The following is a 115,343-nucleotide window of genomic DNA, read 5'->3' as shown; positions in this document are numbered from 1 at the left end:
AGGCAGAGGGTGTTGTTGACCCAGGACGTGGTGGGGACCGGTGTGTGGCCGTAGACCACGGCGGCACGGCCGCGATAGTCCTCCGCCCACGGATAGCGCACGGGCAGCCCGAACTCGTCGGTCTCGCCGGTCGTGTCCCCGTACAGCGCGTACGAACGGACCCGGCCGGACGTGCGCCCGTGGTACTTCTCGGGCAGGCCTGCGTGGCAGACGACCAGCTTGCCGTCGTCCAGGACGTAGTGGCTGACCAGCCCGTCGATGAACTCCTTGACCCGCTCCCGGAATTCCGGGTCCTCGGCGTCCACCCGCTCCAGCTGCTCGATGGTCTCGGCGAGGCCGTACCTGACCTGCACCTTCCTCCCCTTGAGGTAGCGGCCGAGCTTGTTCTCGTGGTTGCCGGGTACACACAGGGCGTTGCCCTCGGCCACCATGGACATCACACGGCGCAGCACGCCGGGACTGTCGGGGCCCCGGTCGACGAGGTCGCCGACGAACACCGCGGTGCGCCCGTCCGGGTGCGCGCCGTCGGTGTAACCGAGTTTGCCGAGCAGGGACTCCAGCTCGGAGCTGCAGCCATGGATGTCGCCGATGATGTCGAAGGGGCCGGTGAGGTGCCTGAGGTCGTTGTAGCGGCGCTCCAGGACGACTTCGGCGCTGTCGGCCTCCTCCTCGGTGCGCAGGATGTGCACCTTGCGGAAGCCTTCGCGCTCCAGTCCGCGCAGCGAGCGACGGAGCTCACGACGGTGGCGTGCGACGACATGGCGGGGCATGCCGGCCCGGTCGGGGCGTCCGGCGTTGCGCGCGAGGCAGACCTCCTCGGGCAGGTCCAGCACGACGGCGATGGGCAGTACGTCGTACTCCCGGGCCAGCTGGACGAGCTTCTTGCGGCTCTCCGCCTGCACGTTGGTGGCGTCGACGACCGTGAGCCGTCCGGCGGCGAGCCGCTTGCCCGCGATGTAGTACAGCACGTCGAAGGCGTCACCGCTGGCGCCCTGGTCGTTCTCGTCGTCGGCGACGAGGCCGCGGCAGAAGTCGGACGAGACGATCTCGGTGGGCTTGAAGTGCTTGCGGGCGAAGGTGGACTTTCCGGAACCGCTGGCGCCGATGAGCACCACGAGGGACAGGTCGGTCACCGGCAGGGTGCGAGAGGTACTGGTCATGCGGCCTTCGTCTCCTTCGTCGTGTCGTCGGTCCCGCCGGACACCGCGTCCGCCGTGGTCATCGTGAAGACGGCCATCTGGGTGGGCGGTCCCACCTCCGGGTCGTCCGGCCCCACCGGCACGTACGTCACCGCGTAGCCGTGGCGCCCGGCCACCTGCCCCGCCCAGTCCCGGAATTCCTCCCTGGTCCACTCGAAGCGGTGATCGCCGTGCCGTACGTGTCCGGCCGGGAGCGTGTCCCAGCGGACGTTGTACTCGACGTTCGGCGTGGTCACCAGCACGGTCTGCGGTCGTGCCGAGCCGAACACCGCGTACTCCAGGGCCGGGAGCCGCGGCAGGTCGAGGTGCTCGATCACCTCGCTGAGCACCGCGGCGTCGTACCCCTTCAGCTGCTTGTCCGTGTAGGTGAGGGCGCCCTGCCGGAGGGTGACCCGCGCGGCCTGCCGCTCGCCCATCCGGTCCAGCTTCAGCCGGCGCGAGGCGATGGTGAGGGCGCGCATCGACACGTCGACGCCGACGATCTCGGTGAAGCGGACGTCCTTGAGCAGCGCCTGCACCAACTGGCCCTGTCCGCAGCCCAGGTCGAGCACCCTGCTCGCCCCGGCGGCGCGCAGCGCCTCCAGGATCGCCGCACGGCGCTGCTCGGCGAGCGGCACGGGCCTCTCCTCGGTGTCGGTGGTCTCGTCCACGGCGTTGTCGACGCTCTCCACCCCCAGGTCGTCCGACTCGGCCAGCCGCACCAGCTCCAGCCGCTCCATCGCCTGCCGGGTCAGCCCCCAACGGCGGGACAGATAACGGCTGGTGATGAGCTTCTGCTCGGGGTGATCGGCCAGCCAGCCCTCACCGGCGCGGAGCAGCTTGTCCACCTCGTCGGGCGCCACCCAGTAGTGCTTGGCGTCGTCGAGCACCGGGAGCAGCACATACAGCTGGCGCAGCGCGTCGGCGAGCCTCAGCTCCCCCTCCAGCACGAGCCGTACGTAGCGCGAGTCGCCCCACTCGGGGAACTGCTCGTCCAGTGGTACGGCCACGGCGTCCACCCGCGTCCAGCCGAGCGGGCCGAAGAGCTTGTGGACGAGCTCGGCGCCCCCGCGGGCCGGCAGGGCGGGCACCTCGACGCACAGCGTCAGGGGCTCCTGGGCCCGCTCGGGCATGGCCCTGCAGGCCCCGTTCAGCGCGGACTTGAAGACCGTCGCCATCGCGACCGAGAGCAGGGACGATGCCGCGTAGGGCCGGTCGTTGACGTACTGCGCGAGCGCCGCGTCGGGCGCGCCGCCCCGGCCCTTTCCCTTGCCCCGCCGCACCAGCGCCACCGGATCCACCTCCAGCAGCAGCGCGGCCGTGCACCGCTCCGCGGACGCCTCGGGGTAGAAGACGTGCGCGGTGCCGTGCGAGGTGGAGAACGTCTGCGCCTTCTCGGGATGCTTGTGCAGCAGGAAGCCGAGATCGGTGGCGGGACGCTCAGGGGTGCCGGTCGTACTGATAGTCAGGAACACCTGTCCGAGTATGGCCTCGCGCCCCACCCCCCACCAGGCATTTTCACGGCCCGATCGGCTCTCGCAGCGCCGCCAGTTCGGCGATCTCGGACGGGCCGACCCGGCAGCACCCCCCGACCAGCCGTGCCCCGGCCCGCTGCCAGTCCCGCACCCGCCCCGGATCGAAGGTGCCCCGCCCGGTCCATCCCCGCCCCTCCGCGTCCCACTCCTCGCCGCTGTTCGGGTAGACGACCACGGGTTTCCCCGTCACGGCCGCCGCCACCTCCACCGCACGGTCCGCGTCGGCGGGATCGCAGCAGTTGACCCCGACGGCCACGACCTGGTCGACCCCCGCCGCCACGGCGAACGCCTCCCCCAGCGGCTGTCCGGCCCTGGTCCGGTCCCCCGCCACGGTGTACGAGAGCCAGACGGGAACCTGGAACTCCCGGACCACCCGCAGCAGCGCCTCGGCCTCGTCGATGTCGGGCACCGTCTCCAGGGCGAGCACATCGGGGTCCGCCACCACCAGCGCCTCCACCCTGGGCCGGTGGAAGCGCTCCAGCTCCCGCCCGGTCAGCCCGTAGCGGCCTCGGTACTCGCTGCCGTCCGCGAGCATCGCCCCGTACGGGCCGACCGACGCGGCGACCCAGACCTCCCGCCCGGTCACCGCGCCGGCCCGGCGGGCCAGTCCCACGCTGCCGGCGATCAGCTCCGCGGCCCGGTCCCTCCCGATGCCGCGCCGCCCGAACCCCTCGAAGGTCGCCTGGTAGCTGGCGGTGATGAGCACCTGTGCGCCCGCCCGCACATAGGCCGTGTGGGCGGCCTCGATCTGTTCCGGCGCGTCGGCCAGGAGCCGGGCCGACCACAGCGCGTCGGAGAGATCGCACCCCTGCGCCCTCAGCTGGTTGGAGAGACCGCCGTCCAGCACGACGGTCCCCTCGGCGAGCGCGTCACCGAGCGGACGACCGGGCGGACGACCGGGCGGGACACCGGGGTTTCGGACGGATCGCACAGCTGCTCCTGTCTTCACGGCGGCCGAACCCGGGGTCGGTTCCGGTCGGTTCGGGCCGGCCTGGTTCGGTGCGGTTCAAGGCACCGCGGTTCTGCTCAGCTCAGCTCAGCTCAGTTCAGCTGGGACTGGACCTGCGACGAGATGAGTTCCAGATGCTCCAGATCGTGCAGGTCCAGGACCTGGAGGTAGATCCGGGACGCGCCGATCGCCGCGTACCGGCCGATCTTGTCGACCACCTCGTCGGGTGAGCCCGCCAGCCCGTTCGCCTTCAGGTCCTCGACGTCCCGGCCGATGGCGGACGCGCGCCGGGCGACCTCCGCGTCGGTCCGGCCGACGCAGACCACCAGGGCGTTGGAGTACACCAGGTCCTCCGGTGCCCGGCCGGCCGCCTTCGCCGCCTTCCTGACGCGGCCGAACTGCTTCTCGCTGTCCTCGATCGACGCGAAGGGGATGTTGAACTCGTCCGCATACCGGGCGGCCAGCCGCGGGGTACGGACCGCGCCGTGGCCGCCGATCAGGACCGGCACCTTGGCCTGCGCCGGCTTGGGCAGCGCAGGCGAGTCGGTGAGCTGGTAGTACGTGCCGTCGTAGCTGAAGGTCTTGCCGGTGCCGGTCCCCCACAGACCGGTGACGATCGCCAGCTGCTCCTCCAGGCGGCCGAACTTCTCCTTCGGGAACGGAATGCCGTACGCCTTGTGCTCCTCCTCGAACCAGCCCGCGCCCAGGCCCAGCTCGACCCTGCCGCCGGACATCTGGTCGACCTGCGCCACCTGGATGGCCAGCACACCGGGCAGGCGGAAGGTGCCCGCCGTCATGAGCGTGCCGAGCCGGATCCGCTTCGTCTCACGGGCGAGTCCGGCCAGGGTGATCCAGGCGTCGGTCGGGCCGGGCAGCCCGTCCCCGGCGCCCATGCGTAGATAGTGGTCGGACCGGTAGAAGGCGTCGAAGCCCAGGTCCTCGGTGGCCTGGGCGACGGTGAGCAGGGTGTCGTAGCTCGCCCCTTGCTGGGGCTCGGTGAAGATTCGAAGATCCATACCTCCATCCTGCACCTTCGGATCCGCCGTCCCCCTCCGCTCAGGACGGGCCTGGCACGAACCCCGCGGGTCCGCGGATCACCCCGTACGGACCGTCACGCTCCTGGTCGGGCTCCCGCTCGCGCTCCTGCTCCGCCAGCCGTCTCAGCATGCCGTGCACCCGGTCCACCGACTCGTCGACCGCGTCTATCGCCTCGATGCACTGCCAGTAGAGCCCTTCCTCCTCCGTGTCGCAGGCGACACCGACGAGGGCGATCCCCGCGTCGCCCAACAACCGGGCAAGCGCCTCCAAGGCCCGCGGCACCACGGCCACTTCGGAGAGCTGGGCCGCTCGGACACCGCCCGCCGCGACCAACGGGTGGTCGAGCACCGCGGCACCCGGACCGCCGATCTCACCGAGGCCCCGCGCCTCCGTGCGTAACTCCGCCGGCCCGCACCGCACCAGCTGCCCGCCGACCGCACGGGCGAGCGCCTGCGCCTGCCAGGCCTCCGCCATGACGGCCGGCGCTCCCCGGCTCTCCGCCAGCGCCCGCCGGCCCGCCTCGATCAGCCGCTCCGCTTCCATGTGACTCCCCCGTCGCCGAGACCATCCGTACGAAACCCGCTCACCTCTTTCATTACCCACAGTGAGGTGAGTGGCACCGTAAAGCCAGAGGAAATCGGAAATCTGTGGACAGGAAGTCGATTGTGGATAAGTCGATCACTCCGAAGAGTGACGATCCGGTGAATCGGAGCGGTCAGGCACCGGAAAGCGCGTCTCATTCCGTTCGATCTTCGCAGCCAGCGCGGCCAGCGCGTCGACGCCCAACACCTCGCAGAACTGCAGCAGATACGCCAGGACGTCCGCGACCTCGTCCGCGACGCGATGCGCCGTTCCGGGGTCCTCCATCACCCGCGCCGACTGTTCCGGCGTCAGCCACTGGAAGATCTCGACGAGTTCGGACGCCTCGACGCTCAGCGCGACGGCCAGGTTCTTGGGGGTGTGGAAGGGCTCCCAGTCCCGTGCCGCCGCGAATTCGGCCAGCCGCCGCTGCAGTCCCGCTACATCCAGTTCCGTCACGGTGCCAGGTCTACCACTGTCACGCCCTCCGTCCCGCGGGCGGATGCCGCGGTCGCCTCCGTGACCGTCGCCAGCAGACGCATGTGCCCGGACGCGCAGATCGACGCGGCCAGCGCGAGCAGTTCCCCCGTCTGCCGGACGTCCAGGCTCCGGTCGAACCCGTCGGCCAGCACGGTGAGCGCCTGCATCGCCGAAGGAACCTCCGCCGCCGGGTCCACGGCCAGGACATGGGGGCCGGTCAGCAGGACGAGGGCGAAGGCCAGATACCGGAGCTCACCGTCGCCGAGGCGTCCCAGAGGTGTGCTGTACCCCGGCCCGCGTTCGGTCCTCGCCTGCACCGTGCCGTCCCCGAGCCGCTCGACGGTCAGCCCGGTCACCTGCCCCGCGCACCCCGTGTGCGCGCTGGCGACCAGCCGGGCGTGCCGCTGCGCGCACTGGCCGTGGGTGCGGTACAGCACCTCGGCGAGGTTGTCGCAGCTGGACGTCAGCCGCCCTTCACCGACCGGCACCGTCGCCCGCATCCGCCGCGGCTGCGGATCGCAGACGAAGGCCGGCCGCAGGGCCACCACCACCTGCTCGGCGGCGGCCAGCACCCGCAGCTCCCCGTCCGTCGCGCCCGCCACCCGCAGCGGCAGCAACGCCGTGCCGAGCCGGTCGTCGGGGAACGGGGCCCGGGTCACGGCGACCGCCCCCGCGGTGTGCCAGGCCGCCTGGACGGCCGACCGGCCGGGATCGCGCAACGCCGTGCTCAGCAGGGTCTCGGCGCCGTCCGACAGACGCTCACCGACGATGCGGAGGGTGGGTTCGGCCTGGACGGCCAGGTCCAGCCGCACCGGCCCCGCCGGTCCCTCCACGGTGCAGCCCAGCCGGAATCCCCGCCGGCCCTGCGCGTCGGCCCCGGCCCGTTCGGGCACCCAGGCCGCCGGATCGGGGAACACGTCCTCCAGCGGATCGCCGGCGGCCAGCCGCGCCAGCGCCTCGTACGCGCGCAGAGCGGTCGACTTACCCGTACCGCTGACCCCGGCGAGCAGGGTGAGCGGACCGAGCGGGATGACGGCACGGCGGTGCGAGGCGAAGGCGGCGAGCCGGAGTTCGCTGACGACGGGACAGGCAGGTCGGGCGGGACGGACGGGGCCGGCGGGACCCGCGAGGCGGGCCGCTCGACCGGACGGCGTCGTGGTGCTCCCCGTGGAGATCACAGTCATGAGCGGACCGTACGCACGCCCTCGACCGGCGAACCGTTCCGCCCCCACAGCCTTCCTACGATTGAGGTACGCCCGCCGCCGTGACTCCCTCGACCTCCATGCCCACCGGGGCGAGCAGGAAGACGTTGCGGTCGACCCGGTGCATCCCGCTGCCGAGCCCGAAGACCACGCCGCTGCTGAAGTCCAGGATCCGCTTGGCCACGTCGTTCTCGGCCCCGGTCAGGTCGAGCAGCACCGGAATCTGCGCCACCAGGTACTCGGCCACCTCGCGGGCATCCGCGAACACCTGGACCCGCAGGACGACCAGACGGCGTTGCTCGGCGGTCTCCTCCGCCGCGACCCCGCGGTGGTCGACCCGGGACGGCCATTCGTTACGCCCCCTCAGGGGTACGACCTGGGCGAGCCCTTCCCACTGTTCGTCGGTGGCGTCGTACCTGTCGTACCTGCTCACAGAACCACCCCGTCCGTATGCCGGTTGGCTGTGCGCCGGCTGCGCTCGCTGTCCATGGGGCAATTCTCTCGCCCCTCACCCGTTCGGCGTACCACCGACACGGTCCGGAACATGATCGGCATCCTGCTCCGCGCGGCGGACGTCCTGTTCGGGGAGCGTGTCGAGCGGGGTGAAACGGACCGGAAGATGGGCCGGGGCGCGGTGGAAGGGCCCGGGCCGCCAGACCAGGTCGGCGGCGTCGACGGCCAGTTCCAGGTCGCAGAGCTGGCTGGTGAGCTGCTCGATCGCGGTGATCGCCATCAGCAGGGCGGGCTGCTTCGCCGGGCACCGGTGCGGCCCGGTGGACCAGGCGAGATGGGCGCCCTCGCCGGAACGCGCGGCGGAGTCCGAACCGACGTGCAGCGACTGCGTGTTGGCCGCGGCGAAGGAGACCATGAGAAGCTGCCCCGCCCGCAGCGCCACCCCGTGGAACTCGGTGTCGTGCCGGGGGTAGTGCGCCCCCAGGTTGGCGATCGGGGGGTCCCGCCACAGCACCTCGGCGATCGCGTCCTGCGCGGTCGTCGCACCGCCGTGCAGGGAGCCCCCGTACCGGGTGTCGCTGAGCATGCGCAGCAGCGCGTTGCCGATGAGGTTGGTCGTCGGGTCGTGGCCCGCGCTGAAGATGAGTGTGATCTGACGCACGGCCTCGTCGTCGGCGAGGCCGGCCGGATGCTCGAGCAGATAGGTGGTCAGGTCCCGGCCGGGCCGGGCCCGGCGGTCCGCGACGAGGTCGGTGACGACCCTGACCAGGTCGGCGTACGCGGCTGCCGCGCCCCCGGCCGGATCCATCATGCCCGCGACACCCAGGACGATCCGCCGGCTGTCCTGCGGTGGCACGCCGAAGGCCGCGGTGAAGACGTGCAGGGGAAGCATGCGGGCGTACTGGGCGATGAGGTCGCCGGTGCCGGTGGCCGAGAACTCGCCGATGAGCTTCTGGGCGACCCGGGAGACCTCGGCCCGCAGCAGGTGCGGCTCGATCAGGCCCAGGGTGTCGTTGATGGCGTCGCGGTAACGGGTGTGGACGGCACCGTCGGTGAACAGCGCGGTGGGCCGGTGCCCGAGCACCGGCAGGACGGGCGAGTCGGCGGGCACGCCCGCCTGCCAGGCGCGCGGGTCCTTGGTGAAGGTGTCGGTGTCGCGCAGCAGGTCGACGGCCGCCTGGTAGTCCGTGACGAGCATCGCGTCGATCCCCGGGGCGACGCGGACCCGGGCCAGCGGCCCCTGGGCCCGCAGCCTGCGGTAGTGGCCGTGCGGATCGGCGGCGAACTCGGGGCCGTACAGGGCGAGCGGCTCGTGGGGCGAGGGCGCGGACAGGGTCATGACGGGTCCTGGGACGGGGGCAGGCAGGTCAGCGCGTGCTCGGCGAGGGCGATCAGGGCATCGATGCTGCCGCGTCGCTCGCGTGCGTCGCACTGCACCAGCGGGGTCCGTGGGTCGAGGTCGAGGTGCTTGCGCAGCACCTCGTCCGTGTGGGCGGGGGCGTCGGGGAAGTGGTTCACGGCGACGGCGTACGGCAGGCCCTGTTCCTCGACCATGTCCATGACGGCGAAGGAGTCCTCCAGACGGCGGGTGTCGGCCATGACGAGGGCGCCGAGCGCACCGCGCGCGATGTCCGCCCAGAGCGGGAAGAAGCGTTCCTGCCCGGGGGTGCCGAACATGTACAGCACCAGGTCGTCCTGGACGGTCAGCCGGCCGAAGTCGACGGCGACCGTGGTCGTGGTCTTCTCCGGAAGGCCGGCGGTGTCGTCGAGTCCCGTACTGGACTGCGTCATCGCCTCTTCCGTGTGCAGGGTCGGGATCTCCGACAGCGTACGGATCAGGGTCGTCTTGCCCACGCCGAAGGGACCCGTGACGACGAGTTTCATCAGGGTCTCGGCGGCACTCGGCAGATAGCCGATGCCGTCCCGGTCAGTGGAGGGAACGGAGTCCAACGAGCAGCCTCTCGACGAGCGACCGGTCGATCTCACCGGCACTGGGGATCGGTGGTCGAGCGTGCAGATGTCCGGCGGCCACGAGGTCCGTGGCCAGGAAGACCGTGGCGCTGACCGGCAGGTCCAGATGCGCGGCGCACTCGACGACGGTGAGGGCTCCTGGTTCCAGGAGTTCACACAGTCTGCGCTGCTCCGAACCGGTGTCCGGCGGCAGTCGCTCATCCGCACGGATGAGCACGGCGAGCCGGTCGAGCGCGGGACCGGTGGGGGTGGTTCTGCCACCGGTGACGAGGTACGCGGGAATCAGGCGGCGCCCTGGGCCGGGGGTCATGGCCGGGCGGCACCGTCCGGCTGGCGGGTGGGGGCGTGCATCGCCCGGGTCAGCGCGGTGACCTGCACCTGCATCTGGTAGGCGATGTTCCCCAGGTGCGCGTCGGGGGCCGCGAACAGGGCCAGGGTGGTGTTCCTGCCCGCGGGGACGACGATGGCGAAGCCCAGGTCGGACTCCACGACCGTCTGGGCCAGGCGGGGCGACTCGGCCTCCGTGAAGGCCATGGTGAAGGCGCGGGCCGACGCGTGCAGCGTGGCCGTCATCGCCGCGACCCGCTCGGCGGACGCGCGGTCCAGGCCGGGCGAGGCGCCTTCGACGAGACCGTCACCGGTGGCGACCACGGCGTGCTGCACGCCGGGGAGTTCCAGCAGCGGGGTCAGCACCCAGGCGAGGTCACCGGTGGTGGGGGTGGTGCTCACGTGTCGTCTCCTTGGTCGTCCGATGAAGATGCCGGGGGCGTGGGGACGCCTCCGCCGGGCGCGTCCCCGCCCGGTGCCTTCCTGCCGCTGAGGGTGCCTTCCTGAAGGGCCGTCCAGGAGGCCCCGGCCTGTTCGGGGGTACGGTCCACGGTCTCGTCGGCCTCCTCGCCGGAGGCGGCCGGAACGGCTGCGGGTACCCGGCGGGTCCTGCGGCGCCGGCTCGGCAGTCCGGCCGCAGGACCGGCCGGCACATCGTCTGCCGGTGCCTCGGTCGCGGCGGGTTCGGCCGTCTCCTCGGGCGCGGGGGTCCCTGAACCGCCGCTCCGGGGGGTCTCCGTGCCGGCGGGTGCGACGCCGCGCGCGTGCACGGGCTGTGGCGCGAGCACGGACAGGGTGCGGTCGTCGTCCATCACCGTCAGCAGATGGGCCGGGATACGAAGCATCGCGCGCATGCCCCCGTACGGGGAGGACTCGATGTGGCAGCTGAAGCCGTACCGTGCGACGAGCCGCCCCACCACGGCGAATCCGGTCTGCGGCGGATCCCCCAGCTCGGTGAGCAGCACCTCGTCGGGTCCGGCCAGGAGCGCGCGGGCCCGCTTGAGCGCGTCGCCGTCCATGCCGATGCCGGCGTCGTCGACCAGGACCAGGGCGCCGCGCCCCGCGGTCTGCTGGACCGTCACCGGCACCTCGGTGTCCGGGTGCGAGTACGCCGCGGCGTTGGCCAGCAGTTCCGCGAGCGCGATCGCGAAGGGCTCGGCGGCCCGGGCGACCAGGGCGAGGCGTTCCTGGCGCAGATGGTTGGCGACCTTGATCCGCTCGTACCCCGCGACCCTGGACTGGGCGCCGAGCACGACCTCGACGAGCGAGGAGTTCTGCCGGGCGAGTCCGGGCCAGGCGTCACAGAGCACGGCGGTGGCCTGCGTGCGGCGCAGGGCCAGTTCGTTGCGGAAGTCGAGCTGCAGGATCCGCGGGTCGTCGTACTCGTGCTGGAGTTCCTGCAGCAGGTGCTGGGACTGGTTGAGCAGCGACTGGATCTTGGCCGAGGTGCCGCGCATGGCCGACCTGGCCGCTGCGTCGACCCGTCGGCGTTCCTCCAGGACCGCTGTGCCGGCGGCTTGTACGGCCTCGGTCAGCAGGCGTGCGGCCTCGCCCCCGATGCCGGCGGCCTCCCGCAGGCCGGGCACGGGTGCGGCCCGGTGCGAGAGTGCGGTCGCCGCGGCGGGGATCCGCTTCTCGCCCAGCTGGCGTATCTCCTCGGTGAGGGCGAGCGTGCGGGCCTCGGCAGCTTTCAGCTGGCGGTCGATCAGCTCGGCGCGGGCCGCGGCCCCGTAGGCGTCCTTCCGGGCCCGGTCGGTCTGTACGGCGGCCCATATCGCCGCCACGAAGGCGACCAGGGCGACGATCCATCCCAGCACGGCGTCACCGCGTCTCTGTTGTCGGGCACGGTGTGCACGCCGCGGGGCGGCGGGGTATCCGTCTGTCGCTCCGGTCCGCCGTCACTCCGGTCCACCGCCCGTACAGCACGCCTCGGTCTCGTGCGCGAGCGCCGCCACCTCGGACATCACCTGCAGGACACCGGGGAGCGCCGAGCCGTCGAGGTGCCGGTATTCGCTGCCGATGGTCACCACCAGCCGTTCGGGCAGTCCCAGTGCGGGGTAGCGCCCCTCCCGGATCACCCGGCGTGCCGCCTCGGGTACCGGCACACCTGCCGCGTGGAGGGCGTGGGCGCGCTCGCGTACGTACGAGAGGTAGCCGATGTGGTCCCGTACCCCGTCCGGGCCGAGCACCGGGCCGTGGCCGGGCACGATCACCTCGGCGCCGGTGGCCAGTACGCGCTCACAGGCGTCGATCACGTTGTCCAGCGGGCCGGCCCAGTGCACCGGGTGGTCCCCGGGCTGCTCCGGGGTGGAGGAGAAGATGACGTCGCCGCTGAACACCGTGCGCTGCGTGGGCAGATACACGATCAGGTCACCGGTGGTGTGCGCGGGCGGCAGGGCCGACACCTGGACCGCGTAGTCGCCCAGGGTCAGTTCGAGCTCTCCGGTGAAGTACGTCGTCGGGCGCACCGGGTCTGTGGCCGACCAGTCGAAGTCCCCGAAGTGGCGGCCCAGGTAGGCGCCTAGGGGGGTGGCCGGATCACCCCCGGCCACCAGGGCGTGCTGCTGCTGCGGGGTGGGCTCGTAGTGGATGTGCTCCTTGGCCTCCCGGGTCGCGATGATCTCCGCGTCCGGCAGCACCCCGGCACCCCAGTAGTGGTCCCCGTTGGCATGCGTGACGATCACCCGGTCGACAATCACCCCGTCGGGCAGCAGCTTCTCGCTCTCGACCAGGAACTTTCCGGCCAGCAAGGGGTCGTACGGGGTGTCGATCCACAGCGCGCGGCGCGGTGACACGAGGAGCCCGCAGTTGGCCAGCCCCCAGCCCCGCCTGGGCGGCAGCCAGGCGTACAGGTCCGTGCGGAGGTCGACGATGTCCCCACCCGTGATCGACATGGGGCGATTATGCCGACCTCGATCCGGCCGCGCGTTCGAACTCAGCCAACCCATGTGGCCATTGACGCAAAATCGCCCCTCGCTTCGGTCACCCGTCGCGCGAGGGTGACCGTCCGGGGTTGCCACGACGCACTCACAGACAGGGCTTTCCGGACAATGGCGGGATATCACCCGCCTAAACCGAGCCACGCGGCAGATACCCGCACGGAAGCGACGGAACCTCATCACGCCGACTACCCGCTGAGCATGGCCGAAAACAGCCGCCACTACGACCCTCAAGGAATGAACCAAATGCTTGTTCTTGCTTGATTGGGCCATGTAACATGCAGAATTGAACAAACGGGTTCCGATTTCACCCAGCCACCCCAGGTGCGAACAGCAGCGGAAGCGGAGTGCGGACATGTCCCATGTCGAAACCGAGACAGCCGGCCAGCCCGAGTGCTGGCGTCGCGCAGCGGAGGTCGCGGCCGACCGGGCGGAAGTCCTGCCCGCCACGGGTGAGCGCATCGCCGTCGTCGGCTGCGGAACGTCGTACTACATGGCTCAGGCCTACGCCTCGCTCCGCGAGGGCTCCGGGCAGGGCGAGTCGGACGCCTTCGCCGCGTCGGAGTTCCCCGTCGGCCGCTCGTACGACCGGGTCGTTGCCCTGACCCGTTCGGGCACCACGACCGAGGTGCTCGACCTGCTGACCCGGCTGCGGGGAACAACCCGCACGGTCGCGGTGACGGCGGACCCGCGGACCGCCGTGATGACGGCGGCCGACGAGGTGGTCGTCCTGGACTTCGCCGACGAACGGTCCGTCGTGCAGACGCGGTTCGCCACGACCGCGCTCACCCTGTTCCGCGCCCGTCTCGGGCTGCACACCGACGACGTCGTACGGGACGCGGAGACCGCACTGGCGGAGCCGTTGCCGGAAGGGCTGCTGGACTGCACCCAGTTCAGCTTCCTGGGCCGAGGCTGGACGGTCGGGCTCGCCAACGAGGCGGCGCTGAAGATGAAGGAGGCGTCCCTGTCCTGGACGGAGTCCTATCCGGCGATGGAGTACCGCCACGGCCCCATCAGCATCGCCACGGCCGGGACGGCGACCTGGATGTTCGGCCCCGCGCCGGAGGGCCTCGCGGAACAGGTACGGGCGACCGGCGCCCGCTGGGTGGAGAGCGGCCTGGACCCGCTGGCCGACCTGGTCCGGGTCCAGCGGCTGGCGATCGCCCGCGCGGCTGCCCGAGGCCTCGACCCGGACCTCCCCCGCCATCTGACCCGGTCGGTGGTGCTCGACGGAGCCACCGCGGGCTGAGCACGGCTGAGCCGTGCCGTGTGCCGGGGGTTCGCCCGCCCGGCCCACGGCACGCCACGGCGCCGTACCGCGGTCAGTCCTCTTCGAAGTAGGCGTCCAGCGCCGCGTCGAGGTCCGCCGCCCACTCCTTGAGACTGCTCCGGGCCTCCGCCTCGACCTCGGCGTTGAACCACCGGCGGCTCGACACGTGCACCGTGACGGTGAACCGGCGCCCGAAGCGGGCGGTCTTGACCTCGACCGCGCCGATCTCGGCCCAGTCGAACTCCGCCTCCTGGTCGTCCAGCGTGAACCGGACGCCGTCCCGGTCCACCCTGATGGATCCGCGCCGGTCGCTGACCTCGAAGACAGGGCCGTCCGCCTCCTCGGCGTCGCCCTCGTCACCGTCCTCGCGCGACGCGGAGGTGGCGGGCTCCGCCTCGGCGTCCGGCGCCGCGTCCGACTCGTCGGCATCCCGCACCGTGTCCGTCGTCCGGGCGTCGTCGGCCGCAGCCGTCACATCGTCCCCGGCGGTCGCACCGGACGCCTCGGCGTCCTCCGGCGCCTTCTCCGCTCCCCCCTCCGTCCGCGCGGGGGCAGGGGCCGTCAGGCCGGGGATGTACGCCGGGTCTGTGCCCGCGGCGAACTCGGGTTTCGTGTTGGACTCTATACGCTGCTCCACGGCGGGCAGTATGGTCGACGAACCTGTACGTGACCAGTCGCCCCGGGGCCGGGCCGTGCGGCTCGGCGGCGGAATCTACCGGAACGCGACGGCATTGCGCCGGGCCCAGTGGGCGAACGTACCCGGTGCGCGGCCCAGTACCCGCTCGATGTCGGGGCTGATCCGCCGCTCCGCCGGGGTGGGCTCGCCGAGGATCGCGAGAGTGGTCCCGACCACGGGCTCGGGCATGAACGCCAGCATCTGCGAACGGGCCTCCTCCCGGGTCTGCTCGACGAAGCGGACCGGCTCACCGAGCGCCTCCCCGATCGCCGCGGCCCGTTCCCGGGGCGTGGTGAGGGCGGGGCCGGTCAGCTCGTAGGCCTTCCCGGCGTGCCCGTCCTCGCACAGGGCCGCGGCAGCCACCGCTGCGATGTCCTCCGGATCGACGGCCGGGAGGCCTACGTCACCGAACGGCGCGGCGACGGTCCGCCGTGTACGGACCGACTCGGCCCAGGCGTACGCGTTGGAGTAGAAGCCGCCGGGCCGCAGGATCGTCCACCGTGCCCCCGACCCCCGGACCGCGTCCTCGAAGGACTGCCCCGTACCTCCGTGGGAGGCCGACTCCGGCCTGGTGACGACCCCCTGGGAGGACAGCAGCACGATCCGGCCGATCCCGGCGGCCTTCGCGACCCCGACGATCTCCTGCGGCCCGACCAGATACGCGCCCGCTCCGGTGTCGTGCAGGAACAGCGCGTCGGCGCCGTCGAACACGTCACGCAGGCCCTCCGGCTCGGTGAGGTCCGCCCGCCGGTGGCGGACACCGTCCGGAAGGGCCGCGTCCGGCACCCCTCGGGACACCGCTGTCACCCACTCGCCCGCCCCGGCCAGAGCCCGTACGAGCGGCCGGCCGACGTTCCCCGTTGCACCCGTTACGACGATCATGAACAACTCCCCTGTCACACCGCGTGGTTGCCCCCGCCGACACGGGCGGGAACGTCGCAGGGAGGGTGTCCCCCGCTCCGACCCGGGGACGCTAACACCGCCGATATAGTAGGTACCTACAGGAAAGTGACTGTGCCGAAGGGAACTCGCATGGCCGATCCGGCAGCCCCCACGGCCTCCGCGACGGCAGGCCACGCCCAGGACGATCCCGAGCAGGCCTGCCCCATCTCCCCGGTCGTGGACATCGTGTTCAGCCGGTGGACGACACCGATCCTGTGGACCCTGCACGCCCACGGCCGCCAGCGGTTCGGCGAGCTGGAGCGGCGCATCGCCCGGATCACCCCGAAGGTGCTCACCCAACGGCTGCGGCAGCTGGAGCGCGACGGCCTGGTCGTGCGCACGTATCACGCGGAGATCCCGCCCCGGGTCGAGTACGAGATCAGTGAGCTCGGCCGCAGTCTCGCGCCGCTGTTCGCCCGCCTCTCGGAATGGGCCACCGCCAACCTGGGCGAGGTGGAGCGGTCCCGGCACGACTACGACGCCGCCCCGACCCGGTAGCGCGAGAAGGCGGCCGAGGCCCTGCCGGCTCGTCGGACCGCACCCGCGGCAAGCTCGTGCCCCACGTCGGTGACTGACCGCCACCACGCCGGAAACGGCCGACGGGTGGTGCGGGTTCTTCCGAACCCGCACCACCCGTCGGCCGTGCTCCGCTGTCACACGGTGATGTCTCAGTAGGCGCCGAACACGTTGTCGATCGAGCCGTACCGGTCGGCGGCGTAGTTGCACGCGGCCGTGATGTTGGCGACCGGGTCGTAGCTGTCCGTCGACGTACCGGGCACGTGGTAGGCCTGGAAGGTCGGGTCGATCACCTGCAGCAGACCCTTGGACGGGATGCCCGCGGCGGCGTTCGAGTCCCAGTTGTTGATGGCCATCGGGTTGCCCGAGGACTCACGCATGATGTTGCGGTGGATGCCGTCGTAGCTGCCGGGGATGCCGTGCTCGGCCATGACCGCCAGCGACTCCTTGATCCAGCCGTCGAGGTCGTTCGTGTACGTGGCCGGCGCGGCGGCGGGAGCGGCCGCGGGCTCCGCAGCGGGCGCACCCTGCGCGGCGAGCGCGGTGTCGGTGCGGTCCGAGCGATCGGCACGGTCGGCGCCCTGCTCGGCACGGCCGGCGGAACCGGACGTCTCGGATTCGGCCTTGTCCGCCGTTCCGGCCTTCTCCGCCGGCTTGCTCTCGGCCTTCGCGCCGATCGTCAGCTTCAGACCGGCGTGAATGAGGTCGGGGTTTGTGCCGACAGCCTTTCGGTTGTCGTCGTACAGCGCCTTCCAGCCGCCGTCGACGGAATGCTGACGCGCGATCTTGGAAAGGGAATCGCCAATGATCACGGAATAGGTGACGGGCGCGGACTTCTGTGCGGCAATCGCCTTGCCGGACACGGCAGTCGACGTGGCCGCCTTTTCGACGGCGACCGGCTGCGCCGGGGCGGCGAAGGCTCCGGTCGCGCCGATCACGGGGAGGGCGAGAGCAGCTCCGCCCGTGCTCACGGCGATGATGCCGCGGGTCAGCGAACTGGTCCTGGAACTACGGTGCTTACCCATTCCGGGCATGGTGAATTCCTCTCCGCCGCCTGCGAAGTGAGCTGTCGGGTTCGGGCTGGAGATGCCCGGCCGCACGTGAATGCGACTTCACCCCGAGCCGCTCCGGATGCCGGATCGGCGCTTACCTGGGTCCCCCGCTCCTGCCGTACGAGATGTGGTCGGGTTCCCGGACGGCGGCAGGATTCGGCGTTCCATCCGGAGTGAGGGTGACCGTAGGCGAGAAATAGCGAAAGGAACAAGCCCCGAATTGGTGATCACAATTCATCCGCAAGATCGATTCACAGGAATTCATGTAATCCGCCCCACACCCGCGAAGCCAACCTTCGTGGCGCACAAGGGAACCGGTCGACATGTCGATGCGTCCGGGACGCGCGGGAGTGACTCTGGTCACGAGGTCCGAAAAGGGTGATTTGCACTCCGCTGGAACCTCACGGGTCGCACGAAATGGCCTTTTATGGATTACGGGGCGAATCCCCAATAACGCCCTAACTCGGGCATACGGCCCACCGGCGCGCTTCCGGGCATACCGGTGGCAGCCGCGTGGAATCGATCAGCGCATGGCCGACAGCGCGCACCCCGACCCCGAGAGCCCCCGGAACCCACGGAACGCTCAGAGCTCCACGGACCCGCAGGACCCCACGAACCCGCGGATCACCGTCCTGCCCGTCCAGGCCGGTGATCCGCCCTTCCGCATCCTGCAGATCGACGGGGAGACGGCCGGCCGGGCGACCTCGATGACGGACGTGCTGTTCGCGGCGCGGGCGGCCGGCATCACGGTCCACGACCTCGACGACCCGGCGGCGGTCCGGTGGGTGGGCGGCGGCAAGCTCACCTGGAGGCCGCACTGAGCCCGGCACGCGGCACACAGGCCCCGTACGGCACCGCGGCCCGGTGCCGTGGTGCCGGGTGCCTCAGCCGCCCGGCAGTTCGCCTGTCCAGGGGTCGAGGCCGGCCCTGCGGCGGGCCCGCTGGACGACCAGGCTCACGAAAGCGTGCGACTTCCGCCTCCTCACCCTGTCCACGCTGAGGGGCACGGAGTCGAAGCCGCCGGCCAGCAGCCTGCGGAGGAACTCGGCCATCCCGAAGCGGTACAACGCGAAGGTCGGCACGGTGTGCCTGCCGCAGACCACCACGGGCCAGCAGTCGGGGTCCTCGTCCGTCGTCAGCCAGCACAGGATGTCCGACTCGGTGGTCGTTCCCCAGGCGAGCAGCGCACCGGGATCGAGCATCATGTCCGGCCCGGCCGGATCGGCCCAGATCTCGTCGGCCTCCGCCCGCCACACCTCGCGGACGGCACCGGTCCCGTCGGCCATGGCATCGGCCGGGCGGCACCCGTCGGGAGTGTCGGCGGGCAGTGGTCGGTGCACGGCGATCGCGTCGTCGACGGACCCCTCCCCGTAGGCGCCCATGAAGGCCTTGTAGTCGGCGGGGAAGGAGGCGCCCCACCGCGCTTCCGCCACGGCCCAGTCAACCTGCTCGTCGATGCCGTACGTCGTCGGCAGCAGCCGCTCCAGTGCCTCGATGGGCCGGGGGATCACCGGCCGCCCCCTCGCGCGCGTACGCCGCGTAACGCGCGTCCGGGCACCGGAATCCGGCTGCACACGCTCCGTCCCCTCACCTGCGACTCCCCGTCTGTCCTGAGGGAGGACCTGCTCCTCCCTCAGGCCCAGCGACAGGCGTGCCCCGAACATCACACCCACCGGACCGGTCCGGCGGCGGCGGGAGGTGCGAGGGCGCACGTGGCGGTGCCCCGGGCCGACTTCCGGTGACACGGCCGGGCTCCAGACCCGTACGGTGCGCGGTGGCGGCGATCCGCGCCTCGGGCACACCTCCCCCGCGACGACGAGCGGTAGGGCCTCAGGAGGCCGGATCGCGGCACCAGGGTGTCGCCGAGGGGCCGCCCGCGGCCCAGCTGCGCCCTCCCGCGGAGGCCCCGTGGCGAAGACGTCGGAGATCGGCTCCCGGCCCGATGCGGTGCGGCACGGACCGGGGACGGGTGCGCGGGCTCAGGATCGGTCGCCATGTCACCCGGACGCCCCGGGACTCGGCGTGCAGGGCTTCCCGGGGCGGGTGGCCGACGGGCCGGGACAGCGGCGGGCGGCCCCCAGGAGGTGTGCCGCCCGGCTCCGCGCCGCGTCGGCCGCCCCGGCGGCGCGGTGCCTTCACGGTGGTCGGCGGTCCCGGGGCCGGGTCCCGACGGCCGTCGCGGAGGACGGCCGGGTCACCTGTCCTCGCTCACGCCGATGGCTTGCGCGGGACACACCTCCGCCGACTCACGGACCGCGGTATGCAGTCGGACCGGAGGCGTGGCATCGAGGAGGACGACGATTCCGTCGTCCTCCCGCTGGTCGAACACGTCCGGTGCGAGCAGCACACACTGACCCGCGCCGCAGCAGGTGTCCTGGTCGACGGTGACTTTCATGGCTGCCTCCGTTCCGTCCCGGCGGGCCGGGACGCTTCCGTCACGCTCGGGCCCGCCCGGCCCGCCCGGCCCGTGCGGACCGGGCGGACCGGGCGGACCGGGCGGACCGGGCGGACCGGGCGGGGTTGCGGTCGCCGGTCTGCCGGGCTCACCATCTGACCGGCAGCTCGGCCAGCCCGCCGACGATCAGGCCCTCCAGCCGGCGCAGGTCCCCGGCGGGGACCGCGAGGTCCAGTGACGGGAGCCGGCGGAGCAGGACGTCCAGCACCGTCTGCAGCTCCGTACGGGCGAGCGCCTGTCCGAGACAGGAGTGGGAACCGGCGCCGAACGCCAGGTGGGCGTTCGGCGCGCGGTCGAGCATCATGTCCTCGGCACCGTCGAACACGGTCCCGTCGCGGTTGGCCGCGGCCATGCTGCACATCACGGTCGTCCCGCGCGGCAGCACCGTACCGCCCACCGCGGTGTCCTCACCGATGTACCGCGGCATTCCGATTCCGGGGTTGGCGTCGAAGCGCAGCGCCTCCTCGACCGTCGAGCGCACCAGCGAGCGGTCCCCCAGCAGCCGCTCCCAGCGGCTGCGGTCGACGAGCAGCATGGCCACCATCTTGGCGATCATGTTGGCGGTCGTCTCGTGGCCGGCGACGAGCAGCGCCTGCCCGGTGGCCACCAGTTCCCGGTCCGGCATCCCACCGCTCCCGGTGTCCCGGGACCCGATCAGGGAGCTGAGCAGGTCGTCGGTGGGCCGGGCCCGCTTGGCGGCGACGTGACCGCTCATGTATTCGTCGAACTCCACCTGGGACGCGACAACTTCCTCCTGGGTGTAGCGGTTCAGGTTGAGGATGCTGTCGGACCAGTGGGCGAATCGCTCACGGTCCGAGTCCGGGACGCCCAGCAGGTCGCAGATCACCCACACCGGCAGCGGGAACGCGATGGATGCCTTGAGGTCCGCCGGGTGTCCGTGTCCCAGCATGTCGTCGACGAGCCGCTCGGTCATCGCCTCGATGCCGGGCCGCAGCGCGGCCATGCGCTTGGCGGTGAACCACTTCACCACCGACCGCCGCCACCTCTGATGCTCCTCGCCGCCCTGGGGGAGCGTGGTGACCATGCCCTCGTTGAACACACCGCCGGAGTCGCTGTCCGAGATCCGTGCCGCGTCGTCGGCGTTCAGCAGCCGGGAGAACCGGGGGTCGGACAGGACCTGCTTGACGTCCTCGTACCGGGTGAGCAGGGACGCCTCGTCACCGCTGGGCAGTCTGACCTTCGCCACGGGGCACTGCTGCCGGAGCCTCGCCCATTCGGCCGGGGGCCCCAGGGCCGTGGTGCCGGCGATCGGATAGCTCAACTCCTGTGCTGCGTCGGCCTGGTCCATCGCCGTCTCCTTGTCCGAAGCCGTCCTGGGGGCGTTCAGGCAATCCGTCCGGCAGGTCCCGGTCAAGCAACCGGTGCGGAGATGGCCGAGATGGCTCCACCTCCGCCGGTCGGGGGGTTTCGCCCCGCTCCGCCCCGCCTGCGACACGCTCCGGGCGGACTCGGTGGCGGCGGTCCCGCTTCCGGCGGGGGCCGGAGCGGTGTGGTCCGGGGAATCGAGGAGGGGCGTACGGCTCCGGCGGACGACCGGACTTGGCGGAATCCCGCCGGGGCGGCCCGTCCGCGGGACGAGTCCCCCGGCGCCTAAGGTGTGGCACATGCAGTCCTACACGATCGGGCAGGCGGCGCGTCTCCTCGGCGTCAGCCCCGACACCGCCCGCCGCTGGGCGGATGCCGGCCGGGTCGCGACCCATCGCGACGAGAACGGGCGCAGGCTCGTCGACGGCCGTGATCTGGCCGCGTTCTCCGTCGAGGTCGCCCAGGCGGGCACCGGCGACGAGGAGACCTCGTACACCTCGGCACGCAACGCCTTCCCCGGCATCGTCACGGCGGTGAAGCTCGGTGACGTCGCGGCCCAGGTCGAGATCCAGGCGGGCCCGCACCGGCTCGTCTCGCTCCTCACCCGGGAGGCCGTGGAAGAGCTGGGCCTGGAGGTCGGTATGCAGGCCACCGCCCGTGTGAAGTCGACCAGCGTGCACATCGACCGCACCTGACCGCCGTACCGCCCGACGCGCCAGGGAGTCTCCGGCCCTTGCGGTGCGTCGGGCGATCCCGCGTTGTCAGACCGACGTCCTACGCTCACGGTATGAGCGTCTCCCTCTATTACACGGCCCTCCGCACGGAACCGCTGACCGCGTCCGAGGCGGCTTCCGTCACGCGCATCATCGCCGCCCACGCGGCGTCCTTCCCCTACGAGGACGAGGAGAGCCTGTACGTGTACGAGCAGGCCGACGGCGACAGGGGTCAGATCCTGGCGGGCTCCACCAAGATGCCGTTCGAACCCGGTCGTCTCCTGCCCGTGATCGCCCATGTGCTCGACTCCGTGACGGAGTTGCGCCGTGCCCTCGACGGGGCCGACTGGCGGGTGCACATGGACGACCTGGACGTCCCGTGGGACGAGAGCGAGGGCTACGTCCTGCCGGGGATGCGCGACGCGGACCTGATGGCCGAGCTCGGCGGCCTCTGACGGGCGGGCCGGTCCGTCAGTCCATCAGCCCTGCGGCGATCGTCGCGCCCAGTTCCCAGCACGCCTCGATGTCGGCCTTGCCCGGCTCCCCCGTCACCGTCACGGCGTCAGCAGCGCGGCGCCAGCCCAGGCCCGCCGTGATCGACTCCATGGCCCGCACGGCACCGGTGACGTCGTTGCCGCCGTGCACGTAATAGCCGAAGGGCCGGCCCTGCGTCGAGTCCAGACAGGGGTAGTACACCTGGTCGAAGAAGTGCTTCAGCGCACCGGAGAGGTAGCCGAGGTTGGCAGGCGTGCCGAGGAGAAAGCCGTCGGCGGCGAGCACGTCGGACGCCGTGGCGGCGAGCGCCGCGCGGCGTACGACCTGGACCCCCTCGATCCCGTCCGTCGTGGCGCCGGAGACCACTGCCTCGAACAGCGTCTGACAGTTCGGCGAAGGAGTGTGATGAACGATCAGCAGAGTGGCCACGCCTCCGAACCCTGCCGTCCCCCGCCCCCGGCCGCAAGCCGACGCCGCGCACGGCTCCGTACCCAGGACACGACGCGTGCCGCTGTGCCGGCATCGCCCGCCCTCTCGTACGGGCAGGCGGGCGGACGGCGGCACGATGCGGCAGTGCGATGCGGCGGCGGCCCTACCGGATCGGCACCGGCCCTGCCCCGCCCGTGCCGCGCGTCCGCCTGGTCGCGGCGGCGACCGAGGCCAGGAGCTCCGCGTCCAGCAGGGACGGATCGCCCAGCCGGGTGGGCGCGGCGTAGGAGTTGAGTACGGCCTTGGTGACCCGCAGGGCGGCCTCGGGGCGGCGGACTATGGGCTTGGCCCACGCACGTACGGCCTCGTCGAGGGCGTCCTCGGGTACGACGCGCTGCAGGACGGACAGGCCGTACGCCTCCGTCGCGTCGAAGGCGCGTCCCGTGAGGATGAGTTCGCGGGCGCGAGCCGCTCCCACCTCGTGGATCAGCCGGGGAAGGACCCCACCCCAGGCGGTGGGCAGGCCGAGGGCCAGCTCCGGCAGCCTGAAGCTCGCAGTGTCGGTACCGACCCGGAGGTCGCAGGAGAGGGCGAGGGCGAGGCCTGCGCCGATGACCTTGCCCTGCACGGCGGCGATGGTCACGGCCTGGCTCGTGGAGAGGGCCTCGCAGACCCGGCGTGCCTTGTCGCCCGCGATGCGGATGCCGCGCCCGGTGGGGTCGTCGTCCAGCCAGTCGGCGAACTCGGTGCGGTCACCGCCCAGGCAGAAGTCCTCCCCCGCCGCGCTCAGCACGAGCACCCGCACCTCGGGGTCCGGTACGGCCAGGACGGCGAGCAGACCGTCCAGCATCGCGCCGCTGACCACGTTCCCGTTCTCGGGATCGTTCAGTTCCACGCGCAGGACGGGCCCCTCGCGCAGGGTGCGCACCGGGTGGGCGGTCTGCCCCTGGGACTGGAGGAAGGCCGGCATCGAGAGCTTCATATCGCGACACTCAGCGAGGTGACCCGTCTGAAGACCATGCGGGAGGCGAACACGGGGGGCGATTCGGCGCGCAGTGCGGGGAAGCGGCGCAGGAGCTGGGTGAGCATGGAGCGGGTCTCCAGTCGGGCGAGGGCGGCGCCCAGGCAGTAGTGCGCACCACCTCCGAAGGTGAGGTGGCTTCCGGCACGGAGGATGTCGAAGGTGTGCGGATCCGGGTTGCGGCGTGGATCATGGTTGGCGGCACCGTACATCACGTGGACCATGGTGTCCTTCGCCACCCGGACCCCTGCCAGCTCCGTATCGGCTGCGGCGACGCGTGTGTTGATGTGTATGGGCGGGTCGTATCGAAGGGCCTCGTCGATGGACGCCTCGATGTGTTCGGGGTGCTCCCGCAGCCAGGTCCAGCGGCCCGGTTCGTCGAGCAGGTGCCACACCACGGACGAGAGCAGCGTCGCGGTGGTCTCCAGCGAGGCGATGGTGATGAACATGGTCAGCCGGTAGAGGACCTCGTCCGCCACCTCACGGTCGGGTTCGAGCTCGTCCCAGGTGCGTATCCAGCCGCTCAGTACGTCGTCCCCCGGAGTGGCGCGCCGCTTCCGTATCAGCTCCGTGAAGTATGCCCGCAGCCGTAGCGTCGCCTCCGCCGAGACTGCGAGCTGGCTCCTGCTGGGCAGCAGTTCCTGTGCGTACACCTGGTCGTGGGTGATCTCCAGAAGGTGCGGGTAGTCCTCCGGGGGGAGGGACAGCCACGCGCCGACGGTGCTGATCGGCAGCTGTTCGCTGACCGTCTCGGCGAAATCGGCCGGTCCGGTACGCAGTTGCTCCGCCAGGCCGTCGAGGAGGCGGCTGACGTCGCGGTCGACGTCCGGGGTCATCCGCTCGATGGTCTGGCGGTCGAAGAGATTCCCCAGGCTGCGCCGCTGGCAGGTGTGCTCGGGGGCGTTGAGGCGTGAGAGGGTCTTCGTCATCTCCTGGGTGGCGGGTGCCTCCCAGCGTTCCGTGTGCGCCTGCCGCTCCTGCCAGGCGAAGTCCGGCGCAAGCCATTCGCGTCCGCGAAGGACCTGGTTGCACGCGTCGAATCCGGTGACGAAGTACGCGCCGCCCCAAGGGGCGGGCACGACGTCTCCCATGGATCTGAGCTCGCCCAGGAGGGGGTAGGGATCGGCCTGCCCGACCGGGGAGTTGAGGCGCCTGAGAAGTGAGACAAGGGTGCGTCGATCGACGGGGGGTCTGGCGGTGTCACTGATGGTGCTCACGCAGAGGTTCCTAGCCTTGACGCCTGGTTACCATCAAGAACCTCCCCTCCGCTTGTCAGCACCATGCACGAATCGATGTTGCCCACGTCACAGTTGGGGCGGTCGGTGTCACCGCGACACGTGGTGATTGTGTGAAGCACGTGGCGCGGTGACACCGGAGGTCTCACACCCGGAAGACGTCCAGGAAGGAACTCCACCATCCCTTTGAACTCTTCTGCGGCTCCGTGACCTCGCGGTACACCGGTGCAGGACCCACGCGATCAACCGCCAGAGAAGCGGAGGCGGACTGTCCGATTGCAGGGGTATGCCGCATGGCACTGGGCGTGAACCGGACCGGCAGGGAGACCAGGGCCCGGTGGAACGGCCCCGGACGCCATTCCGCTTCCGAGGCGGGGCGGGCCAGCGTCACGTCCGGCAGGACGTTGAGGATCTTCTCGATCGCGGTGAGGGCGATCAGCTGGGCCGGAGACTTCGCCGGGCAGACGTGCGGACCCGCGCCCCAGGCGAGGTGGGCACCCTTGCTCAGCGTCCGCCGCGCGTCGGTGAGCGCCGGGTCACTGTTCGCTGCCGCGAAGCTGATCAGTACGGGAGTGCCCGCCGCGAGTATCGTCCCGCCCAGGTCCACGTCCCGGACCGGGAAGTGCGTCGCGTAGTTGGCGATGGGCGCGTTGTCCCAGAGCACCTCGTTGAGCGCGTCCTCGACAAGCATCCCGGAGCCTGCCCGGTCCGACCCGGGGCCGTCCGCGGACAGCATGAGGAGCAGCGCGTTGCCGATGAGGTTGCGCTCCGGCTCGACGCCCGCACCCATCAGCATGACGAGCTGGTCCTTGAGCTCCTCGTCCCGCAGGCCCGCCGGGTGCTGGATCAGCCAGGACGTGATGTCCTCGCCGGGCACCCGCCGCTTCAGGGCGACGAGTTCCATCAGACAGTCCGTCAGTTCGGCGTTGGCCCGCAGCACGTCCTCCCCGTCGAAGATCGCCGACATGTAGCGGGTCAGACGGTCGCCGATGTCGCTGGGGCACCCGAAGAGCTGGTTGAAGAGCAGCAGCGGGAGGAGCTTGGCGTACTCGTTGAGCAGGTCCGCGCTGCCTCGCTCGATGAACTGGTCGATGAGGTAGTCGGCGATGCGCTCGACGTCCCGGCTCAGCCGGCTCGCGTTGAGGCGGCCGAGGCTCTCGGTGACCGCTTTGCGCAGGCGAAGGTGCTCGGTGCCGTCCGTGAACAGGCAGTTGGGCCGGTAGGCCATCATCGGCAGCACGGGGCTGTCGAGCGGGACCCGGCCTTCCTGGAGAGCGTTCCAGCGCCGGGAGTCGCGGGCGAAGAGGGCCGGGTTCTGCAGCACGCGCAGGGCCGCTTCGTGCTCCACGACCAGGTTCGCCTCGACGCCGGGTGCCAGCTCGATCGGCGCCACGGGGCCGTGCGCCCTGAACGCGTCGTAGACGCGGTGGGGATCCGCCGCGAACTCCGCCCCGTACAGGGACGTCTGCCGTCCCCGGTGCATGGGGCACTCGGGGGGCGGGTTGTCGTCAGTGGCTCTCGAACGAGAGTCCATGTGTGCTTCCTCTGCAAGATTCGCGGGCCGTGGCGGGCACCGCGGTGGACGGCGGAAGGGAACGGTGTCAGGCGGCCCGGGCGAGGAGATGCCGGACGAGCGTGATCAGTGTCCTCGCGGACGAGTCCCGGTCCCGGGCGTCGCAGTACACGACCGGGGTGTCCGGCAGGAGGTCGAGGGCTTCACGCAGTTCCTCCTCCTCGTGCCGGGTGTCGGGGTCGAAGCTGTTGACCGCGACGGCGTACTCCAGTCCGTACTTCTCGACCAGGTCGATGACGGGGAACGTGTCGGCGAGCCGGGCGGGGTCGACGAGGAGCAGGGCGCCGAGCGAACCGCGGGCCATGTCCTCCCACAACTCCACGAACCGCTGCTGGCCGGGTGTACCGAAGAGGTACAGCACCAGCTCGTCGCTGAGTGTCAGACGTCCGAAGTCGAGCGCGACCGTGGTGGTCTGCTTGCCCGGCGCGCCCCGGAGGTCGTCGATGTCTGCCGCGGCCTGCGTCATCCGTTCCTCGGTACGCAGCGGCTTGATCTCGGAGAGGGTGCCGATGATCGTCGTCTTACCCACGGCGAAGTGCCCGATGACCAGGATCTTCACCGCGCGCTGGACCGCGTCCGGCACATAGATGTTCTCAGCCGAAACGGGCCTGGAGTCCATGCAACACCTCCTCGAGGATCTTCTTGTCAACCAGTTGAGCGGGGGGCGGCATCTTACGTCGCAGTAAGTGCCCCTGATCCGACAGGTCCTTCAGCAGGAGGCGAACCACACCGACCGGGAGTTCCAGCCGGCCGGCCACCTCGGCCACCGACAGGTAACCGCCGGAGCACAGCTCCCAGATCGCCCGGATCTCCGGGCTCGGATTCCGGTACGGCTCCCGGTCGGGAGCGATGGTGACCAGCGTGACGAGGGTCAGCTCGTCCGCCTCCGGCAGTCCGCGTCCGCCGGTGATGACGTAGGACCGGACGAAACCGCCGCTGACCTGCTGTTCCTCGCCCGGCGACGTCACGTGCCGCTTCCCGCACTCTGGCGCGGAGGTGTGGACATCGCCTTCCCCAGAGCGCTGACCAGCTGCTGCATGCGGAAGGACATGGCCTCCATGTCCACGTCGGCCACCGCGGCCGCGGCGAGGTAGGCGCCGCTGCCCGCCGCGATGAGGAAGATCCAGCCGCCCTCGTACTCGAGGAGCGTCTGCCGCCATCTGCCGGGCGACTGCCGTCCGACGAACGGGGCGACGGCCCGGCTCAGTGACTGCATCGAGCTCATCGCGGCGGCGACCGTCTCCGCGTCGTCCCTGCCGATCTCGTCGGAACTGGCGAGCAGCAGGCCGTCTGCGGAGACGAGGATCGCATGCTGAGCGCCGGGCACCTGGAGTACGTCGTTGAGCACCCAGGACAGATCGGGGTTCACTGGATCTCGGATCCTTCCGTGGTCGTCGTGTCGCGCCCGGACCGGGTTCCGCGCTGGAACGCGCCCAGTCGGGATGCCGTGGCCTCGTTGCCGGGCACCGGCTCGTGCTCGGAGGCTGCCGGGGGCACCACGGAGACGGGGCTCTGGCGGCGGCGCTTGGGCAGGCCGCCGGCGGTGGTGTCCTTGACCACGGGCCGGGCGGCTGCGGTCTGTACGGCCGAGGGGAACAGCGGGGTGGGGGCCGGTGCCGGGGCCTCGTACAGCGAGGGCTCCGGCGCCTCCTCGCGGTACACCTCGTGGGCGGCCGGCGGGGGCACATCACCGCTCAGCAGCTCATCGGGCAGGAGAACCACTGCGCGCACGCCTCCATAGGGGGATACCGAGTCGACCGAGACCTTGAATCCGTATCGGGCGGCCAGCAGGCCGGAGACGGCGAACCCGAACTGCGGGGGGATGCCCAGGCTGGAGACGCTGATCGCGGCCTGGGGTGCGAGAAGTGCCGCGGCGCGGTCCTTCTCCTCCTGCCCCATACCAAGACCCGCGTCGTCCACGATGAGACAGACACCCCTGGGGACCGCCTGGATGTTGATCTCCACGGGGGTGCCGGGCGCGGAGTAGTTGGTCGCGTTGGCGAGCAGCTCCGCCAGCACCACCGCCACCGGCTCAACCGCCCGGCTGACCACCGAGAAGTTCACCTGCCCGTTGATCCGCACCCGGTCGAACTGCCGGATACGGCCCTGGGCACTGCGGGCCACGTCGTAGGCCGAGGCGACGGCCTCCCGGCGTCCGAGCCAGCCGCCGCACAGCACCGCGATGCCCTGCGACCGCCGCCCGAACTGGTTGTTCGTGTGGTCGATGGCCATCAGATCGGCGAGGATCTGTGGGTCGTCGCCATACTTCGTCTGGGCCTTCTCGATGACCAGCTGCTGTTCGTCCGCGAGACCCTGAAGGGTACGTACCGCGGCTTTGAGGACTGTCTTCGTCTCCTCCTCGGCGTCCTTTCGGACTTCGGACAGCTCTGCGTCGTGACGACGGGACAGGTCGGAGTTCACCGCCTGGAGCTGTTCCCGGTGCTGCAGCAGCGTCTCGCGCTCCCGCAGCAGTTGAGCGTTCTGTCTGCGCAGCCCGACGTTGGTCACTCGAGCCCGCAGGACGGCGCCCACAGCGACAAGCGCGACCAGCGCTACGACAGCCAGTGCCCAAGTGGTGGGGCCGTTGGGAAATGTCATGAGACTCACTTCAAGTGCCATGGCTATGGATACGTCTTGGTACCCGCTCGGCATGCCGCACAGACCGGGGCTGGAAATACCACGGTGCGGGCACGGCCGGGAAGGCCACTCCAAAAGTGGAACCACGGATTGCATCCCTCGGGATGCCCCCCACACCGTCAGCCCAACTGGAAGTCAGATGATCTTATCATCGTGCGTTTGGTTAATTCCCTGCACCTACCGTGTACTTACGGTCGGAATGGCCCCCTCATGGCGCCATGGAGACAATGTGAAGGTTTCGCGACTGCGTGCCCGGCCGCCTTACCGGGGCGGTGCGGCCACCACGGAAAGTGAACGCGAGCCGCCCTGATCGCGGATTCCGCACACCACCGGGAGGCGGAAGCGGAAGACGTGGGAGCAGCGTCCACCGACCATTCGTCATGAGCGGTACGGGTAGGTCCAATAGGCGGTGAACCCTGGGAATAGGGTGTCCGGGAAGCCGAGTTGTCGGGGACGCCCGGTCCCATGACGGACACGTGGTTCGGGCGGGGCGCCGCCCTCGCGGTGGCCCTCCTGGCGGTGGCCGCCGCCCTGTGGGCACTGCTGTACGAGCGCCGGGTGCCACGCCACCGCCGGCTCGGTCACCGCGTCCGGCTGGACAGCGCCGTGGCCGCATCGGGGCCGGCGGACGTCGGCCACCTCTTCACCCCCTGCCATGTCTCCGGGGACCTGACGCTCGTCCACCTCCGGATCGGGAACGACGGCCACCGGAGTATCACGCAGGACGACTACGAGGCCGGACCGGGCATCTGTGACATCCACTCGCCCCGCGTGCCGAGCGTGGCGGAGCCCGCGGCCCTGCTCCGCAGGAGGCCATCCCGGCCGAGCGGCTGTGGGTCGGCCCCGACTGCGGGCTGAAGACGCGCGGCCGGCCCGAGACGCGGTCCTCGCTGGAGAACCTGGTGTCGGCCGCCCGCACGGTCCGTGCGGAGGTCCCTCGGTCCTGAGGTGGGCCAGGAACCGGCGGACGGGTGTCGTCACCTGTCCGCCGGCCCCTGCCGGTCGAGGTCCGCCAGTCGGCCCGCCGGACGCTCCTCGAAGGGCGTCCGTGCCGTCTCCGTGAAGGCATTCCGGGCCGGGCGGTGCGGCCAACCCGGCTTCTGTCGCACCGGAGTTGCCTATTCTTGCAGTGCGCCGATCATCCACTCTTTCTTCACGCACCTGGAGTTCGCCATGTCCCGACCGGGCAACGACGCCGCCGCGCTGCACATCGACACCAGCAAGCCTCATCCCGCGCGGATGTACGACTGGTTCCTCGGCGGCAAGGACAACTACCCGGTGGACGAGGCGATGGGCCGTCAGATGCTCGCCGTGGAGCCGGGTGTCCCGGTAATGGCGAAGGTGAACCGCGCGTTCATGCACCGGGCAACGCGCTGGCTGGCCGGCCAGGGCATCCGCCAGTTCCTCGACATCGGTACGGGGATACCCACCGAACCCAACCTCCACCAGGTGGCCCAGCGGGCCGAACCCACCACCCGGGTCGTCTACTGCGACAACGACCCGATCGTGCTGGCCCATGCGGAGGCGCTGCTGAGCGGCACTCCGGAAGGTGCCATCGACTACGTGCAGGCCGACGCCCGCGACGTGGACGCCATCCTCGAACACGCGAGCAACACCCTGGACTTCGGCAAGCCGGTGGCCCTGTCCCTGATCTCGCTGCTGCACTTCGTGAGCGACGAGGACGGCGCGTACGAGCTGGTGGACCGGCTGACCGGTGTGCTGGCGCCGGGCAGTCATGTGGTCATCTCCCACCTCACCGCCGACTTCCACCCGGAGGAGGCCCGCAAGGTGGACGAGATGTACAGGAGAAACACGCTGACGCTGGCGCCGCGCAACCGCGCCCAGTTCGCCGCGTTCTTCGAAGGGCTGGACGTGGTCGAACCCGGCATCGTGGCGGCCGAGGCCTGGCACCCCGAGCTCGGTGACCCGATCCCCGGCCAGGAGGACATCATCAGCGCGGGCTACGTGGCGGTGGGACGCAAGCCGTAGCCTGCCCCCGGCGGTCCCGGGCGGGTACCCGGGACGCACGCGCAGGGCCGGTGCCCGGGACGCGGCGCGCGGGGTGCCCAGGACGCACGGCCCTCAGCTGAGCCGGAACACCGGGCCGCGTGGCGTGAACGGCAGGGAGGCGCCCTGCGGAATCAGGAAGGCGTGCTCGCGGCGGATCCGCAGGGTGTCGCACCAGCCGTCGGTGATGACGAGCACGGGGGCCGCCGCCGGGAAGTCGTCGGCCCGCCGCAACAGGTCGATGCCCGGCTGGAGTTCGGTCCCGCCCCGGCCGCGCACCCGCACCCGGCCCGCGATCTCGGAGGGCGGCAGGTACCCCGCGTCGTACGCCGCCGCGTCGCAGAACACCACACGCGCCGCCGGTACGTCGCGTGCCTCGGCGTACGAGGCGATGGCGCCGAGGGCTTTGCCGAGCAGGGCGCTGCTCATCGAGCCGGACGTGTCGAGCACGACGCCGAAGGTGCAGCGGGCCGTCTCCTGGGGCGGGAAGTACCGGCCCGCGCGCGGGATGTCCGGGGTCGACGCCTGCCGCCGGGCGGGGCGGGCGTAGGAGCGTACGGGCTCCGGCCGGGGGACGTACTCGTCGAACCAGCGGGCCAGGCGCGCGTCCCACGGCACGGGCGGGTGGGCCAGTGCCCGGATCTCCTGGACCAGTCCGGCGGGCAGCAGTCCGCGCTCGCCGTACCGGTGCAGGTCGAATCCCTGCACGAGGCCCCGCCGGTAGAAGTCGTCCAGGTCCGCGTACGGGCGGGCGCCGGCGTGCGGCAGCGGCTCGCCGAGGATGTCACCGGCCCCTCTGCCCCGCAGGGTCGCGAGCCGTCGTCGGCGGCGCAGGTCGCCCGCGATCCGGTCGTACACCTCCTCCGTGGACAGGCCGCGCAGCTCCGGGTCGTACAGCAGGCCCTCGGGCATGTCGCCGACGCGCATCTGCACGAGCCAGTCGTTGACGACGTAGTCGGCCGCGACGTTGAAGAGGAACGGGTCCCGGCCACCTCGGCGTTCGCCGTGGCGCAGGGCGGCGTGCAGCATCTCGTGGGCGAGGACGAACCGCCATTCCTCGTCGGTGAGTGCGCGCAGCGGGTTGACATAGATCTCGCCGGCTGCCGAGCTCACCGCGGCGATCGCGATGCCCTGCGCGCGGGCGAGTTCGGCGTCGGCCACGACGGAGAGTCCCGCGGCGAGTCCGCCGAGCAGCGGGTACGAGGACACGAACCAGTTCAGCGCGCGGTCCCAGGGCTGCTGCGGGGTGCGCTCCCCGGTCTCCCGGTCGAGGCGGCCGCCCGCCGCGTCCATGGCGGTGGAGACGCTGCGGGTGAGCGCGCGGGCGAAGGCGGTCTCCCAGTCGGGGACGGCGGTGTTCCACGCGTTCCAGGTCGTGAGCACCTGGTCGGGGTGCCCGCCCGCGGTGCCGCACTGCTCGTAGGCGGCGGGGATGCCGTCGCGTCGCCAGCGGGCGGCGAGCTGTTCCTCGTCGCCGGCCGGGTAGGAGGCGGGCAGGTGGTCGGGGGGACGGCCCATCGGGAAGGTGAGCAGGAAGCGGTTGACGACGGTGCAGCGGGCGGCGAGGTCGTACCTGTCGGGCTGTACGCGCGGTTCGTCCTTGGAGGCGGGCACATGGCCGAAGCCCAGGTGCAGCGCGCAGTGGGCAAGGACCCAGGCCCATTCGGCCGGCTCCGCCCGCTTCGTGGGGTGTACGTGGACGGCGCCGCCGGAGGTGACGGCCGCCAGTCCCCCTGCCGGGGTCAGGGCGCACCTGGGCTGCCGGCAGACGGAGAACGCGACCGCGCCGAAGGCCGGGTTCCGGTTGAGGAGCACGAGTCCCGCCGCGAAGGCCTCGGCGGCCGGGTCGGGCTTGTCGCGCTTGTTCTTCCCGCCCTTGCCGGCCGTCGCGTTCATCGCCGGGCCTCGACCAGCCGGGGCATGTCGCGTGCCGCCTCGACGAGGAACCAGGCGGGCAGTACGGGCTGGCCGTCGGCGTCGTCCGCGATGACGGTCTGCGCGACCTCGACCGAGATCTCCGCGAGCCGCACGAGCAGCGACTTGGCCCTGTAGGAGGTCTGCCGCATCGACTCGGAGACGTGTTCCCTCTGCCGCGGGAGTTCCTTCACCAGCCGTCCGCGGAACGCCTCGGCCAGGTAGTAGAGGAGGTCACGGTCCTCGATCCGGGCCGGCCAGGAGGCGTCGCCCTTGAGGATCGCCTCGATGCCGAAGGTGTGGCGCACGATCTTCGCGTATCCGCAGAAGGAGACGGCGTGCGCCGGTGTCAGCGTGCCGTGCACGATCACCTTCAGCGTCTCCTCGCCGATGCCCGGGCCGAAGGAGTGCAGGGCGTCGGACAGCATGTGCCAGGAGCGGGGTGTGGAGAAGGGTTCCTCGGTCTTGGGCGGCTGCGACCACAGGTGGTCGGGGCGGTCGGTGACGTAGTCCGTCACCCAGGGGTGGATGCCGTTCTCCCCCGCCCACACCAGCCAGTCCGCGGCCGAGGCCCGCAGGTGGACATGGGTGAGCCGGTTGACCAGGGCGGAAGCGATGGGCCTGGCCAGCGCGTTGTCCGTGGCGCGGTTGCCGGCCCCGATGACGATCGAGCCGGCGGGCAGCTCGTACGATCCGATCCGCCGGTCCAGGATCAGCGAGTAGAAGGCCTTCTGGACATCGGGGGAGGCGGCGTTCAGCTCGTCGAGGAAGAGGCAGTACGGCTCGTCGCGCGCGATGCTCTCGGGCGGGCAGAACACGGAACGCCCGTCACGGATCTGCGGCACGCCGATGAGGTCCTCCGGTGCGAGCTGCGTCCCGAGGAGGCTGACGCACTCCAGGCCCAGCGACTCGGCGAAGCCGCGTACGAGCGAGGACTTGCCGATGCCGGGCGCTCCCCAGAGGAACACGGGCCGCACGGTGGCGAGTCCGAGCAGCAGGTCGGGGATCCGGGCGGGAGTGACGGTGACGGCAGCCTGCACGCTGAGGTGTCCCTTCGGGACGTGGGAGGTCGAGCCCGCCCAGTATGGGAGGCCCCTAGGACCGCCGCAGCCGAATATCGGGGCCGGCCGTCTGCGGGTCGGCCGGAGTGCGCGCCGTCCCACGGGCGCGATCGGGCAGGGCGGCGGTGCGCGTACGTCACCCTCCCGGAACCCCCTGATCACACTGTCGGAGCTTCAACTAAGGTGAACCTAATATCAGATGTTCAGCCATGGGCCTGGGCGGAATCCGGACCCCGTCAGAGCCCGATCCGGGCGTTCGGCCCCGGACCGGACCCTTCGCCTCCCGACCTCGGAGTTCGCATGTCGCACGGCCCCTCGCCCGTCCTCGCCACGGCTTCCGTCAGCCGCGAGGGTTACGTCGGACTCGGATCGGGCGCGGAACTCCGTGAACTGCTCGGCACTCCGCACCCGATCGTGATCGAGAAGGTCAGGCAGCGGCTCGACGCCGAGGACCGGGCGGTGCTGGCCGAATCCACGTTCTGTGTGCTGTCCACCTCGGACGCGGCCGGGAACTGCGACGCGTCGCCGCGCGGCGACGTCCCCGGATTCGTCCATGTCGTGGACGGGGCGACGGTCGCCCTGCCCGAGCGCCAGGGGAATCGCAGGGGTGACAGCCTGCGGAACATCCTGGAGAACCCGCACGTCGGTCTCCTCCACCTCGTCCCCGGTGGCAAGGAGGTCCTCCGGCTCAACGGCCGGGCACGCGTCCTGACGGACGCGCCGTTCTTCGATCTGATGGCGGTGAAGGGCCGGCGCCCGGACCTCGCGATCCTGATCGAGATGGACGAGGTCTTCAAGCACTGCCCGCAGTCCCTCCAGCGCTCCGCGATCTGGCGGCCGGAGACGTGGTCCACGGCTCCGGGGCCGGCCGCGTAGAGCCGGCCGCTCGGACGTCGTTTCCTGTGGTGTGTCCGCCCCGGTGAGCTGCGCGGGGCGGATCCGGACCGACGGTGGGTCCCGGACGGCTGCCGTGGCCGGGCGGCCGCCGGGAGTTCCGGATCCGCCCAGCAGGAGTCGGAGTCGGGGGCCGTCGCGTGCGACGGCCCCCGTGCCGGGCATCAGGAGCAGGTGGAGGTCGCGGCGTGGCCGCCGCGCGCTCTGCTCCGGATCCGGGTGATTCGTATGGTGCCGGTCCCGGACGGATGCCGGGACCGCTCCCGCTAGCCGGCGTACGTCTCGAACTCGGCGATCTTCGGGGTGCCGGTCGAGCCGGTGATCTCGAAGGTGATCTTGCTCAGCGAGGTCCGGGGTACGGCGATGACGCCCGCACCGCTGCCGGAGGTCAGGACGGCGCCGGTGTCGGCGTTGACGACCCGCCAGGATCCGATGCTGCCCGCGGAGCCCGCTGCCTCACGGATGTTGATGCTGGACACGGTGGTGGCCGAGGACCACTTGACCGAGACGGAACCGGTCGAACCGGCCGGGGACCAGTAGGTGTTCAGGTCGCCGTCCCGCACGTTGCCGAAGCTCGTCCCACTTGCCTTGCTGGAGCCGTCGGCACCGGCGCCGATGCTGAGGTTGGTCCCGGCGGGCTGGGTCGGGTCAGGCGTGGGGGTGGTCGGGTCCGGGGTGGGCGTGGTGGGGTCCGGGGTGGGCGTGGTCGGCGTGGGGGTCGGCGTGGTCGGCGAGCAGCTGCCGTTCGACACCTTCAGCCCCTTGTCGGCACCCGCAGTCTCGGTCACGACGGCCGGCACACAACTGGCGGCGTCGAGGCTGAAGGCGTACGGGATGCTGACCGTGGTGTTGGACTGCGGGTCGGGCCCGGCAGGGTTGTTCTCGCTGCTGCGGCTGGACCAGGTCACGTTGTCGAACGTGTTGCCGCTGACCTGCCAGTAGCCGGCCGCGTCGGTGTAGAAGGTGCCCAGGACGTCCTTGGAGTCCTTGAAGTAGTTGTTGTCCACCTTGGCGCGGGCACCCGCCCGGGAGTTGATCCCGGACTCGTTGAGCTTCACGTAGTAGTTGTTGTAGATGTGCGCGATGCCGCCCCGCAGCAGGGGTGTGCGGGAGTCGATGTTCTCGTACAGGTTGTGGTGGTAGGTGATGAAGCCGTTCGAGAGCTCGGTCTCGCTGGACCCGACGAGGCCACCGCGACCGGAGTTGCGCAGGGTGCTGTAGGACAGCGTCACGTACTGGGTGTTGTCCTTCATGTCGAAGAGGCCGTCGAAGCCTTCCGACTCCCCGCCCGAGGCTTCGAGGGTGGTGTGATCGACCCAGACGTTGCGGACGTCGCTCTCCATGCCGATCGCGTCACCGCCGTTGGACGTGGGCGAGCCGGACTTCTTGACGTTCCGGACGGTCACGTTCTGGATGATGATGTTGCTGGACTGGCGGATGTGGATGCCCAGTTGGTCGAACACGGCTCCGCTGCCGACACCGACGATCGTGACGTTGCTGATCTGCTTGAGCTCGATCACGCCCGCGGCGGTGTTGCAGCTGTCGCCCGACACCTGGGTGGTGTTGCCGTGGTTGATCGTCCCCTCGACCTCGATGGTGATCGGGGTGCTGCTGCTGGCCCGGCCGCACAGGGCCGCGTGGATCGCGGTCCCCGTGGTGGCCCGTACCGTCTGCCCGCCCGCACCGCCGGTGGTCCCACCGTTCTGGGTGGCGTAGCCGGTGGCGCTACCGGTCACCGCCGCCGAGGCCGAGGGCATCGACATGACCGCACCGGTCGCGACCGCCAGGGCCGTCGTGGCCAGGGCCGCATAGAGTCGCAGCGCGACTGGTCTCTTCATGCTCATTTCTCCCTATTCGTTACTAATGCCGAGCACAGATGAATGGCATGCTCATGTCATTCCAGGACGGCAGGCCTTGGCGGCAGCCGACCTGCGCCGGGCGGGGCCTCGTCGGCCCGGTTGCGACGTCGTTCCTTGATGCGATCGAGCCGGCCGTTCCGTGGCCACCGGGCCGGCACTTCCGGAAGTGCCGGCCATGGTCGCGCTCCCACTCCCCGTCGGCCGGACCGCCGGATCACGACGCCTCGACCAACACGGACGACCCGCCGGAGCCGGCACCGGCCCATGCGGAAGCTACGGTGGGCGCCTCGGAGGCCACGCCCACCGGAGCGAAGCTCCAGAACGGGGAAAGCGCTTTCTGTCCGCGACAATAGGGCTGCCGCCGCCAGCCTGACAAGGCTCTTGCCGTATGCGGAATGTTCGCTTCAGCCAACGGTCGCGTTCGTGGTCCCTGTCGGCCGCGGAGGGTGAGGCGTCGAGCAGGCCGCGGTGTGTCCACTTCGCGGCCGCACGGCTCCGGGCGGTGAAGTCCACGACGGAGAAGGCGAGTTCACCGCACATGCGGACGAACCCGGGGTGTTCGCTACGCCCCCTAGCGCGCGGACGTCTCCCGGAGGGCTTCCGTTTCCCCGGCGTCCTCCACGTCCTTCGCCGCCTCGCGCAGCACCTCCGCGAGTCCGTCCGTGGGCAGCACCATGCTGACCGGGGCCGAGCTGTTGAGGCACAGGCTGTGACCCGGAGGGATGCGGTCGAGCAGGTCCGCGACGGGCATCCGTTCGAAGCCCAACTGGCCTGCGGCCCCGAGGTATCGAGGTGACGTGTAGACCGGCACCACGGCCGTGCCGTCGGGCGCCGACGCGCTCACCGGCTCGCCGTCCGCCGTGACCAGCACCGCGACCTCGGTGCCCGCCAGGGCGGCGGTGACGTCCTCCGCCGGGCCGTATCCGGTGGTGGCGAGCTGGATGGCGCGGTCCACGTCATCAGCGGGATCGGGCCATCCCATCGCCTCGGGTGACGGCCTGTACTCCTCGTTGTCCTCCCACTCGACGATCTCGCCGTCGGAGTCGGAGCGCCACTGACCGACCACGGCCCACGCGGGTGGCGGGCCCTCCCCCTGCCAGGCGGGGTCGGTGAGGTAGAGCCAGTGGTCGGGTGCCCCTCCGGCGGCCCGGACGAACTCCTCGGGCGGCACGGGGCCCAGGGGTGCGACGGAGGTTTCGGCGCCGGGCTCAGTCATCTTGTCCTCGCTTGCTCGGGGTGGGTGCGTCGGTGCCGGTCCTGGCCGGGGCGCCGGGTGCGGAGCCGCCCGTCGTCCCCTGCCACCGGGCCCGCAGTTCGCCCGCCGGGACGAGCAGGGCGGCGGGCGCGGACGCGCTGAGGAACATCACGTCCCGGCCGGGCGGCAGCCGGTCGAGGAGGTCGGGGAGCGTCATCGTCACGTGCGCGGGCAGGCGGTCCGCGGACGCGTGTGACGACACCGGGAAGACGGGCACCGCGAGCGCACCGCCGGGTGCCCTGGTCCACGCCGGTTCCCCGTCCTCGGCCACGCACACGGCCACCTCGCCGGCCTCCGCCAGGGCCTCCGCGACGTCCGCGTCCGGACCGTATCCGGTGGCGGCCAGGTGGACGGCCGCGTCGGCGTCGTCGACCGGTGGTGCCCATCCGAGCGCGGCGGGCGAGGGGCGGTAGTCCGGGTTGGCCTCCCACGCGACGATCTCGCCGTGCGCGTCGCCGCGCCAGCGGCCGAGTACGGCCCACGGGGGCGCGGGTTCGTCGTCCGTCTCGCCGAGCCAGTGCCGATCGGTCACCGAAAGCCAGTGGTCGGGGGCGGTACGGGCCGCGGCGACGATGTCCTCGGGCGGCACGGGGAAGTCCGGCTCGCCGCGCAGGACGGTGCCGGACGGACGCGCGGATACGGGAGCGGGCGCCACGCCGGGGGCGGGTATCGGCCCACGGGCGCCGTCCGGCTGCCCGCCGGAGGCAGAGATCCCGCCAGAGGTCCCGCTAGAGGTCGGCATGTGGGTCGCTCCAGACGGTCATGCCGCGCGGATGCCCGGCTCGCGGAAGAAGACATCTCATCACCCGTGCGCACCGCCGTCGTTCCCCGCCCCCGCCCCGGCGGCCTTCCCGGACTCTTCGGCCTTCGCGGCCTTCGCGGCTTCCAACTCGGCGAGCAGCGCACGGGCGTGCTCGTCCGGGAACAGCCCTTCGCGGGCGACGTAGGTCCGCAGCTCCTCCTCGGTCAGGGGGTGGACGTCCCAGTACCGGCCCCAGTTGTTGACGTAGACCGGGGCCGCCGTGGGGTCGCTCTCGTCCAGGGCGTGCTGGGCTCCGGTCATCACCTCGTGGAAGCTGTGGTGGCCCACGCCCATCAGCACACTCAGCAGCCCGGCCCTGATCAGGCCGAGGTCCACGGGCACACCGGCGAGCCGGTGGAGCCGGGCCACGTGCGTGAGGATCCGGTAGGCGCTGCCCGAGGTGCCGGTCAGCACCAGGCCGCCGGAGTCCTCGGAACGCGCCTGGAAGTCGGCGGACATCGGCAGCGTGTGCGTCAGGCCGGCGGGTGACCAGAGCAGGGTTCCCTCCCGGACCGCGAGGCGCCGTTCGGCCGGGCTCAGTTCGGGCCGGACCTCGTGCGGCCGAAGCGCGGTCCGCAGCAACGCCTCCAGCTCCTCCATCTCCTGCGCCTCGTCCTCGGGATCCAGCTCCGCCGCGCGGAGTTCGGCGCGCTCCCGCTCGTACCGCCTGAGTTGCTCGCTCCGGTGCCGGTCACGGCGCTCCAGCACGATGACGGGGTGCGGGGGCTCCTCACCGCCCAGGAGGTACGGGACGAGCTGCCTGGCCACCCCGTTGAACAGGAACGTCACCCGCTCGCGCAGGTTGCCGGACTCCACCACCCGCGCCAGGTTCTCGTACGAGGTCCCGACGGCACCGCCGTCCTCACCGCTGTCGCTGCCGAACATCCGGTAGTCCGTGCGGTTGTGCAGGGCGATCAGCCAGAGGGACCGCACGACCTTGCCGAACTCCGCGTTGACCTGCTCGTTCCCGCCCAGGTACGCGGCCAGCCGCTGCTCGAAGTGGAGGGCTTCCTCCGCGTAACGGACGCGTGCCAGGGCCCAGTCGGGTGCGGCGGGCGCCTCCTCGGGCGCCGGGGAGTTGTCAGGCTCGGCGTCCCGTCGGGAACCCCGGGGCACCGGGGTGGCCTCGCGGCCCGTGGACGGCTCCCGGCTCCGTGACAGCAACGGCCCTGGCTCGTCGTCCGAATCCGGGTCGTCATCCCTCGACAGCAACGGCCGCGGGTCATCGTCCGAATCCGAGTCATCACCCCTCGACAGCAACGGCCGCGGGTCATCGTCCGAATCCGAGTCATCACCCCTCGACAGCAACGGCCGCGGGTCATCGTCCGAATCCGGGTCGGAGTCCGAATCCAGGGACAGTGCCGGGAACGATTCGAGTACCGGGCCGGAGGCCGGACCCGCGAAGTCCGCGTCCACGACGACGGCGTCCCCGCTGCCGGTGGGCGGATCGGCCGGTCCGAAGTGCGGGTTGGCGACGTACGGTCCGAGCGGCATGCCGTACGCCATCGGCTGCGCGCCGCGGATGTACCGGCGGTCGACGCCTCCGGGGAAGAGCACCTCCTCCTGGTCGGGGAAGGGCGAGGCCAGGCCCAGGGTGGCGTTCACGTCGATGCCGCCGGGGACCTGGATGTCGTAGCGCCAGCGGTAGCGGCGGTGCAGGGCTGGGGCGCCCATCGGGTTCGCGCGGGCGCTGTCGCGCACGTAGTCGCGGTTCGCGGTCGCGCTGGCGAACGCGGTGTACGGGACCAGGGAACTGCCGCCGTAGACGTGGTCGATGAGGTGCACCATGTCGGGGCCGTACGGCCTGAGGCCCTCGGCGAAGACCTGCTCGGGCCCGTCGGGGCTGAAGCGGTACAGCGGGCCGTCGTGGTCGCGCCACATCGCCTCGGGGAGTGTGGCGCCCGCCAGCGCGGCCGGGTCCGCGGCGACGGTGGCCGGGTCGACGGGCGGGGTCGGGCTCACCGGTCCGGTGGCGGGCCAGCCGACGGGTACCGGGTCGACCTCGCTGTTCGGCACCGTCAGCAGCCGGGAGGAGGCGACGAGACCGCGGCCGGGAAGGTACCAGTCCCAGGCCGGACCGTCGGAGTACACCCGTCCCGCCATGTCGGTGACACCGCCCGCGGACGGGCCGTCGGGGTTGTACTCACCGCGCAGTCCGAGTGACGGCACCTCGGCCACGAACACGTGGAATTCCGCATCCTCCTGGCCGTAGCCCCACACGGTGTGCCGTTCGGTGGAGGCCGCCACCGGGAAGGCTTCCAGCGTCGCCTCGAAGCGCCGGTCGAACTGTCCGTCAGCCGAGTACGGCAGGGACTGCGCCGTGGAAGTCGCCCCGGCGACGGGCGCGTTCCACTCGGCAGTCCTCGCAGCGTCCACCGTGCCCGTAGCGCCGGTCGGTTCACCGGCCGGGATCCGCGGCACGGTCCGGTGCCAGCCGCCGGACCGCCGGGCGTCGGAGTCCTGCGCCGGCACCCGCTGCGGGCGGACCGTCACCCGGCCCGGACGCGTCGCGCCGCCCCCGGACAGCGTGAACGCGCCGTCGTAGCTCCATACGGTCCGGTCGTTCCTGAGGGAGTAGTGCTGCTGGGCGCTCCGCCGCCCTGTTCCGATACCGGGCACCAGCAGGGCCAGAGGCCGGTGCCGGCCGGTCGACGAAAGCTCCGGGTCGGACTCCAGCAGGGCGAAGAACTCGTTCACGGTGGCCCGCACGGTGCCGCCCGGCAGCCGCAGGACCACGGCACCGGCCGTGTTCGTCTCCGCGTACACGAAGTACGGATCGGCGGCGCCCTCCTGGGTCCACGGGGCGAACTCCGGCGTGCCGGTGCCGGCGGCGTACAGGCGCGAGGGGTCCAGCCCGCCGGGGGTCGGTGTGGGGCCCCAGTTGCGGCCCTGGAGAGTCCCGTCGGGCCTGCGGATCCGGCCCTCGGCGTCGAACGCCCCCAGCGTCTCCAGGTGGAAGACGGCCAGTTCGTCCATGTGGCCGGTGTCCCGTCCGGCGGCGACGGCCTGTTCGGCCAGCTCCCGCAGCCGTGCCCCGGCCGTCGCGTCCCACCGGGCGTCGGCGGGCAGGTGGAGCGCCACGCGCCCCCAGTCCTCCTGCTCCGAGGCCGACTTGGCGTCCAGCAGCCGGGAGGCGCCGGTCATCGCCCACAGCGCGCGGGCGTAGGCGCGGGGCGTGAGCGGACCCGTGGGTGTCCGCAGCACCGCGCGCACGGCCGCTTCGCCACCTGCGGCGATCCGGTCCAGCGCGGCCCGCAGCGCGGGGGTCTCCCATACGGCGGTGAGCGCGGCGTCCTTCGGGGCGGCCAGGGCGCGGTCGAGCACGGCCTCGTAGTCGGCGGGTCGCGGGCCGGATCCGTCGGGTGCCGGTGCGAGGAGCTGCCACAGCTCCATGCGCAGCGGGGTGAGCGCGCTCAGCGCCGGGTCGTTCGCCCGTAGCGTCTCCAGCGCGCCGATCCCGCGCAGCAGCCTCTCGTGACGTCCGCCCGGCACACCGCGGTCGGCCTCGACCTCGTTGCCGAAGACCTGCCGCAGTGCCCGTACGAGCCGCAGGGCGCGCGGCCCTTCGTCGTCCCAGGCGGGAAGTCCCGTGGGGTGCGGGAGGGGAAGCAGGCCGGCCGCCTCGGTCAACTCCGCCGTCCTGTGCACCGGTTCGGGGCGGAAGGTCTCCATGCGTGCCAGGGTTTTGTCGGGTGTCGCCGCGAGCAGTCGCACGGTGTCGTTGTATCCCGTCCTGCCGGTCGCGGCGGTGGTGGTGCGCCCGCTGTGGTTGGCGGCGTGCTGCGCGAGCGCGACCTCCTCCAGGGGGTCCTCGACGAGCGGCGCGGGCCTGATGAGGGACTGCTCGCGCAGCGGGTCGCCCGCCACGGCGCCGTAGCAGCTCGCCACGTGGAGTTCGTCCCCGGCCGCCCGCGCGACCACCTCGGGCAGCCCGCCGATGTAGCGTCCGCCGTCCTCGGCGCCGAGCAGCAGCACCCGGCCGTCCTTGCGGACCAGCTTCAGCCCGCCGGGGACGCCGTGGGCGTGGAAGGTGTAGACCGAGGCCTCCGGGTCCGGGGCGGTCTCCTCGGAGCCGACCGTGTGGAACGTGTCGCCGAGACCGAGTACGTGTGTGCGCTCCCGCATGCCGCGATACAGCCTCAGCCGTCGCTCCCGCAGCCGTCTGCGACCGTCGTCGGGCATCGACTCGCGGCCCTCGAAGCGGTGGTCCGCCCCGACCAGCGGGCGGGTGTCCACGTCGCTGTCCCGGAACCGGATGCCGTCCACCGTGACCCATTCACGGTCCACGGGCTGCCCGGTCCCGTCCGGCGCCGGGTCGAAGGGCACCCAGTCGCCGTACGCGTCGTCGGGGTCGGAGTCGATGAGCGCGGGCACGTACGCGACCGGAGCGGCAGGGGCGGCTTCGGCGGCGGCCACGTCCCCCGTGGCTTCGCCCGTGGGGCCCGTGAGGCGTCCGTCGCCGCTGGGCGCCCAGACCCTGCGGCCCAGCCGCTGTGCCACCACCTGCGCCAACTGCCCCTGCTGGGCGCCCGCGTACGGGCTCACCAGCACCACCGGCACATCGTCCGGCAGTGAAGCCAGCTCGGGATCGGCTGCCAGCAGGTCCGCCACGGCTTGCGGGTCCAGCTCCCGGCCGGCGGCGAACAGGGCCTCGTCGTGGCCTCCCTCGGCCGCCACCACGTAGGCCGCGTCCCCCCACGGCGAGGCCCCTTCGGACACCGTCCGCAGCGCGCCGCCCCGCTGTTCGTGGAGCCGGATCCGCGAGGCGTCGACGTGCTCGATGCCGGTGCCGGTCCAGTCGCGCCCGCGCGAGGTGCCCTGGGGACCGGTCATCAGCGTGGTGCCGGAGAGCAGCGGGTCCGACGCCGCGGCGACGGCGCCCGCCGACGGAAGTGAGGCGGTGGACGTGGCAGGGGAGGACACGGACGAGTCCGGTGTCCCGGTCGCGCCGGCCGTCGGGGCGAAGGCCCACTCGGGACCGCCCTCGGCCGGACGTGCCGGGCCGGGCCGCCCCGCGGGCAGCGGCGGCTCGACGGGGCGCGGGCCCTCCTCGGTCGCGTCCGGGTCGACGGGCCGTGCCTCCTGCCAGTCGGTGGCCGTCGGGCTGGTCATGCTGAGCACCGAGTCGATGAGGGCGGGCACGGGGCTGCCCACGTCGTCCCTCCCGGACAGGTCCGCCGGGAAGGGGCTCCACCACACGCTCCGGCCGAGCCGCTGGGCGACCGTGTCCGCGAAGCCGGGCGGCGGCCCGCCGAATCCGGACAGCACCAGAAGGACGGGGGTCGTCAGCTCCTTACGGCTCAACTCCGGGTCCGCGGCGAGCAGTTCGGCGAACTCCGCGGCGGCCACCTCGTAGGAGGAGCCGCCGAAGCTCACCTGGAGGTGGTCGGGGTCCAGCATGTCCACGTACGCCAGCGCCAGGTGCGGGACCGGCTTGTCCTTGCCGTACTCGTCCTGCCCGGACCACGGGGCGTCGGCGAGAGTGCTCGGCGTCCGGAACCTGCTCAGTTCGGGCAGGAGCGCCGACCCGTCCGCCCAGTCCCGGCCGCCGCCCGTGGCGGATCCCATGGTCGTGGGCGACGCCGACCGGTCGAACGCGCCGCGCGTCTCCAGGTCGTACGCGGCGGCGGCGTTCGGGTCGGCCATGTCCCGGCCCGCCGCGAAGCCCCGGGTCAGCAGGAGCAGCGCCTCCTCGCGCAGCGCGTCGTCCACCCCGGCGGCGGGGTCGAGGTGCCGCACCCTCATGGTGAGGGCGTCCGCGTCCGGAGCCGCGGCCGACGTCTCCTCGGCCCTGACCCGCGCCCAGAACATCCGCGCCCGCTCGGCTCCGCCCACGGCACCGGGGCCGGAGAGCTTCAGTGCCGCGACGGCTGCCGCGTCCACCGCCGCGGTGTCCTTGAGCCACCGGGCCGCCGAGTGCGGCACCGGCAGGGCGACGAACCGGCTCACCGGCAGGGAGGGCCCGTTCTGCCAGGCCTGTGCGGCCGCGGCCAGCACACGGCGGGTGACCTGACGGTCCACCCCGGACGCGGCCTCCGGGTGCGCGGCGACCACCCGGCGCAGCAGGTCCGGCGAGAACGGGCCGGTCGCGCCGAGGTCCGGATCGGCGTGCCACATGTTGACGATGGCGCCGGTCCCGCGGATCAGGGTCGGATAGTCGGCGGAGTCCTGCACCTCCTGCCCGAGGAGCAGCCTCAAGGCGCGGACCACACGGAGCAGTTCGGCCCGGCTCCTCGGCGACGGCACGCTTCCGAGACCGGCCGTCTCCGCCAGCCGGTCCAGTTCGGCCTCGCCGGGCTCCGGACGGCTGTTCTCCCACCACCATCGGCGTCCGCGCGCGTCGGTGAACAGCACCCGCACGGGGTCGTCCTGATATCTGAACGCCCCCTGCAGGGCGTAGGACAGGCGCACCGTGCGCCCGGTGACGTTCGCCAGGTGCTGTCCCAGGGAGAGGGCGTCGTCGGAGAGCGGGTCGGCGGCGAACGGTACGGGGAAGGAGTCGCCGACCCGGGAGAGGTCCTGCACGGCGCTGTCCCGCGGGGCCGAGGAGTAGCAGACCACCATGTCGATCCAGTGGTCACCGGGCAGGCTCGACAGGCTCTTGCGCCGCTGTAGCCACTGCCCCGCCTCGTGCCGGTCGGCCGTCCGCGACCCGCCGCCGGTCAGGGGCAGCACCAGGCTGCCCGGCAGGCCGTGGCCCGCCAGGTGGTACGCCTTGTCCTTGGGTCCGGGGTCCACCAGCGGGAGCTTGGCGGAGTACGTGCCGGTGGCGCGGTTGTAGTGCACGAACAGCGTCATCTGGTCGAGACCGCTGAAGTTGTCCTCGCGTGACTCGGCGAGTTCGGCGGGATCGTGCAGGCTGCGGCCGATCTGCTGCCCGGTGAGGGTGCTGACGATGGGCTGGGTCAGCACGTCGCGGTGCCAGGACGGTGCGTCGTCGTCGGCGTCGGGTGCGAGACCGGGCCGGACCGGGATCCACGAACCGTGCGGCAGCCCGTCCCGCCAGATCACGGCGATGGTGCTCTGCCCGAACGGATCGGGGTGGCGCCGGGCCACGCCGCTGTGGACCCATACGGTGCGGCCGGTGCGTTCCGCGAGCTTGCGCGGCAGTTCCAGGTAGCGGTCACCCGCGGACGGGACGGCCAGCACGATCGGGGTGGCGGCCGGCAGGCCCTGCCACGCCGGGTCGGCCGCGACCAGTTCGGCGAACTCGTCGGGGCCGAGGTCCCGTGTCGTCCCGTCCGGCAGCCGTGCCGTCACGGTGTCGTGACTGCCGTCGGCCAGGACGGTGTACGGGGTCGCCTCGAACGCCCAGGGGGAGAAGCCCGCGAGTCCGGTCGGCGTGAAACCGCCCGCCTGATCGGGCCTGAGGTCGTCCACGAACATGCTGTTCAGTTCGACGACGTCGGATCCGGCCCAGTTCAGGCCCGGAACCCGGTCCCCGCCCATGAGGACGTACCGGGCACGGTCGGCGGCGAGGACGCCCTCCTCCTGGAGGGCGAACGCCGCGAGGGCGGCCAGACCGGACGCCCGCCCGGCCGCGAGCGCCCTCTCCACCATGGTGTAGAGGTCCCTGCGCATCTCCGGGTCGACGAGGACGGAGGGGCCCAGGCGCAGGACGCGCCGGGCGACCGCGTCCACGTCGAACGCCCCGGCGCGCAGCGCCCGGTCGTCGCGGCGCAGCCCGTCCAGGGCCTCGACCGCGGCCGCGTGACCCGGCGAGGTGAGGGAGATCGTGGCCTGTCGGCCCAGGTCCGCGTGGTTCACGGGCTCGGTGAGGCCTGCGGTGCCGCTCCGCCCCGGTGTGCGTGCACGGCCGCGCGCAGTGATCTTGAAGTCGGCCGCGGTCAGCCGTGTCCGTCCCGCCGGCAGGTTCTCCTGGAGGGCGCGCAGCGCGTCGTCGAGCTTCCGGACGAACAGATCGTGCGCGGTCCTGGCCCGCTGGTCGCCCTTCTGCCGCGCGGCCTGTTCCCGCACCTGGGCGGTACCGGCCCCGCGGGCGTCGGCCCCGAACCCGGCGATGTCGACCTTCGGCAGCGGTACCCGCGAGAGCCGGTTGCGCAGACCGGCTCTCGCCACCTGGGACGCCAGTCGTTCGACGCTCTCCTCGGCATCGGCGGAGGGCCGTGTCTCCCCCTGGGCGTACGTCACGAGGCTCAGCCGCGGCAGGGGACCGGGCGGCAGGGCGGACGCGGTGGTCGCCGGCGCGACGAAGACCGACCGCCCGCCGCCGGTGTCCAGCGCGGTCATGTCCGGGCCGGTCGGCTCCGGATCGGCCATGTCCAGGTCGGTCACGTCGTCCGGGCCGGTCGCGTCCAGGTCGGCGGGGACCGGTCCGGGCAGGTCGAGGTCGAAGCCGCCGGTGTCGAGGTCGTCCCAGGCGGACATGTCGATGTCACCGAAGTTGATTGCGCCCAGGCCGAGTTCGTCGAGGATCGACATGTCGATCTCGGCCATGTCGGTGTCGGGCATGTCGGTGTCGGCCATGTCTGTGTCGGGCATGCCTGCGTCGGCCGTCTCCGTATCGGCTGTCTCGGCGTCGGCCGTGTCCGTATCGGCATCGGCCATCCCGGTGTCGGGCATGTCGGCACCGGCGCCCGACTGGGCCGTCGGCACCGGCTCCGTCCTCGCACCGGCCCCGGCGGCTCCCACGGTGTCCGTGGCGGGCGCGGGCCGGCGCTGCCGCAGGCCCAGGCCGGAGCGGAGCGTGTCGGCCAGTTCGACGGCGGACGCGGGTACGGCCCCGGAGCCCGCCTCCAGCACGTGGCCTGCGACCCGGCGCACCGCGTCGCGGAAGCCGTCACCGGCGTACCGGGAGTCGGCGATGCCCGGGTGCGGCTCCGCCGGCAGCACCAGGGCGACGGCGGCGTCCCAGGCACGGGTGGTGTCGGTCTCGTCCGTACCCTCGGGGGCGGCACCCGCGAAGGCGGCGTACGCGCGCGCCCACAGCCGACGCGACGCGTTCGCGGCCACCGTGTCCGTCGTGCCGGACCAGGTGCCGTGCCCTGCCATCCGCACCCGGACGAGGTCCAGCGGCGACAGTGCACCGGCGGGCAGCCTGCCGTCGCCGCGCAGCATCATCTCGGTCCGCTGCCCGACGGAGAGCGTGACGCCCGCGGCCTCCAGGTCCTGCGGGCCGACCGTCTCTTCGCTGCCGGGCCCGGCCAGGCCGGACGGCAGGTCGCCTTCGGTCAACTGATCTGCGGTCCAACGGCGTTCACCGGCGTCCCTCGGGACGACCGGGGCCGCGTCAGCGGTGCCGGAGCGGTCCGCGCCCGGTGCGACACCCAGGGCCCACATCCGCGCCTCGGCGTCCTCCAGCCGGCTGCGCGCCTCGTCGACCCCGGCCCAGGCGTCCGCGGCCGTCGTCGCGTCACCGCCGGCCCGCTCCGTCGTCGCGGCTTCGGCGGCGGCCTCGCCGAGCGCGGTCACAGCCTGCGCGTGCGCGTCCCGGGCGGCGTCGAGGTCCGAGGGGGCGCCGGCCGTCACGGGCGTACGGGGCGCCGGCGCGTTCGTCGCCGTCGCCGTGCCCGTGGTGCCGGTGCCGTCGCCCTCGGTACGCGTGATCCGCCCCCAGCCGCCCGCCGTGGCCGGCTGCCCGTCCGGGCCCGGGAGCACGGCGACGGTGTACGTCCCGGTCGCCGGGTCGTGGTGGAGCGTGGTGGCGCTGTGGGTGGCCCACCAGTTCCGCGCCGAGTTCCGGGCGCCCTCGCCCGGGATGCTGCCCTCCACCGGCCGCGCACCGGACGGCCTGCCGTGCGGCACCACCGCGATGACCTCGGCATACCCGTCCTCGGCCAGCAACTCCGGGTCACGGAAGACCAGTTCGCCGAACTCGCCGGGCGGCACCGGTCCCGGCATCCGCAGCCCGTCCGCGTCACCGTCGGCGACGTACACGAAGGGCCTCGGGCGGTGCGGGTCGGCCGCCCAGGGGGCGGGCTGGGTGCCGACCGGTACGAGCGAGCCGTCGGGCGCGTGTCCCAGCAGGGTGACGACGCCGTGGTCGAACGTGCCCTGCGGGCGGGAGGTGCCGTCCAGCAGCCTGCCCCAGGCGTCGCCGTCGTCGTCCGTCAGGAGCCGGTCGGCCTCCAACGCGCCCTGCCGCTCCAGGTGATGGGCGGCCACCTCGCCCAGCTGCCACGGGTCGCGGCCGACGGCCGCCGCCTGCCGTGCCACGAGGACGGCTTCGCCGAATCGCGCCGGGTCGGGGGCGGGCAGGTGCAGCACCGCGGCGGCGTACGTGCCCGGATCCACGTGGCCGGTCGCCATCGCGACCTTGTACGACGCCCACAGCAGCCGCGACCACTCGGCCTCACCCACGGGCGCCCAGGCGTCGAGTCCCAGCACCTGCCGGGCGATGTTCTCGCGGTGGGGCATGGCGGCGGAGCCCGTCAGCAGGTGGACCAGGTGCGGGAGCGCGATCCGGTCGGTCAGGGGGCCGACCGGGCCGGCGTCCCGGAGGCGGGCCGCTTGCGTCAGCAGGCTCCGGTGGGCGTCCGGTGTGAACTGCGGGACCGGCCCCGGCGGGAGTCCGTGGAACCGGGTGAGGAGCTGCTCGTACAGGTCAAGGGTGAACGCGCGTACGCCGTCGCGGTTCAGCTGGGGATCGGCCTCGCGCATCAGGTCGAGCGCGCCGATACCGCGCAGCAGCACCGGATGTTCCGGGGTCTCGTCGACCGTGGGGCCGAAGATCTGGCGCAGCGCCCGTACGAGCCGCAGGGTCCGCTCGCGTGTCGCCTCGGAGGCGGGTCCGGGGCCCTGGTGCAGCCCGGCGTCGCGGGCCCGCCCGTCCAGCGCGTCCCCGGCCGGTTCCGGCGTGAACATGACCCACGGGTAGGCGCGGCCCCGCGCGTCGGTGTGGAGGCTGAGGTAGGCGTCCTGGTCGCCGTTCCGCGGCTGGACGGCGGCGTTCATCAGGGTGGTCGCGAAGACCGTGCGGCCCGTCTCGTTGGCCGTGTGCTGGCCGACCGCGACGGCCGCGAGCGGGTCGGGCACGAACGGCAGCGGACCGTCGATGTGCAGTCCGTGCATCTCGCCGATGCCGGGTGCCGCCGCCGCGTAGCAGATGAGCAGCACCACGGGGTGCTCGGGGGCGAGCGAGACCAGGCTGCGGCGGCGGGCGAGCCTGCGGGCGAACTGCGGCCCGTCCTCGCTCCGTTCCCCCTGGGGCGTGTGCCACATGACGGAGCCCGGCAGGCCGTGGTTGTTGGGGAAGTACGGTGCCGGCAGGTTGAGTTCGGCCCAGGGCACGAGGGAGGTGGCGCCCCGGGCGTCGTAGGCGGTGCGCTGGTGCGTGTAGGACGTGACCGTCCCCAGCCGGCCGTGCGTGAGCGTCCGCGACCAGCCGCCGTCGTCCGAACCGGCGAGGTCCATCGAGATGTAGCCCGTGGACCGGTGGCCGTGGTGGGCGATGGAGAGGGCGCTGACCTGGCCGTTCGCCGGGTCTTCGGGTGAGTTGGGGCCCGTGGCGGGCGTGTTGGCGAACCACTGGCCCCGGGGCGCCTGCCGGTCCTCGTCCAGCAGCAGGACCATCGAGCGGTCCGGGAGGCCGGGGAGACGTCCGATCGCGGACCGCCCGGTGGTGGCCCACACCTCTCGGCCGAGCCGGTCGGAAAGCCCGCGCGGCAGGTCCAGGGACGCGGCGGTGGACCGGGCGACGTGGAGCAGCAGCGGCCCCGGACGGCCCGTCAGATTCCGGTCGAGGGCCATCAGCTCGTGGAACACCTCGGGCCGTACGGGACGGGCGAACCCGCCGAGCCCCCGCACCACGACCGCGTCGGAACGGCTGCCGAGCAGCACGAGGTACGGGTCGGGGCCGCCCGGCGTGGGAAGCCATGGCGCGGCCTCGGGCCCGCTGTGGCCGGTCGTCCCGTCGGGGGCGCGCGAGACCCGGCCGGTGCTGCCCGGATCGAAGTCGGCCGGCAGGGACTGGCCGAGCCAGTTCCAGCCGCGCGGGCGGCCCTGGGTGTCGGTGAGCCTGAAGTCCTTGTGGAACGCTCCGCGTTGGGCCAGGTAGTGGGCGGACAGCGCGGGCAGAGTGCCGGCGCCGGTGGTGAACGGGGCCGTCACCAGCCGTACCAGGGCTCCGCGCGCCGCCACGTTCACGGTGTCGGAGGGGCCGAGCAGCAGCACCCGGCGGGCCAGTGCGTCCAGGTCCAGGAAGCCGCCCCGCAGCTCCGGGTCCCCCGACCGCAGCCGGTCCAGCCTCTCCAGCCCTTCGGCGGCCCGCTCCCGGGCGACACCGTTCAGGGCGCCCAGGCCGTACAGCACGTCGAGGACCGCTTCGCGGTGGCCCTCCGCCACGCGGGGCGACACCTCCTGGGGCCTGGGGGCGGCGCCCCGGTACGCGGCCGAAAGGTCCGGCATCCGCGTGGCGGGAGGGTTCGGCATCTGCGCGACCGGATGGTTCGGCTCGGCGGCGACGGGCCGGGTGTGGATCGGGCGCGGTCCCGGACGGTGCGACAGCACGGTCCGGGTGCCGTCCTCACGCGTCACGGTGCCCGTGGCGGGCGTCGGCTCCAGCTCGTCCAGCAGCGCCCGGGCGTGCTCGTCGGGGAAGAGTCCGTCCCGCGCGACGTTCTCCCGCAGCTCCTGCTCGTCGAGCGGGTAGATGTTCCAGTACCGGCCCCAGTTGTCCGTGTAGTCGAGGGCCGGGTCATGGCCGGGCACGTCGTTCAGCGCCAGTTGGGCGCCGCGCATGACCTCGTGGACGGTGTGGTGACCTACCGTCAGCGAGATGGCCAGCATCCCGGCCCGGATCAGACCGAGGTCCAGGTCGAGGCCCCACTGCTCCCGCATGCGGGCGGCGTGCAGCAGGAAGCGGTACGTGGATCCTGCGGTGCCGGTCGCCACCAGACCGCCGGAGTCCTCGGAGAGTCCCTGGAATTCGGCGCTCATCGCGAGGTCGTACACCGCCGTCGCCGGCATCCAGGTCAGCCCGGTCTCGCCGACCGCGTGCCGGCGCTCCGCCTCGCTCAGCGGCGGACGCGCGTCGTCCGGGTGCGCCGGGTCCGCGACGGGCTGCGGCAGCTCCCCGAGCGCGGCCTGCTTCTCCGCGAGGGTCAGGTCGGACGCCTGGATCTCCCCGGCGCGCCGCATGTATTCGGCGTAGGTCTCCCGCTGCCGTCTGTCGGGCCGTTCCGCGGCGATCTCCGGGTGCTGCTCCTCGGCACCGCCGAGCATCTCCGGTACGAGATCGCTGGAGATCCCCTCGTACAGGAACGCCACGAGCTCCCGCAGGTTCCCGCTCCTCACCACCCGCTGGAGGGCCTCGCGGGACGTGCCGACGACACCCGCCTTGAACTTGCTGGTGTCGCCGAACGTCGCCAGCGCGCGCGGGTGCCTCTGCCGCGCGGCCGTCCACGCGGCACCCGCCATCTTCCTGAACTCGGCTGTCACCGCCTCGTGTTCGGCCAGGTACTCGCCCAGCCGCCGGTCGAAGGCGACCGACTCCTCGGCGTAGCGGATGCGTGCCAGGACCCACGGGGGCGCCTCGCTGTTCCTGCGCTCCGGGCTCGCCTGCGCGGAACGGCCCGGCGGCCGGGACCTGGTGCGCCCGGTGGTGGGGGCGGGCACGTCGGTGGGGGCGGGCACGTCGGTGGGGGCGGGCACGTCGGTGGGGGCGGACTCGGCGGTCGTCGGCCGGGTGGGTGCGGGCGCGTCGGACCGGGCCGGTTCCTCGACGGGCGTCGTGCGGCCCGACGGCGCCTGCGGGACCAGGCGGTGATCGTCGATCTCGATCGTCACCAGCCGCCCCTGGGCCGGGTCGGTGGCGCTGCGCACCCGCTTGGCGGCCTTGCTGAGCCCGAAGTCCCGTACGCCGACGCGCGGTCCGCCCCGGCCCGTCTGGAAGGTGTCCAGGACCTGGGCCAGCCTGGCCGCGAGCGCCTTGGCGACGGCGTCGGCCCTGCGTCGGCCGCTGGACTGCGAGCGGTTGCCGTGCCCGGTGAGGGTGACCGTCGGCATCGGCAGACCGTGGGCCCGGTTCCACAGTCCCGCGCGTGCCAGCGCCAGGGCAAGGCCGTCGATCGTGCCGTCCGCGTCGGCGGGGGTGCCGCGCTCCCCCTCCTCGAAGCGGACCGTCCGCTGGTAGGGACGCGGCGCGTGGCCGTGCAGCACGACCGTCGTCAGCGGGTTGGCCACCGCGGGCGAGGACTCCGACAGCAGCGCCGCGTTGACCTCGTGCGCCGACTCCCCCGGGCGCCTGCTGTACGCCCGGAAGGACCACAGGTCCTTGCCCGCCGTCACCGGTGCGGTGGCCCTGATCAGTTCCCTGGCGCGTGAGCGCGCCTGTGCCGCCTCGCGCTGCGCCAGCGCGCGCTCGGGCCGGTCCGCGTCGAAGTACCACGGCAGGTCTTCGGCCTGGTGCACATCGGCCAGGGCCCTCGCCACCCGCGCGAAGTCCCGCAGGCGGTCGGTCTCCGCCTCGTCCGCGCCGTTTCGCGTTGCCTCGGCGACACGCAGCTCGGCCCCGACGGCCAGCCGGGTGAGCTCGTCCTCGCCGTAGCGGTCGAGGTTCTCCTCGATGACGTCGTCGAGGAGCTCGGCCGGGATCTCGCTCCGGGAGTGGGTCTCGTTCTCCAGCGTGATCTGGTGGGTGCCGTCCTCGCTGTCCAGCACCACCTGCGCGAAGTGGTACGGGGCGTGGGGTCCCACCCGGTCGCCGGGCTTGGCGTGGTTGTGCGTGAACAGTTGTGCGCCGCTGCCGTTCGTGGTGCTGACCGACTGGATCAGATAGCCCTCGCCGACCCCTGCCCACGCGTACTCGTTGACGCCGATGCGCCGGGCGGCGGAGGCCAGCGGGGTACGCAGCGGGTTGTCGTGCGGCTCGTAGCTCAGGGCACGGCCGTAACGCTCGCCCGGTGTGGGCGCGCCCACGACACCGCCGGTGAAGCGGTTGTCCCTGCCTGCCTGGCGGGCGGCCCAGCGGGGCGTGACGTCGGAGGCGGGGCGTGTGCCCTCGGCGACCTCGGACAGCGCCTGGGCCAGGTGGTGGGTTCCGGTGACCTCCCGGGCGTGCAGCCCGTTCACCGGTGCCGTCGAGACGACGTTGCCGTCGGGGCCCCGGAAGGCGATGTGGGACAGGGGCGCGGTCGCCGAGCCTGCCACCATCTGGGCGAAGTCCCGCGTGAAGGCGTGCTCCGAACCACCGGAGGCCGTCAGGAACTCCGGCTCCACCCGGAACAGCGGCTCACCGTACGAACCGTCCTCCTTCGGCAGCAGCACACCGGTCGCCCCGTCGGCCTTCAGCCGGACACCCGCCCCGGCAGCGGTCAGCCGTGCCGACGAGCGCTCGATCGCCGCGCGCGTGGCGTAGACCTGCCGGCCGTGCCCGGTCGTGCCGTCCTCGGCCGCGAGGATCGCCAGCGTCCGGTCCTCGGAGATGTGCAGCGGCGGCCGGTCGGCCATGGGGACGTTCCCGTGGTCCTGGCGCGGCAGGAGCAGAGCGTCGGGGCCGTCACCTGCCCGGACCTCTCCGACGGACCGCGGCAGCGGCCGGGTGAACAGGACACCGGTGCCTCGCTTGTCGATGACACCGTAGTCGCGCGTCGTCAGCGGCCGGGGGCGGCGCCCTTCGATCTGCCGTTCGAGTACTGCCTGGTCGGCCAGCCGGTCGAACTCGGCGTCCCCGTCGCTGCTGGACCGGTCGTCGTCGCTGTCCGGGTACGGCGCGGTGTCCGTGTCGCTCTCGCTGCCGGGGTCGCGTGCTCCGGGCAGCCCGCCGTCCGCGGGTGGGGCGGCAAAGGCCCAGCCCGTACCGGTGTCGCCGTCGTTCAGGTCCAGCATGAGGTGGCGGGTGCCGGCCGTCGGACGCGTGGCCACCCCGCCCGGCGCCTCGGGGTACCAGACGCGTCGGCCCGTCGTCCCGGCGACGAGGGACGCGACGGTCGCGGCGTACTCCGGGGGGAGCGCCAGGACGATGTCCGCGCCGCGGGGCCTTCGGGCGTCGTACGAGATGAGCATGGCCAGTTCGTCGGCGCTGTCCACCCGGAAGGTCCGCCCCGGCAGGGCGATCTCGACGGCCCGGCCGGCCGCCTCGGCCACGACCAGGTACGGGTTCCGCCACGGGGCGGGCCGTGCGATGGCACGGCCCCGTCCGCGCACGGCGTAGGACTCCAGCTCGAGCGTGGGCAGCCCGGCTCCGGCTCCGGCTCCGGCTCCGGTGAAGTCTCGCCCGACGGCGTTCCCTTCGTCGTCGCGCAGCTGCGTGCCCTCGCCCAGGGCGCCCCGCACTGTCTCGATCTGCCGCTCGATGAAGTACCGGGCGAGGACGTCGGCGCTCGCGAGGTCGTCCGAGGAGGCGTCGAGCCCCAGCGAACCGAGCAGCAGGAAGTCCGCGGGCCCCGGCCGGGCTCCGCTCCTCATGTGCAGGACCTGCCGGGTGAGGCGGATCATCCCGTTGCGCAGCGCCTGCGGCGTCGGGTTCCTGCCCGCGTCCGCCCGGACGAGGTCGTACAGCGCCTCGGAGGTCTCCCGGAGCCTGGCGCGCGGAATGCTGCCGCGCCGGGGGCCGAACAGGGCGTCCAGCCAGCCCGGGTCGGCCCAGGACTGCCGGTCGGCGCCGTTGCCGGAGTCCGGGTCGGACTCCGATTCGTCGGACGCCTCCGCCAGTGCGGGCAGGGCGTGTCCCGGGGGCAGCGGGGGCGGCACCGCGCCGTCCGGACCGGTCTGCGGGGAGGGTGCGGGGAGCGACACGGGGTCGACCCAGGCGGGCTCCCGGAGCTCGGCCGTCGCGTTCTTCCGCGCGTCGGCCCAGCTCGTCCCCTCCGGCGAGGTGTGCGGCGTGATCTCTCCGGCCACCGCGGCCCACAGCTGGAGGTGGCGGGGGCGCAGCCCGCTCTGCGCGAGTCCGTCGGGGGCCTGCTCGCGGAACGGGCCGAGGAGGCTTCCGGGCGCGTGGAGCCGGCCGGGGTTGCTCGCGTCGCGCGTCTCGTCCCGCAGGAACAACTGGTGGGCGAGCTCGTGCGCGAAGTCCACCGGGTCGGCGTCGGCCCACCACGCCCGCTGGTTCATCCGCTGGTCCCGGGCGACGAGATCGACCGTCAGGTGGGGCTCCTGGTCCGGCTGGACCTGCTCGACGGTGACGTGCAGCCTGTCTCCGTCGGGCAGCCTGTGCCCCGGCCGGTTGTAGAACTCCTCCACGCCCTGGAGCACCCGTGCCATGACGGCGTCCGGGTCGGCCTGCCCGTCCCCCGGGCGGAGGGCGAGCCGCACGGTCAGGTCGGTGACGATCTCACCGTCGTGCGTGAAACGCCGTACGTCGAAGGCCGATCGCACGACGTACCGGGGCCGGTCGTCGAGGCGTGCGGGCGGAGGCGGTACGGGCTGTGGGACGGCGAGGGGCTCGGGGGCCTCCCGCAGCGGGATGCGCAGAGCGGTGGCGCCGTCGCCCTCCGGGACCAGGTACAGGGCCGCGGAGTCCGCCACGACCCGGTGGGGCGCGGAGTCCTGGTCCAGGTCCGCCAGCACGACCGAGAGCGTGTCCATGTTGTCCACCCGGCCGATCCACCCGCTGTCGCCCCGCAGGAGCGCGCCCGTCGTCCCGTGGACGAAGTCGTGGCCGAAGCGCGTCCACCCGGTCGGCGGGATCTCCTCCCCTCCGGGCAGCCTGATGTGCCCGGTGTCGGCGACCTCGTAACGGAAGGGCTCCGAGCGGGACTCGGCGGAACGCGTGTAGGTGAACCACCGGTCCGGTACGTGGTCCGGTACGTGGTCCGCGGTCTCGACGGCCGGGGCTTTGCCCTTCCCGGTCCCGGGGTTCGCCGGTACGCCGGTCACGGACACGTCGCTCGTGGGTACGGCGGCGACGGACACGACGGAGCCCGGGTCGACGCCGTAGCGGGGCCGCATGACGGTGACCGGGCGGCCGATCGGCCACTGTTCCGCCACCGGGTCGAGCCCGTCGTCGCGTGAGCCGCCCGGCAGCCCCCCGCGCGGACCCCGGGTGGCGATCTGCCGGGGTCCGCCCCGGTGGTCGTCGACGGTGATGTCCACGTGGGCGGTGCCCGCGTCGCCGGTGAAGGGCCGGCGGCCACGCAGCACGACCGGCTCCACGGTGAAGCGGTCGGCGGTGAGGTGCGGTTGCGGGGTGCCGTCCTGATACCCCGCGAGGGCCTCGGCGAGCTCCTGCCGGAACGAGACGGCGACCGCCTGGGTACGTGTCCTGGTGAGGTCCCGGCCGAGCAGGCGGGCGCTGCGCGGCCCGCTGATCCTGACGTCCGGCAGCGGCAGCCCGTTCGCGGCGTTCCACAGCCCTGCTCTGGCCACGATCCTGGCCAGATGCCGGACGGGGTGCTTCGCGCTCTCGGGCGTCTGCCGGGCGTCCTTGGCGAAGGAGACGGACACCGGCAGTGCCAGCTGGCCGCGGAGCACGACGGCGGTGAGCGGATTGGCCTCGTCGGAGGGCTTGTCGCCCAGCAGTTCGGCGTTGGTGTCATGGGCGGACTCGCCCGGACGCTGCGCGTACATCCGCATGTACCACTGCCGCTTGCCCGGAATGACGGCTTCGAGCTGTCCGACGCGGAGCGCGGCGGCGCGGGTCGCGCCCTCCAGCGTGCGCTCGGCCGCGGCGCGTTCGGGTGAACCGGCCGGTGCGGCCAGCATCTCCGTCCGCGCCTGGTGGGCCCGGACCATGGCCAGGGTCAGGTCGAGGTGGCCGCGCAGCTCCGCGAGGTGTGTGTCGTCCCCGGCCTCCTGCCGCCCCTCGATCTCCTGACGCAGTCGCGCCGCGTTCTCCCGCAGTTCGTCCAGCCGGAGCGTGTCCAGGTTCGCCCGGACGGCTCTGCGGTGCCGTTGGTTGCGTACCGAGGCTCGCGCGTGGTTCTCCAGGGAGATCTGGTGGCTGCCGTCCTCGCTGGCCAGGACCACGGTGGCGAAGTGGTAGCCGAAGTGCGAGCCGCCGGCGGCGTTCTGCGGCTTGGCGAAGTTCTGTTCGAGGCTCGGCTGGCCCTCGGCACCCGCTGCGGCCACGGACTGGAAGACGTAGCCCTCGCCGATGTCGGCCCACGCGTGCTCGTTGACCCCGATGCGGCGTGCGGCGTCCGACAGGGCGTCTCGGCGTGGGTCCTCCGGCTGGTGGAGGCTCAGCGCGCCGCCGTACGCGCGGCCGGGCAGCGGACCCCCGTCGCCACCGGTGGGCCGGTCGTCCTGCCGGACGACGGAGGCCGCCCACACCGGATCCGTCGACTCCGCCCGAATGTCGCCGTCCGCGACGTGGCTCAGGGTGTCGGCGAGGTGATGGGTGCCGGTGACCTCGGCCCCGTCGGAGGCGTTGACCGGTGCGGTGACCGCCGGGCCGCTCTCCGGGGTGCGGAAGACCATGTGGGACGTACGGGAGCCGTCGGCCAGCATGTCGGCGAAGTCCCGGCAGACCTCCTCCGTCGATTCGCCGGAGCGGGTCAGGAAGAGCGGGGTGACGCGGAACAGCCGCCTGCTGCCGCCGTCGGGCGTGGGCAGGATGATGCTCAGGTCCTCGTCGGCCCGCAGCCGCACCGCGAGGCCGGCCCGTGCAAGCTGGACGGAGGCGCTCGCGACGGCTTCCGGCGTGGCGAAGACCTGCTGCCCGTATGCGTTGTCCTCGACCGCGAGCGTGCGGTCCGTGGAGATCCGCAACGCGGGCCGGTCGTTGACGAGCGTCCTGCTGTACTCCTGTACGGACATGGCGAGTCCGGGCGCGCCCTCGGTGTCCCTCAGCGCCTGCGGTGTCTGCCAACTGCCCCGGATCCCGCCGGGCTTGCGGAACAGCACACCTTCGCCGCTGTCGTCCACGACGCCGTAGTCCGTCGTGGTCAGCGGGTCCGCCCGACGTGCCGCGATCCCGTCGCCGCGTCGGGAGTCGGAGTCGGAGTCGGAGTCGGAGTCGGAGTCGGAGTCGGAGGCACGTTCGTACAGGCCGAGGAGGTCGTCGAAGTCGCCTTCCACGTCGGCGTCCTGGCCCGGCCGGACGGAAGCCCATACCCGGCCGGCACCGTCCCCGGCGGGGCCCAGCGTGATGCGTTCGGTGCCGGTCCGCCAGTCCGTGGTCGGGCGGGGGCCGTGCTCCGAGTACCAGACCCTGGCCCCGGTCAGATCGGCGACGTGCCGCGCCAGGTTCTCGGCGTCCTGGTGGGGGGAGGCCAGGACGACATCGGCGTCCGCGGGCCGCGCCGGGTCCCGTGCGATGAGCCGGGCGAACTCCCCGGGGTCGTCCATCGTCAACGTGCCGCGTGGCGTGTGCAGCAGGACCGCGTCGCCGTTCTCCTGGGCGAGCACCACGTACGGGTCCGACCAGGGCGCGGGCCATGCGCTCACCCGGCCGTCCTCGCCCTCCAGCGCGTACGAGTCGAGGGGCGGCACCTGGTCCCCGGTGCCGGTCCAGTTCCGCACGGTGCCGTCCTGCGACACCAGCGCGGTCCCCCGGCCCAGGGCGGCGTCGTGCCGCCTCAGGTACGCGCCGAGGGCGCCCGCGTCGGCCAGGTCGGCGGGGGCCGCGCCGAGGGCCAGGGACCCGAGGAGCAGAAGGTGCCGCTCACTCACCGCGGTGTCGGGACCGAGGTTCAGGACCCGCCTGGCCAGGTCGTGGAGGGTGTCGCGGGCGCCGGTGGCCACGGACGAACGCTCCGGGCCCGCCTGGGCGAGTTCCCGCAGCGACAGCGCCGTGCCGACACGCATCTCGGGCGAGTAGTCGTGCCGGGCGGCGGGTCCGAAGAGGAGGTCGAGCCATGTCTCGTGCGTGCTGTGGGTGTCGCCCTCGTCGGAGTCTGAGTCGCTGTCGCTGTCGGAGTCGCTGGTGTCGTCGGTGAACCGGAACTGCGCCAGAGCCTCGGCGTCGGAGCGCGAGGGACCCGGCCGGCCGGACAGCGTGGTCAGCTCGTACGCCTCCTCCTCACCCTGGAGGCCCGGCAGGTCACCGTCGGTCGGGGACGCGATCGGGGACGGGGGCAGCGGGAGGAGGGCCGGGTCCTGCTGGCGCAGGGACAGGGACGGGGACGGCGACTCGTGCTCCACGACCGGGGTAACGACCGGCGACGGAGGTGGGGACCCGACCGGCGACGGCAGCGGTGACAAAGGCAACGGCACGGACGCCGGGTCCTCCTGCCGCGGGTCCAGGAGCGTCGACTCGTGCTCCGGGACCGGCGGAACGGTGCCGACAGGGGGCGTGTCCTTCGTCGCGGCGGCGTCCTGCGTCGCAGCGTCCTCCGCCGAAACAACATCCTCCGCCGGAACGACATCCTGCGTCGCAGCGTCCTCCGCCGGAACAACATCCTCCGCCGGAACGACATCCTGCGTCGCAGCGTCCTCCGCCGAAACAACATCCTCCGCCGGAACAACGTCCTGCGTCGCAGCGTCCTCCGCCGGAACAACATCCTCCGCCGGAACGACATCCTGCGTCGCAGCGTCCTCCGTCGGAACAACGTCCTGCGTCGCAGCGTCCTCCGCCGGAACAACATCCTCCGCCGGAACAACGTCCTGCGTCGCAGCGTCCTCCGTCGTAACGACGTCCTCCGTCGTAACGACGTCCTGCGTCGTGGCGTCCTGCGTCGTAACGACGTCCTCCACGGTTTTGTCGGTCTGCGCCCCCTTCTTCGGAGTGGTCTGTGTCCCCTTCTTCAGGGTGGTCCCCGTCGCCGGGCCGGTTGCCGGAGCCGGAGTGTGCGGGACCAGCGGGACGAAGTCGCCCCCCCGGCGGCGGAGCCGGACGTGCGGGCCGTTCTCGCCGGCCGGGCCGGGATAGGTGTGGGCGGTGCCGTTCTCCTCGATCAGGGTGACGGTGGTTCCGGTCGCGGCGGCGGCCCACTCGGCGACCGCCCGGTCCGCCCCGGGACCCCAGGGCGCCTCGGCAAGGTGGCGGCGCAGATGGCTTTCCAGGGCTTCCGTGCTCGGAGCGGGTGCACCGTCGAGCGGTACGAGGGGCGGTGGTACGAACAGGGAGTCGCGCTCGGCAGGGTCGCCGGGCAGGCCGTTGAGTCGCAGCAGCGTGGCGGGCCGCGTTGCGGACCGGGTGCGCAGGAGTGTCGCCTCGCCTGCGTCCCGTCCGGGCTGCTCGGCCGCCTGGCTCAGGGCCGTGGAGAGCGCCCCGAAGAAGCCGTTGCCGCGTCCGGTGGGTGTGCCCTGGGTGTATGTGGCGCCGTCGGGTGCGGTGAGGACGCCGTCGCGGGCGAGGCGGTAGCGCGGGTGGCTGCTGTCGGCGGGCGGCAGCCAGGGCGCGGTGGTGTGGCTGCGATGGGCGGGCGGCTTCGCCGGGAGCGTGCTGTCCGTGCCCGAGACGCCGGCGGTCACCGGGGCCGGCAGCGCGGCGGTGACCGGGACCGGATTCCCCGGCGGGAGGGCGGCGTGGAAGAAACCGTCGGCGGAGAACAGCACCGGGTCGGTTGTCGGATCCACGGCTGCGGGATCGATGCCGTGCGGGAGGAACAGCTGATCGCGGCCCTCACCGGTCACCACGGTCAGCGGAGTCCCGAGGACTCGCGCGGCAAGGGCGGGCAGCAGGTCGGCGCCGCCGTTGTCGCCGGCCCTGCGCTCCGGCGGGGCCGGTACGCCGTCCGGTTGCCCGGCGCCGGCCGGGCTCGGCTCACTCGCGAACGGGCGGGACAGGGCGGCGATCGCCAGGGCCACCCGCTGGTCCGGCGTCGGCCAGAACGTCAGCGGAAGACGGCCGAAGGCGTCGAACTCGGCCTGCTGCGCCGGGGTCAGCACCACGCCCGCGGCATCCAGTTCGTCCTGCGCGAAGGTGTCGGCGACGTCCATGGCGAGGGCGTCGAGCAGATCCTCGTTGCCGTCCTCGCCCAACGCCCAGGCAAGGCGGTCCCGGGCGGCGCCGATGGCCTCGGCGGTGACCTCCGGGTCGCCGGGGGCGCCCGCGAAGCGGCCTGCGAGGTCGCTGCCGAGCAGGTGGGGCAGCCGGCCCCGGACCTCGGCCGCGGCAAGCAGGGCGTGGAAGAACGAGGCGCCGTCGTGCGGCATCTCGTGCACCTCACGCACCGTGGTGCCGTCCGGCGAGGTGAGGGTGCGGAGGGCGGAGTCGGTTCCGTCGGTGATCCCGTACGGCTCCGGCGCCTCGGAGCGCCATGCCGGCTCGGTGTACTCCTGCGGCCGGTCCGGTACGGGGACCAAGGCCGAACCCTGATGGTGGGCGGTGAGGCGGGAGGCGGCGAGGTTCAGCCGGTGATGGTCCGCGGCGGTGGCGTCGAGGCGCTCCTGCCAGCGGCGGACCTCCTCGCGGGCGGCCTGCCAGGCGCCGACGGCCGGGGACTGGGCCACGGAACGCGGCAGGACGGTCGGCCGGTCGGTATGGCCGCCGTCGAATGCAGTCTGTTCCTCGGCGCTCAGGTCGAGCCACGTCTCCCGGGCCCGTGCCCGGGCGTCGTAGTAGCCCTTCTCGGCGGTGGCGAGGTCGCCCGCCGCCTTGGCCAGGTCGTCCCAGGCGGCGCGGACCTCCTCAGGGAACGTGGTGTCGTCCAGGAGGCCGTAGTCGCGGGCGATGTCCTCACGCAGCCAGACCAGGGCGGTGGTCTCGGCCTCGGCGGCGCGCGGGCCGCGCTTGGCCTTGCCGAGCGCGTGCAGCACGCGGTTGTCGGTCATCCGGTGGTCCACCTCGGCCACCGACAGCCAGCTCACCGGCAGTGCGAAGAGCATGCTGCGGTCGGTGAGGACCTTGAGGTGGGTGCCGAGAGTGGTGTCCGCGGTGCCCTTGAGCGCGGTGCCGTCGGTCGCTCCGCCGATCGGGACCGCGGCACCCGGAATGACGGTGCCCGCCTTACTGGAGTCGAACACCGGGGCGACGCCCACCGCGCCCTCCATGCTGTCGGTGGTGCCGGCATCCAGCGCGTCGGAGGTCTTCTGCCGCTGCATCGCCTCCATGCGCGGCTTGTTCTCCACGGCGAGCAGCTGGGCGCCGCGGCGGTGCATCTTCGCGTAGAGGCGGGAGTCGGCGGTGTGGAACTGGCCGAAGAGGTGGGCGGAGGCCTGGGCGGGCAGCGGCGAGCCGCCGGCGCCGAGCGCCTCGCGGAAGCCTGCGGTCAGGCCCGTCTGCGCGGTGGCCTCCTGCTGGGCCTGGGCCGGGACGGTGCCGAGGCCGGTGAGCGGGGTGAGACGGGCCTTGCGCACCCGTTCGTCGAGGATGTCGCCGGTGTGCCGCTTGCCGAGGTCGCCGTCCCCGACGCCGTCGGCACGCGCGGTGGCGAGGGTCAGGGCGTCCTGCACATTGGCCGCACCGCGGATGTCCACGGCGAGGATGCCGGATCCGATCCGGTCGTCGAAGGGCAGGACGTCCGGGTCGGCGCCGTCGGCGGCGGCGGAGGTGCGCCAGGCGGAGATGCCCTCCGGGCGTGCCTGGGCGGCGGTCAGCAGCCGCACGGCGCGCTCCGGTTCCGGCACCTCCTGCTCGGTGAGCGCACCCTCGGCACCGTCGCCGTCCGGGGTGAGCAGGCCGGCGGGAAAGATCTCGTTGAGGCTGCCGACCGGGGCGACGGCCCGCGGGGAGAGCCGTTCGCCGGTCGCGTCCGTCATGGTGACGGTGAGGGTGTAACTGGTGACGATCTCGGCGTGCGCCTGGGTGGTGGCGATGTTCGGCATCGAGGTGCTGCCGGCGGCCACGGTCCGGACGCTCGACCGCTGCTGGCCCGTGGTGCCCTGGACGGAGGGGTTGGCGAGGAGGGCGCCGTGCTTTGTCACGTCTCCGCCGCGGTCCTGCGAGGTGCCGTCGGGCTTTGTCTCGCGCTCGGCGACACTGAGGGTCACGTCTCCGCCGCGGTCCTGCGAGGTGTCGTCGGCCTTGTCGCGTGCGGTGTTGCGGTAGTCCTCCAGTTCGTAGCCGGTGCGCAGCCCGGCCACCGTGGTGGTGACCGGGGTCAGCTTGAACCGGACCTGTCCGGGGCTGCCGCCCACCGGCAGGTGGTGCGGGCTGGTCCAGGCCCGGTAGCGGACCGGCAGGGTCATCCCGTCGGTCGTCAGCTCGTGCAGGTTGGCGCGGAGGAAGTCCGGGGAGAGGCGCTGGAGGACCTGTTCCCGGTCGTGCGAGGGCACGCCGATCTTCTCCAGCTTCCCCATCAGCAGCCGCGCCGCGTGACTGGCGTCGAGCTGACCACTGGGGTGTGTGGGGAAGCGGCGTCGGCGCAGGAAGGCGGGCACCCGGTAGCCGCCGCCGAGGTTGCGCGGCGTGGTGGTGCCCAGACCGTCCGGGGCGAGCCCGGCCTCGATGGCATCCTGCATCGGCAGGTGGAACATCACCGCGTCCTGGATGCGCTGGAGCGCGGCGGCGGCCCTTCGCGGGGCGAGGCCGCGCGCGAGTCGCGCGGACATCCGCCCGGCCACGGAGCTGACGCCGGCCCCGGCGCGGGTGCCCACCGCACCCATCATGGCCGTCCAGCGGTCGCGCACCGCGATGGTCTCCGCGACGTCGGCGACCACCAGGTACATCCGCCCGGCGAAGGTGAGGGTGGTGGTGCGCCCCGAGGTGAGGGTGTCCGAGACGCTGCTGCCCTTGCCCCAGGCGTACTGGATGGCGGTCGCGTAGGTGCCGACGACCGGCTGGTGGCCCTCGCGCTGGTGGAGCGGCATGTAGCCGCCCTGGACACCGAGGGTGACGCGTGAGGCCTTGGTCGTGTTGCCCATGATGCGGTGCTCGTTGCCGATGGTGGCCTCGAAGCTGGCCGGCTTGGGGTCGCTCTTGACCCGTACGTTGTGCAGTTCGCCGCGGACCGCGGCCTTCAGGTAGTGGGTCCGGAACGGGCCGGCGCCGTTCAGCCCGGTGACGCGGGAGCCGAACGGGCCGAGGTACTGGCCGAGTTGCCCGGCAACGCTCAGGTTCGCCATCGCCCGGCGCAAAGCGGTGCGCACCGGGGCACCGGGCGCGCTGACGTGCCAGGAGGTGCCGGAGGCGCGGTCGGCGGTGTCCTGCATCAGCTGTTGGCGCTGCGGCCCGCCCTCGGCGCTGAGCACCACGTGCGGGGCGCTCAGCAGCCGCCGGACGAGCTGCCGGTCGTCCGAGTCCGCCGTGGGCAGCGGGCGGGTGCCGTCGAGGAGCTGGTCCGCCTCGAGGGCGGAGCGGCGCTGCGGCACGGGCGTGGGCGCGGGTGCCGTGCCGCCGACGGGCGGGTCGGCGGGGGCGTAGCGGTCGGAGCCGTGCGCGGACGGCACGGCCAGCTCCACCCGTCCCACGGTCTCGCTGCCCCGGCTGAACAGCGGACGCTCCTGGACCCTGCTGACGAAGAAGCCCGCACCCAGCAGGCCCACCGTGAGGAGCCGGGCCCAGCCGCGCGGGCGGCGGTGCCCCTCGAAGGAAGCGCCCAGCTCCACCTGGTAGCTGTAGAGGTCTGCGCCGTTCTGGAACGTCAGATGGTCATGGGCGACAGCGACCGTGCTCCGGGTGGCCTTCTGCGTCGTCCTCGCGTAGCGGGCGCCGAGGGCCACGTTGCCGGTCTTGCGCGGCAGCTTGGCCTCGGTCACCTTCTCGTGGTCACGCGGTGAGGCCCCCACCTCCAGCCCGCCGGAGAGGGTGGTGGCCGCCTGCTGCCCCTGGCCGGAGACCTCGGTGCCGATCACCGCGTTGCGCAGCGAGCGTTCGCTCAGGGTGGTCTCGAACCGCCGGTCGGTGAGCCGCGCCCGGAGGGTCAGGATGTGGTGGCCGCGGGTCGCCCTGCCCTCCTCGGTGAGGGCGACCGGGACACCGGTGGTGGTCAGGTCGTCCAGGCTCTGGGCCAGAGTGGGCCGGTTCAGCGCCTCGCGTACCTGGCGGTCGTTGTGCAGCGCGGTCCGAAGCCGCCCGTCGCCGTACCAGAACCTGGCGAGCCGCGGGTGCCGCAGCATGAGCGGCGGGGCGAACAGCGACGGGTACGAACGGTGCAGGGTGTCCAGGACGCTGTCGGCGAAGGCCCGCATGGGGTCCTGGGGGGCGGGTTGCCCGTCTGCGGGTTGCCCGTCCTGGTTCTGCTCGGTACGAGGCTGCTGGTCCGTGTCCTGCGCCGTGGTCGGAGCCTGGGTGTCCGGCTGCGTCGTGCTCTGCGGCGACGACTCCTGGCTCCCGGACAGGTTCTGCTGATCCTGCTCCTGCTCCTGTTGCTGGTCCTGCACCGGGTCCTGTTGCTGGTCCTGCACCGGGTCCTGGTCCTGGTCCTGCACCGGCTCCTGCTGCTGGTCCTGGTCCAGGTCCAGGTCGGGTACCGGCCCCAGCGGGCGGTCGGGGCGGAAACCCTCGGCGCGGACCTGGCCGCTCAGGTGCACCGGGTCCTCCTGGGTGAGGTACCACGGCACCGGCGGCCGGGCGTCGGGGTTCAGGCCGCTCGTCTGTCCGGGCGTACGGCTGTCCCAGCCCGCGAGCCGCCGCGCGTCATGGGTGGAGATCCAGTCCAGGCTGACCACCCGGACAGGGCGGGCCGCGGACGGCGGCTCGCCGGCCTTGCGCACCATCAGGGTGCGTTCCACCCGGTAGAGCGCGAGCGGATGGTTACGGACGCGACCGGTGGTCTTGCGGGCCGCATCGTTCCCGAGGTAGTGGCCCCGCCCCGCGCTGATGTCCGCGCGGACCATCGGGCCGCCCTGAAGGCGTACGTCCGTCCCCCCCTCCGCGCCCACGAACATGTGGTTCGGCCCGGCGGTGACCTGAATGCCGAGACGGGTGTCGCGGACGTGGCCGCGCTGGTTCTGGTACGAGGTCTGGGTGAGGTCGCGCAACTCCGCCTTGACCGACTCGGTGACCAGGGTGGCCCGGTGCGGAACCGACCGCTCCACGACCAGGTGCCCCAGCGGGTGCTGACCGCTGCCGCGGGTCAGCTCAGGTCCGCTGACCGGCCCGGCGAACCGCCCGAACAGGCCGAGCAGCCGCCCGGGCCGGACATAGGAGACCAGCGCGCGGTGCGCCGAACTGCCGGGCCGCGCACCGGAGATGGCAAGCGCCACGTCCTCCGGCGGGTCCACCAGGTGCAGGCCGGTGGTGTCGGTGATCCGTGGCTCGATCCCCTCCGGGAAGGTGAGGGTCTCCGGCGCCCGCCGTGGCCCCTTGAACGGCACGGTGAGGTCGTCGGGCAGCCGCCAGGCCAGCCCGTCCCGCATGGCGAACTCCGCGGTGTGCACCGGGCTGCGCTGCCAGCGCGGGCCCTGCGCGGGTGAGTCGGGCAGGCCGGTCGTCTTCTGGCCGCTCTGGCTCGGCGTCTCGGTGACGCGCTCCACCCGCACCCGGTAGTGGACGTCGTCCAGGTGCAGGTGCGAGCCTTCCACGGCCCGGTATTCGGACTGGTTGTACGCCTGGGTGCCCAGGGCGTAGTCGGTCCTGCGGGTCCAGCCCAGTGAGACGCCGATCTTCAGCATCCAGCTGAGCGGCGGGCCCATGCTCAGCGCGCCGGCGATCCGGCGCCCGAAACCGACGCTGCGTCCGCCGCCCGTGCCGGCCTGGCCGCGCCGCATGGTGTCCACCCGGACGGTACCGCCGTTCACATCGGAGAAACGCTCCCAGCGGTGGTACGGGACGGCCTCGACCGTCATCTCATGGCCGACCCCGGACTTCTCCCGGCCCACGAAACGGGCGCCGCGCGGGGCGGTGAAGGCGCCGGGCTGCTCGGTCAGCAGGCGCAGCAGTTCCGCCTCGTCGAACTGGGCGCGAAGCTTCTTCGGCAGCTTGCCGAGGATCTCCTGGGCCACCTGCTCGGGCGAGCGCAGGGTGAGGGTCCCTAGGCCGGTGAGGAGCCCGGTCGGCGGGGACTGCGGGGCTCCGTCCGGGCGAGCGCCCGGGCTCCCGTCGTGCGGATCGGCGCCCGGGCTGATCAGGACGGTGGGCAGCCGGCTGCCGTCCTCGAAGGTGACGGTGCGTGGGGCCGTGCCCGGCGGCGGGGCGTCCTCGCCGGTCAGCAGCCGCGTCGGGCGGTACCGGTCGAGCTGGGTCTCCAGCGGTACGGGGTCGCCCGGGTCGGGGGTCTCGGAGCCGGGGCTGCCGAGGTCGGTGATCCCGCCCATGCTGCGCAGCCACTCCCCGAACGGGTCGGAACCCTCCGGCTCCTGGATGTCCGGCGTCACCGTGGGCGGCTCCGGATCCGGTTCAGCGGTGGGAACCAGGGCGTCGTAGTGGTCGGTCCCGTTGTACGCCAGGTGCAGGGTGCCACCGGGGCCGCCCGGGCGCAGCTCGGTGACGAGGAGCGCGCCCGCCCCCAGCGGGTCGGGCCGTACGAGGCGCAGGTCGAGGTCGAGGGTCTGTGCGAGCGCGTCCGGGAGCAGGTCCGCGAAGGGAGACGACCAGAGTCCGGTGTGCTCCGCGGCGGCGGCGAGCAGGCCGCGCCCGCCGAGCCGCCGCGCGTCGGCGGGTGTGGGCGCCACCTGGGCGAGCTGCGGATAGCCGCTGTCGGCGAGGATCCGCTGCCATCGGCCGGGGTCGCCGTCGGTGATGACCGCCTGTGCGACGCGGTTCCACTCCTCGGTGATCCTGCGCTGCTCGTCCGCGTCATGGACCCCGGCAAGGGCGCGTATCCGCAGGTCGTCCACCACGGTGAACACCGGGTCCGGTACGACGGTGTCGGCGACGGCGCCCAGCTCGCTGCCGTTGACACGGTCGCGCACCAGACCGCGCAGCCCGGCGATGTTCCGTGCGGCCCAGGCGGGCGGTACGTCCCTGCCGCGCGCGCTGTCGAGCACCGCCCGGAAGAGGCAGTTCCCGTCGGGACGGGCGTCCACCCGGCGGAAGACGAGGTTGTCGGCCCGGACGAGGTCCGCCGGGTCGGGCGTCGTCGGCGTCGTCACGGTGCCCTTGCTGAAGACGTTCAGGCTCTCGGCGAGGCTCTCCGGCCGGCCGGTCGCGGACACCAGGTCGGGCCTGCGGCGGACCAGTTCGGCGGTGTCCTCGGGGCCGAGGGCCAGTTCGGACAGCGGCAGCGGTGCGCTCGACAGCGCCCAGGCGGCCTCCGCCGACGGCGCGTAGGAGAGTCCGCGCACGTCCTCCTGCGAGACCGGTGTGTTCGGAGACAGGCCGGGCGTCGGCTTGTCCGGTCCGGCATAGGTGAGTTGGGCGTGGTCGCTGCCGGGGGTGAAACGGAGCAGCGGCTCACCCGCAGGGCCCTGATGGGAACCCACGATCTTGTCGAAAATGGATTTGTCGAAGGCGGTGGGCGGATTCCAGAACATGTGCGCGCCGTGCATCACAGCGATGTCCTTCGCCCGCATCTCCTCGATCAGCGCATCATGCGCCGGATGCGTGATCCGCGTACCGTCCGGCGTCGACACATCGAACAAATCATGATCACCGGTGATCGGACGCCGACCACCGTCCTCCCCCACCCCGAAGACCACACCACCCTCGACGACGAACCGGTTCTCCGCCTCGAAAGCCGCCATCTTCCCGGCCAGCTCGTGATACTCCGTCAAACGCTGATTGAAACGCGACAGAACCCTGTCCGAAGCACCCTCCGGAACAACCCCGACCCCAGGCATCACCGGCTTGAAATAACCGACCAACCCAATATTCCCCGGATCAGCCCCCAGAAGAACATCGACCTCGTTCACCGTCTTGGCCTTGATGTCCTGCGGCTTCGCCAACGCCCCCGCATCAAGCCACTTCGGAGCCAGAGGATTCGTCGGACGCACATCGATGACCACATTCTTCGCCCGCGCCAGATCACGGAATCCCTTGAAATTCTTCTCCGGAATCCCGTACTCATGACGCGCCGCATACGAATTCACCTCACCCGTCCTGAGCGGCTTGGGCCAGGTGAGTTGGGCGTGGTCGCTGCCGGGGGTGAAACGGAGCAGCGGCTCACCCGCAGGGCCCTGATGGGAACCCACGATCTTGTCGAAAATGGATTTGTCGAAGGCGGTGGGCGGATTCCAGAACATGTGCGCGCCGTGCATCACAGCGATGTCCTTCGCCCGCATCTCCTCGATCAGCGCATCATGCGCCGGATGCGTGATCCGCGTACCGTCCGGCGTCGACACATCGAACAAATCATGATCACCGGTGATCGGACGCCGACCACCGTCCTCCCCCACCCCGAAGACCACACCACCCTCGACGACGAACCGGTTCTCCGCCTCGAAAGCCGCCATCTTCCCGGCCAGCTCGTGATACTCCGTCAAACGCTGATTGAAACGCGACAGAACCCTGTCCGAAGCACCCTCCGGAACAACCCCGACCCCAGGCATCACCGGCTTGAAATAACCGACCAACCCAATATTCCCCGGATCAGCCCCCAGAAGAACATCGACCTCGTTCACCGTCTTGGCCTTTATGTCCTGCGGCTTCGCCAACGCCCCCGCATCAAGCCACTTCGGAGCCAGAGGATTCGTCGGACGCACATCGATGACCACATTCTTCGCCCGCGCCAGATCACGGAATCCCTTGAAATTCTTCTCCGGAATCCCGTACTCATGACGCGCCGCATACGAATTCACCTCACCCGTCCTGGGCGGAGGGGGTGTCGGCCGTTCCTCGTCGACGGCGCTCGTGTGCGCCGGGTCGCTCAGACGACGCGCCAACTCGACGGTGTCCTCGGGGCCGAGGGCCAGGTCGGAGAGCAGCAGCGGTGTGCTCGACAGCGCCCAGGCGATCTGCGCCGACGGCGAGTACGAGAGTCCGCGCACGTCCTCCTGCGAGACAGATGTGGTCAAGGGCAGCTCGGGCGTCGGCGGGGGCAGCAGCTCGTCCAGCGTGGTCCCGGGGCCGGCACCGGCCCGCAACCCGGCCGCCGCGCGCAGGAACGCGGTGTACTGCTCGGGGGTGGGATCGGCGGCGGGACCGGTCGGTGTGCCTGCGGTCGTGGCACCGGTGGCGGTGTGCCAGTCGGTCACCATGCGGCGCAGCAGGTCCGGGGTCATGCGGCCGTCACCGTAGCGGGCCGCGCTGTCCGCGCTCAGCCAGCGCAGACCGTCCACGTACGCCAGCCCGGCGAGCAACTCCGCGTTCCCGGGCTGCTGTTCGGCGTCCGGGCCGAGTGCGTCGCGCAGCGTGCGGATCTGTTGGAGGGTGCGGGCGCGGGCGAACGCGTCGGCCGGGCCCGGGCCCGCGTGCAGTCCGGCATCGCGCGCCGCCCGGTCCAGGAGTTCGCCGCTGGGCTCGGGGGTGAACAGCCGCCAGCGCCCGGGCCCGTCCGCGCCTTCGGTGAGCACCGCCCGGACCTCACCGTCCCGGTTGCGGGCCGTGCCCACCTCGCTGGTCGGCGCGTACACCGTCCGCCCTGTCCGGTTCGCCACGTGCTGCGCGACCGGCAGGCCCGCGATCCGGGGCTGCTGTCCCGTCTCGCAGGAGAACAGCACCAGCGGCCGGTCCTGATCGCCGTCCTCCGCCCAGGACTTGAGCACTTCACCGAGCTGCACACCGCTGACCTTCACGCTGGGCCGCGCCGAGTCGTCGGTGCCGAGCGTGACGGTGCGGGGAGTGCCGTGCCCCACGAAGTAGTCGGCGCCCTGCTCGGTGCCCGCGCCCGGGAGCGGGGCCGGCGGACCGGTGAAGACCGTACGGGGGGAGGCCGGCGCCGATTCCGCGCCCACGGCGGAGTCCTCCCGCAGGCGGGCGGAAGGGGAGGCGGGGGCGGACACCGTGCGTACACCGCGGAAGGTGTCCTGGCCGAGCAGCCCACGGCGCCCCGCGTCGCGTGACGTACCGTCCTCGGCCGGGCTCTGCGAAATGGTCAGCATCCGGACGGCACGCCCCGGTGCGGGCTGCACCGGGGCGTCCGGTACCAGGCGCCGCAGTTGGCTGAGCGGAACCGTGAGGCCGTCCAGGGTGACGACGGCCGGCTCGTCCTCCGGCCGCCGCGACCCGTCGCTGCCGCCGGTGGCGCCGCTGTCCGCAGGGCGTACGACGATCCGGGCCGCCGGGGCAAGTGCCACGGGCGGTGCCGGGGGTGAGGATTCCGACGTGGTCGGCGCGGGCGGGGGTACGTCGTGCCCGGTGCCCTGTCCGGCGCCGAGGCCGGTGACCTGTCCGCCGGTCCCGTCGCCGCCTCTTTCGCCCTTGTCCGACTCCAGGTGCAGCTCGGTGGCCGTCTCGGCCCAGGGGCGCGACAGGGTGGCGAGCTTGTCCGTCGCGGTGACGGCCGCGAAGTCCGGGGTGACTCCGCCACCGTGTGCGGATGTCGCCTTCTCCGGGAGCACCGTCGGCGGAGGTGTGGCCGGGGCGTCGGTCGTGGGGGCGCTCTCGGTGACGGGACGGGGCATCGGGCCGAGTGCGTCGGCCAACGGCAGCAGCACGTCCGCGCCGGGGAACGCGGTGTCCGTGGTGCCGTCAGCCGTCCCTGCCGGCGTCGGGCCCGTGAGCGGGCGGACCTGGACCGGGGCGCCCGGCCCCTCGCGGGTCAGCTCGACCGCGGCGCGTACGGGACGCCCGGCCCCGTCCGGGGCGACCGCCGGCCCGAGTACGACGGCCCGGTCGGTCCCGGCACCGTCCAGGAGTTCGGCCGCCTCCGGCGACCCCTCCCCCGGTGGCGGCACCTCCGACACCACGATCGTCAGGGGTGGCGCCTGGGTGGACCCGGGGTTCCCGGCGCGAGCGAGGTCCGGCTTCACGTCGGCTGGACCGCTGACATCGCGTACGTCGCCGCTGTCGGCGAACGAGCCGACGGTGCCCACCTTCGGCGGAGCGGTGCCGGGGTCGACGGCAGGGGCCGTAACGGTGGCGGGGTCGACGGCCGGGACGCCGCTTTCCACGGAGTCCGGCGTGACGTCGGTCCCTGCCGGGTCGACGGCCTCCGGGGAGGGTGCGGTCTGCGAGGAGCCGTCCGTCCCGGTCGGTGAACCGTCCGCCGGGGCTGTGCCGTCCGGGGTGCGGGTGCCCTGGGGGGGTGGGGCGGTGGGCGCCGTGGTACCTCCGGTGGCGGGAACACCACCCGGCCGTGCACCGCTGCCCGTGCCAGGAGCGGCGGAGTTGGCAAGGCCGCCCGGGGCGACGGGAGCGCCGTTGCCCTGGTCCGGCGCCGTGACCGTACGGTCGTCGTCCTGCCCGGCCGGCTCCTCCGCAGACCCTTGGGCGTTGTTCTGCCCGGCCCCCTGGACGTCGCTCCCCGGCGACGTGACAGCCGGGTTCGCCGGTACGTCCACGGCAACGTTCTCCGGGGATGTACCGGGCGCGGCACCCTGCTGCCCGCCCGCCGCGTCGTCCGACCGTACGTCCGAGCCGTGGCCCGGCACCGGGTCGGCGTCGTTCCCGGCCGGGGGTACGGAGGAGCCGCCCGGGGCCGGGGCGGGGCTGTTGCCGGAGGTGCCCGGAGTGCCCACCGTGGTCGGGCTGTTCACCGGTGCCGCGGTGTCCACCGTCGCCGGGTCGCCCCCCGCGCCGGGGGCGGCGCCCACCGTGATCGGAGGGTCCACCGTGACCTGGGTGCCGAACCCGTCGAGGGCGCGGCGTACCTCGTCCGTGTCCACCTGGGCGGCCGGACTGTTCCCGGCGGGGACGACCCGGACCTCGGGCAGCTGCGACAAGTTGCCGTGCAGGCTGTCGCGGACACCGATCTCGACGCTGCCGGGCGGCTGGGCGCCGCGCACGGCGGCGAGATCACGCAGCGCCTGGTCACGTACTTCGGCGGAGCCGTGGTGGACCTGCTGCCACAGTTCGTTCTCGACGGCGCTCGCGGGCAGGGTGCCCGCGGAGTACGGCGGTGGGTTCTGGGACATGTACGGCGGCGGGTTCTCCGCGACGTACGGCGGGGGCGACTGCGTGCCACCCACATCCCCCTGCCCCTGCCCCTGCCCCTGCCCGACGGTCTGCGGGGTGCCCGGCGGCGGTGAGCCGAGGGCGGGGCCGCCGCCGCCCGACGTGTCCGTACGCGAGGGACCGTCGGCACGGTCCGCCCCTGCGTCACCGGAAGACGACGAGCTGTCCGAGCCGATGTCGCCGCCGGAGACCGTCGGCGGCTGGTGGCGCAGCTTGTCGATGACGTGGCGCAGTTCGGCGGCGCTGTTCACGGCGGTGTCGCCGAGCGTGGCCTCGACCTGGCTGCTGATGCCCGCGCCGACGAAGGTGGACCAGCTGGTGGACCAGTCGCCGTCGAAGGCGCCCTTGATCAGGATCTCCGCGAGTGCCTCGCCGGCGCCGGCGGCGAGGAAGTCGGCCGTCCCCTTGATCCCGTAGTGCCCGGCCAGCGCACCCGGCCGGTCCGCGTTGTTGCGCAGGAGCTGGTTGTTCCGCCACAGCTCGGTGTTGTTCCGGAAGGAGAGCGGGTTGTTCCGGAAGGTGACCGGCACGTTGCCCGGAGGGTTCGGGCCGTTCCCGTGCGGGGTGGGGTCGGGGCGGCCGTTGATGAGGCTGTCGCGGTCGGGCTTCGGGGCGGGGTCCGGATTCGGCTTGGGGTTCGGGGAGAGGCTGTCGACGTCGAGCTTCGGGTTGTTCTTCAGGTTGGGATTGTTCTTGAAGCCGACGTCCGGGCTGTTCTTCAGGAAGTTGCTGTCGAAGCTCTTGACGATGCTTCTCGCGAAGCTGTCGAAGACGCTGGTCAGGAAGCCCGCCGCGGCACCGAACGCGGCGGCCTTGCCGATGTCGCTCCAGTCGATGCCGTCGGGGCGGCGGCCGTCCGGGGCGAAGTTCATCATCGCCAGCCGCACCGCGAACGTCGTGAACGCCTCGGCGAACGCCTCGGTCAGCGAGGGCGCCAGGTGCAGCCGCTGGAGCAGGTGGCTGAGCGTGGTGAGGATGAGGAAGCGGCTGCGCATCTTGGCCAGCATGATCTGGCTGGCCGAGGCGCCTCCGGTGAAGAAGGACAGCGCGAGATAGATGGCGATCTCGATGAGCAGCCGGATGATCTCGGCGATGATCTGCCACTTGGACTCCATGATGTCCATGGAGGTCTTGCGCCGGCCCTCGGCGATCTTTTCGAGCTGGTCGGCGAAGTCGCGCAGGTAGTTCTTCCCGCCGTCGTCGACGAGCATCCCCATCGCTTTGCCGTACGACTTGGCGAGGTCGTCCGGCATGGACTCGCCGATGTCGTGGACCGACTTGTCGATCAGCGAGGACAGCCTGTCCAGCTTGCGGCCCAGGCCGGAGTAGGGCCGACGGCTCTCGTACGCGAGGTCCTCGTCCGCGTCCATGAGCCTCTCCCCGGTGAGGATGAAGATCATCGCGTTGACCTCGGGTGAGACCTGGATGCTCATCGGGGACCGTCCTGGAGCCCACGCGGGCAGGACGGAGCGGCCGCTCCCGGCGTGGTCAGGGAGCGGCCTGCGGAGACGGGGTCAGCGGCGGCCATGCCCGCCCGGGTCGCCGTCGAGTCCGTCGGTGTCGATGCGGTTGGTGCCCTGCTCGACACTCTCGATGTTGTGGTCGCGGGTGTCCTTCATCATCCGGACCTGGCTGAGCGTGGCGTCGGTGATGCCCACCAGTGCGTCGCGGATGGACAGCATGGTGTCCTTGGTCGTCTGGCGTTCCTTCTGCTCCTGCGGCTTGGCCTTCTCCGCGAAGTCACCTTCCGTGCCGGGCCACTTCACCGTGGGAGCCAGTTCGTCGAGGAACTCCTCGGTCATGCTCCTGGTCAGGGTGCCGATCTCCTCCAGCTGCTTCGCCAGGGCTTCGATGCGATGCGGGTCTACGTAGTACCGCTGCCCCATCGTCAGTCCTCTCCCTCGTCGCCGAGCGCGTCCCGCCAGACAGGGGCGCCCTGAGCACCCCGTGCCGGGTCGCCGCCGTCCTCGTGCAGTACCTCGGGGCCGAAGACGCGCTCCCAGTCCATCTCGAAGCCCTTCAGCTCCGGCACGTTGCTGCTGGGCTCGGAGAAGGGCGCAAGCGCCTTCATCACGTGCCGGTTCATCTTCAGGCGCGCCGCGCCCGACGCCTCCAGGACGCTGGCGGCCAGCTCCTGCGGGGACATGTCGCGGTACTTGCCCTCCAGGAAGTCGATCCCGGCCAGCTCACCCTGCGGGCCCGCTGTGGCACGGACCGCACGGTCGGAGGAGAGTGCCGTGAACGACGCCGTCCGCAGCTCACGCTCGGTGCGCGCGACCGCCTCCTGGGCCGCCTCGAGTTCGGCCATGGCCTTCTCCAGGCGCTTCTCCAGCGGTTCCGTCATGCTCGCTCCCTCCCTCTCCGTCGGTCTCTCCGCACATCCGGACGCTCGTACGTCCGGTGGGTACTTCCTGGGTCCTGAACTGCGGCGTCCCCGCACAGGGCCCTGGTCTGCCGGTCGGGCAACTGCTGTGTAGATCTTGCCTGGTGGTGACCTCGCCCCGGAAGCCGGGGTCGGACGGAGTCCGTCATCGGCCGATGACGGCCGGGGTGCCGCCCTCCTCGGTGCCCCACACGTCCGCGTCCTCCTCCAGGTAGTCGGCGGACGTGGTGGGCCTGCGCCCGGGCTCCTCCTCCCCCTCCTGGGAACCGCCGCCCGAACCCGTGGTCGTCACCCGGGAGGCCGGGGCCAGGAAGGTGTCACTGTCCTCCTGCCGGTTCCACGGGCTGCGCCGACGGCGGTTGCGGCGCTCGCTCTCCTCGGCCGCGTCCACCAGGACGGCGCGTACCCGCTCACCGTTGCCCTTCTCTCCGCCCGCGCCCGTACCGCCCATGCCGCCGCCCATCGGCATGCCGGGGCTGCCGGGTGTGCCTGGGGCGCCGGGGGTGCCTCCCGTGGCGGCGGCGAGCGGGGTGCCCGCGCCGGCGGTAGCACTGTCGGAGAGGGGGGCGACCCCGGACGCGCCGAGGCCGTCCAGGGAGACGGAGCCGGCTCCGGAGAGACCGCCGCCGGAAGCCCCCGCGCCCACCTGGCCACCGCCGACGCCCAGTTCGGAGAACGGCACGTCCCGGCTGGTGGTTCCGTCGCCACCGATCCCGTTGCCGCCACCGATCCCGTTGAGGCCGTCGAGGCTGCCCAGATCGCCGAGCCCACCCGAACCACCCGTACCGACGGACGTGTTGAGGCCCTTCAGGTCGATCGTCTCGGTCTTGCCCTGCGGGTCGGTGACGGTGGTGATGCCGGTCTCCGGGTCGATGACCTGCTTGCTGCCGTCCGGGAAGGTGGTGGTCAGCTTGCCGTCGTCCAGGAAGGTGGTGGAGCCGTCCGGGTTGGTCACCTTCGCCCCGTGGGTGAGGTCAGTGTCCACGGTGGAGCCGTCCGGGCCGGTGCTGGTGAACGTTCCGCTGTCCGGGTCGAAGACGGCCTTGCTGCCGTCGGCGAACGTGGTGGCGAAGTCGTCGTTCACGAAGGCGGTGTGCCCGCCCGTCGGCGTCTCCAGGCCGTTGATGCTGCCGAGGTCGCCGAGGCCGTTGGAACCGTTCAGGTTCCCGAGGCTGCCGAGGTTCTGCGTGGTCGTGTTGCCGTCCGGATCGGTGGTGACGGCCTGACCGGTCGACGGGTCGACGGTCTGCGTCGAACCGTCCGGGAACGTGGTCGTCAGCTTGCCGTCGTCACCCAGCGAAGTGACCGACCCGTCCGGGTTCGTCACCTTGATGCCGTCACCCAGATCCTGCGTGGTCACACTCCCGTCCGGATGCGTGGTCGTGACCAGCCCGCTGTCCGGATCGAACGTACTCGAACTGCCGTCCGGGAACTCCGTGGTGAGCTTGCCGTCGCCGAGGTCCGTACTGCCGCCGGTCGGAGTCTCCAGGGAGCCGCCGGAACCACCGTTCAGGTCACCGAGGTTCCCGGTCGACTCGGTGGGCAGGTCGGCGTTGATGTCGCCGAGGTCGCCCAGGCCGTTGGAACCGTTCAGGTTCCCGAGGCTGCCGAGGTTCTGCGTGGTCGTGTTGCCGTCCGGATCGGTGGTGACGGCCTGACCGGTCGACGGGTCGACGGTCTGCGTCGAACCGTCCGGGAACGTGGTCGTCAGCTTGCCGTCGTCACCCAGCGAAGTGACCGACCCGTCCGGGTTCGTCACCTTGATGCCGTCACCCAGATCCTGCGTGGTCACACTCCCGTCCGGATGCGTGGTCGTGACCAGCCCGCTGTCCGGATCGAACGTACTCGAACTGCCGTCCGGGAACTCCGTGGTGAGCTTGCCGTCGCTGAGGTCCGTACTGCCGCCGGTCGGAGTCTCCAGAGAGCCGCCGGAACCACCGTTCAGGTCACCGAGGTTGCCCAGATTCTGGGATATCGCGTCGTTGGCCGCGTCGGTGGCGCTCTTGGACCCGCCCGCGTTGTTGAGGTTGCCCAGGCTGCCGAGGTTCTGGGACACGGAGGGCGGCACCACTGTGGACGACTGGTCGCCGCCGAGGTCACCGACGCTCTCGGTGACCGGGATCTTCTGGTTCAGCAGGTCGTCGAGGTTGCCGAGGTTCTGCTCGCCGACCGCGTTGGGGTCGTTGATCCCACCGAGGCTCTCCTCCATGACCTTCTGCTGTTCCTCGGCCTCGCGCTGGGCCTCTTCCTGCTCACGCCGCTGCTCCTCGCGGAGCTCTCCCGCGTACTGCTTGTCCTCGTCGCGCTGCTGGTTCTGCTCGTTCCGCAGCTCTTCCTGGAGGTTCTTGGCCTCCTCCTGCTCACGCCGCTGTTCCTCGCGGAGCTCGTCCTGGTACTGCTTGTCCTCGTCGCGCTGCCGGTTCTGCTCCTCCCGCAGCCCGTCCTGGTATTTCTTGTCCTCGTCGCGCTGCCGCTCCTGTTCCTCGCGGAGCTCGTCCTGGTACTGCTTGTCCTCGTCGCGCTGCCGCTCCTGCTCCTTCCGCAGCTCCTCCTGGTACTGCTTGTTCTCCTCGTTCTCCTTCTTGATCTCCTTCTTCTCCTCCTCCAGCTTCCTCTTCTCGTACTCCTCCGAGGCCGTGCTGGTCGACTTCGGCTTGGGGACGCTTTCGGCGAAGTCCTTGCCCAGGTCGAGGAACTGGTTGTTCAGTTTCGACTGCACCCCGCGGGCGGGGGTGACCAGGTGGTCGTCGACGCCCTTGTTCCAGATCTCGACCGCCTTGTCGCCGACCTTCGCCCAGTTGGCGATGTCGGCGAGGTCCCCGTAGTCGGGATGCACCTGGGAGAAGCCGCCCTGCGGGCTGTGGGAGACCGTCGTGATGTACCGGGTGGTGTGGGACTTGATGTCCGTCTTGGCCACGTTGTTCGTGTCCACCCACTGGGCGAGGTCGTCCAGGACGTAGCGCAGCACCCGGTGCGGGTCGTAGTACGGGGACTTCGCCCACTCCAGCCACGCGTTCAACAGCGTGCTGGCGGCGTCCACCAGGTACGAGCGGCCCAGCGACAGCGCACGGGAGTACACCGTGTTGCCCGTCCCGGTCGCGTCTCCCGTGCCGACCGAGGAGTTGAAGGTCTCGACGTAGCTGTCGTAGTTCTCGCGGACCTTCTTCAGCAGGCCGCGGAAGACCTCCGCCGCCTCACCCTTCCAGCTGGCGTCGTCCCGGCCGAAGCGGTCCTCCCAGTCCTTGAGCAGCGGCGCGTGGTCCTTGAAGAACTTGGCCGCGTAGTCGAAGGACTCCCCCGTGGTGGTGAAGGACGCCAGGTCCACCACGGATTCCTCGGCCACACCCAGGTTACTGAACCGGGCGTTCTCCGTTCCGCCCTTCAACAGCGCGAGGAGCGCCGCCCGCGGCCCGTTCATGTACTGGGCGAGCGGGACGGTGCTGAACTTGTCCTTGTGGTAGTCCGTGAACTCGTTGCCTTCCCGGACCTCGACGTTCTCGACGTCGTTGGAGTCGGTACCGGCGAAGATGACCTCGTCACCGACCTTCACCCGCCCCTCGAAGACGATGCGGGCCTGCATGATCGAACGCTTCTTGCCGCTGTCGAAGAACCAGATGTCGTAGTCCTCACCCTTGTTCGTCAGGAACCCGGAGTCCTTGACGAGCATGCTGAGGCTGCGCTCCTTGATGTCCATCCGGAAGAGCTTGCCGCCGTGAGCGGAGCGGAGCGTGTCGAAGACGGTGGAGCGGTCCGGCACCGGATAGCCGGTGATGTGGGTGACCAGGGCGGCCCAGGTGTCGGCCGACGCTCCGCCGACGTCGTCGTACTTGTCGATTTTGGCGACGGATGTGGGATCGTACCGATCGGCCACCGGGCACCCTTTCTGGTCGGTTGTCGTCCGCGCCGGCGCACCGCCCCTACCTGTGGGCGTGCGGCCGGGTCTCTCTCATGTACGTGTGGCTGGACGGCCGGTGCGCCGCCGCCGCACGCGCTCAGGTGCCGGTCTTCTCCGATGACCCGCTCGTCAGCGCGTCGACCTCGTCGAAGGTCTGGAGCAGCGTCTGGGCGTCGATCGCGTTCAGGTTCTTGTCCTTGGTCTTGTTGGCCTCCTCGATGGTCTCGGTGAGAGCCTCCTTCAGCTCCTTGAAGAGGCCCATCTGGTCGCCCAGCAGCTTGTCGATGGCCTCGGCCGCGGTACGGACGCCCTCGATCAGCTTGGGTCCCGAGACCAGGGTCTCGGTGGTCATCTTGCCGATACGCAGGAGCTGCTGGCCCTGAACGAGGTTGTCCGCGCTGGTGTGCCCGTCGACGAGGTGGCCGAGCGGCCGGATGTGCTTCCCGTCGCCGTCCTCGCGGTGCTTCTTCGCGGCGGCGTACACCGGCTGCACCTCGTTGTCCCGGAAGTTCTCCATCTGCTTGAGGTCGAAATGCTTGACGTCGGCCTTCTCACCGGCCATGGGACGTCCTCCTGCCGTTCGGTACCGGACCACGGAATACGAGCCGGCCGGACGATGAGGAGCCGCCCGGCAGGACCCAGGAACCTCTCGTTCGGATCATGCCGGGGCACGTGTGCCCCGGCATGATCCGAACGGAAGGTCTCAGCGAGCCCGCACACCGCCCCAGTTGTCGGCGCTCTTGCGCTCGTCGCGTGAGTGGTTGTCGTGGATGCTCTGGACCAGATCACCGCTGTCGCCGAGCAGCAGGGCCATGTTCTTGGTGGCCTGGTCCCACTCCGCCTGGACTCCGCGGTACGTGTGCTGGTCGTCACCCTCCCAGGACATGACGAGCGGCTTCAGCTCGTCCTCCAGGTTGTTGAGGGTGGTGATGATCTGCTGGGTCTGGCCCTTCAGCTCCTCAATCGCGTTCCGGACCGTGGAGTACTGCACATCGATGATGCCGTCGGCCATGACGTCTCCTCTCGGGTGTCCGGGCGCCGGGGCCCGGGAAGCTCACGGGTGCCGGCCTCCCCACAGGGGGCCGGGTGCCGCAGGGGTGGGTCAGCGCAGCGCTTCGAAGACGCCTTGACTGGTCTTGCTGTTGAGCACCTCGGTCAGGTCCTGGTTCTCCTTCGCGAGGCGGTTGGCCGAGGTCACGTTCTCCTGGAGGGCGTCGACCATCTTGCTGATCTGGACGACGACCTTCTGCGCCTCGGAGTTCCAGCTGCGGAAGAGCTTCAGCAGGGCCTGGCCCTCGTCACCGCCGACGCCCGAACGCGCCGCGACCTCGGCGACGTTGTTCTGGATCTTCTCGACCGCGTCCCGGGCCTGCTCCAGAGAGGAGACACCCCCCAAGCCCTTGGCATAGTCCGCTTTCCTTGCGGAACCGTCTGCCATGTCACGCTCCCTTCGTTCAGGCGAGTCTCCTCGCACCGTTGCCCGCTGAGGCTAAAGAGAATCCACCGTCCGGCGCAACGTATGTTGGGAAGATTTGAGCATAGGCCAGCTCGCCAGAACCCTTGTACAGCAATGGAGTTGTGTGAGTGTTTCGGCGGAATGAACGGGGCCCACGGCACGTTCCGGAGCTTCCCGAACGCCAACTCACCTCCCCAGTAGGTGAAACGGTCGGGAAGCGGGCGGGCGATTGACGGAAACGGTCATCGAGGCCGCCCGTTTCCCGCGAATCGAGCGTAGGCCGTGGCACCGGAGGAGTCCGGCCCGCGAAAAAGATTTGAGCAAATTCTGAGGTTTCTCATCGTGCTCGGTCCGCACCGGATCAACCCCGGGCGCCAGGAGTTCGGACGGAGGTTACGCCACCCCTCCCCTTTTCCTTTTCTTCGACGCCGTATGCACTGTTTGTCGGAATTCAGGGTGCCGAGCCGACCGTGCCCGGCGCTTCCTCGGCAGCCGCCCGGTCCGTCTTGTCCACCTGGCCGCCCCCGTCCGTCGGGCTCTTCCCCCCGCCCTGCTCCGTCCCCGCGTCACCACCGCACCGCGGGGCCGTGACCTTGGTGTCCGCGGCGCCGGAGGCGGCGGCCGGGTCCAGGTCGGCGCCGGTCGGAAGGGCCGCGAGCAGCGGCGCGGGGACCGAGCTGATGTCCCCGTCCCCGTACCCGAGCGCCGCCAGGGAATCCTTGGCCGAAACTCGGTACTTCACGCCGTTCTCCGCCACCAGGTAGGTGGTTCCTGCGTGCGCGGCACCGCTCGCGTGCAGGGCCCGGACCAGGGCTCCGTGACCGGGCCGTACGACCGTGGCGTCCGTCCGGACACAGGCCTCCTCCAGCGGCTGGGCGGTGCCTTCCGACACCGCGACCGGGGCCAAGTCGACCAGCGGGACCAGCACCGACTTGATCCGGGCGCCGCCGTGGTCGCCGTCCACCTGCGCGCAGAGCGCTGTGCCGCGCGGCACCGACTGCGCGGCCGGCGGTGTCTCCGGCAGCTCCGCGGACCCGGCGGTGCCCGAGCCCTTCGCCCGGTGCTCGCGCAGCGCGTCCGCGCCGACGGCGCGCACCTCGGGCGACTTCCCCTCGTAGGCGTCCTTCTGCGTGGCCGGGTCACCCAGCACCAGCGCGGCGCCCAGCCGGGTCAGCGGCACCAGGCCGTCCTTGCGCAGCAGGTGGTACGTACTGCCGCCGCCGGGCACACTGACCTCGAACAGCTGGCCGATCCGGCTGGCTTCACCGCCGAGCTCGGGCCCCTTCCCGCCGCGCCCGGGGACCTCCGGCGGCTTCAGGGCGGGGCCGGGGGCCAGGGCGTCGAGGAAGGCCGCCGAGACCGGCATGGGCTGCTCGGAGCCGTACCCGAGGGCGTTGCGGGCGTCGGCGGCACGGTCCAGCGCCAGCCTGCTGCCCCGCCACACCAGGTACTCGGTACGGTCCGGGCCGCGCACCAGCACCCCTCGGTCGGCGCCGACGCCACGGGAGTCCAGGGGCGCCCCGGCGACCACCGTGGTGGCGCCCGGCTTCTCCACCCCGGCGCCCGACACCGCACCGGAGGTGCTGGGCACCGCCCCGTCCGGCCCGGTGACGCACATGTGCCAGGCACCGTCGTCGAGCTGACCGGGTCCGGGCAGGGCGTCAGGCGCACCGGGTATGCCGGCCGGGGCCCCCACGGGGACGTCCTGCAGCGAGGCGGTGGCGACGTCCACGGTCGCCAGGTCGGAGCCGCCGATCAGCCGCGCCGAGGTGTAGTTGCGTACCGGGTGGAGCACGCCGTCGGTACCGGTCCACAGATACCGGGCACCGGTGTCACGGTTGACCACGAGGGTTCTCGCGTCGCGCCAGCCGTCGTTGCCGCCCGGGCGCAGCAATCCGTACACGGTGGCGCACGCGCCGATCAGGACGGTCACCAGGACGCCGAAGACCACGCCCCGGGTGGTACGTCCGAGCGGGCTCTCCGGGGCGTCCGGGTCGGCCGTCAGCAGGCCCGAACTGAGCCTGCCCATCATGAACCCGTGGGCCTGTACCTGGTCGCGCTTGGACTGCACAGCCTCTCCTCAACTCGTTCCCATGTGACGGCGTACGGCCGCGTTCAGCCGAACAGGCCGCGCAGCCAGCCGAAGAGACCCGCCACCCACAGGCTGAGCGGCAGGAGTGCGACGGCGAGGCCGGTGTGCGCCATCTCCGCCGCACGGCCCCAGTAGGGCAGCACCCGGCGGCCGGGCACCGTCCAGGAGGCGGCCACGAGTCCGGCCGCGGCGGCGAGCAGCACTCCGAAGACCACGACGCGGCCGTCCGCGTCACTGTCCACGGCCCAGGCCCTGGCCATCAGCAGCAGGCCCAGGATCCCTGGGATCGCCAGGGTCAGCCGCTGACCGATGTGGACCAGGCCACGGCAGTGCAGGAGCAGCAGGAGGCTCAGCGCGAGCCCGGTCAGCACCTCGGGCAGGTCCGGGTTCTCGGCGAGGACCACCAGGGCGGCGGCGGCGACGGTGCCGGTGGCGGCGAAGAGCGCGGTGACCCAGCGTCCGGCCAGTTCGGTGCGTTCGGCGACCTCGTCGCCCGCGTAGGGGTCGATGCCTTCCTGGAGCTGGCCGGCGGTCGACGGCAGTGCCGGCATCCGCATCCCTGCCAGCTTGAAGGCGAACGGTGCCACCGTCCCGGCGGCGAGCGTGACCGCCGTGGCCACCAGTGCCACGGCGGCCGGGACGCCCAGGCCCGTGTACCCCATCAGGGCCCCGGAGATCGCGGCGGCCACCGCGACCAGTGCGGTGGCCAGCAGAGCCGGGGCGCCGACCGCGGTGGCGGCGAGGGCGAGGACTGCGCCACCCGCACCCGCGGCGCCCGCCGCCAGCAGCCGGGCGCCCACGACCTGGCCCGCGTCGGGGCCGGTCAGGTCGCCGCCGGGCAGCATCCAGCCGACCAGCGCCAGGCACGGTGCGACCAGCAGGCCCAGAGCGGTCGCGGAGAGACGGTCGCCGACCGCGCGGCTGGCGGAGCCCGCTCCCGCGAGCAGGAGCAGCCCGACAAGGCCCGCGCAGGCCGCCCGGGAGCCGCCGGAGCCGGTCGTCACCCCCGGCCGGAACACCAGGACGAGGGCGGTCAGCACGGTCGCCACGGCGGTGCCCACCAGCAGGCCGCGGGCCGCCCCGGCGGACCAGGTGTGCAGCCGGCGGCCCACGGTCTCGGCTATCCCGTCCACCAGGTCGTCGAGCCGCGCCTCGGGCAGGGCCTCGGTGTGCGGGCGCAGGTAGAGCACCGCACCGTCGGCCAGCCCGGCGCGGGCCAGGGTGGTCTCCTCGTCGAGCGGGGCGTCACCCAGTCTCTGGAGTACCCAGCCGGCGTGGTCGAGTCCGGCCTCCTCGGCCTCCTCGCCGACGTAACGCAGCAGTGTGGGCAGCAGATCGGCGACCGGCACGTCGGCGGGCACCGCCAGATCGACACTGACACTCGGTGCACGTACGGTCAGGCGGCACGAATCGGCCACCGTGCTGTCGGTCATCAGCTGAACTCTCGCCTTCCGGAAGGCTTTGACAGGAGGACTTCCCCGCGAGAGGGAATGTGCGAACAGTACGGAAGGTCCGCCCGGCCGTGAACCTGGGGGCCCGGCAGAGAAATTGTGTCCGCGGGACCGTCAACGACCGCTCCCGCGTGGACAGGTCGCGTTCCGTGAATGCACACTACTGCCTACGACCACCGGGTCGTGCTGCGGACCGGACGCCATATATCCGTTATGTGGTTGGCCATCACAGAAGTTGACCGCCTCCGACATCCGCTCGAAACACTCGTCCGGCGTTCCGCCGTGCGTCATGCGAGACCCGGGGAATCAACGCGGTGCGGTCTTTTCCACCACCGGGTGCGCCGGAATTTCGGTGCGGGCCGGAAAGTTCAGTGAACCGGAGGTTCAGTTCCCTTGAGTGTCGTGCTGTTTCGCCGCCCGGCCCGCAGGCGCGGGCCGGAGATGCCCGAAGGGCAATTGACCCTCCAGGAGCCGCCGGTCCTCGCCGAATCGGTGCCCGACACCTCGGCGATCTGGACCTATTTGCCGATGGCGCTGATGTCGGTGTCGATGATGCTGATGTTCCTGCGCCCCGGTGGCGGGAACGGCGTCTTCATGTATCTGGCGATGGGCGTCATGGCGCTCTCCGCCGGTGCCATGCTGCTCGGGCAGCTGATGCGCCGCTCCAGCGAGCGCAAGCAGCGCCTGAAGGGTGAACGCCGCGACTACCTGCGCTACCTGGCGCAGATCCGCAAGCGGGTCCGCACCACCATCGCGGAGCAGCAGCGGGCGCTCGCCTGGCGCCATCCGGAGCCCTCGTCGCTCCGCTCGCTGGCCCGTACCTCACGCCTGTGGGAACGCCGCCCGGCCGACGAGGACTTCGGCGAGGTCCGGCTCGCGGTCGGCGAGCAGCAGCTCGCCCTCACGCTGAATCCGGTCTCCACCCGCCCGGTCGAGGACCTCGAACCGCTCTGCGCGCATGCCCTGCGCCGCTTCGTCCGTGCCTACTCCACCATCCCCGGACAGCCCCTCGGCCTCTACCTGCGCTCCTCGGCCCGGATCCTGCTGCGCCCCGAGGAGACACCCGGCCAGGACCCCGCCGAGCCGGGCACCCCGCCGCCCGGGGAAGGACCCGGCAATCCGGACGAGGACCCCGGCACCGAGGCGGTACGCGCTCTGGTGCGTGCCGTGCTGGGGCAGCTCGCGGTGTTCCACGCCCCGGAGGAGCTGTGGATAGCCCTCTGCGTCAGTGACGAGCGGCGGCCCGACTGGGAATGGGCCAAGTGGCTCCCGCACACCCTGGATCCGTACGAGGAGGACGGCGCCGGCCAGGCACGCCGTATCACCGCCGACCTCACCGAACTGGACGACCTGCTCGGCGCCGAGTTCGCCGAACGCCCCGGCTTCGACCAGGACGCCCGGCCCAGCCGCGACGAGCCCTACACGGTCATCGTCCTGGACGGCGTCACCGTCCCCGAGGGCCACCGCTGGGAGGGACACGGCTACCGCAACGCCCTGGCCCTCGACATGTCGGGGGCGCTGCGCTGGCGCCCGGGCCGCAACACGCTGAGGCTGACCGTCGACGCCGACCAGGTGAGCCTGGTGCGCACCGACCGCAGCCGCAAGGAGCGCTCCGTACCGCTCGGCCGGCCCGACCGGCTCGGCACCCTGGGCGCGGAGTCACTGGCCCGGCTGCTCACCCCTCGCCGGATGAGCCTGGGCACCGACATCGCGCAGCCGATGGACAGCGACGTGGAGCTGACCACGCTGCTCGGCATACCCGACCTGCACCGGCACGACCCGCAGACCCTCTTCGACCGGCACACCGGGTCCACCCGGCTCCGGGTACCGATCGCGGTCGGTGTCGACGGCCGCCCGGTCGACCTCGACATCAAGGAGTCCGCGCAGGGCGGTATGGGCCCGCACGGCATGCTGATCGGCGCCACCGGCTCCGGCAAGAGCGAGCTCCTGCGCACCCTCGTCCTCGGCCTCGCCCTGACCAACTCCTCCGAGACGCTCAACTTCATCCTGGTCGACTTCAAGGGCGGCGCCACCTTCCTCGGCCTGGAGGAACTCCCGCACACCTCCGCCGTCATCACGAACCTCGCCGACGAAGTCGCCCTGGTAGAGCGCATGCAGGACGCCCTGCACGGGGAACTCATCAGACGTCAGGAGCTGTTGCGCTCCGCCGGCAACTACACCTCCGCCCTGGAGTACGAGCGCGCCCGTGCCGGGGGGACGGACCTCACCCCGCTGCCCAGCCTGTTCGTGGTGGTCGACGAGTTCAGCGAACTACTTTCCGCGCACCGGGAGTTCATGGACCTGTTCGTGATGATCGGCCGCCTCGGCCGCTCCCTCGGGGTCCATCTGCTGCTCGCCTCGCAGCGCCTGGACGAGGGCCGTATGCACCAGCTGGAGAGCCATCTCTCGTACCGCATCGGCCTGCGCACCTTCTCCGCGATGGAGAGCCGTGGCGTGCTCGGCGTCCCGGACGCCTACGAGCTGCCGGCCCAGCCGGGCAGCGGATACCTGAAGTCCGGTGTGGAGGCCCTGACCCGGTTCCGGGCGGCGTACTCCTCCGGCACGTACCGGCGCCGCACGGGTGCGGTGATCCAGGCCCGGGTGGCCAGCCAGGTGGTGCCGTGGACCAGTGGCTGGGTGGTGCCGCGCACCTTGGACCCCGTGACCGAGCCCGAGCCGGAGACCGAGGAGGCGGGCGAGGAGGAGGCCCTGCTCGACGTGGCTCTCGACCGGCTGCGCGGCTCGGGACCCGCGGCCCACCAGGTGTGGCTTCCGCCGCTGGACGAGCCTTCCCCGCTGGACGCCCTGCTGCCCGGCATCGCTCCCGACCCGGAGCGCGGCCTCACCGCCGCCGGCTGGCCGGGCAACGGCAGACTGCGGGTCCCGGTCGGTCTCGTGGACAAGCCCTTCGAGCAGCGCCGCGACCCGCTGGTCGTGGACCTCTCCGGGGCCGGCGGCCACATCGCCGTCGCGGGCGGTTCGCAGAGCGGCAAGTCCACACTCGCCCGCACCCTGATCGCCGCCCTCGCCCTCACCCACACCCCGGCCGAGATCCAGTTCTTCTGCCTCGACTTCGGCGGCGGCGGCCTCTCGCAGCTCGCCGCCCTGCCCCACGTCGGCGGCGTCGCGGCGCGGCTCAACCCGGAGCGGGTGCACCGGGCCGTCGCCGAGGTGATGACGCTGCTCGCCCGCCGCGAGCAGTTCTTCGTGGACCACACCCTGGACTCCATGCAGTCCTACCGCCGCCGCCGGGCCGCCGGGGAGTTCCCCGACGAGCCCTTCGGCGACGTGTTCATGGTGGTCGACGGCTGGTCCACGGTCCGCCAGGACTACGACGACCTGATCCCGAAGTTCAACGAACTCGCCGCCCGTGGCCTCAACTACGGCATCCACCTGATCATCACGACCACCCGCTGGGTGGAGCTGTCCGCCCAGGTCCGCGACCAGGCGGCCACCCGCCTGGAACTGCGGATGGGTGACCCGATGGACTCGGAGATCGACACCCGCAAGGCCCGCTCGGTGCCGCGCAGCGGCGGCCGGGGCATCACCGCCGACAGCAAGATGCACTTCCTGGCGGGCCTGCCCCGGCTGGACGGCAGCGGCTCCCTGGACGATCTCGGTGAGGGCGTCGCCCATCTGGTCGCCGAGATCGCCCGGCACTGGAGCGGCCCGGCCGCCCCGCAGGTCCGGATGCTGCCGCACCGGCTCCCGCTGGCCGACCTCCCCGCGCCCGAGGCGACCGAGGGCGGCGGCATGCGGCTCCCGCTCGGTATCGACCAGGACGCGCTGGAACCGGTCTGGCACGACTTCAGCCGTACGCCGCACCTGATCGTGGTCGGCGACACCGAGAGCGGCAAGACCAATCTGCTGCGCCGTATCACCAGGGGCATCACCGACCGCTACACCCCGGAGGAGGCGAAGATCATCGCGGTGGACTACCGCCGCACCCTGGTGGACGCCATCCCCGAGGAGTACCGCATCGGGCACGTGATCTCCCTGGACAACCTCAAGGAGACGATCGAGGGCGCGGCCCGCGCGATGAAGGCACGCGTCCCCGGCGCGGACATCGCCCCCGGGCGGATGCGCCGGTGCGACTGGTGGACCGGCCCGCGTCTCTTCATCCTGGTCGACGACTACGACATGGTGTCCGGCAACTCCTTCCAGAGTCCGTTCGAGCCGCTCTTCGAGAATCTGACCCTCGGCTTCGAGATGGGTCTGCACGTGGTCGTGGCCCGCAGCGCCATGGGCGCGGGCCGCGGCCTCAGCGACGGGCTCATCCGCCGGCTCGACGAGGCCAACAACCCCGCCGTCCTGCTCTCCTGCCCGCCCACGGAGGGCCGCCTCTTCGGTGACGCGAAGCCCCTCAACCTCCCGCCGGGCCGGGCGCTTCACATCGCCCGCCGCCGGCCGCGGTTGATGCAGACGGCACTGGTGGAGGAGAGCCAGGTGCAGGACTGAGAGTCGGTACGAAGGACTGTGGGGGCCACCGGTGGTGGCCCCCACAGTCCTTCGTACGGCACCCGACGGGGAGAGGCCCTCAGGCCTCTCCGGTTCCGCCCGCTCCCGCCGGACGCCAGCCCCGGGCGCGGGCCCGGGAGAAGGCGAGGACGGCCCAGAGGACGGCCAGGACGGCGGCGGATCCCAGCAGGACGAAGAGGACGGCGCGGCCGGCGGCCCGGTCCGCGACGGACGTGTCGCGGACGGTCACGGGGGCTGCGGCGGGCTCGGCCGCGGCGGGCTCGGCGGAGTCGCCGAGGACCGTGGTGACGGCGGCGTAGGCGTCCAGCTGGGGGATGTCGGCGGGGTACGCGGTGGCGGTCAGACGGCGGATGACGTCGTCCGGCGAGTCGTCGGGGTGGGCGGCGCGGACGGCCGCGGCGGCCCCCGCGGCGTAGGCGGTCGCCACCGGGACGCCCGCGCCGAGGTAGTGGCCCTCGCCGCGCGGGCCACCGGAGACCACTCCGGCGCCGGGGGCGGCCAGGTCGATGCCGTCGGTGGGCAGGGAGCCGTCCGGGCGGGTGCCGCCGGGAAGCATGTCGGCGACCGAGAGGACGCCGGGTTCACCGGCCGGCCAGTAGGTGCGGGACGGAACCTCGTCGGTGCCGCCCCGGGACGGCGGGTCCGGGGTGGCCGCCGCGACGACCACCGCGCCCGCGCGGCGGGCGTCGGCGACCGCACCGCTCAGCGCCGCGTCCTGGCGCGGCAGGGCCACCGCGACCGCGATCACCCCGGCACCGGCCTCGGTCGCCGCGCGCAGCGCGTCCACCACGAGGCCGGAGTCCGCCTGCCCGCGCCGGTCGGTGCCGCGCAGGGCCAGGATCTTCGCGCCCGGGGCGACCCCGGCGAGACGGGGACTGTCCCCGCCGGTCCCGGCGATCAGCCCCGCCAGGAACGTACCGTGTCCCACGCAGTCGTCAGCGGCCTCGCCCGGGGCGGTGACCCGGCCGGCGAGCCCGGCCGCGTCGGGGGCGACACCGGTGCCTATCAGGGCGACGGTCACGCCCGCACCGGTGCTGTGCTGATGCAGCCGGTCCAGGTCGAGGCGCTGGCGTGACCAGTCCTGCTTCTTCGCCTTCTCACGGGAGGCGGGGGTGCAGGCCACCGCCTCGGCCTCGGGATCGAGGGCGAAGGGCATGCCCGGCAGTTCCTGGCCCTTCTTCCCGTCGGCCGCGGGGACACCCGACGGGGGCAGGGCCTGTGCCGGTACGGCCGTGGCCAGCAGCAGCGCGGCGGTGAGGCCAGCACCGGACAGCAGGCCGGCGATCCGGCGTGCGGGCGGCCTCATCGGGGAGCCACCTCCGGTGCCACGGCGGTGACGTCGGCGGGCAGGAGGACGCGCAGGTCGTCCAGGGTGGGTGCGGCCAGCGAACTGAGCCGTCCCGCCTGCTGGGTGACCATCGACTCGACCACCTGGCGGGCGAGGCGGGCGTTGCCGAAGGAACGGTCGCGGGGCATCGAGTCGAAGTACTCCTTGAGCAGCGGGCCGGTGCCGGGTCCGCACTCGTAACCCATGTGTGTGGCCTGGGCCCGCACGATGGTGACCAGTTCCTCGGAGGAGTAGTCGGCGAAGGCGATGCGACGCGGGAAGCGGGAGGAGAGCCCCGGGTTGGAGGCGAGGAAGCGCTCCATCTCGTCGGTGTAGCCGGCGACGATGACGACCACCTCGTCGCGGTGGTCCTCCATCAGTTTCAGCAGGGTGTCCACCGCCTCCTGGCCGAAGTCGGCGCCGCCGCCGCGCGGGGTGAGGGTGTACGCCTCGTCGATGAACAGCACGCCACCACGGGCCCGTTCGAAGACCTCGCGGGTGAGCTGGGCGGTGTGGCCGATGTAGCGGCCGACCAGGTCGGCGCGGGCCGCCTCGATCAGCTGGCCCCGGTCGAGGACCCCGAGCTGGGTCAGGACCTCCCCGTAGAGGCGGGCGACGGTCGTCTTGCCGGTGCCGGGCGGACCGGTGAAGACCAGGTGGTTGCTGAGCGAGGGGACCGGCAGCCCGGCCGCCGCACGGTGGCGGGCCGTGGTGATGAGGTTGACCAGGTTCGCGACCTCGCGCTTCACCTCGGCCAGGCCGATCATGTCCCCGAGGCGGGTCAGCGGGTCGTCGTCCGGTACGGCGGCCTCGGAGGCCTTCGCCGCGGCGGTCACGGAGACGTCCTCCGGAAGCAGCATGCGCAGATCGCGTTCGCCGACCTGCGCCTGTTCGGAGAGCCGGACCGCCTGCCGGTCCACCATCTCCTCGAACACCCCGCGCGCGGCACGGCCGTTACCGAAACCGGCGTCCCTCGGCATCGCCCCGAAGTGCGCGGCGAGCGCCTCCGCGGTGCCCTCGCCCAGCTCGTACTGGTGCTGGGAGCACATGCTCTCCATGATCGCGACCAGGTCGGGCACCGAGTAGTTCTCGAACTCGACGGTCCGCGAGAAACGGGACGCGAGACCGGGGTTGGAGCCGAGGAAGGAGTCCATCTCACGGGAGTAACCGGCCGCGACCACCACCACGTCGTCGCGGTGGTCCTCCATCAGCTTCAGCAGGGTGTCCACCGCCTCGCGGCCGAAGTCCGCGCCGCCGTTTCCGCTGTCCGCGGTGAGCGTGTACGCCTCGTCGACGAACAGCACGCCACCGAGCGCCCGTTGGAAGGTCTCGGAGGTCTTGATGGCGGTACCGCCGACGACCTGGGCGACCAGGTCGGCGCGGGAGACCTCCACCAGGTGCCCGCTGCGCAACGATCCCAGCTCGGCCAGGATCGCCCCGTAGAGGCGGGCGACGGTGGTCTTGCCGGTGCCGGGCGGACCTGCGAAGACCAGGTGTCTGCTCATCGGCGGTGCGGGCATGCCGAGTTGCTGGCGGCGCTGGGCGAGCTGGGTCAGATTGACCAGCGTACGCACCTGCTGCTTCACGTTCTCCAGGCCGATCAGCGCGTTGAGGGCGCCGAGCGGGCCGTCCGCCCGGTCCGTCGGGGGCGCGTCCGCGGCGCCGGAACCGGCCGGGTCGGTGTTCTCCGCGCTGCCAGTGCCCCAGGCGTCCCGCTTGCCGTTGCCCGTGCTGTTCAGGCCCTCCACGGCGAGCCGTTCGCCGGGTGCCGTCTGCACCAGGCCGCCGCCCTCGTTCTCCCGGGCGAGGCAGTTGACCAGCGAGACCGGTGCGGTGGACTCCACCCGGAAGCCGTCCTGGGCACCACCGGTGGCCTCGCAGCCGCTGAGCGAGGCGAGCGCGCCCTCGTGGAGCAGGTAGCCGTGGCCCTTGGGGGCGTGCACCGCGGTGCGGTTGGCGGTCAGCTCGCCGCCGGCGGCGACCACCATGCCCTCTTCGCCGGACATCTCGACGCGGAAGTCGCGGACGGTGACGTTGCCGCCGTCCTCCACGACCAGGCCGCTGGTGGCGGTGTCGGAGACCCCGCCACCGGCCAGGTAGAGGGTGCTGCCGGAGGCCACACGCACGCCCGCTCCCTTCGGCCGGACGATCTCGCAGTCCTCGGCGCGGCCCCGGGCGTTCCTGGTGGCCGCGATGCCGTCGCCGACGGGCTCCACGAGCCGGGCACGGCGCAGCAGCGGGTTGGCGCCGCCGAGCACAGCGACCGCGGGCGAGCCGCCGATCACCTCCAGGCGGTCCAGCTCCGGCGCCGAGTCCTCCTCCAGGAGCAGCCCCGCCCCGTCGCAGTCGCGGACGGTCAGGCCGGTGAGTGCGGGCGAGGAGGCACCGGCGACCCGCAGCGCCGCGCCCTGCGCGCCGTCCACCCAGCAGTCCTCGAAGGTGCCACGCGACCGGTCGGTGACCACCACACCGTGTCCGCGGACGCGTGAGACGCGGCAGCGGCGCAGCACCGGGTCGGTGCCCCCGGCCAGCGCGATCCCGTTCCCGGAGGCTCCGGTGACACGGACGTCCTCCAGCGTCGTGCGGCCCTTGCTGCTCAGGTGCACACCGGTGCTGGTGTCGTGCACGACGGTACGGACGACCGAGACGGCGGAGTTCTCCTCCAGCGCGATGGACGGCTTGTCGGTGGAGGAGATGTCGCAGTCCTCGACGGTGCCGCGGGTCTCGCCGTTGGCGAGCAGGCCGTTGCCGCGGGCGTCTCGTACCGTGCAGTCACGGACGCGTGCCTCGCCCTGCTCGGCGAGGACCAGGCCGCTGGTGCCGAGGTGTTCGAGCGTGCTGGACTCCACGGTGGTGGGTGTTGCCGAGGTCACCACGATGCCGGCGCCCTGCGGGTTGCTCACCCTGCAGTCCCGCAGCACGAGGGAGCCTGTCCCGCCGGCCAGCATCGCGGTCCAGGCGGCGCCGACTATTTCGCAGCCGTCGAACGCGGCCTGCCCGCGCCGCACGTCCACGGCGGGCAGTTCGGCGTCGCCGCCGCGCAGGGTCAGTTCGGAGAGCATCACGGCGTCGGCGCGCAGCGCGATCACGCTGCCCGAGCGAGGCCGGATCTCCACCGTTCCCCGCCCCTCGGCGGCGGTGAGGGTGACCCTGGTGCTGACCACCAGGTTCTCCGCGTACGTCCCGGGCCGGACGCTGATGAGCGCACCGGTACGGGCTGCGGCGAGTGCCTCACCGATCGTCCGATAGCGGTCCTTGGGACCGACCGACAGTACCTGGCGCGACACGCACCAACCTCCTTGCTACGGCGGCGTCATATGCGGACTCCCCCATTCGCCGGGGGCGCTTGTCGGCGAGCCGACGATGCCATCATGCCTCGTCCCCGGTGCGTACGGGTTCCGGGAGCGGCGCTCCCGGCGTCGAGGCGTTGCGGTCAGGTGCTCCACTTCTGGGCGTCGTTGCCCGTGCAGGTCAACAGTTGCAGGGCCGCCCCCCGGTCCCGGTTGGCACCCGCGATGTCGACGCACATGCCGACGGCCGTGTTGACCAGATCGTGGGCGCCGTTCAGGGCGAACTTCTGGGCGGCGTTGCCGTTGCACCAGGCGATCTGGATGGGGGTGCCGTTGCTGAAGTTCGCGTTGGCGACGTCCAGGCACTTGTCCTTGATGCGGATGGTGCCGTCCGACGCGAACCGCCACATCTGCGCGGGGGCGTTGTTGCAGTCCCACACGTGCAGTGCCTTGCCGTCGCTGAAGTCGTGGTTCGGTACGTCGATGCAACGGCCCGAGAGATGGCTGCGGAAGGAGACGGCGGCGCTGAAGGTGACGGCCGGAGGGGCCTTCGCGGGCTGCTTCTGCGCACTGCCGGCCTCCTTCGTGCCGCTCTGCTCCTTCGGCTGCTCCTTCGGCTGCGCCTCCGGCTCGGCGGCCTTCTTCGGCGTGTCCTCGGCCTTGTCCGGCACCGGTGCCTTCTGCCCCGGCTTCCCGGACGCCGGGTCGTCGGTGTCCTTCTTCCTGTCCTCGGCGGTCGGGGAACCCGTGCCGTCGGGGGTCACCGCGAAGTCGCCCGGCGCCTCCTGCCCGCTCCCGTCGAGCACGGTCCCCGCCGCCGCCACCGACGGCCGCTCGGGGCCCTTGTCGTCGTTCCCGGCGATTACCAGCAGCGGCACCGACACGAGCAGCGCCCCCGCCACCGCGGCCCCGGCCAGTACCGCCTTGCCCGGCCTGCCCACCGGCCCGGCCTTTTGCTGCGGCCGGCCGATCGCGGTCGCGGTCATGGTCCGTACGAGCGCGGGCAGACGGCTCTGCGCGACAGCGGCGGCACCGGGGTCGGCCTCGGGCTCGGACGGGGCGCCGCCGGGGGCGGCCTCGGGCGCGGTGGTCGTGCCCTCTCCGGCCTCTCCGGACGCCTTCCCGGCCTCCCCTTCGGTCTCCGGGGTCCCGGGGGTCTCGGGGGTCTCCTTACGGGCGTTTCCGGCGGCCTCCGCCTCCGCGGGCCCGGACCTGGGCTCGGCGGCGGTGGAGGGGGTGGGGCCGGGGGCATCAGGAGCGGCGGTCGATGCGCTCGCGACGGGCTCCTCGGCAGCGGACTCCGCACGAACCTGCGGAGATGAGGAGACTGGGGGTTGTTGGGACGAACGCGTCACGGGGTCCTCCCTGTGGTACGGGGCCAGGGTTCGGATGGGCTGTCGGTCCGGTCCGCGGAGGGGGTCACCGCCGTGGCGCCGGCACCCTCCACGGCCGCGGCGTCGGCTGCGGACATTCTCGCGACGTCTGCGGCCCGCGCAGCATCGAGAAGGCTGTCCGCCGGTACGAAGAGGGGGGCCGCGGCCCCCGCGTTGACCATCAGCATGGTGCCGGAACCCAGCAGCGAGCGGGCCAGTTCCTGTGCTGAGGACGCGTCATGGAGAAGCGCCGCGGGCATGAGCTCGTGTACGGGTGAGGTGTACAGCAGGACCACCGGCGCCCCGTCCCGCCCGGCGGCCGTGAGCGGCCCGCCGTCCGGACCACGCACCACGGTGACGTCCGCCTCCGCGAGCGCGGCGAGCGCCGCCTCCACCGAGCCGTAACCCGTGGCGGCTCGCTGCGCCGCCGCGTCCACCGGGTCGGTGGGCTCCGGCCAGCCGAGCACGCGCGCCGACGGCCGGTACGCCGGGTTGGCGCGGTATTCGCCCACGCCCCCGCTCTCGTCCGACTGCCACTCCCCCAGCACCGCCCACTCGGCCGGCGTCCGCTCCTCGGTCCACTCCGGGTCCACCACCCCGACCCAGTGCCCCGGCGCCCGGCGGGCTGCGGCCTTCACGGCCTCGGGTATGCCGGGGGGTTCGGGGTCGGCAGTCGGGGCGGAGGATTCAGGGCTGCCGAACGGGCCGCCGCTCAAGGCCTCTTGATGTTCTCCGGGCCGCATCTCCACCTGAACTCTTGGGTCTGTACGCACTCTCAGGTGCTGAACGGCATGCGCTCGCACGCCGACGCTGATCAGATCGGGGAGTCAACAGGATGTCACATGAGCTGTGTCCATGGGGTTTCACCCAGCGCCCGTTTGAGGCGTCCATGTGTCCGTTTACTGACCGAGTGGAGAACTTTCCGGGAGCAGTGAGGCACAGGAGGACATAGCGAACGGAGGTGTCGGGGCGAGAGGCCGGTCCGCGCCCCCACGACCGGCTACGTTGTGTACGCCATCGGCCTCTTCGGCGTACGGTGCCTCACCCGCCCGGACATCCGGAACGTGGCCGTTCGTTCGGGTATGCCTCACAGTTCGGAAAGCCGCCGGACCAGCGGCCGCCCTCGCGCAGGGTCGCGCGGATCTCGACGGCGAGGACCGGGGACCCGGCCCACCACGGTCCGGCGATCGCCAACTCCCCCGCGGGCCAGCAGGTGTACGCCAGGCCCATCGGACCGCTGCGCACCAACGGCTCCGCCACCGAGAAGGAGTACCGCATGTCCTCCCAGCAACCCGCCCCCGGCGCGAACGCGGCGGCGGCCACCACCCCCGGCGAACAGGAGGCCGTGACCGGTCCCCCGGCCTCCCCGCCGGCCGAGGAGACTCCGGCCGCGGCAGCCGCCACCCCCGAGGCGGAGTCCGGCACCACGCCGGCCGGGAGCACCGCCGCCACCCCGGCTCCGGCCGCCGCACCGACCGCCGAGGCGCCCGAGGAGGGCGTCGGCGTGGCGACGACAGCCGTGGCGGCACCGGGCACGAAGACCGCCACCGGCGTCAACGGCGGACGCCCGGGTGCCCCGGTCCTGGCGGGGGCCGCCTTCATCGGCGCGGCCCTGGTAGCGATACCCCTGCTGCTGGTGGGGAGCGCCAACGACAAGGGGCCGGACAACACGCCCATGCGCCCGGTGGCGGGAGGTGCCGACACCGTCCTCAACCCGAATTCCGCCCCCGCGGCCCTTGAGGACTACGTGGCGGGGAAGCCCAGCCCGTCCCCGACCAAGGAGAAGCCGAAGGCGGTCGAGCCCCCGAAGGCTGCCGTCGCCCCCGCACCGCCCGCACCCTCCCCGGCGAAGACCCCGGGGGCGAAGAGGACCACGTCCGAGCCGAAGCCCAAGGTGGCTCCCGAACCGGACTGGACCACGGTGACCGTCTCCGCGCCCAGCGTCCTGGAGGTCGACCAGGCCTGGACCACCAACCGCATCCGCATGATCATGCAGGCCGACGGCAACCTCGTCGTCTACAACGAGCACGACAAGCCCATCTGGGCGGCCATGACCTTCGGCCAGAACCACCGTGCGATCTTCCAGCCCGACGGCAACCTCGTCATCCACAACGGCGACGACCGTCCGATCTGGGCTTCCAAGACCCACGACCACGGCGGCGCCCAGCTGGTCTTCCGGGCCGACGCCAAGGTGGCCATCGTGCACAACGGCAGGGTCGTCTGGTCGACCTGATCACGGACGGTGGCGCGCGGAGCCGCCCTCACGGCCTGGCCTCGCGGTCACTCGGCGCACCCCGTCGCCCTCGACCGCGCCTCGACGACGTGAGGCCGGAGGAAGCACGGGCCCATCGGCCGGAGCCGCCGCCCCGCACCACACCGCCGCTCGCCGCCGGTCGGCGCAGCCCGATGACGACACCCGTGGCGACGAGCAGGGCGCCGGCGACGTCCGCGAGGCCCGCCTCGCCGAGTCCGAGTGCGACGGTGGTGAGCAACGCGCCCACCGGGACGAGTCCGGCGAAGAGTCCGGCTCGTTCGGCACCCAGTCGTCGCAGCGCGTCGTACCAGAGGAAGAAGGCGATGGCCGTGACGAGTGCGCCGAGGTAGGCGAAAGCAGCCGCTTCGGTGGGGGTGGGCAGGCGCAGGGCACTGGTCCCGTCCAGGGCGATGCTCGCGGCCAGCAGCATGGGCACGGACAGTGCCGCGGAATAGGCGGCGACCCTCAAGGGGCCGAGTCCGGGCAGCAGGGGAAGGGCGAGCAGGGAGAAGGCGACCTCGCCGGCGAGCGCCCCCAGCGACAGCAGCACGCCGTGCGCACTGCCACCACCGAGCCCGGCGGCGACGGCCGCCCCGAGGGTCACGACCGCCGCGGCTCCGACGATGCGGGCGGCGGGCCGGCGGCGTTGCGTCAACGGCCCGACGAGGGCCAGGACGACGGGGATCGCTCCGACCACGGTGCCGATCATGGCGGGGCTCGCGTGCCGGGTGGCCTCCACCAGGAGGATGTTGAAGCCGGCCAGGCCGGTGGCGGCCAGTGCCGCCAGCAGCAGGAAGTCACGGGGCGTCAGGCCCGCCCGGGGTAAGCGCCGGTGGCGTACGACGGCGAGGAGGATCGCCGCGGCGAGCGCGTAGCGCAGGGCCTGGCCGCCGAGGACGGGGTAGTCGGCGATCGTCGCGGAGACGGCGGTCGACGTGCCGACGAGCAGCATCGCGGCGGCGGCGCCCGCGGCCGGCACCGTGGAGGAACTCATGCCGAGTACTCCTTCGGCTGCGGGGCGGTGCCCGAGGGGGTGAGGACCTTACGGGTGACGCGTTCGGCGACGGCGGCGACCAGGGTGCGCGGCCGACGGGGCAGCAGATGTGCGGCCAGGGCGTTGCCGAGTCCTGGGGTGACGTAGCCGCGGTCGCGGTCGAGTGCGCGCAGGGCGGAGCGTACGACCGGCTCCGGAGTGGTCATCGAGCCGTTGACGGCCGCCTTGCGGGTGCCGATCGCCTCGAAGAAGGGGGTGTCCACCGGCCCGGGGCACAGGGTGAGCACGCGGATGCCACGCCCGCGGTACTCCTGGCGCAGGGCGAGCCCGAAGTTCAGCACGAAGCCCTTGGCCGCGCTGTAGACGGCGAAGTACGGGGAGGGCTGGAAGGCCGCGGTGGAGGCGACGTTGACGACCGCGCCCGTGCCGCGTTCCAGCATGCCGGGGAGCAGCGCGTGGGTGAGGTCGACGAGCGCGACGACGTTGACCATCAGCTGATCGTGGTCACGGCCCGGGTCTATGTCCTCGAAACGGCCGCACGTGCCGAACCCCGCGTTGTTGACCAGCAGGTCGACGCCGAGGCCACGGGCGGTGAGCCGGTCGGCGATCCGCCGTGCCGCGTCGGGCTCGGCGAGGTCCTGGACCAGGACATGGGCGCGGATGCCGTGCTCCGAGGTCAGACGCTCGGCGAGGGCGGTGAGCCGGTCCTCGGAACGCGCCACCAGGACCAGATCGTGCCCACGGGCGGCGAGCTGTGCGGCGAACTCCGCGCCGAGTCCGGATGAGGCACCGGTGACGAGCGCTGCGCTGTGCATGGGAAGACTCCTTCACTCGATGAGCAACTGAGACAGGAGAGTACCTACTCACTAGGTAACTGCAACAGCTTTGACTCAGATATTTCGGAGATGGTGCAGCGGTGTATCGTTTTGGAGGTCAAGCGGATGAGTGGGAGGCGCCATGGGTGGGACAGGGGCACGACCGTTGCGGGCGGACGCGGAGCGCAGCGTGCGCGCGATCCTGGAGGCGGCCGAACGTGTGCTGTCCACGGATCCGGGCGCGTCGATGGAGCAGATCGCGACGGCGGCGGGGGTGGCCAGGACGACGATCCACCGGCGATTCGCCCACCGGCAGGCGCTGATCGAGGCGCTGGTCTCGTCTGCCGCCCGCCAGCTCGCCCAGGCCGTGGAGGACGGCCGCCCGGACACAGCCCCTCCCCTGGTGGCCCTGCACCGGATCACGGCCAATGTGCTGGAGGTGAAGGGTGCCTGGACATTCGCCCTGGAACTGCCGGCCGATCCGGACAGCGAAGCGGCCGCTCTGCACCAGAACATCGGCCGACGCTGCATCACCGTGCTGGAGCGGGCCCGTGCGGAAGGGCTCGTCGACGAGGCGGCCGACCTCTACTGGCTACGGCGGGTCTACTACGCGCTCCTCGGGGAATCCCTGCACGGGAGCCCGGACGACACCGGCATCGACACCGACACCCTGGCCGCCCGCATCATCGACACCCTGCTGCACGGCGCCGGACCGCGCGCCTGAGCGCGGACACGGGCCGGGACCGCCCGGTACCGCCGCGTCCGGACGAGCCGACGACGGCCGGGCGGCTGTACGCCCCCCGTCCGCCGCCCCCTCGGGAACCCGCACGTGTCACTCCGGATCGTTCCGGATGCCCCGCCCGACGCTCCCCCCACTAACTTGTCGACGCCCGCCAGACCGACCCGTCCGGAGCCCGGGGAGCAGCGATGCCGACGACCGTCACCACCTTCCGCCCCACCGCCACGCTCAGGAATCAGGAACGCCAGGTGCTCTCCGCGGTCGGCTGCGGCCTGCGGGACGACGAGATCGCCGCCGCTCTCGCCATCCCGGAGGACACCGTGGCCGAGCACCTCGCGCGGATCCTGGTGAAGCTCGGTCTGCGTGACCGGGCCGCCGCCATCGTCCACGCCTTCGACTGCGGTCTGGCCGTCCCCGGCAACGGCCCCCGCACGCGGCCGGTGGGACCGGCTCCCCGGAGCGTCTCCGTGCGGGCGGCGGGGCCGAGGGTACGGATCTCCCTGCTCGGGCCGTTACAGGCATGGCGGGACGGCCGGCCCCTGAACCTGGGGCATCTGCGCCAGCAAGCCGTCCTGGCGGCCCTGGCGCCGGTCGCGGGGCGGTCCTTCAGTCAGCAGGAACTGCTCGACGGCGTATGGGGGATGGAGCCGCCGGTCGCGAACGTGGTGCCGGTGTACATCTACCGGTTACGCAAGGCCCTGCGCGTCGGGGGCGGTCCGGACTCGGTCATCGAGCGCGGACTCCGTGGATACCGGCTGGTCCCCGGCGCCGTCGACGTGGACGTGGCACGCCTGGAAAAGCTCGTCACCGGCATCGGGAAGGCCGATCGCGCGGGTGACCCCCTCGATGTGGTCCGTCTCTGTACCCAGGCGCTGGAGCTGTTCCGCGACGAACCCCTGGCCGGCCTGCCGGGGCCGCTCGCCGAGCTGGAGCGGCTGCGGCTCGCCGAGCGCAGGATCGCGATCGTGCAGCGGAAACTGGAGTGGCAACTGCGCCTGGGCCAGGACGCGCAGGCGATTGCCGAGCTGTTCGCCCTGTCGGCCGCGCATCCCCTCAACGAGCCGTTGGCCGCGATGCTGATGCGGGCCCTGTTCCGTAACGGGCGCCAGGCCGACGCCCTGACGGTGTTCGAGCGCGCCCGCCGCCTTCTCGCCGACAACCTCGGGGTTGCTCCGAGCCGGATGCTGCGGCGGGCGCACCAGATGATCCTGCGCGGTGACGAGGCCGGTCTCGGCCTCATCCCCTCGGCAGGGTCCAGCGGCCCCTGATCACCAGGCGGCGGGGTACCAGGCGCCGTTGTACCACTGCTCGTCGGCGCTGTCGTTGTGGTGATCCATGTTGAAGTCCTCGGGGTAGTTCACGACATGGTTGTGCGGGTACGTCCAGATGCCGGCGGACTCGTCGCAGACGTAGTCCCAGTGACAGATCGTCTTGACCGGTACGTCGCCGAAGAACCTGTCGGCACCGGCGAGCGGGGCACCGACGATACCGCCGAACGGCACGGATCCCCCGTTGGCGCCGGGGTTTCCCTGACGCTTCGGGTCGGCGATGAGAACGGCGTTCACGTTGTCGAAGGTCTGCCAGTTCTCGGTGACCCAGGTGTGCACCACCGCGGCACCCAGGGAGTACCCGCCCATCTTGACGTGCTGGCCCGGGCACGCGGCACGCTGGTCGCGCACCAGCCGGTTCAGCTCGTCGACGCCCGCCCGGGCGCTCGCGCCGTTGGGAATCTGGGTGGGATACCCGACGTGCTGCTGGATGTCGCCGGTGAAGCCGTCGTTGTTCCACGAGCTTCCCGTGCCGCCGACGACGATCGTGTAAGTGCCCACGCACGGAGCCGCTGCCGCCTGCGCCGTGGACGTCTGCATCGCCGAAAGCCCCGCCGTCAGCAGAAGTCCGGCCAACGCGGCCGTGGTCCTCTTCGCTCGCATCCGATTCCTTCCCATGGGGGTCTGCCTACGGCTCAGGACCTTGGCAGTGGCCGATGACATCCCGATGAAACGCACGCGGGAAGGCCGATTCCATCGGTATTTCATCGGTGCTTCCTACTGTCGGCCGCCGACGACCGGAGTTCACGACGGAAGGGCACCCCCATGGAAAGACGCGGCTCATACCGCATATGCACCGCACTGGCCTTGCTGACAGGTATCTGGGCGCTGGTCATCGGGATGACGACCTCGGTCGCCGTCGCCCGGCCCGAACCCGCTCCGGGGGCGGGCGACGACCGGTCCGGTGTCTCCCGGTATTTCAGCGGCCCTCAGGGCCTGGCCATTCCGACGGCGCCGTGCGACCCGGCGGGTCCGTCGGCCACCGACGGCGTCATGGCCGACCAGCTCAACCCGCAGCTCGGCGCGAAGATGGCCGGCTATCTGAACGCGTACAAGATGTCCTGCGCGCGCATGGTCACGCAGGCGGTGAAGGACCGGGGGCTCAATCAGCGAGCCGCGGCGACCGCCATCGCCACGATCATCGTGGAAACCAGCATGAACAACTACTCCGAGGCCGTCGACCACACCAGCATCGGACTGTTCCAGCAGCAGGACTGGTGGGGCACCCGGGAGCAGCGCCTGAACCCGGCGTACGCCACCAACGCCTTCCTCGACGCGATGGAACAGCTGTATCCGGGCGGTTCGTGGAACAACGCGCCGATCGGCGAGGTCTGCTGGCGTGTGCAGCAACCGAGGGAGGACCTGCGTTACCTGTACGGGATCGAGGCGGGCGACGCCACACTGATCGCCAACGCGTTGTGGTCCGGTACGAGCGCCGGCCCCAAGCACCCCTACGCCTCCGGCCGGGTCGTGTCCGGGCGGTCCGCGGACGGACGCATGGAGGCGTTCGCCGCCGGTGCGGACGGCGTCCATCACGCCTGGCAGACCGCGGTGAACGGCGCCTGGTCGCCGTGGCGGGCCGTGGGCGGGCCGCGCAACGCCCAGCTGGCGGTGGCGTCCAACGCGGACGGGCGACTGGAGCTGTTCGCGCTGTCGGACAGCACGCTCGATCACATGTGGCAGACCGGACCCAGCGCCGAGTGGTCGGCCTGGGAGAACTTCGGCACCGGGGGGTCACGACTGGCGGCGGGCAACAACGCCGACGGCCGGATCGAGGTGTTCGCCTCCAACGCGGACGGGGTGTTCCACCGCTGGCAGACCGCGCCCAGCGGTGGCTGGGCCGCCTGGGAAGGCACCCACGGCGGTCCGGCCCACGCGCGCCTCGCCATGGAGAACGCGCCCGACGGCCGACTTGAGGTCTTCGCACTGTCCGACTCGACGTTCGAGCACCTGTTCCAGACCGGCGTCAACGGCGGGTGGTCCGCCTGGGAGAACTTCGGCACCGGAGGACGCGCCGTCACCGCCGGCCACAACCAGGACGGCAGACTGGAGGTGTTCGCCTCCAACGCCGACGGGGTGTTCCACCGCTGGCAGACCAGCCCCACCTCGTGGTCCGAGTGGACCGGAACCGGCGGGATCCCGGACGCCGAACTGGCCACGTCGCGTTCGGTCGACGGGCGGGTCGAGGTGTTCGCGATCAACGCCACCACCGCGAGCCATGCCTGGCAGACGGGCCCGAACGCGGCGTTCTCGCAGTGGGAGAACTTCGGCGGCGGCGGCACGTCGATCGGTGCGGGCAACAACGCCGACGGTCGCATCGAGGTGTTCGGTACCAGCCACGCCGGTGTCTACCACCGATGGCAGACCGGCTTCGCCACCTGGTCCCCATGGGCCTGGCTGAACGATTCCGGCCCCGCGATGAACTGAGGCCTCTCGTTCGGATCACGCCGGAGCTCGCCGGCGGCGGCGCTGTCCATCGCCGTGAACCACTGCTCGGACAGCGCCGCCGCCCGGTGCGTGGGCGCTCACCTCGACGACCGGCGACAGCAGGCGCCTAGCCGACCCGCTCCCGCCTGTCAGTCCGTAACCTTCCGGGGTCTCCCGGGCCCGCGCTGTTGCTAGCTTCCGTACCGCCCGTCCGCACGACCCCGACCGTCCATCCCACTCACCCCGAGACTGCCAAGGGGAGGAGGACTCGTGCTTCCAGGGCTTTCCCGACGCACGCAGACCTGGGTTCTCGCGGCGACAGCCGCTCTGTTGCCGCCCACGCTGCTGCTGCCCGCGACTCCGGCCGCCGCCGCCCGTACCGCTGTCGCCGCCCCCGCGGCCTGCCCGGCCGCCGGCTTCGTGTCCCAGCACTTCCACGACGGCCACAACGGCGTCGACATCGCCAACTCCGTCGGCACTCCGATCTACGCCGTGGGCGACGGCGAGGTGACCATCTCCGGGTACGAGAGCGGCTACGGCCAGTGGATCCGGATCCGGCACCCCGACGGAAGGATCTCCGAGTACGGGCACATGACCCGGCGGGACGTCTCCGTCGGCGACCGTGTCCTGGCCGGCCGGCAGATCGCTCTGATGGGCTCCGAGGGACAGTCCACCGGACCCCACCTCCACCTGCGGATCTGGGGAGACCCGTCCACCTCCTACGGCATCGACCCCGAGGTCTACCTCGCCGAGCGCGGCGTCGTACTCCCCTGCACCCCGGGCAGTGGTCCGCGGCCCCGACCGCCGGTGTATCCGGCGGAGTCGGGCCGGGTCGTGTCGGCCCGGTCCGCGGACGGGCGCCTGGAGCTGTTCGCCGCAGGAGCCGGCGGCATCCACCACGCCTGGCAGCAGGAGGCCAACGGCAACTGGTCGGAGTGGGAATCGCTCGGCGGCCCCGGCAACGCCGAGCTCGCCCTCGCGCCGAACGCCGACGGACGCCTGGAACTTCTCGCCATCAACGGGGACACCTTCCAGCACCGCTGGCAGTTGAGCGCGTCCGGCAACTGGTCGGGATGGGAGACCTTCGGCGGTGGCGGCAAGGACACCGCGGCCGGTGTCAACGCCGACGGCCGCATCGAGGTCTACGCCTCGGGCCCGGCAGGGCTCTTCCACCGGTATCAAGTCGCCCCGAACGGCGGCTGGTCGGGATGGGAGTCCACGGGCGGCGGACCCGCCGACAGCCGGGTGGAGATGGGGAAGGCACCCGACGGGCGCCTGGAGGTCTTCGCTCTCAACGGCAGCACCTTCCAGCACCGCTACCAGAACGCACCCGACGGTGACTGGTCCCCGTGGGCCGGATTCGGCGAGGGCGGCCACGACCTGACGGTCGATCACAATACCGACGGCCGTCTGGAGGTGTTCGCCTCGGGTCCGGTCGGCGTCTTCCACAAGTACCAGACGAGCCCCACCGGTTGGTCCGGATGGGAACCCATGGGCGGTCCCGCGGACTCACAGCTCACCAGCGAACGCACCCCCGACGGCCGCGTCGAAGTCTTCGCCATGAGCGGCACCACGGCCATGCACATCTGGCAGACCGCCGTGAACGCCCCCTACAGCGCATGGGCGGCCTTCGGCACCGGTGGCACCGAGGTCACCGCCGCCACCAACGCCGACGGCCGCATCGAGGTGTTCGGCACCAGCCACGCCGGCACCTTCCACACATGGCAGACCGGCTTCGCGACCTGGTCCGAATGGATCTGGCTCAACAACTCCGCCGGCCCCGCGGTCGGCTGACCCTCCGAAGGAACTCATGCTTGCGATCAGCAGACGGAGCCTGCTACTCGGTGCGGCCGGCGCCGGCGCCCTCCCGTTCCTGGGCGCCGGCCAGGGCATCGCCGCCGCGGCCTCCGAGGACGCCCCGCCCCCTCACCAGGTCGCCGCGGGACCCTTCGCGTACGTCTACGACCCGTCCACCTCCGCAGGCCCGCGGTATCTCAACGACCACACGTTGATCAAGGCACAGGGCCGGTGGCACCTGTTCGGCATCGTCGGGAACAGTGCGCCGCGCGGCGAGGCACCGGACAGCGCGGCGGAGATCTCCTTCGCCCACGCCTCCGCGCCGAACCCGTACGGACCGTGGACCAGCCACCCCGACGCGCTCGTCGTCGACCCGTCCTACTTCGGTGAGGAACACCTGTGGGCGCCGCACGTCGTCGAGGCGGACGGCGGATTCTGGATGTTCTACGCCGCGGGCGGCGCGAACGGCGCGGCGATCAACCTCGCCACGTCGACCGACCTGTCCACCTGGACCCGCGAACCGTCCGGCCCGCTGTTCCGGGGGCTCGTGGCGCGTGACCCGATGGTGCTGCGGGCCGGCGGCGAGTGGGTCATGTACTACACCGAGCTCTCCGGCCCCGGCGGCCACCACGTCGTCGCCCACCGGCGGTCCGCCGATCTGCGTCACTGGAGCGAGCCGGGCGTCGTGTTCACCGACGCGAGCACGGACACGACCGTCTCGGTCACCGAGTCGCCGTATGTCGTCGAACGGGACGGCTGGTACTACCTGTTCATCGGTCCGCGCAACGGCTACGAGGGCACCGACGTCCTCGCGTCCCGGGATCCGTTCCGTTTCGAGCTCGCCGGATACACGGGGCATGTGCCCGGTCACGCCGTGGAGGTGGTCCGTGACGGGGAGAACTGGTACGCCGGTGCGGCGGGCTGGTTCCGGAACGGGCTGTACATGGCGCCCCTGTCGTGGCGGGACACACCAGCGCCGTGGCAGAGCCCCGACAACCCGGTGGCCGGCCTCGACGTGGACGGCCGCCTGACGGTGTTCGCACTCGACGCCACCGACCGGGCGATGCTACGGCGCGTCCAGCTCGACCCGCACACGGACAGCTGGTCGCAGTGGGAGCCCTTCGGGGGTCCGGCCGGTGCGGTTCCCGCACTCGGGCGCACCACCGACGGCAGGCTCGAGGTGTTCTCGCTCGCCCCGGGCGGCGCCGACCTGCACCACCGGGTGCAGCGGCCGGACGGCGGCTGGTACGACTGGGAGGAGTTCGGCGGCCCGGCCGGTGCGGCTCCCGCCGTCGCCCGCGACGCCTACGGCCGGCTGGAGGTCTTCGCCCCGAGCCCCGGCGGCGCCTCCTTCGCACGGCGACGGCAGAGGGCGGCCGGGTCCCTGGCCTGGGACCCCTGGGAGCCCGGATTCGGCGGGCCGGCGGGCGCTCCACCGGTTGTCGCCGCGAACGCCGACGGCCGGTTGGAGGTGTTCGCCCTCGCACCCGGCGGGGCGGGCATCGACCACCGTTGGCAGGAGACCCCCGGCGGTCCCTGGACCGCGTCATGGCACCGATTCGGCGCCGCGGCCGGCGCCGCGCCCCAGGTGGCCCGGGACGGCAGCGGCCGACTCGCCGTCGCCGCCGTCGGACCGTCGGGGGCGGGCACCTTCCTCCGGCGGCAGGCCGTGCCGAACGGCGGCTGGGGCGAGTGGCTGCCGCTGTTCGGCTGGAGCGCCGCCGCCCCGGCGTTCGCCGTGAACGCCGACGGCCGGCTGGAGGCGTTCTCCCTGACGCCCGGCGGAGCCCGGCTCGACCACCGCTGGCAGGTCGCTCCCGGCGGCGACGTACACCCCGGCGGTGAGTTCGGCGAACCCGGCATCCGGCTCGTCGCCACTCCCACGGCGGCGCTCGACGCCACCGGGCGGCTGCACGTCTTCGCCGTCACCGCCGCGGGCAGGGTCCGGACCCGCGTCCAGACAGTTCCCAGCGGCGGATGGCAGCCGTGGACGTCCTTCGGGGACCGCACGGTCGCGCCCCTCGTGTCGGGCAGCCCCACCCTCTGAACGGAGCGTACGAATCCCGTCAGGTGACCGGACGGCGCTGCCTCGGCCCCCACCCCTCACCCGCCCCGGACTCCTGCCCTCCCCGTACGGTGACTTTCCCCACTGCGCGCGGTCCGGACGGGTCATCCACAGCCCGGAACGACCAGTTCCGGCGATGTGGCCGAAGTGCGCCGGTGTACTCCCCCGGGAGATGAGTATCGTTCCGCTGGTCCGGCAAGCGACGCGTGGAACGGGGGAGCGGTGAGTGGCGTAGTCGTCCATCTGCCGCGGGGAAACGGTGGCGCCGACGGCGGCGAACCGCACGGTGACGCGGTGACGTTACGGCTGGGTCCTGGCGAAGTCGCCCGCTTCGGACGGGGCTCCGCGAGGATCCCCGTCGAGCTGCGCCTCGACGACCCGGCGATCTCCCGGATCGCCGGGGAGATCCGAGTGACCGACGACCACTGGCAGTTGACGAACCACAGCACCACCCACAGCTATCTCGTGGAGAACCCGGAGGGGGCGGGGGAATACCTGCGGGTTCCACCACGCCGGGTCGGGGCGCCGATCCCGTTCGAGTTCTCCCGCGTCGTGCTGCCCACGCGCGGTGAAGTCCCGGTCTCCTTCCAGGTGTTCGCCCCCGACCACGTCTATCTGGACCCCGAGGCCATGGGTGTCCCCTGGGGGAGCAGCACGGTCACCGCGTATTCCCTGAACGAGACGGCCACGTACTTCCTCGTCCTCGTCGCGCTCTGCGAACCGCGCCTGCGTGACCAGTCGCGCGTGGCGGTCCCCACCACTCCCAAGATCGTCGAACGGCTCCGGGGTCACCCCACCTGCGGTGAGCTGACGGCGCGGGCGGTGAGTTCGCACATCGACTACCTCGCCGGGGAGAAGCTGCGCATCGGCGTCCCGGACGCACCCGAGCCCGGCAAGGGCGACCGGCGCAACGGCAAGCGGGAGGAGATCGTCGGGCTGGCGCTGCGGTTCGGGCTCGTACGGGAGGAGCACCTCCGGCTGTTGCCGCCCCTGGCAAGAGCCGGAGGGCGGGAGCGGCAGGCCACGCGATGAGACCGCCGCACGGCCCGGGGGGCGCCACGGGATGCGACCTGACGGACGTGCTGCCACCCGGCAGTCAGGTCGGGAACTGGGTGGTCGACCGGCTGATCGGTTCCGGGGGGTGGTCCACGGTGTACGCGGCGCGCCCGGCTGATGCTCCCCCGGCCGACGGGCATCCGGCCGACGGGCATCCGGCCGACGCGCACCCGGCCCCGACCGGCGGGACAGCCCGGCCTCCGGGCCCTGCCGATGTCGCGCTCAAGATCATGCCCACGGCCGGGCTCGCGCCACGTCAGGCGCGCAGGATCGTGGAGTCCGCCCGCCGCGAGGTCGAGCTAGGGCGCAGGGCCGGGCATCCCCGGCTGATCGGCCTCCTGGAGTGGTTCGTTCTCGCCGCACCCGACCGCCCCTCCCTGGAGGGCGCGATCGTGCTGGTCATGGAGCGGGCCGCCGGCAGTCTGCGGGAACTGGTCGACGCGGGGGTTCCGGAGGCTGATCGCGGCCGGCTGATCGCGGGTATCTGTGAAGGGCTCGCCCATCTCCACCGGGCGGGCTGGGTCCACGCGGACCTCAAGCCGGAGAACGTCCTGCTGGGCCGGGACCGCTCCGTGAAGCTCTCCGACTTCGGCCTCGCGACGGAGCTGACGGGGACCCACGGGTACGCGCCACCGATGGGCACCCTGGACTACTTCCCGCCCGAGCGCTGGAGGGCTCCCCTCGGCGAACTCGGCGTACGGGTCCGGCCGACCGCGGACATCTGGGCGCTGGGCATCGTCATCCACGAGGTGTTCGCGTCGGGCGGCTCACCGTTCGCCGGGGCCACACCCGTGGCACGGGGCGCCGCGGTCCAGGAGTACGGCGAGGGGCGTACGCCGCTGCGCATGGACCACACCGTGCCGCCGTTCTGGCGTGCGCTGGCCGCCGACTGCCTCGCACCGACCCACGAGACCCGCGCCCCGCACACCGCGGAGAGCCTGCTCGCCCGCATCGCCGCACACCAGGAGGCGCCCGGGGCGGCACGGAGGCGGGGTGGCCGGGCCCGCGCCGCCGTCCTGGCCACGGCGCTGTGCGGGATCGCCGGCGCGGCCCTGTGCTCGGACGCGATACGGGCGACATCGGCCACGCCTCCCGGACCTGCGGGTGTCACGATCCAGGTGTACAACGCGGAACGGGCCTGCCGGGAGCGGGCCGACCGGGCCCCGCGGTGCAGCCTGGGTCTGGCGATCGACCCCAGGCGGCCCTACACGGCGGAGAACGTCGTACCGAGCAGGGTGTGGCACGGCGACGTGCTGACCGCCGACTGCGAGGTGCTGGACGGGGAGCCCATCATCGACGAGGAGGACCGGCGGTCCACCCGCTGGTTCCACGTCCGCCTGCCGACCGAGGCCCCGCCCTCCACCGCCTGGATCCCCGCCGTACGCACCGAGGAACGCGCGGTGCTGCCGGAGTGCCCCGGGCGTTCCGACGTGAAGGGCGACGACGGCGGCCCCTCACCGGTGGGTGGCCCGGGGCGGACAGCTGGATCGGCCGGGTGATCAGGCCCTGGGCGTGGCGGTCCGCTCGATGACGATCATGGCGGCGTCGTCGTTCAGGTATCCGCCGACGTGGTGCAGCAGGTCGCGCCGGAGACGGCCGAGGAAGGCATCGGGGTCGGTTTCGGTCCAGCCGGTGACGCGCTCGGCGAGCGGGTAGAAGGCGCCGGTGGAGTCGCGGGCCTCGGTGACACCGTCCGTGTACAGCAGCAGAAGGTCTCCCGGCTCGAACGGGAAGCTGTCCACGTGGTAGAGCGGATGCGTCAGTTCACCCAGGCCCAGCGGAGGTGCGGGACGTGGGGCGTACATCGTCGTCGGCCGGCCGTCGCGCAGAACGAGCGGCGGCGGGTGCCCGCAGGAGATCATCTGGACCGGGCCGTCCCCGTCGGGGATGTCCAGGACGGTGGCGGTGATGAACGTTTCTCCGTACCGGTCCGACTCGCCCTGCTCCGTCAGGTCCCAGCACACGCTCCGGTCGAGGTACGTCAGCAGCTCGCCCAGGCTCGCCCGACGGTGGGCCGCGACGCGGAACGCTCCGAGCAGCAGGGCGGCGTCATTGACCGCGGAGATCCCCTTGCCCCGCACGTCGCCGACGATCAGCCGGGTGCCCGAGGTGGTACGGGCCACCGCGTACAGGTCCCCGCCGATCTGCGCCTCGGCCTCCGCGGCAAGGTAGAGGGAGGCGACGCGCAGCGGTCCGACCTGCTCGGGCAGCGGCGGCAGGACCACACGCTGGGCGGCGTCGGACACGTAGCGCACCTGCGCCAGCTCTCTGGCGTGGCGATCCCGCAGGACGCAGAAGATCACGAGACTCGTGCTGACCAGCACCAGGGCGATGATCTGTGCCTCATGGTTGGCCGAGAGCAGCTCGTCCGGATCGCGCAGCACCCCGATGGCCGTCTGCGCGACCACCGCCAGTGCGGCGACCAGACCCACCGTCCGGGGCCCGCCGACCGACGGCGTGATCGCCGGGGCGGCGACGAGCAGCGGACCCAGATGGATGTCGGACGGCGCGAAAACGTCGGTCACGGACACGGCGACGATCCACGCGACAGGGACGGCGACCCACGCCCGACCCGCACGCACCGGCCGGCGAAGTCGTTCCTCGCGCTGCGACATGACTCCTCCCTACACCGCCCCTGCCCTGCTCGCACCAGCAGGGAGAGGCAGCGCCGGAGGCGAGCTGTCCGCGCGCATCACCGAAATCGCGTTCGAGGACATCGCCGCAGGGTCGGCCGGCTCGAGCGCGGTGAAGTCGTCGGACGGTTGGCCGCCGCCTTCGGCTGACAGGCCGTGGAACCGTCCTCACCCCGCCGAGGGGGTGATGGGTCCCATGCCAGAACGCCGCCGACGGTCGTCGACAGGTCGCGATGAAGGGCATCGAAGGCGAGAGCAGCGTCTGTCTCGTGCACAGACACATGAGGGGTCATCAACCCGGCCGGTGACACCCGCTCCCGGCGCCCCGGACGGCCGATCACCTCGCCGAGACCGCGTCGCACTCGAACCGGCGTCCCTCGCCGACAGGAAATGCGCCTGTCGGCGGCGCGGTCCGAGGCGAGAGCTCTCCGATGCCCGGCCTGCCGGTCGATGACATTCACGAAGTAGCCGCAAGGGTCTTGCCTCACGTGGCCGCCCCCTGACCGCCGGACAGCAGACATCCTACGTCTGCTGTCCGATTCATGGGCTTTACATCGAGGCAAGGAGTGCACATGAGCGACGAAACCTTCAGCGGAGTCACGAGGCGGGGCGTACTGGTCAGCGGCATGGCCGCGACAGCGACGGGCGCTGTGGGCACCGTCACCGCAGCAGGGCCGGCGACGGCGGGTCCGCTCACCGCCCCAGAGGCCGGCGCCTGTCCACCGGCCGATCCGACGAGTCGGCCGCACAAGCACTTCGCCTTCGACACCGGCCTCTGGAACGGTCACCGGGAAATGGTGAACGGCCCGATCGAGATGGGCGGTTTCGTCAGTACCGGGTGAGTACGCGCGCCTCACCCCTCGGCACGGCGCGCGTCGGCGATCCCGCCTGCCCGCGCTCGCCGAACCGTCCGGCACCGCGGCGCTCCACACTTCGCTCCACGGATCCTCCGCCGACGCCCTCGACCGTCAGGGCCGTCAGGGCCGTCAAGGCCGTCAAGGCCGTCAGGTAGGCGGCCAGCTCTGCATGGCCATGTCGGCCACCATCTGCAGGTCGTCACGGGTGGCACCGCTGGCGGCTTGGACCGCGATGCCGTTCGCGACGGTCATGAGGTAGCGGGCGAGCACTCCGGGATCGGTACCGGGGGGCAGATCGCCTTCGTCGACGGCTCGCCGGAACCTGTCACGGAGGCGGGCGGTGTGCTCGTTGCGCCAGGCGACGAGGACGTCGCGGGCGTTGCCGCCCGGGTCGCCGGCGGCGAGGGAGCCCTGGACGCCGAGGCACCCGGCAGGCGAACCGGGGTGGGTCGTGGCCCGGACGGAGCCACGCAGGAACACGGTGGCCACCTGCCGGGCGGTCGCCTCCCGCACGGCCTGGGCGCCGTAGGAGGCGGGACCTTCGGCGTAGCGCTCCAATGCCTTGCGGAACAGGTCCTCCTTGTTCCCGAAGGCCGCGTACATGCTGGTACGGGTGATTCCCATCGCGCTGGTCAGGGCGGTGAGGCTGGCGCCTTCGTAGCCCTGCTCCCAGAAGACCCGCATGGCGCGCTCAAGGGCCTCATCGGCGTCGAAGCCCCTCGGCCGGCCGATCGGTGCCTTCCGCGTCATCTCCATGGGGATCACCATACCCCTTCCGTACCGGTCGGTGCAGATGTGCTAGCGTCTTTTCAGTACCGATCGGTACCGAACTTCGTGGAGGTTGTTGACATGGGGCAGCTCGAAGGCAAGACCGCCGTCATCACCGGCGGCAGCACGGGGATCGGTCTGGCCAGCGCCGTACGACTGGCGGCCGAGGGTGCACACGTGTTCATCACGGGCAGGCGCAAGACCGAGCTGGACAGGGCCGTGGAGACCATCGGCCCGGCAGCGGCCACCGCGGTGACGGGTGACATCTCCGACCTGGCCGACCTGGACCGCCTGTACGACGCGGTCCGTGTCCGGGGCCGGGGCCTGGACGTGGTCTTCGCGAACGCCGCCACCGCGTCGTTCGCGACACTGGAGGAGGTCTCCGAGGAGCACTTCGACCAGGCCTTCGGCGTCAATGTCCGGGGCACACTGTTCACTGTGCAGAAGGCGCTGCCGCTGCTCAACGACGGCGCATCGGTGATCCTCAACTCCTCGGTGCGCGCCGACGACGGTGTGGCGGCGTTCGGCACGTACGCGGCCTCCAAGGCAGCGGTGCGTTCCTTCGCCCGGACCTGGGCCAACGAGCTCAAGGACCGCAACATCCGGGTCAACGCGATCTCCCCCGGCACCATCGACACCCCTGGACTCGACGCCCTGGTCGACACGCCGGACACGCCCGTCACCAAGTCCGACTTCACCGGAGTCGTCCCACTCGGCCGGATCGGGCGCACGGACGAGGTCGCCGACGTGGTGGCTTTCCTCGCCTCCGAGCAGAGCAGCTTCTTCCTGGGAGCCAACCTCTACGTCGACGGAGGCGAGAAGCAGATCTGACCCGCGGCGGCATCCGTCGGCGGGAAGGAACACGCCAGGACGGACGTCCCGCCGCCCGTTGACCCTCCGCGCACCGCTCGTTGTCCGCAAGTGCCGGGAGGAGGACAGGTCCCCGCGTGCCGCTCGATGTGGAACTCGTCGCGGCCGAAGCCGTCGTTCTTGCGGTGCCGGCGGGTGGAATCGACCGGTAGTGGCCCGGTGACCGTGACCTGGTGTTCGCGGGCTGCCTGTTCCGGACGCGGGTCGGCCGGAAGACGTCCGGGTCGGCCGCTTGTGCCCGGCAACTCATCCGGCACCCTGTGGCGACAGGGGGGTGGAGGCGGCACCGCCCATGTGGGTGCGGGCCGCCGCCCTACCAGCACCTCTAGGAAAGGACCCGACTGCTGTGAGCAGCACCGGACGCCACCGCAGGACCCGTACGCTCGCCGTCGCCGTCGCCGCCGTCGCCGCGGCCGGCGCGGGAGGCGCCTTCCTGGGTCTCGCGCAGGATGAGGCCGACGCCGCCGGGACCGTGGTCGTCTCGACGACCGCGGCACTGCAGAGCGCGGTCGCCCAGGCCACGGCCGGCACCGTCATCCAGGTCCGCGGCGGCACCTACTACCCGACCACCACCCTGAAGAGCACGGCCAACGGCACGGCGGCCGCGCGGATCACCCTCACCGCGTACGGCAGCGAGAAGGTGCGGATCGACGGCTCGAAGCTGCCCGCGGGGTCCTGGCTCGCCGGGATCTACGGCGACTACTGGACCGTCCAGAACGTCACCTTCCAGAAGTCCCCCGCCCAGGGCTTCGTCGTGACCTCGTCCGTCGGCGGCATCTTCAAGAACATGGTCACCGCGGACAACGGTGATTCCGGATTCACCCTGCGCGGCGACGGAACGACCGGCAACCTCGTCCAGAACCTGGACAGTCACGGCAACTACGATGCCGCGAACCACGGGCAGAACGCCGACGGGATCGCGGTGAAGTTCGGTTCCGGTACCGGCAACAGGATCACCGGGGCGCGCCTCTTCAACAACGCGGACGACGGCTTGGACCTGTGGCAGTTCGCGAGCGCCGTCACCATCGAGCACACCTGGGCGTTCGGCAACGGCAGGAACCGCTGGAACGACCCCGCCTTCGAGGGCAACGGCAACGGCTTCAAGCTCGGTGGCGGCGGTGCCGTCGCCGCGCACGTGGTGAACAACAACGCGGCCTGGGACAACACGCTCCACGGCTTCACCGAGAACAGCAACCCGGGCCAGATCCTCCTGAACCGCAATACGGCTTACGTCAACAAGGAGTCCGGCTACTACTTCGCCACCGGAAAGGCCCGGCTCGCCGGGAACCTCGCGGTGAGCAACACCACCGGGCTCGCGAAGCTGGGAAGTTCCACGGTGTCGGCGGGCAACAACTGGGACAGCGGGGTGGCGACGCCCGCCTTCAGGTCCACGGATGCCGCCACCGTGTACGGCGCCCGCCTGGCGGACGGCTCGCTCCCCGCGACGGCCTTCCTGACCACGGGCAGCAGCACGATCGGCTCCACCATGGACTGAGCCGCGCGCACAGCGACGCCCCCGCCGGGTCAGGCCGGCGGGGGCGCGCGTGTCGTTGCGGTTACTGGTACGTGATGTCGGAGGCCGTGAAGCGGCAGTACGTGCCGTCGGGGCCC

The 115,343-nt window shown here is 72.1% G+C and carries 72 protein-coding genes, 1 pseudogene and 1 riboswitch (2 of these 74 only partly in view); of the genes and pseudogenes, 20 read left to right on the top strand and 53 right to left on the bottom strand.

What is annotated here, in order from left to right; all coding sequences use genetic code 11:
• From OG524_RS28225 to OG524_RS28160, 14 genes are all read right to left on the bottom strand, one after another.
• On the bottom strand, nucleotides 1-1,160 hold the beginning of the coding sequence (locus OG524_RS28225; protein ID WP_405387904.1) for a polynucleotide kinase-phosphatase. It extends 1,384 nt beyond the left edge of the window; the window shows 1,160 of its 2,544 coding nt (coding positions 1-1,160); its start codon is at nucleotides 1,158-1,160; its stop codon lies beyond the left edge, outside the window.
• Nucleotides 1,157-2,653 carry a 3' terminal RNA ribose 2'-O-methyltransferase Hen1 gene (locus OG524_RS28220; RefSeq protein WP_405387905.1) on the bottom strand — a complete coding sequence of 499 codons (1,497 nt, stop codon included), beginning with the start codon at nucleotides 2,651-2,653 and terminating at the stop codon, nucleotides 1,157-1,159. The genes OG524_RS28225 and OG524_RS28220 overlap by 4 nt, the downstream gene beginning before the upstream one ends.
• A 43-nt stretch (nucleotides 2,654-2,696) precedes the next feature.
• The gene (mmuM, locus tag OG524_RS28215) at nucleotides 2,697-3,644 is read right to left on the bottom strand and encodes a homocysteine S-methyltransferase (RefSeq protein WP_405387906.1); all 948 of its coding nucleotides are present in this window, start codon (nucleotides 3,642-3,644) and stop codon (nucleotides 2,697-2,699) included.
• A gap of 110 nt (nucleotides 3,645-3,754) precedes the next feature.
• Nucleotides 3,755-4,678, bottom strand: a complete 924-nt coding sequence (locus tag OG524_RS28210; RefSeq protein WP_405811875.1) for an LLM class F420-dependent oxidoreductase — start codon at nucleotides 4,676-4,678, stop codon at nucleotides 3,755-3,757.
• Nucleotides 4,679-4,718: 40 nt separating this feature from the next.
• Nucleotides 4,719-5,243, bottom strand: coding sequence for a DUF6099 family protein (locus tag OG524_RS28205; protein WP_405387908.1), 525 nt, complete (start codon nucleotides 5,241-5,243; stop codon nucleotides 4,719-4,721).
• A 135-nt stretch (nucleotides 5,244-5,378) separates the two neighbouring features.
• The gene (locus OG524_RS28200) at nucleotides 5,379-5,738 is read right to left on the bottom strand and encodes a nucleotide pyrophosphohydrolase (protein ID WP_405387909.1); all 360 of its coding nucleotides are present in this window, start codon (nucleotides 5,736-5,738) and stop codon (nucleotides 5,379-5,381) included.
• Nucleotides 5,735-6,943 (bottom strand): AAA family ATPase, encoded by a 1,209-nt coding sequence (locus OG524_RS28195; RefSeq protein ID WP_405811874.1) that lies wholly within the window; start codon nucleotides 6,941-6,943, stop codon nucleotides 5,735-5,737. The genes OG524_RS28200 and OG524_RS28195 overlap by 4 nt, the downstream gene beginning before the upstream one ends.
• Before the next feature lie 55 nt (nucleotides 6,944-6,998).
• Entirely contained in the window at nucleotides 6,999-7,394 is a 396-nt protein-coding gene (locus tag OG524_RS28190; protein WP_405387912.1) for a cell division protein SepF, read from the bottom strand.
• A gap of 75 nt (nucleotides 7,395-7,469) precedes the next feature.
• Complete coding sequence (locus tag OG524_RS28185; protein WP_405387913.1) at nucleotides 7,470-8,753, bottom strand: cytochrome P450; 1,284 nt, start codon at nucleotides 8,751-8,753, stop codon at nucleotides 7,470-7,472.
• Nucleotides 8,750-9,364, bottom strand: coding sequence for a GTP-binding protein (locus tag OG524_RS28180; protein WP_405387914.1), 615 nt, complete (start codon nucleotides 9,362-9,364; stop codon nucleotides 8,750-8,752). Before OG524_RS28180 ends, OG524_RS28185 begins: the two co-directional genes overlap by 4 nt.
• Complete coding sequence (locus tag OG524_RS28175) at nucleotides 9,342-9,695, bottom strand: DUF742 domain-containing protein (RefSeq protein ID WP_405387915.1); 354 nt, start codon at nucleotides 9,693-9,695, stop codon at nucleotides 9,342-9,344. Before OG524_RS28175 ends, OG524_RS28180 begins: the two co-directional genes overlap by 23 nt.
• Entirely contained in the window at nucleotides 9,692-10,114 is a 423-nt protein-coding gene (locus OG524_RS28170) for a roadblock/LC7 domain-containing protein (protein ID WP_405387916.1), read from the bottom strand. Before OG524_RS28170 ends, OG524_RS28175 begins: the two co-directional genes overlap by 4 nt.
• Nucleotides 10,111-11,529, bottom strand: coding sequence for an ATP-binding protein (locus tag OG524_RS28165; protein ID WP_405387917.1), 1,419 nt, complete (start codon nucleotides 11,527-11,529; stop codon nucleotides 10,111-10,113). The genes OG524_RS28170 and OG524_RS28165 overlap by 4 nt, the downstream gene beginning before the upstream one ends.
• A gap of 81 nt (nucleotides 11,530-11,610) precedes the next feature.
• A complete protein-coding gene (locus tag OG524_RS28160) occupies nucleotides 11,611-12,606 on the bottom strand; it encodes an MBL fold metallo-hydrolase (RefSeq protein ID WP_405387918.1) in 996 nt (331 codons plus the stop codon).
• Nucleotides 12,607-13,006: 400 nt separating this feature from the next.
• On the opposite strand from OG524_RS28160, the gene OG524_RS28155 reads away from it, so the two are divergent.
• Nucleotides 13,007-13,900: an SIS domain-containing protein gene (locus OG524_RS28155; protein ID WP_405387919.1), complete on the top strand. Its 894-nt coding sequence runs from the start codon at nucleotides 13,007-13,009 to the stop codon at nucleotides 13,898-13,900.
• A gap of 73 nt (nucleotides 13,901-13,973) precedes the next feature.
• Here the strand turns inward: OG524_RS28155 and OG524_RS28150 are convergent, their stop codons facing one another.
• Together OG524_RS28150 and OG524_RS28145 are read right to left on the bottom strand one after the other, a co-directional pair.
• Nucleotides 13,974-14,558, bottom strand: a complete 585-nt coding sequence (locus OG524_RS28150) for a hypothetical protein (protein WP_405811873.1) — start codon at nucleotides 14,556-14,558, stop codon at nucleotides 13,974-13,976.
• A 75-nt stretch (nucleotides 14,559-14,633) separates the two neighbouring features.
• Complete coding sequence (locus OG524_RS28145) at nucleotides 14,634-15,479, bottom strand: NAD(P)H-binding protein (protein ID WP_405387921.1); 846 nt, start codon at nucleotides 15,477-15,479, stop codon at nucleotides 14,634-14,636.
• Between the two features lie 150 nt (nucleotides 15,480-15,629).
• Between OG524_RS28145 and OG524_RS28140 the strand changes: the two genes are divergently transcribed.
• Entirely contained in the window at nucleotides 15,630-16,037 is a 408-nt protein-coding gene (locus OG524_RS28140; RefSeq protein WP_405387922.1) for a winged helix-turn-helix transcriptional regulator, read from the top strand.
• 170 nt (nucleotides 16,038-16,207) lie between these two features.
• Here the strand turns inward: OG524_RS28140 and OG524_RS28135 are convergent, their stop codons facing one another.
• A complete protein-coding gene (locus OG524_RS28135) occupies nucleotides 16,208-17,089 on the bottom strand; it encodes a transglycosylase SLT domain-containing protein (protein ID WP_405811872.1) in 882 nt (293 codons plus the stop codon).
• A gap of 4 nt (nucleotides 17,090-17,093) precedes the next feature.
• Nucleotides 17,094-17,279: riboswitch (cyclic di-AMP (ydaO/yuaA leader) on the bottom strand.
• A gap of 451 nt (nucleotides 17,280-17,730) precedes the next feature.
• Here OG524_RS28135 and OG524_RS28130 point away from each other — a divergent pair.
• On the top strand, nucleotides 17,731-17,928 hold the full coding sequence (locus tag OG524_RS28130; RefSeq protein WP_405393057.1) for a hypothetical protein: 198 nt from the start codon (nucleotides 17,731-17,733) through the stop codon (nucleotides 17,926-17,928).
• A 63-nt stretch (nucleotides 17,929-17,991) separates the two neighbouring features.
• Here the strand turns inward: OG524_RS28130 and OG524_RS28125 are convergent, their stop codons facing one another.
• From OG524_RS28125 to OG524_RS28115, 3 genes are all read right to left on the bottom strand, one after another.
• A complete protein-coding gene (locus OG524_RS28125) occupies nucleotides 17,992-18,618 on the bottom strand; it encodes an SMI1/KNR4 family protein (protein WP_405387924.1) in 627 nt (208 codons plus the stop codon).
• 683 nt (nucleotides 18,619-19,301) lie between these two features.
• On the bottom strand, nucleotides 19,302-19,502 hold the full coding sequence (locus OG524_RS28120; RefSeq protein ID WP_405387925.1) for a ferredoxin: 201 nt from the start codon (nucleotides 19,500-19,502) through the stop codon (nucleotides 19,302-19,304).
• A 148-nt stretch (nucleotides 19,503-19,650) separates the two neighbouring features.
• Nucleotides 19,651-20,871 carry a cytochrome P450 gene (locus tag OG524_RS28115; RefSeq protein ID WP_405387926.1) on the bottom strand — a complete coding sequence of 407 codons (1,221 nt, stop codon included), beginning with the start codon at nucleotides 20,869-20,871 and terminating at the stop codon, nucleotides 19,651-19,653.
• Nucleotides 20,872-21,187: 316 nt separating this feature from the next.
• Here OG524_RS28115 and OG524_RS28110 point away from each other — a divergent pair, with 316 nt between their 5' ends.
• Entirely contained in the window at nucleotides 21,188-21,583 is a 396-nt protein-coding gene (locus OG524_RS28110; protein ID WP_405387927.1) for a molybdopterin-binding protein, read from the top strand.
• Nucleotides 21,584-21,675: 92 nt separating this feature from the next.
• On the top strand, nucleotides 21,676-22,056 hold the full coding sequence (locus OG524_RS28105) for a hypothetical protein (RefSeq protein ID WP_405811871.1): 381 nt from the start codon (nucleotides 21,676-21,678) through the stop codon (nucleotides 22,054-22,056).
• 16 nt (nucleotides 22,057-22,072) lie between these two features.
• Here OG524_RS28105 and OG524_RS28100 read toward each other — a convergent pair whose 3' ends face one another.
• The 8 genes from OG524_RS28100 to OG524_RS28065 all read right to left on the bottom strand — a co-directional run bounded on the left by OG524_RS28100 (nucleotide 22,073) and on the right by OG524_RS28065 (nucleotide 28,952).
• Nucleotides 22,073-22,525 carry a flavodoxin family protein gene (locus tag OG524_RS28100; protein WP_405387929.1) on the bottom strand — a complete coding sequence of 151 codons (453 nt, stop codon included), beginning with the start codon at nucleotides 22,523-22,525 and terminating at the stop codon, nucleotides 22,073-22,075.
• A 163-nt stretch (nucleotides 22,526-22,688) separates the two neighbouring features.
• Nucleotides 22,689-23,507 (bottom strand): enoyl-CoA hydratase/isomerase family protein, encoded by an 819-nt coding sequence (locus tag OG524_RS28095; RefSeq protein ID WP_405387930.1) that lies wholly within the window; start codon nucleotides 23,505-23,507, stop codon nucleotides 22,689-22,691.
• Nucleotides 23,504-24,637: a cytochrome P450 gene (locus tag OG524_RS28090; protein WP_405812507.1), complete on the bottom strand. Its 1,134-nt coding sequence runs from the start codon at nucleotides 24,635-24,637 to the stop codon at nucleotides 23,504-23,506. The genes OG524_RS28095 and OG524_RS28090 overlap by 4 nt, the downstream gene beginning before the upstream one ends.
• Nucleotides 24,638-24,926: 289 nt before the next feature.
• On the bottom strand, nucleotides 24,927-26,315 hold the full coding sequence (locus OG524_RS28085; protein ID WP_405387931.1) for a cytochrome P450: 1,389 nt from the start codon (nucleotides 26,313-26,315) through the stop codon (nucleotides 24,927-24,929).
• A gap of 67 nt (nucleotides 26,316-26,382) precedes the next feature.
• Nucleotides 26,383-26,973, bottom strand: coding sequence for an ATP/GTP-binding protein (locus OG524_RS28080; protein ID WP_384497868.1), 591 nt, complete (start codon nucleotides 26,971-26,973; stop codon nucleotides 26,383-26,385).
• A complete protein-coding gene (locus tag OG524_RS28075; RefSeq protein WP_405387932.1) occupies nucleotides 26,948-27,322 on the bottom strand; it encodes a DUF742 domain-containing protein in 375 nt (124 codons plus the stop codon). Before OG524_RS28075 ends, OG524_RS28080 begins: the two co-directional genes overlap by 26 nt.
• On the bottom strand, nucleotides 27,319-27,723 hold the full coding sequence (locus OG524_RS28070; protein ID WP_056789331.1) for a roadblock/LC7 domain-containing protein: 405 nt from the start codon (nucleotides 27,721-27,723) through the stop codon (nucleotides 27,319-27,321). The genes OG524_RS28075 and OG524_RS28070 overlap by 4 nt, the downstream gene beginning before the upstream one ends.
• Nucleotides 27,720-28,952: an ATP-binding protein gene (locus OG524_RS28065; protein WP_405811870.1), complete on the bottom strand. Its 1,233-nt coding sequence runs from the start codon at nucleotides 28,950-28,952 to the stop codon at nucleotides 27,720-27,722. Before OG524_RS28065 ends, OG524_RS28070 begins: the two co-directional genes overlap by 4 nt.
• Nucleotides 28,953-29,723: 771 nt before the next feature.
• On the opposite strand from OG524_RS28065, the pseudogene OG524_RS28060 reads away from it, so the two are divergent.
• Together OG524_RS28060 and OG524_RS28055 are read left to right on the top strand one after the other, a co-directional pair.
• Nucleotides 29,724-29,938 (top strand): annotated as a pseudogene (locus OG524_RS28060) (hypothetical protein); the annotation flags it as partial.
• 226 nt (nucleotides 29,939-30,164) lie between these two features.
• On the top strand, nucleotides 30,165-30,980 hold the full coding sequence (locus OG524_RS28055; protein ID WP_405811869.1) for an SAM-dependent methyltransferase: 816 nt from the start codon (nucleotides 30,165-30,167) through the stop codon (nucleotides 30,978-30,980).
• Between the two features lie 93 nt (nucleotides 30,981-31,073).
• On the opposite strand, the gene OG524_RS28050 is transcribed toward OG524_RS28055, so the two are convergent.
• Both OG524_RS28050 and OG524_RS28045 read right to left on the bottom strand, forming a co-directional pair.
• Complete coding sequence (locus OG524_RS28050) at nucleotides 31,074-32,894, bottom strand: DUF2201 family putative metallopeptidase (protein ID WP_405387936.1); 1,821 nt, start codon at nucleotides 32,892-32,894, stop codon at nucleotides 31,074-31,076.
• A complete protein-coding gene (locus OG524_RS28045; protein WP_405387937.1) occupies nucleotides 32,891-33,952 on the bottom strand; it encodes an ATP-binding protein in 1,062 nt (353 codons plus the stop codon). The genes OG524_RS28050 and OG524_RS28045 overlap by 4 nt, the downstream gene beginning before the upstream one ends.
• 321 nt (nucleotides 33,953-34,273) lie before the next feature.
• Between OG524_RS28045 and OG524_RS28040 the strand changes: the two genes are divergently transcribed.
• Nucleotides 34,274-34,849: an MSMEG_1061 family FMN-dependent PPOX-type flavoprotein gene (locus tag OG524_RS28040; RefSeq protein WP_405387938.1), complete on the top strand. Its 576-nt coding sequence runs from the start codon at nucleotides 34,274-34,276 to the stop codon at nucleotides 34,847-34,849.
• 284 nt (nucleotides 34,850-35,133) lie between these two features.
• Here OG524_RS28040 and OG524_RS28035 read toward each other — a convergent pair whose 3' ends face one another.
• The 12 genes from OG524_RS28035 to eccD form a co-directional block, all read right to left on the bottom strand.
• Nucleotides 35,134-36,705 (bottom strand): polysaccharide lyase family 1 protein, encoded by a 1,572-nt coding sequence (locus OG524_RS28035; RefSeq protein WP_405387939.1) that lies wholly within the window; start codon nucleotides 36,703-36,705, stop codon nucleotides 35,134-35,136.
• A gap of 592 nt (nucleotides 36,706-37,297) precedes the next feature.
• Nucleotides 37,298-37,942 carry a type VII secretion system-associated protein gene (locus OG524_RS28030; RefSeq protein WP_405387940.1) on the bottom strand — a complete coding sequence of 215 codons (645 nt, stop codon included), beginning with the start codon at nucleotides 37,940-37,942 and terminating at the stop codon, nucleotides 37,298-37,300.
• Nucleotides 37,935-38,723 (bottom strand): type VII secretion system-associated protein, encoded by a 789-nt coding sequence (locus OG524_RS28025; protein WP_405387941.1) that lies wholly within the window; start codon nucleotides 38,721-38,723, stop codon nucleotides 37,935-37,937. Before OG524_RS28025 ends, OG524_RS28030 begins: the two co-directional genes overlap by 8 nt.
• Nucleotides 38,724-38,783: 60 nt before the next feature.
• A complete protein-coding gene (locus OG524_RS28020) occupies nucleotides 38,784-74,816 on the bottom strand; it encodes a lonely Cys domain-containing protein (RefSeq protein ID WP_405811868.1) in 36,033 nt (12,010 codons plus the stop codon).
• An 81-nt stretch (nucleotides 74,817-74,897) separates the two neighbouring features.
• On the bottom strand, nucleotides 74,898-75,269 hold the full coding sequence (locus OG524_RS28015; RefSeq protein WP_405387943.1) for a hypothetical protein: 372 nt from the start codon (nucleotides 75,267-75,269) through the stop codon (nucleotides 74,898-74,900).
• Nucleotides 75,270-75,271: 2 nt separating this feature from the next.
• Nucleotides 75,272-75,727: a YbaB/EbfC family nucleoid-associated protein gene (locus OG524_RS28010; RefSeq protein WP_405387944.1), complete on the bottom strand. Its 456-nt coding sequence runs from the start codon at nucleotides 75,725-75,727 to the stop codon at nucleotides 75,272-75,274.
• Nucleotides 75,728-75,911: 184 nt separating this feature from the next.
• A complete protein-coding gene (locus OG524_RS28005; RefSeq protein ID WP_405387946.1) occupies nucleotides 75,912-79,637 on the bottom strand; it encodes an AAWKG family protein in 3,726 nt (1,241 codons plus the stop codon).
• A 121-nt stretch (nucleotides 79,638-79,758) separates the two neighbouring features.
• A complete protein-coding gene (locus OG524_RS28000; protein WP_405387947.1) occupies nucleotides 79,759-80,223 on the bottom strand; it encodes a type VII secretion system-associated protein in 465 nt (154 codons plus the stop codon).
• A 141-nt stretch (nucleotides 80,224-80,364) separates the two neighbouring features.
• Complete coding sequence (locus tag OG524_RS27995) at nucleotides 80,365-80,673, bottom strand: WXG100 family type VII secretion target (protein WP_405387948.1); 309 nt, start codon at nucleotides 80,671-80,673, stop codon at nucleotides 80,365-80,367.
• Nucleotides 80,674-80,763: 90 nt separating this feature from the next.
• The gene (locus OG524_RS27990) at nucleotides 80,764-81,099 is read right to left on the bottom strand and encodes a hypothetical protein (RefSeq protein WP_405387949.1); all 336 of its coding nucleotides are present in this window, start codon (nucleotides 81,097-81,099) and stop codon (nucleotides 80,764-80,766) included.
• A gap of 469 nt (nucleotides 81,100-81,568) precedes the next feature.
• On the bottom strand, nucleotides 81,569-83,188 hold the full coding sequence (gene eccB, locus OG524_RS27985) for a type VII secretion protein EccB (RefSeq protein ID WP_405811867.1): 1,620 nt from the start codon (nucleotides 83,186-83,188) through the stop codon (nucleotides 81,569-81,571).
• Nucleotides 83,189-83,232: 44 nt separating this feature from the next.
• A complete protein-coding gene (eccD, locus tag OG524_RS27980) occupies nucleotides 83,233-84,642 on the bottom strand; it encodes a type VII secretion integral membrane protein EccD (protein ID WP_405387951.1) in 1,410 nt (469 codons plus the stop codon).
• A 411-nt stretch (nucleotides 84,643-85,053) separates the two neighbouring features.
• Here eccD and eccCa point away from each other — a divergent pair, with 411 nt between their 5' ends.
• Complete coding sequence (gene eccCa / locus OG524_RS27975) at nucleotides 85,054-89,118, top strand: type VII secretion protein EccCa (RefSeq protein WP_405387952.1); 4,065 nt, start codon at nucleotides 85,054-85,056, stop codon at nucleotides 89,116-89,118.
• Nucleotides 89,119-89,197: 79 nt separating this feature from the next.
• Here the strand turns inward: eccCa and OG524_RS27970 are convergent, their stop codons facing one another.
• The 5 genes from OG524_RS27970 to OG524_RS27950 all read right to left on the bottom strand — a co-directional run bounded on the left by OG524_RS27970 (nucleotide 89,198) and on the right by OG524_RS27950 (nucleotide 96,407).
• Nucleotides 89,198-90,445 carry a S8 family serine peptidase gene (locus OG524_RS27970; RefSeq protein WP_405387953.1) on the bottom strand — a complete coding sequence of 416 codons (1,248 nt, stop codon included), beginning with the start codon at nucleotides 90,443-90,445 and terminating at the stop codon, nucleotides 89,198-89,200.
• Nucleotides 90,442-93,753, bottom strand: a complete 3,312-nt coding sequence (locus tag OG524_RS27965; protein ID WP_405811866.1) for a right-handed parallel beta-helix repeat-containing protein — start codon at nucleotides 93,751-93,753, stop codon at nucleotides 90,442-90,444. Before OG524_RS27965 ends, OG524_RS27970 begins: the two co-directional genes overlap by 4 nt.
• Nucleotides 93,754-93,899: 146 nt before the next feature.
• Nucleotides 93,900-95,111 carry a ricin-type beta-trefoil lectin domain protein gene (locus OG524_RS27960; protein WP_405811865.1) on the bottom strand — a complete coding sequence of 404 codons (1,212 nt, stop codon included), beginning with the start codon at nucleotides 95,109-95,111 and terminating at the stop codon, nucleotides 93,900-93,902.
• Nucleotides 95,108-95,872: a type VII secretion system-associated protein gene (locus tag OG524_RS27955; protein WP_405387956.1), complete on the bottom strand. Its 765-nt coding sequence runs from the start codon at nucleotides 95,870-95,872 to the stop codon at nucleotides 95,108-95,110. The genes OG524_RS27960 and OG524_RS27955 overlap by 4 nt, the downstream gene beginning before the upstream one ends.
• Before the next feature lie 298 nt (nucleotides 95,873-96,170).
• Nucleotides 96,171-96,407 (bottom strand): hypothetical protein, encoded by a 237-nt coding sequence (locus OG524_RS27950; protein WP_405811864.1) that lies wholly within the window; start codon nucleotides 96,405-96,407, stop codon nucleotides 96,171-96,173.
• Here OG524_RS27950 and OG524_RS27945 point away from each other — a divergent pair.
• Nucleotides 96,406-97,362 carry a mannose-binding protein gene (locus OG524_RS27945; protein WP_405387958.1) on the top strand — a complete coding sequence of 319 codons (957 nt, stop codon included), beginning with the start codon at nucleotides 96,406-96,408 and terminating at the stop codon, nucleotides 97,360-97,362. The genes OG524_RS27950 and OG524_RS27945 overlap by 2 nt on opposite strands.
• A gap of 28 nt (nucleotides 97,363-97,390) precedes the next feature.
• Here OG524_RS27945 and OG524_RS27940 read toward each other — a convergent pair whose 3' ends face one another.
• Both OG524_RS27940 and OG524_RS27935 read right to left on the bottom strand, forming a co-directional pair.
• Nucleotides 97,391-98,377 carry a DMT family transporter gene (locus OG524_RS27940; RefSeq protein WP_405387959.1) on the bottom strand — a complete coding sequence of 329 codons (987 nt, stop codon included), beginning with the start codon at nucleotides 98,375-98,377 and terminating at the stop codon, nucleotides 97,391-97,393.
• A complete protein-coding gene (locus OG524_RS27935; RefSeq protein WP_405387960.1) occupies nucleotides 98,374-99,192 on the bottom strand; it encodes an SDR family NAD(P)-dependent oxidoreductase in 819 nt (272 codons plus the stop codon). Before OG524_RS27935 ends, OG524_RS27940 begins: the two co-directional genes overlap by 4 nt.
• A 142-nt stretch (nucleotides 99,193-99,334) precedes the next feature.
• Here OG524_RS27935 and OG524_RS27930 point away from each other — a divergent pair, with 142 nt between their 5' ends.
• Together OG524_RS27930 and OG524_RS27925 are read left to right on the top strand one after the other, a co-directional pair.
• Entirely contained in the window at nucleotides 99,335-99,916 is a 582-nt protein-coding gene (locus OG524_RS27930; RefSeq protein ID WP_405387961.1) for a TetR/AcrR family transcriptional regulator, read from the top strand.
• Nucleotides 99,917-100,119: 203 nt separating this feature from the next.
• Nucleotides 100,120-101,199 carry a BTAD domain-containing putative transcriptional regulator gene (locus OG524_RS27925; protein ID WP_405387962.1) on the top strand — a complete coding sequence of 360 codons (1,080 nt, stop codon included), beginning with the start codon at nucleotides 100,120-100,122 and terminating at the stop codon, nucleotides 101,197-101,199.
• Here OG524_RS27925 and OG524_RS27920 read toward each other — a convergent pair whose 3' ends face one another.
• A complete protein-coding gene (locus tag OG524_RS27920; protein ID WP_405387963.1) occupies nucleotides 101,200-101,862 on the bottom strand; it encodes a cutinase family protein in 663 nt (220 codons plus the stop codon).
• A gap of 162 nt (nucleotides 101,863-102,024) precedes the next feature.
• On the opposite strand from OG524_RS27920, the gene OG524_RS27915 reads away from it, so the two are divergent.
• From OG524_RS27915 to OG524_RS27895, 5 genes are all read left to right on the top strand, one after another.
• Nucleotides 102,025-103,686 (top strand): peptidase M23, encoded by a 1,662-nt coding sequence (locus OG524_RS27915; protein ID WP_405387964.1) that lies wholly within the window; start codon nucleotides 102,025-102,027, stop codon nucleotides 103,684-103,686.
• A 270-nt stretch (nucleotides 103,687-103,956) separates the two neighbouring features.
• Nucleotides 103,957-105,480: a peptidoglycan DD-metalloendopeptidase family protein gene (locus OG524_RS27910; RefSeq protein ID WP_405811863.1), complete on the top strand. Its 1,524-nt coding sequence runs from the start codon at nucleotides 103,957-103,959 to the stop codon at nucleotides 105,478-105,480.
• A gap of 16 nt (nucleotides 105,481-105,496) precedes the next feature.
• On the top strand, nucleotides 105,497-107,530 hold the full coding sequence (locus OG524_RS27905; RefSeq protein ID WP_405387967.1) for a family 43 glycosylhydrolase: 2,034 nt from the start codon (nucleotides 105,497-105,499) through the stop codon (nucleotides 107,528-107,530).
• Between the two features lie 240 nt (nucleotides 107,531-107,770).
• On the top strand, nucleotides 107,771-108,580 hold the full coding sequence (locus OG524_RS27900; RefSeq protein ID WP_405387968.1) for a serine/threonine protein kinase: 810 nt from the start codon (nucleotides 107,771-107,773) through the stop codon (nucleotides 108,578-108,580).
• Complete coding sequence (locus OG524_RS27895) at nucleotides 108,577-110,103, top strand: serine/threonine-protein kinase (RefSeq protein WP_405811862.1); 1,527 nt, start codon at nucleotides 108,577-108,579, stop codon at nucleotides 110,101-110,103. The genes OG524_RS27900 and OG524_RS27895 overlap by 4 nt, the downstream gene beginning before the upstream one ends.
• On the opposite strand, the gene OG524_RS27890 is transcribed toward OG524_RS27895, so the two are convergent.
• Nucleotides 110,104-111,219 carry a PP2C family protein-serine/threonine phosphatase gene (locus tag OG524_RS27890; RefSeq protein ID WP_405387970.1) on the bottom strand — a complete coding sequence of 372 codons (1,116 nt, stop codon included), beginning with the start codon at nucleotides 111,217-111,219 and terminating at the stop codon, nucleotides 110,104-110,106.
• Nucleotides 111,220-111,809: 590 nt separating this feature from the next.
• Between OG524_RS27890 and OG524_RS27885 the strand changes: the two genes are divergently transcribed.
• The gene (locus OG524_RS27885) at nucleotides 111,810-112,079 is read left to right on the top strand and encodes a hypothetical protein (protein WP_405387971.1); all 270 of its coding nucleotides are present in this window, start codon (nucleotides 111,810-111,812) and stop codon (nucleotides 112,077-112,079) included.
• 162 nt (nucleotides 112,080-112,241) lie between these two features.
• Here the strand turns inward: OG524_RS27885 and OG524_RS27880 are convergent, their stop codons facing one another.
• Entirely contained in the window at nucleotides 112,242-112,850 is a 609-nt protein-coding gene (locus OG524_RS27880; protein ID WP_405387972.1) for a TetR/AcrR family transcriptional regulator, read from the bottom strand.
• Between the two features lie 93 nt (nucleotides 112,851-112,943).
• On the opposite strand from OG524_RS27880, the gene OG524_RS27875 reads away from it, so the two are divergent.
• Both OG524_RS27875 and OG524_RS27870 read left to right on the top strand, forming a co-directional pair.
• The gene (locus OG524_RS27875; protein WP_405387973.1) at nucleotides 112,944-113,693 is read left to right on the top strand and encodes an SDR family NAD(P)-dependent oxidoreductase; all 750 of its coding nucleotides are present in this window, start codon (nucleotides 112,944-112,946) and stop codon (nucleotides 113,691-113,693) included.
• Nucleotides 113,694-114,024: 331 nt separating this feature from the next.
• Complete coding sequence (locus tag OG524_RS27870) at nucleotides 114,025-115,227, top strand: right-handed parallel beta-helix repeat-containing protein (protein WP_405393059.1); 1,203 nt, start codon at nucleotides 114,025-114,027, stop codon at nucleotides 115,225-115,227.
• Between the two features lie 61 nt (nucleotides 115,228-115,288).
• Here OG524_RS27870 and OG524_RS27865 read toward each other — a convergent pair whose 3' ends face one another.
• Nucleotides 115,289-115,343, bottom strand: partial view of a pectate lyase gene (locus OG524_RS27865; RefSeq protein ID WP_405387974.1) — the 3' end only. 785 nt of this gene lie beyond the right edge of the window; only the last 55 of its 840 coding nucleotides appear in the window; its start codon lies off the right edge, out of view; it ends in the stop codon at nucleotides 115,289-115,291.

It is taken from the genome of Streptomyces sp. NBC_01520 (assembly GCF_045040375.1).
In the GTDB taxonomy this organism is placed as follows: domain Bacteria; phylum Actinomycetota; class Actinomycetes; order Streptomycetales; family Streptomycetaceae; genus Streptomyces.
This window is presented reverse-complemented; position numbering and strand designations above follow the sequence as displayed.

Coding starts and splice junctions, on each gene's coding strand:
- OG524_RS27995 (WP_405387948.1), bottom strand. CDS start 80,673: ATGGCCGACGGCATCATCGATGTGCAGTACTCCACGGTCCGGAACGCG.
- OG524_RS28160 (WP_405387918.1), bottom strand. CDS start 12,606: ATGTCGATCACGGGTGGGGACATCGTCGACCTCCGCACGGACCTGTAC.
- OG524_RS28050 (WP_405387936.1), bottom strand. CDS start 32,894: ATGAACGCGACGGCCGGCAAGGGCGGGAAGAACAAGCGCGACAAGCCC.
- OG524_RS28175 (WP_405387915.1), bottom strand. CDS start 9,695: ATGACCCCCGGCCCAGGGCGCCGCCTGATTCCCGCGTACCTCGTCACC.
- OG524_RS27905 (WP_405387967.1), top strand. CDS start 105,497: ATGCTTGCGATCAGCAGACGGAGCCTGCTACTCGGTGCGGCCGGCGCC.
- OG524_RS28115 (WP_405387926.1), bottom strand. CDS start 20,871: ATGGACCAGGCCGACGCAGCACAGGAGTTGAGCTATCCGATCGCCGGC.
- OG524_RS27920 (WP_405387963.1), bottom strand. CDS start 101,862: ATGCGAGCGAAGAGGACCACGGCCGCGTTGGCCGGACTTCTGCTGACG.
- OG524_RS27880 (WP_405387972.1), bottom strand. CDS start 112,850: ATGGAGATGACGCGGAAGGCACCGATCGGCCGGCCGAGGGGCTTCGAC.
- OG524_RS28205 (WP_405387908.1), bottom strand. CDS start 5,243: ATGGAAGCGGAGCGGCTGATCGAGGCGGGCCGGCGGGCGCTGGCGGAG.
- OG524_RS28120 (WP_405387925.1), bottom strand. CDS start 19,502: ATGAAAGTCACCGTCGACCAGGACACCTGCTGCGGCGCGGGTCAGTGT.
- OG524_RS28015 (WP_405387943.1), bottom strand. CDS start 75,269: ATGGGGCAGCGGTACTACGTAGACCCGCATCGCATCGAAGCCCTGGCG.
- OG524_RS28010 (WP_405387944.1), bottom strand. CDS start 75,727: ATGACGGAACCGCTGGAGAAGCGCCTGGAGAAGGCCATGGCCGAACTC.
- OG524_RS27950 (WP_405811864.1), bottom strand. CDS start 96,407: ATGCGGTACTCCTTCTCGGTGGCGGAGCCGTTGGTGCGCAGCGGTCCG.
- OG524_RS28210 (WP_405811875.1), bottom strand. CDS start 4,678: ATGGATCTTCGAATCTTCACCGAGCCCCAGCAAGGGGCGAGCTACGAC.
- OG524_RS28000 (WP_405387947.1), bottom strand. CDS start 80,223: ATGGCCGGTGAGAAGGCCGACGTCAAGCATTTCGACCTCAAGCAGATG.
- OG524_RS28065 (WP_405811870.1), bottom strand. CDS start 28,952: ATGACATTTCCCAACGGCCCCACCACTTGGGCACTGGCTGTCGTAGCG.
- OG524_RS28195 (WP_405811874.1), bottom strand. CDS start 6,943: ATGACTGTGATCTCCACGGGGAGCACCACGACGCCGTCCGGTCGAGCG.
- OG524_RS28095 (WP_405387930.1), bottom strand. CDS start 23,507: ATGAAGCTCTCGATGCCGGCCTTCCTCCAGTCCCAGGGGCAGACCGCC.
- OG524_RS27935 (WP_405387960.1), bottom strand. CDS start 99,192: ATGCACAGCGCAGCGCTCGTCACCGGTGCCTCATCCGGACTCGGCGCG.
- OG524_RS27895 (WP_405811862.1), top strand. CDS start 108,577: ATGAGACCGCCGCACGGCCCGGGGGGCGCCACGGGATGCGACCTGACG.
- eccD (WP_405387951.1), bottom strand. CDS start 84,642: ATGACCGACAGCACGGTGGCCGATTCGTGCCGCCTGACCGTACGTGCA.
- OG524_RS28135 (WP_405811872.1), bottom strand. CDS start 17,089: ATGCCCGGAATGGGTAAGCACCGTAGTTCCAGGACCAGTTCGCTGACC.
- OG524_RS28025 (WP_405387941.1), bottom strand. CDS start 38,723: ATGCCGACCTCTAGCGGGACCTCTGGCGGGATCTCTGCCTCCGGCGGG.
- OG524_RS27955 (WP_405387956.1), bottom strand. CDS start 95,872: ATGCGGCCCGGAGAACATCAAGAGGCCTTGAGCGGCGGCCCGTTCGGC.
- OG524_RS28145 (WP_405387921.1), bottom strand. CDS start 15,479: ATGATCGTCGTAACGGGTGCAACGGGGAACGTCGGCCGGCCGCTCGTA.
- OG524_RS28110 (WP_405387927.1), top strand. CDS start 21,188: ATGCAGTCCTACACGATCGGGCAGGCGGCGCGTCTCCTCGGCGTCAGC.
- OG524_RS28080 (WP_384497868.1), bottom strand. CDS start 26,973: ATGGACTCCAGGCCCGTTTCGGCTGAGAACATCTATGTGCCGGACGCG.
- OG524_RS27890 (WP_405387970.1), bottom strand. CDS start 111,219: ATGTCGCAGCGCGAGGAACGACTTCGCCGGCCGGTGCGTGCGGGTCGG.
- OG524_RS28085 (WP_405387931.1), bottom strand. CDS start 26,315: ATGGACTCTCGTTCGAGAGCCACTGACGACAACCCGCCCCCCGAGTGC.
- OG524_RS27875 (WP_405387973.1), top strand. CDS start 112,944: ATGGGGCAGCTCGAAGGCAAGACCGCCGTCATCACCGGCGGCAGCACG.
- OG524_RS28035 (WP_405387939.1), bottom strand. CDS start 36,705: ATGAAGAGACCAGTCGCGCTGCGACTCTATGCGGCCCTGGCCACGACG.
- OG524_RS27870 (WP_405393059.1), top strand. CDS start 114,025: ATGTGGGTGCGGGCCGCCGCCCTACCAGCACCTCTAGGAAAGGACCCG.
- OG524_RS27940 (WP_405387959.1), bottom strand. CDS start 98,377: ATGAGTTCCTCCACGGTGCCGGCCGCGGGCGCCGCCGCCGCGATGCTG.
- OG524_RS28185 (WP_405387913.1), bottom strand. CDS start 8,753: ATGACCCTGTCCGCGCCCTCGCCCCACGAGCCGCTCGCCCTGTACGGC.
- OG524_RS27930 (WP_405387961.1), top strand. CDS start 99,335: ATGGGTGGGACAGGGGCACGACCGTTGCGGGCGGACGCGGAGCGCAGC.
- OG524_RS28030 (WP_405387940.1), bottom strand. CDS start 37,942: ATGACTGAGCCCGGCGCCGAAACCTCCGTCGCACCCCTGGGCCCCGTG.
- OG524_RS27945 (WP_405387958.1), top strand. CDS start 96,406: ATGTCCTCCCAGCAACCCGCCCCCGGCGCGAACGCGGCGGCGGCCACC.
- OG524_RS28105 (WP_405811871.1), top strand. CDS start 21,676: ATGAGCGTCTCCCTCTATTACACGGCCCTCCGCACGGAACCGCTGACC.
- OG524_RS27990 (WP_405387949.1), bottom strand. CDS start 81,099: ATGGCAGACGGTTCCGCAAGGAAAGCGGACTATGCCAAGGGCTTGGGG.
- OG524_RS28155 (WP_405387919.1), top strand. CDS start 13,007: ATGTCCCATGTCGAAACCGAGACAGCCGGCCAGCCCGAGTGCTGGCGT.
- OG524_RS28020 (WP_405811868.1), bottom strand. CDS start 74,816: ATGAGCATCCAGGTCTCACCCGAGGTCAACGCGATGATCTTCATCCTC.
- OG524_RS28140 (WP_405387922.1), top strand. CDS start 15,630: ATGGCCGATCCGGCAGCCCCCACGGCCTCCGCGACGGCAGGCCACGCC.
- OG524_RS28090 (WP_405812507.1), bottom strand. CDS start 24,637: ATGGGAGACGTCGTGCCCGCCCCTTGGGGCGGCGCGTACTTCGTCACC.
- OG524_RS28055 (WP_405811869.1), top strand. CDS start 30,165: ATGTCCCGACCGGGCAACGACGCCGCCGCGCTGCACATCGACACCAGC.
- OG524_RS27970 (WP_405387953.1), bottom strand. CDS start 90,445: ATGAGGCCGCCCGCACGCCGGATCGCCGGCCTGCTGTCCGGTGCTGGC.
- OG524_RS27915 (WP_405387964.1), top strand. CDS start 102,025: ATGGAAAGACGCGGCTCATACCGCATATGCACCGCACTGGCCTTGCTG.
- OG524_RS27885 (WP_405387971.1), top strand. CDS start 111,810: ATGAGCGACGAAACCTTCAGCGGAGTCACGAGGCGGGGCGTACTGGTC.
- OG524_RS28040 (WP_405387938.1), top strand. CDS start 34,274: ATGTCGCACGGCCCCTCGCCCGTCCTCGCCACGGCTTCCGTCAGCCGC.
- OG524_RS27925 (WP_405387962.1), top strand. CDS start 100,120: ATGCCGACGACCGTCACCACCTTCCGCCCCACCGCCACGCTCAGGAAT.